Source organism: Enterococcus sp. DIV1304_2, assembly GCF_050555445.1.
Lineage (GTDB): Bacteria > Bacillota > Bacilli > Lactobacillales > Enterococcaceae > Enterococcus_B > Enterococcus_B pernyi.
This window is the reverse complement of the sequence record NZ_CP187851.1, coordinates 1,581,714-1,697,056: the sequence shown is the minus strand read 5'-3', so window position 1 is coordinate 1,697,056 and position 115,343 is coordinate 1,581,714. Positions and strand designations below refer to the sequence as shown.

Here is a 115,343-nt window from a genome sequence, read left to right as displayed (position 1 = left end):
CGTTAGTGAAGGAAGAAACAAATCAGAAGATGAAGTGAAAAAAGTCGCAGATGGTCGTATTTACGACGGTGTACAAGCGAAAGAAGCAGGTTTGGTGGACGAAATCGGCTATCCAACAGATGCTTTAGCTGCGATGAGAAAAGATCTTGATCTACAAGATGCTGAGTTAGTCGAATACTCAACTAGTTCTACTGGATTTGGCAATACTTGGTTTGGTGCAAAATTAGCAGAATTACAAGGGTTGCAAGCTTCTGAAACAAGTCAGATCTTGTCGTTACTTGAAAGTCTAGGAACAGCAGAATCTCCAAGAGCAATGTATCTATATGGAGGTGAGTAAGCATGAATGAGAAATCAACGAACGCGTCAACACCCGAAGAACGCTCAAAGACCAATGAGGAACCGAAAGTAGCTGAACGTACAGAGGGATCATCTAAACAAGTTTTTAAGGTAGAAGAAAATAAATTAGTAGATCCTACTAGTAGAAACCAGGATACAGTAGACGCTTCAGTTGCTCCTAAAGACGAAATTACAGCTGACAAAAACACAAGTAGCTCGTCGGAAGAACTTGAGTTTGCAGCACAAGCAAAAAATGACCAACCGGCTGTAGGACCAGATCCGGGATTTTCTCAAAAGGTGCTAAGTTCCTTTGAAGAAAAACCACTGTCAGAAACTGAGATCAAAGAAAATCAGAAAAAATGGAAAAAATATACAGAACAGAAAACCGAGGAACCAAGTATCAATCGTTTTCCTTATTATTTCTTTGCCGGTTTTTGGGTTCGTTTTGCTGCGTTTTTGGTTGATCTGATTTGTATTGGGTCAATCACTCGCTTAACGTTAGGTATCGCAGTGAACCTAGGATGGCTTCAAGTTTCTGATTCTTATTTGAGTATCTATGGTAGTTTGTCGTTGATCGCCTATTTAGCTTATTTTATTTTATTGACGAAATGGAATCACGGACAGACGATTGGAAAAATGATTTTTGGTATTCGAGTGATCAGTTTTGATGAAGAGGAACTTTCATGGAGTACAGTATTAGTCCGTGAGGGCGCTTGTCGCTTCATTTTGAGATTTCCGTTACTTTTTATCGGCTATCTCCCAGTCATCTTTAGTAAGAAAAAACAACACATCGGTGATTATTTCTCAAATACGAGTGTAGTAACCATCAATATGATCAAAGCATTTAATCAAGAGATGAATGCTTGATGCTTTAGGTAGAGAAAATGGCTGAATATGGTTATTATTCAATAAGTCGTGTCAGACAAATGATAAAACAGTGAAGGGAAGAACCTAAGTGAGACCGATCGATTTTCCTGATAAATACGACAATTTGATGCGTATTGGCCAACAGGCATTAACAGATCATCAGTACAGTCAAGCAAAAGAGCTGTTTGAACGTGCATATGAACTTGAAGCAACATTTGAAGCGAATACGTTATACGTGTTGGCACTATCAGAATTGGATATGTGGGAAGAAGCACTTCATCAAGCACTTTTGCATGAAAAACAGTATTTGATGAATGAAGAATTGGCTACTTTTTACTTTGATCTACTGATTACAGCAAAAGATTTTTTATATGCACGAAAATTGATTGCAAGTGCTGATTTTCCCGATGATTTTGAGCAAGCAGTTTTGTTAAAAATCCAACAATCAGAAGAATTAGTCGGACAGATGCGAAGACAGAAGATTCGTGAAATCTATCAACTGGTCGAAAAATTACCTTTTGAAAAACCGACTACCCAGTTGAGTTATATCCAAGAAATCGAGCAACTGCCTTACCACGAATTTATCCAGACCGCTAGAAAGTTGATCGTTTTAAAAACGGTCCATGTTCTTGTAAGGGCCAAGTTGCTTGAGTCGCTCGTTCAAGTCAAAGAAGCAGCACCGGTTGCATACTTGACGATCGAGGAAGAGTTGATCGAAGTGATACCAAAGAAAATGGTGCGTCCAGAAGAGCAAACCTCCTATCGACGAATCAAACAAATGGCGGAAGCATATGAGCGAGAAGACGCCTTAATGAGTGAGAACTTGAAAGAAGAGTTTGCGATGCAATCGGCGATCGTTTATCCGATCTATGATAGCTACATTGGAAATCTTGACAAATGGTTCAAACAAACAGTAGCAACCTATACGAATCAGCCGTGTGAGGATCTTTTGGCATCTGAACAACACGAATTCACTGAAAAAAGAAATAAAATAATGACAGAACTATTATTATTCAATACGTAAAAAAACAGAGGAAAAGATAAAAAAGTCATGAAAAACGTGGATTCCCCTCGTTCAATATGTTTACAATTTGGAAGGGTTAGTGTACTATTTAAAGGTATGCATGAAACGTTTTTGATGTATCAAATGAATTTCTAAACTCGGAGGGAAATAAATGACTGCAACATTCGAAAAAAAAGGCACAAATGATGGTGTTTTAACATTTACGATCGGGCAAGATCAAATTCAAAAAGGATTAACAACTGCCTTTAATAAAGTAAAAGGAAACTTGAACGTTCCTGGATTCCGTAAAGGAAAAGTATCTCGTCAAGTATTCAACCGTATGTACGGAGAAGAAGCATTGTACGAAGATGCATTGAACGCTGTCTTACCTGAAGCATATGAAGCAGCTGTTAAAGAAGCAGCAATCGATCCAGTTTCTCAACCTAAGATCGATGTAGCAAGCATGGAAAAAGGTCAAGACTGGACGATCACAGCAGAAGTAACTGTAAAACCTGAAGTAAAATTAGGTGATTACAAAGACTTAGTGGTTGAAAAACAAGACCGTGAAGTAACAGAAGCAGACGTTGAAGAACGTATTAAACGTGAACAAGAAGCGCAAGCTGAATTAGTCATCAAAGAAGATGCTGCAGCTGAAAATGGCGACACTGTTGTCATCGATTTTGAAGGTTTCATCAACGATGAAGCATTCGAAGGCGGAAAAGGCGAAAATCATTCACTTGAATTAGGATCAGGTTCATTCATTCCTGGTTTTGAAGACCAATTAGTTGGCCACAAATCAGGCGAAAACTTAGATGTTACTGTGACATTCCCAGAAGATTATCAAGCAGAAGATCTTGCGGGTAAAGAAGCAGTCTTCAAAGTAACGATCCACGAAGTAAAAACAAAAGAAGTACCTGAACTAGATGATGAGTTCGCTAAAGATGTAGACGATGAAGTATCTACATTAGCAGAATTAAAAGAAAAATACATGAAAGAATTGACTGAAACGAAAGAAAAAGCTGCAGAAGATGCAAAAGATGAAGCAGCAATCAAATTGGCAGTCGAAAATGCGGAAATCGTTGATCTTCCACATGTTATGGTCCATGATGAAGTTCACCGTTCAATGGACGAATTCTTGAACAACATGCAACGTCAAGGAATCTCACCAGAAATGTACTACCAATTAACTGGTTCAACAGAAGAAGACTTGCACAAACAGTTTGAAGAAGAAGCAGAAATGCGTACAAAAACAAACCTTGTGATCGAAGCTGTAGCAGCTGCTGAAAACTTAGATGCAACAGAAGAAGAAATCACTGCAGAGATCCAAGAATTAGCAGAAACTTACAATATGCCGATTGACCAAATCAAACGTGTATTGACAGAAGATATGCTAAAACATGATGTGATCATGAAAAAAGCAATCGAATTGATTACAAGTACAGCAAAAGAAGCAGAATAAGCGAATAGAATTGTTGATCTGCATCTATATGAAAGAGTCCAGGCGCTTAGATGAAGCCTAGACTCTTTCGTTTTGTTTTAAACTTCTTTGATACTTTTGCTTTTTTTTAAATTATGGTATGATAGGGAAAGACTGTAAAGTCTTTGATAGTTTCTTGCGAATCAACGCAAGTTAAGGGGTGAAGACCATGTATGATAATCCAAGTGGTAATGAGACTGTACGCTGTTCTTTTTGTGGTAAAACACAAGAAGAAGTAAAGAAAATCGTAGCAGGTCCGGGGGTCTACATCTGTAACGAATGTATCGACCTATGTAAAGAAATCATTGATGAAGAATTCTATGAAGAAGCAGTACGAGAGTTTACTGAAGTACCGAAACCTTCTGAGATTCTTGAAGTATTGGATAATTATGTGATTGGACAAGAACGTGCAAAACGTTCATTGGCTGTAGCTGTTTACAATCACTATAAGCGTGTCAATCAAGAAGCACAAGACAGCGATGATGTCGAATTGCAAAAAAGCAATATCTGCCTGATCGGTCCAACTGGTTCAGGTAAAACATTCTTAGCGCAAACATTAGCAAAAACATTGAATGTACCATTTGCCATTGCTGATGCAACAAGTTTGACAGAAGCGGGTTATGTAGGTGAAGATGTCGAAAATATCTTATTGAAACTTTTGCAATCTGCTGATTACAATGTTGAACGTGCGGAAAAAGGAATCATCTACATTGATGAGATCGACAAAATTGCACGTAAAAGCGAAAATGTATCCATCACACGCGATGTATCAGGGGAAGGCGTACAACAAGCCTTACTGAAAATCTTGGAAGGAACAGTTGCCAGTGTGCCGCCACAAGGTGGACGCAAACATCCTCATCAAGAATTCATCCAAATCGATACGACGAATGTGTTGTTCATTGTCGGTGGTGCGTTTGATGGCATCGAAACAATCGTAAAAAATCGTATGGGCGAGAAAACGATTGGTTTCGGTACACAAAACCAAAAACTTTCAGAAAATGAAAGTGTCATGCAACATATCATTCCTGAAGATCTATTGAAGTTCGGCTTGATCCCAGAGTTTATCGGACGCTTACCTGTAATGGCTGCGTTAGAAAAGCTAACAACCGACGATTTAGTTCGTATCTTGACGGAACCGAAAAATGCGTTAGTGAAACAATACCAAAAATTACTTTCACTAGATGACACTGCTTTAGAATTCGAACCAGAAGCACTAAAAGCCATTGCGAAAAAAGCAATTGAGCGTAATACTGGTGCACGTGGTTTGCGTTCGATCATCGAAGAAATCATGATGGATGTCATGTTTGATATTCCTTCTGATGAAACGATCGAAAAAGTGATCATTACAAAAGAAGCTGCCGAACTTACCGGCAAACCAACAGTTATTTACAAAGACTCAGAAAAAAAAGCGGGATAAAATGAAAGGAGCAGTCGTGAAAGTTTTAGCAGCTTTTTCGACTACTCCTTTTCATTCTGTCGAAGAAAGTGGAGAGGGATTGAGCCGCTTTGCCGCTTTGAAGGAGAGAGAGCATATGAAAGTCCATCATGCGGATATTGTGATCAGTGCGGTTGCACCGAAACAATATCCAGAAACAGATCTACCAGAGATTGCCTTAGCAGGTCGCTCAAATGTCGGGAAATCTTCCTTTATCAATACGCTGATCGATCGAAAAAATCTCGCACGTACATCAGGTAAACCAGGGAAAACACAAACCCTGAATTTTTATCTGATCGAAAATGCGTTGCATTTTGTCGATGTTCCAGGTTATGGTTACGCGAAAGTTTCTAAAACTGAGCGTGCGAAATGGGGACAGATGATCGAAACTTATTTGACATCGAGAGAACAATTAAAAGCAGTGGTGTCACTGGTGGATGTTCGCCATAAACCATCGCAAGAAGATATCCAAATGTATGAATTCTTAAAATACTATGATATCCCAGTGATCGTTGTTGCGACAAAAGCAGATAAGATCCCTCGTGGAAAATGGAACAAACACGAAAGCGAAATTAAAAAAGCGTTGAATTTCGATCGCAATGACACATTCATTTTATTTTCTTCTGTAACTAAACAAGGAAAAGAAGAAGCATGGAAAGCGATCGAAGACGCGATCAGCGAGTAAACAAATAAGACTTGATACTTAGGTTGAAAGGCAAACTTTCAAAAGCTAAGGCATCAAGTCTTTTTTGTTTATTTCTTTTTTTTGTCTTTTTTTGGTTCGCTTTTTGGTTTTAAAAAGCGGTCAATGTCTTCTTTTGGAGCAACGGTCTTTTCCGGATCAACACCAAAAGATTCAAATAGTTTGTCGAAATTATCTGTACGCTCAAATTTCAATCCCATGTTTATCACCTCTTTCTTTATTTTAACATGCTACCCCACAATCGGTGGCATAAGACGAAAAGTTTTAGTTTTTTTTATTATTCGTTATAATTTGATTATAAATAGATTTGAGAGAGGTGAGAAATATGGTGTTGAAAGAAAAAATGATGTTCCGTCTCGTCTTGACCAGAGATCGTACGAACGAAAAAGAAGAAGCCTATGATTGGTCCATGCTGACTCGTATCTTGCTTACCCCTGACTTTTTCCAATCCTCTCGTCATACGAAAGAACCATATACCTTAATTGGACTAAAAAAAGCCTTAGAAGAAATCTCTGATGAAGAGATCGGTTGGTTTGAAATTTATCAGAATGATCTCACTTGCCGTTTCGAATTTGGCTATCATCATCTCCAAATTGATTATCAGTTTTTGTGGCAGGTATTTCAAAAAAATGAATCGGTGATTCGAAACTATCTTCAAACAAAAATGCAAAAAAATGGTATTTTTGCTTATATGAGAAGTGTCGAAGAATATTTATATCATAATACGAAAGAAATCGAAAATCGTTTATCCTTTGAATCTGCCGAGAACATCGAGAAGTTGCCTAAAATCAAAGGTCGAAATGGGCAGATTGAGGTAGATTGTAACCAGTTTCCCGGTTATGATCTAATCGTAGAAGGGCGTTGTTTTACTTCTTGTTGGGAAATGTATTATAGTCAATATTATTATCGACTGATCCCTAAAGAGATTTTTTTGGAAATGCAACAGGTGGAGGAAATCACCCAATACGAGAATCAAGTCATTGGTATCCAGTTGTATCGCGAGCCATTTCGTTGGCAAAGTGAAGCGAATTTAAAATTTCAACAATACTATCGAGATCAATTAGGCTTTGATCATTTGTCGTGGGACAACGGTGTTGGTTTACTGAAAGAGCCATTTGTCGAGTATGCCTATACTCAGGACTCCTTGCAAGCGGTCCAGTATCAAAATCATTTGATGCAACCAACAGAAAAGAAGAAAGCAACATTTTTCGTAACAAGAAGCTATGATTTTGCTACTTATGATTACAAAGAAAAAAGAGCGAGAGGTGTCCTGAATCGTCAAGCATTTTTTCCTTGGGTCGATGAAAGCCATAGCCAGTTGATCTGCTATAAAGTGATCGATCCAACATTCATGTTAGACAAGGGAATCGATGCTTATAGTTATTATATTAATGAATACTTGAATGTCGAAGCCCCCGATGAAATGTACCAAGACTATTTGACCTCATTGCGTATTTACTTGCCGACTAAGTTTTTAGCTGATTTTCCCATTGAGGAGATCCGCAATCGATTATCAGAGATCCAATTCAAACGAATACGCAAGAGAAGAGGACGTTTAAGCTTTGATGCAGTTCAAGGAAAAAAACGTCTTCGGGTCGTCTTGTTAGATCAAGCGGAATTGTCTGGGAATCTATTGATGCAGAAAAATTAGCTGATTTCAATCATTTGCAAGAAAAGCTGGATCATACTTAGATGATCGGAAAAGTGAAATGGTAAAGTAGTTTAAAATCTAAAATATCAAAAGGCATCCACAAAAATTGAAGTATGATTTTGTGGATGCTTTCTTACTTGTAGTTAAAGTTACGTGTGTATTCAAGATTTTTATCGTTTTTGAATGTTTTTGAATGAATCTTGTTGAATGTTGAATAAAAATATGCTAGAATCTATCGTGAGGTGATCGTGGAAATGCTTACAGAAGAACGTAAACAGAAAATCCTACAACTATTGGAACAACATAAAATTGTCAAATCCCAAGAGTTAGTAGTCTTGTTAGATGCTTCTGAATCAACGATTAGACGGGATCTCCAAGAGTTAGAAGATGAAGGTTTATTGCAACGTATCCATGGAGGAGCAAAAAAAGAGGATCTTTTAGGTTTTGAACAAAACATGAGTGAAAAAACGCTCAAAAACGTTCGTGAAAAGCAAATGATTGCACGATTAGCAGCGGAACTAGTGAACGATGAAGAAGTCATTTATCTTGATGCAGGATCAACCACGTTAGAGATGATTCCTTTTTTAAAAGATAAACAGATCACTGTTGTGACCAATTCAGTGAAACATGCTGCCGCGCTAGTTGATCTACAAATCTCAACGATCGTCCTAGGGGGCCAAGTGAAACTCTCAACGAATGCAGTTTTAGGAGCTAATACACTTAGCCAATTACAGGCTTACCATTTTAATAAAGCATTTATGGGAATGAATGGCGTTCATCTTGAACGTGGATTCACTACCCCAGATCCAGAAGAAGCAGCGGTCAAACGCTTAGCCATTACAAATGCCCAAGATAGTTATGTTTTACTTGACCATACGAAGTTCAATAAGCAAACCTTTGTTTCTGTTGCACCACTGCAAGATGCCACGATCATAACCGAGCGTTGTCCACTAGAATTTCTTGACGACTACAGTGAACGGACGACAATTAAGGAGGCAAATCAATGATTTATACAGTAACGCTTAATCCATCCATCGATTTTATCGTACGAGTAGATGGATTAAAACTCGGTGATTTAAATCGAATGACCGAAGATTTCAAAGTCCCTGGAGGAAAAGGGATCAATGTTTCCCGTATTTTGAAGCGCATCGATTCTGATTCGACCGCTTTAGGATTTCTTGGTGGTTTCACTGGGAATTTTATTTCTGACTGGTTGAAAGAAGAACAAATCGCAACAGCTTTTACACAAGTGGAAGAAGATACTCGGATCAACATCAAATTAAAGTCTGATTCTGAAACAGAGATCAATGGACAAGGACCAACAATCTCGGATCAAGCCATTGAACGTTTGAAAGCAGAATTAGCAACTGTTGGAGCAGACGATATCGTGGTATTATCAGGAAGCGCACCTGCGAGTTTACGTGCTGGATTCTATCAAGAATTGATTGAGATCATCCGTGAAAAAGGTGCTGAGTTTGTGATCGATACTACCGGCGATGATTTGAAAGAAGCATTAAAAAAGGAACCGTTGTTGATCAAACCAAACAATCACGAATTAGCTGAATTGTATGATGTGACATTCCATTCCGTTGAAGATATCATTCCTTACGGCAAGAAATTATTGGCAGAAGGAGTAAAAAATGTGTTGATTTCAATGGCTGGGGATGGTGCTTTATTGTTCACAAAAGAAGGAACCTACCGTTCCAATGTATTAGTTCGACCATTGAAAAATTCAGTGGGTGCCGGAGACTCGATGATTGCTGGTTTTATCGGTTCATATAGCAAACATAGAGATGCGGTAGAAGCGTTCAAGTGGGGTGTGGCATGTGGAAGTGCAACTGCTTTTTCGGATGATTTAGCGGTTCGCCCATTCATTGATGAATTGTTACCAGAAGTAGAAATAACAAAAATTGATTAATATCGTGGGGGATAAATCATGGAAATCAAAGACTTAATGATCAAAGATGCGATGATCATGGATCTACAGGCAACTGATAAAAAAGGCGCCATCGATGAAATGGTCCAAAAAATGTATGATGCAGGTCGTATCTCAGATATCGAAACTTATAAACAAGGGATCTTAGCTCGTGAAGCTCAAACATCCACTGGGCTAGGCGATGGCATTGCGATGCCACACGCGAAGAATGCTGCTGTCAAAGAAGCAACAGTTTTGTTTGCGAAAAGCAAGAAAGGCGTAGATTATGAAGCACTAGATGGTCAACCAACTTTCTTATTCTTTATGATCGCCGCACCAGAAGGAGCAAACGACACACATTTGCAAGCATTAGCTGCCTTATCACGTTTATTGATCGATCCAGATTTTGTTGGAAAATTAAAAGAAGCAGGAACACCGGAAGAAGTCCAAGAATTGTTCCAAACAGCTGAACAACAAAAAGAAGCAGAAGCGTTAGCAGAACAAGAAGAAGCAGCACAAACAGCGGCTTCATCTAATAAAAAATTTGTTGTTGCAGTTACTGCATGTCCGACAGGGATCGCCCATACTTACATGGCTGAAGATGCGCTGAAGAAAAAAGCCAAAGAGATGGGTGTTGAGATCAAAGTTGAAACAAACGGTTCAGAAGGAATCAAAAATCGTTTGACTGCTGAAGATATTGCTCGTGCAGATGGCGTCATCATTGCGGCTGATAAAAAAGTCGAAATGAATCGTTTTGACGGAAAAGAATTAGTCAATCGTCCAGTAAGTGACGGTATTCGAAAAACTGAAGAATTGATTAACTTAGCTGTCAGTGGCTCAGCACCAGTTTTCCATGGTGATGGAAAAGAAAATTCTTCTGACGAAGGAAGTGCAGATGGAACGATCGGCCAACGAATCTATAAAGATTTGATGAACGGTGTTTCTCACATGTTACCATTCGTTATCGGTGGTGGGATTGCTATTGCATTATCATTCATGGTCGATCAATTCATGGGTGTACCACAAGATCAATTAGCAAACCTTGGGAATTACAACCAAGCAGCAAGCTGGTTCAATCAAATTGGACAAGCTGCATTTGGCTTTATGTTACCAGTTTTAGCAGGATTCATTGCTTCAAGTATTGGTGACCGTCCTGGATTGATCGTTGGTTTTGCAGCGGGAGCATTAGCAAATACTGGCGGTGCTGGGTTCTTAGGTGCCTTGATCGGTGGTTTCTTAGCAGGTTATGTGATCGTCTTCTTACGTAAATTGTTTAAAAACTTGCCTAAGTCACTGGAAGGAATCAAAACGATTCTATTCTATCCTGTTTTTGGATTATTGATTACCGGTTTCTTGATGTTGATGGTCAATGTACCGATGAAAGCACTGAATGATGGTTTGAATAGTTTCTTATCTGGACTTAGCGGTTCAAATGCTGCATTATTAGGTGCGTTACTTGCTGGGATGATGGCTGCCGATCTAGGTGGACCAATCAATAAAGCAGCATATGTGTTCGGTACAGCAACATTAGCAACCACTGTCGCAACCGGTGGTAGTGTTGTGATGGCTTCCGTTATGGCAGGAGGAATGGTTCCACCATTAGCTATCTTCGTTGCAACACGTTTGTTTAAAAATAAATTCAGTAAAACAGACCAAGATGCTGGCTTGACAAACATTGTTATGGGGCTCTCCTTCGTAACCGAAGGATCGATTCCATTCGCCGCAGCTGATCCAATCAGAGCCATTCCAAGTTTCATTATTGGTTCTGCATTGACAGGTGGTTTAGTGGGAGCGTTTGGTATCAAATTGTTAGCACCACATGGCGGGATCTTCGTTGTCTTCTTACTAAGTCATCCGATTATGTATCTTGTATTCATTGCAATTGGTGCAATTGTTTCTGGAGTAATTTATGGTGCTTTAAGAAAATCACCAGATGCAGTTAAAGTAGCCTAATCTTTATTAAAAATATAAAACAGACTAAGAATAGTGGGTAAGGTATTCGACGGAATATCTTACTCACTATTTTCTTGTAATCAAGTATAGTGAGAGTGAAAGGAAGCTCGAACATGATCTCATGGACTTCGAGTCCGTGTAAAGGGAAGTCAAATCGGAATGAATCAGTGAAGGTCTTTCAATCAAATAATAAAAGATGTCGGGACAGAATTGTTCAGCCTCGAGAAATAAAGCGTCATCCACGAAAATTGTTCTTCAAATTTTTGTGGATGGCGCCTTATTTTTTCGAAGAGGTTACTTCTGTTGCCACCGTTTATTCGGTTATAGGTGTAGGTAGAACGAATGTTCCACTCCTTTTTTTCAACTTTTGTTAGTAGATGATCAAATCTGATTCGCTAAGATATAATTGGTCTGAGATTCTCAATAGGTTGAACAATCATTTCTAGTGACAGAAGAATAGTGTCGCCAAGACGTTCTGAATTGGTGAAACCAGGAGATAGCCTGTAAGTAGTCAATTCAGAGGACATAAGCATATATGTGAAAATTTGAACATGCCATCGTTAAAAAATCTACTGTAATTCTTATAAAAAAACACGAAAGTTATTTATTGACACTTTTAACAAGTGTATAGTATTATCGTTTTATCATATTATTTTAATCTTTTACGCATTATTTTATTTCAATATATTAATTTAGGGAGGTAATTTTTTTTGATAAAATCCCTTTTTTTTATGGGTTTTTTAAGCTTTTCTCTTGTTCCATTAACAAATAATTATGCGGATGATAGTTATTTCGAAGTTATTGAAAGCGATAGTTTTATTGAAAATGTATATCAAGATGAACTAAAATTAGAAAATGATGAAGATATAATACAACACTACGAGGATGAGAAAGAGGATGTGTATGAAAGAGAGAACGAAGAAAGTATTGAAAGGAAGGACATCCTAGAAATAGAAGAATATCATTTAAGATCTGATCAACAGGGAACAGAAGAAAATCCATTTCTCGCTGGAACAGCAACTGAATTAAAAAGCGTCCTGAATACGATTCGAACTGATCCAGGAACAGGGACTTATCACGTAGTGTTAACAAACAATATTTTTTATAATGCCTCTGATGTATTCGACATCCATAAGAATGTAGTGATCGACGGACAAGGGTTTCATATGTTATATGCCAATAATGCAAGTACGATTGCAAGTAATACAGGGTTTCGCATCAGGGCTTCAGGGATAGAAGCGACATTACGAAATATGAATTTTGGTAGTGATACCTTGACAGATGCGTCGGGACGAGTGTATGACAACAACACGTATTATGGCATCATTGGTTCAGCAGGAACGACAGGAATCATCTTTACCGCAATTTTAGAAAACGTAAATTATCACGCACGTACGGGCGCTCAACCATTTTTAACATGGAATCAGCAATCGAGGTTTATATTCAAAGGAGAAAATACATTTACAAGTCGAGCTGGTACGAGTAGTCAGGAATTTATGGAAGGCTATAATGTCATTTTTGCCGAAGGCTCAAAAACGACAATCGACCATCAAACAGAACTACATACCGGATTCTTTTTTGCCTTTGGAACTGGGGGATCGGCTGGTAGCGATGGTCGTTTACGCATTACAGTAGAAGAAAATGCAGAAGTCCATATTATCTCTTCCAAGCAAAACTTTACTTTTGGGGCAGATGTCATTTTTACGATAGCAGACAGTGCGAAGTTCTTTTATCAACAAGCAGCTAACCGTCCTTTGATTTTCTCCAATGCGCGATCTACCACGATCAATATCGAAAAAAATGCACAAGCTACATTTTTAAGTCATGGTCGAATCAATTCAGGAGGGAATGTTACTTTTAATGTTAACGAACCGGACTTTATTCGTTTCCAAAATACTGGAAATACTAATGGGTTATTTGCAAGAAATATGGCATTCAATCGATTAGATGGAATTTTGGGTGAGGTTGGTGACTATCAGTTTTATTATTTAAATCAAGCACAAAACTTACAAAGAAGAGAAGTTCCTGGAAGAGTTTCTCAAACATTAGCGGACAACCAGTTTAGCCATACTGCCTTGCGACAAGCGGTCTATCAAAAAGGTATCCAAGTGACTTGGGACAATGTGGTGGATGTTAGTATTGGTAAAAGCGAATTACTCACTAAGATCGATTCCTATGAACCGGCTAGACGTATCTTGACAAAAGTGAATTATAAGTTGAGTACAGAGCGTCTGTGGAGCGGTGATTCAATTACATCGGATAGCGCACAAGCAGCCATCGACCAGACAACACTTGATACATCAGGTGTTGTCGCCGCTGAAAAATCTACGAACTTGTCATGGCACAATGGTCAGTTACGGGCTGGAACATACTATGTCTATGTTCAGGTCGCTGCAGCGGTCAATGACGATCCGCAAATGCAACTTTTTGCAAGTGAGAGTCTATGGGAAGAAAAGCAAATTACGATTGACCGAAGTCCGATCCATGTGGAAGTTCCCTTGCAGAAGCTGTTTGATATTCGTGAATCAGGGACTTTTTATAAGATTGAGCATAGTCAACCGATCATTAGTCATAGTAACTTTCCTATCGATTTTTCTGTCACTTATGTCGCAAACTATTCAGCCAACCCGACAATTGCTTTAGTGGATCATATTACTGAAGCGAATGAGGAGGATCACTTATTACTTAATATCGGAGCAACTGATGGACAGAAATTAGGACCATTGATGATAGGTGAAAACAAACTTGATGCGATGGTCCTAGAGCCCTTTTTGACTGATCCACTGGAACTTTTTTTAAAGGGTGAATTTTCTGGGTCTATATTTAAAAAGCATGAAGTAGATTTTCGACTAACTTATACGCTATCAGCAAAAGGAGATGAGGATTAATGGAAGAAGAAATGGATCAAAAACGTAAAAAACAAATCATCATCATCATATTTATACTTTTCTTAATGGTAATTGCCGGTTGGCTGCTTTACCGCCATTTTTCACAAGAAACGCCTGAACCAGTGACACTTGTTAGTGGGGAATTCCTTCCAGATGGAAAAGATGCGCAACGAATCTCAGAAGAAGAGTTGTTAGAATTATCGCAGACAGCAGTTGATAGAAGTAAATTCAATCTAATGATTTCACCAGAGGCGACGTTTAATCACCGAACGCTGCAAGGTGAATTGATGATCAAGAACCCACTTGAAAATGGCCATCCCATCAATGTGGAAATACGAAAACAGAGTAACGATGAACTTGTTTATACATCTGGCGCAATCCAGCCAGGGTATGAAATAAAAGCGGTGACACTTGAACAGTCACTGGAGAAAGGAGAACATCCATCTGTAGCAATGTTTAGCTTGTACGATCCAGATACGAATCAGAAAAAAGGACAAGTAGCAGCTGGAGTAACACTAATCATCGAATAAAAAATACAATAGACAGGGGAATATTAGGATGAAAAAGAAATTATTAGCAAGTTTATTCGTTTTAGGAACAACTGCGGGAGCGTTCTCGCCAACGACGATTTTAGCAACGGATGTTATTGGAGAACCAACGGCAGACATTACGATTAATGGATCTCTAGGGGTCGATAATACCGATCCAAACGAAGAAATCGATGAAGGACAAACGGATTGGATCAACGTAACACTAGATACGGCAACTATTTTCTATAACGTTTCTGGTACAACGAATATTAATTCACCGACTTACAACATCGCAAATAACTCAGGTCGTCCGGTAAAGGTATCCGTTCAGAACTTTGCTCAAACGGACGGTTCTGACCTTGCTGTCATTAGTGGCTTGAATTTTATTTCAAGTTTAGATGGAACCAATGTAAATCAGCCGCTGATCACTAGTGGCGTGCTTGAAACTTTCACTACACCAGCTGAACTCTTTACTTTGTCAAATAGTGCTGGGAACCTGACAGCAGATGGTACTTCGACTGGTAGCAATGCTACGACATTCAAGTATGAAGGTTCTGTAACAGCAGATAATATTACTCCAATAAATCCAACATTCACACTGACACTTCAATTAGACGCAGTTGAATTTACAACCAACTAAGTATAGAAGGGATACACTATGAGTACGACAACGATTGAATTGAACGGGATGTTAGGAGTCACAGAGCAAGCGCCAACACCAAAAGAAGAAACACCTTCCCCTGAAACAAATTCAACGATTCGTTCCGAAGTGAAGGTGATCAATCCTTTACCAAAAACAAATGATCAAACTGGATTGTATCTCTCGCTATTAGGATTGATACTCATTCTACTTGTATGTTACACATGGTCGATCAGACGCAACCTGAAAGCCCATCATATCAACAGTTGAAGTAGAAAGAATCCAACTGAGCCATTCCGCTCGTTTTGTGGTAGAGAGAAAAGAAAGAATCAATTTAAGCCTAGGCTTAGGTTGATTCTTTTTTCTAAAATGATTATCTCATAGTTTCATTGATCTTCCATCCTGATTTTTTATCAAATGTTTCCAACTATATTTTTACAATACTGTAAAAATCGTGACAAGCTTATTACCTAACCTCAAAAAGGAGGGTATCATGAAAAAAATAGTAAACATCCTGTTGCTTTCCATTTTTATATGGAGTAGTTTGTTTCCATATCCTCTAGTCTATGCAGATGTCGAAAGTCAGATCGAGGCCTCTGAGTTAGAAGTAATGGCAGAAGACAGTTCGACTGATGATGATGTTAACGAGGACGAGCAGAGTGCAGAGGAAGAGGTACAAGAAGTCAACAGATTAGAGGAATACGCTGATTCAGTCGTCCTACCAGAAGAAGAACCAACAAATGAAGAGATGATTTCTGCTTATAGTGGTACGGGAACATCTGCCGATCCCTTTACCGCGGGTTCAGTAGCAGAACTGATCACCGTCTTACAAACCATCACAAGTGCAACAACTCCAGGGCCCTATTATATCGAATTGACAGCGAATATCGTCTACCAAGACTCTCATTCATTCAGTATCAATAAAGATGTGGTTATTGATGGTCAAGGATTTTATATGCTGTATTCCAACAGTTCGAGTCCCGTTGCGTTGGATACTGGCTTTCGGGTTAAAACGTCTGGCGTGACGGTAACGTTAAGAAATATCAACTTCGGTAGTGATACATTGATGGATAGCAGTAACCAGGTTTATGATAACAGCACCTATTATGGCATCATTGGGGCTATCGCTGATTCAACCACCTTTCATGCGATCATGGACAATGTCAATTACTATGCCCAAACTGGCGCACAGCCTTTCATTTCATGGAATCAACAGTCAACGTTTACATTCCAAGGGGAGAATGCATTTGTTGCAAGAGCTGGAGTAGCTAGCGAGGAATTTTTAGAAGGCTATAATGTCATTTTTGCAGAAGGATCGAAAACAACGATCGACCATCAGACAACTAGTAATACAGGATTATTTTATGCTTTTGGAACGGGTAGTTCAACAGATGGTCGTTTGCGAATCACAATTGAGGAAAATGCGGAAGTGGATATTATTTCGACTAAACCCTCTTTTACGTATAATGCTATTTCTTCTGGGGTCGATTTTACCATTGGGGAAGGTGCAAGACTTTATTACACCCACGTAGGAACGGATGCGATGTACTTTTCGAATATGGTGGAGATGAACATCACTGTTGGCAACGATGCTCAAGTTTCCTTTGTCAACACGGGACCATTCAATTCAGCGCCAGCAAATTTGCTCAGTAGTTCGCTCACCTTCTACGTTGACTCACCTGATTACATTCGTTTCAAAAATACCAGTACAACAGGAACAGGTCTATTTACAAGAAATATAGCCTTCGTTCGCGAAGATGGCACCGCTGGCGTGACTGGTGATTATCGCTTTAGCTATTTAAATGCAAGTAGTCAATTGCAAGAAAAAGAAATAGCTGGGGTATCCTCCAACACATTGAACAACAATTATTTCAGCAATCCTTCACTAAAGCAAGCGATCTACCAAAAAAGAATCGAAGTGATGGATTGGAGCAATGAACCGGATGTAGCAGTGAACAAAAGCGAGTTGACGACGACGATCGATCGTTATGATCCGCCTGCACGACAAGTGACTGCGGTAGAGTACAAGTTAAGTGACAAAAGTTTATGGACCGGATCTGACATCAATGATGCACAAGCGCAATCACAGATCGAAAACGCAACACTGGCGACAAGTGGAGTCCTAGCAGTCGAGACGTCTGAAGAACAAGTATGGGTAAATGAAGATCTAATGGCAGGGACGTATTACGTGTACGTGAAACTTACTGGTATCATCAGTGATGATCCAGATGTACAAGCGTACACGACAAAGAGCAGGTGGGCCGAAGCAGAGATCGTGATACCAAAAAGCACCCTCAGTGTAGAAGTGCCTTTGGAATTAGTCTTTGGGACGAAAGAAACAGGTGCATTCAGTGCAACTGAACATGCACAACCAATCGTTAACCAAAGCAATTTCGCCATTGATTTCACGATTGCAGAAGTAACGGATCAATCAGAAGAAGCAACGATTTCTTTAGTCGATCAGCTATCTGTGAATGGCGAAAACGAGTTGTTACTAAACCTATCAAAAACCGATGGACAATCCATAGGCCCTATGCTCGTTGGTGTAAATGATACGGATGCAATGGAACTTCTTCCATTCTGGGAAACGAGTCATGATCTTTATATCAGTGGACAATTTTCAGGACCGATTGTTATCAGGCATCAACCGAGCTACCTGTTCACGTATCTACTGACAGTACAGTAGAAAAAGTTTGAACTAGTAAAATCTAAGTGAACTTCAATTTCACTTCCTACAAGCAAATCGTTTGTAATCGATAAGCAACCACAACCAACTTGTTTGGTGGTTGCTTTTTTTGTGTATTTTTTTGTGGAAAGTCCAACATAGAGTATCTTTATTTGCTGTAATGATCTTCATAGGTTAATCAACATCACACGCCTCTATGAACGCTTATTTTGTACTTTTAAAAGGGAGTATCATAGATGATACTAAATAATTATCCGTTTTTTTTTGATTGAGAATAAACAATCTAAAAACAGTAGACATTTGATTTGCCAAGTGTTGTAAACGTTTTATAGAGTGGCGGAGCTACCTTTATCATACATGTTAAATATTGATCTAAAAGGCGATTTTATATAAAAAGCGTTATTCAAGGAGTGGCTTATAGTATATTTTGACTAAAAACAAAAATATATATTATCATTTTTTTGTAACCTTAAACTAATCTTAATTTAATTTTTTGTGAAGGAGAGTAGCCAATCGATGAAACGAATTTTTCAATGGGATAAGTAACGAAGCATAGTTGATGACACGCAATAGTGAGGATACATTCATTCATGTGATAAAGAAGAATGTCTGATATAGACGATTGGTGAACGGGCACGTACATCTAAAAACATAAGGAGGCTGAATATGAAAAAGCAGGTAAACATATCTATCGTTTTATTTTTATTGATATTTAGTGCATTGGCAGAGCAAGTAATAATCGCAACGTCCCTACCTGTCGCTGAAGAAATTCAGATGACTACCGAAAGTTCAACGTTAGGCGTAGGTAAATTGGATCAGTTGATCAACAATGACGAACCAACAGAAGCCTCACCACGGGAAGTTTCCTCAGAAGAATTACGATCCCCTTCTATAAAACTGGACGATGAAACCCAAGGGATTGCTGCATTTTCTGGTACAGGTACGGAACAAGATCCTTTTACGGCGGGGACAGCTGCGGAGTTGGAGACGGTAACGGAGATGATCAAGACGATACCAGGTGCAGGACCATTTCATATACATTTAACAGCTGATATTGTTTTACGTAATAATGTACCCATGCTATCTGTTGGTACCAGAGTAGATCGATTTAATCTCTATAAAGATACGGTGATTGATGGTCAAGGCTATCATCTATTGATTCAAAATGATTCACGAAGTTATTATAGTTTCTTCGAAACGCGAAATAATGGAATACATCTAACGTTTCAAAACATTAATTTTGGGAGTAATCAGTTAGTAGATCAAAATGGGATCATATATGGTAGACAGGGGATGTACGGGATAATAAGTTCTATAAATGACTATTCACTAAACTTTAATATGACAATGGAAAATATTAATTTTTACACGAACTATGGCTTAGCGGAAGCGGTATGGAAGGGTTATAATGACGAATCGTACTTTCATTTCAGAGGAGATAATCAGATTATCTTTGACTTCATCAATAGTAGATCATCCATAATCTCTAGTCCTAATATAATTTTTGAAGAGGATTCATCTACTTATATCGAGTGTGGTCCTGGATTATACATTTTTTATGTATCAGGAAATCCTCTCTTTCCGGAACTTGGTACCGGGAATTTAAATATTCAGCAAAAAAATAATGCAAAAGTAGAGATTATAACGGGTAAAGAAGTCCTTGCTTATGCTATTGATAGTGCAACAATGACGATTGGAGAAGAAGCAGAGTTATCTGTAAGAGGTAGTAGTACGAGTAACATGAGTATAATACGCCAGAGTGTTTCGGCTGAGGGAACAGCGATTTTAAATGTAAATCAAAATGCAGTAGTAGATATTGTAAATCAATCAAATTTCAGGCTAAATAATTTAACTATAAACGTCGACCAACCCAAATATTTTAGAATGGAAGCTTTGGATAATACTCCTACTACATCGGTTAATAATGCAACCATGAAGCGTTTAGATGGAGTCAGTGGAGAAACTGGTGGATATCAGGTAACTAGTATAGATGTTTCTGGTCAAATATTTATTAGTGAAGTTTCAGGAGGAGGATCATTCGGTGGAGGTACAATGCTTTATGGAACGAATAGAAAAGGATTTCTTTATCAGCGGAAATTTGCGATTGATGAATTAGAGGCTGTACCCGAAGTCGACGTAGGCATCAGTCGTCTAACGACTTCGATCAATGCCGTGGAACCGGTAGGTCGCCCGCTCACTAGGTATCAATTGAAACTGAGTAGGACTAGGCTATGGACACCTTCCACTCTATTCCCAACAATAAATTCTCTAAATACTCAGCGAGTGATAAGCAATGCTACTCTAGCCACAAATGGAGTCTTAGCAATTGAATCTTCTGAGACTGAATCTTCATGGCAAAAAGAAAAACTGACTGCTGGAACCTACTATGCCTATGTTCGAGTGACTGGTGTGATGCAGGACGATCCAGAGCTACAAAAATATTTAAGTGAAAGCCTTTGGCACGAAATCGTGATTGAAGTACCAAAAAGTCCAATGTCTGTTGAAGTGCCACTAGAGAAATTTTTCAGAGTTCGCGAGATTGGCGAATTTGATGAAACTGCCAATGCCTTACCAATTATAAGCCATAGTAATTTCCCAATCGATTTTAAGGTCACAGATGTCGTGGAACAAAGCACCGATTCCGCAGTTACCTTGGTCAATAGTACGATGACAGACGCATTCAAACATTTACAACTTCGCTTGGCCGCGACCAATGGACAACATACAGGACCGTTAACGGTGGGAAGCAACCAAGGAAATGCGATTCAAGTACTACCATTTTTAGATGATCCATTAAAACTCTATTTGAAAGGACATTATTCAGGACCAATTGACGGACGCCATGACGTGACCTACAAATTCACGTATCAATTGACGCCACGTTAATTCGACCAGAACGCTCGTGACTATAGAAAGGTAAGGGATAATATGGATACGAATATAGAACTGAAAGGGGAGCTAGGCGTTTTAGAAAGTCGACCGCCGACTGAAGAAAGCAAACCTCCTCCTGATGAGAGCAAACCACCGACTGAAGAAAGTAGTTCTTCGGATGAGACCACATCAACGACAGATCAAACGTCTTCCTCTGAACAACGTGAACAAACAAAAGACACCAGCGCGGTCGTTCGAATTGATAATCGAAGTAATAACCAAGTCCCCATCAAGGTAGAAACACAAACAATCGATTATTTTCCAAAAACGAATGAGCAAACCGAGCCTTTATTTGTTACATGGGTAGGTATTTTCCTAGTGATTGCAGTCATTAGCTACCATATCATTGATCGTAAGATGAATAAATGAACGAGTGGACTGAATAAAGTGAAAGCTGAGACGTGTTTCAATGTCTCAGTTTTTTTATGGATTTCGAAGGTTAGCTGATTGATGATAAGTCCGTCATGTTAGTTTGATACTTTCGCGATCAAAAATCGCGGATCATCGGACCAGCAAGTGTACTTTCGGAAGTATTTACCCGTTCACAGATATTTTCCTTCAAGATCAAGAAACTTCACTTTATTGCCTATCGTGATAATGCTATAATTAGAAGGATTGATAATAGAAAGGATGTTGTGAATGTCATCCAAAGAAAACTTATTAAAGGGAATGAACCCTCGTCAAAAAGAAGCGGTTCTACATACAGATGGCCCGCTTTTATTAATGGCTGGTGCCGGTAGTGGAAAAACACGTGTTTTGACTCATCGAATCGCTTATTTGATTGAAGAAAAAGAAGTGAATCCATGGAATATTTTGGCAATCACCTTTACCAATAAAGCGGCGAAAGAAATGAAAGAACGGGTCAATGCCATTTTAGAAACAGGTGGTGAAGATGTCTGGGTCTCTACCTTTCACTCGATGTGTGTCCGTATTTTAAGACGAGATGTGGATTATATCGGCTATAATCGAAACTTTACGATCATTGATTCTTCGGAACAATTATCATTGATGAAACGAATTTTGAAAGAGTTGAATATTGATCCTAAAAAATACGATCCAAGAAGCTTGTTAGGATCGATCTCGCAAGCAAAAAATAGTTTGTTGTCACCAGAGGCTTTTGCCAAAATGCAAGGCAGTTATTATGAAGAAATTGCCGCAAAATGTTATGCAGCATACCAGAAGGAACTCCTATACAACCAATGTATGGATTTTGATGATCTGATCATGAATACGATCCGTTTATTTGACGAGCATCCAGATTCATTGACGTATTATCAAAATAAATTCCATTACATCCATGTAGATGAATATCAAGATACGAACCACGCACAATATACGCTAGTCAATCTATTAGCTGGACGGTTCAGAAATCTTTGTGTAGTTGGGGATGCAGATCAAAGTATTTACGGCTGGCGCGGAGCAGATATGCAAAACATCTTGGATTTTGAAAAAGATTATCCAGATGCTGCGGTGATCTTGTTAGAACAAAATTATCGTTCAACGAAAACGATCTTGAATGCAGCGAATCAAGTCATCGAAAACAACCGCAATCGTAAACCCAAAAATCTTTGGACAGAAAACCAAGACGGTAACAAAATCACGTACTATCGAGCAGACAATGAGCGTGACGAAACACGTTTTATTGTAGAAAGAATGCAAGAAGAGATCCAGACGAATCATCGCAATTATGGAGACTTTGCTATTCTTTACCGAACAAATGCCCAATCGCGTGTCATGGAAGAAACCTTACTGAAAGCCAATATTCCGTACAAAATGGTTGGAGGTCACAAATTCTATGATCGAAAAGAAATCAAAGATGTTTTGGCGTATCTTAATGTGATGGCAAATCCTCAAGATTCATTGAGTTTCGAGCGGATCGTCAACTCACCAAAACGTGGGATTGGACCAGGATCGGTGGAAAAACTTCGTAGCTTTGCCACGATGCACGAATGGCCGTTGCTAGAGGCTGCAAGAAATGTTGAGTTAGCGAACATCGGTGGAAAAGCAGGAACACAGTTAGGCTCTTTTGGCGAGATGATGCATCAATTGACTGAAATGATCCCTTATTTGACCGTTACAGAGTTAACCAAAGAAGTCTTAGACCGTAGTGGCTATTTGGATGATCTAAAAATCCAAAATACGTTAGAATCCCAAGCACGTATCGAAAACTTAGAAGAGTTTTTGACGGTGACTCAAGAATTTGATAAACAATTTGAAAAAGAAGGGCTAGAGAATGCTGATTCGCCAGAGGACAAGCTGGTCGTCTTTTTAAATGACCTTGCACTTGTATCAGATATCGATAGCTTAGAAGAAGAAACGAAGCAAGTGACATTGATGACCTTACATGCTGCGAAGGGTCTAGAGTTTCCAGTCGTCTTTTTGATCGGTCTAGAAGAAGGTGTCTTTCCACTTTCTCGTGCCTTGATGGAGGAAAGTGAACTGGAAGAGGAACGCCGTTTGGCCTATGTAGGGATCACCAGGGCAGAAGAAGCATTATTTATGACCAATGCGTTTTCACGGACTTTATATGGTCGTACGCAATACAATCGACCTTCACGATTTTTAGAAGAAATCGATCAAGAATTATTAGATATCCACGGGATGCGACCAACATCCAATGCCTCTCAACCGTCGCCTTTTCGTGCGAATAACGCGACACCTAAGTACCAACAGCCGACAAAAACAGGTGTATCAGCAAAAGTCGCTACAGGTGGCGAAACAGGTGGTTGGAAGCCAGGAGATAAGGTCAAACATAAAAAATGGGGACCTGGTACAGTGGTTAGAGTTAGTGGTGATGCAAAAGACCTTGAGCTTGATATTGCATTTCCAAGTCAAGGAGTCAAACGTGTATTAGCCGCTTTTGCACCAATCGAAAAAGTTTAGTTCAATAGGGGGAGAAAAAGATGGAACACGAAATGACGATCGATGAAGCGACAAAAAAAGCAGAAGAACTCAGAGTGCAGTTAGATCGTTGGTCTCGTGAGTATTATGTGTTGGACCAACCAACGGTAGAAGATTATATCTACGACAAAACCTATGCCGAATTAGTGGCAATCGAAGAACAATATCCAGATCTGATCAACGCAGATTCACCGACCCAACGAGTAGGTGGAAAGATTCTTTCCTCATTTGAAAAAGTCACACATGACATTCCATTATATAGTTTGAACGATGTCTTCAATAAAGAAGAACTCTTAGCATTTGATCAACGTGTCCAAAAAGCAATCGGCCGTCCAGTCGATTATTGTTGTGAACTGAAAATCGATGGACTATCGGTATCTTTACGGTATGAGAATGGTGAGTTTGTACGTGGAGCGACTCGGGGAGATGGTTCGGTCGGCGAAAATATCACAGAAAACTTAAAAACGGTGCGTTCTGTTCCAATCAAATTAAAAGAACCGATGAGTATCGAAGTACGTGGTGAATGTTTTATGCCAAAACGTTCATTCGTTAAATTGAACCAAAAAAATGAAGAAGAAGGCAAACCAGTCTTTGCCAATCCCCGTAATGCAGCAGCAGGTTCATTGCGCCAGTTAGATTCCAAGATCACAGCGAAAAGAAATCTTGATACGTTCTTATATACCGTAGCAGATTTTGGACCGATGCAAGCGACGACGCAATACGAAGCGTTAGAAGAATTAGACAAGATCGGTTTCCATACGAACCATGAAAAACGTCTTTGTCATTCAATCGACGAAGTTTGGGCGTTCATTGAAGAATACCATGAGAAACGTAAAGATCTCCCTTACGAGATTGACGGGATCGTGATTAAAGTCAATGATTTTTCATTGCAAGACCAATTAGGTTTTACAGTCAAAGCCCCACGTTGGGCGACTGCCTATAAGTTTCCGCCTGAAGAAGTAGAGACGGTCATCGAAGAAATCGAATGGACGGTCGGCAGAACGGGGGTAGTGACACCGACAGCGATCATGACACCGGTTCGTGTGGCTGGTACGACAGTCAGCCGTGCTAGTCTGCATAATGGTGATTATATCCAAATGAAAGATATCCGCTTGAATGACACTGTCCAAATCTACAAGGCAGGGGATATCATCCCTGAAGTCGCACAAGTCATTTTAGATCAACGTCCAAAAGACAGCGAGCCTTATAAAATGCCCGAACATTGCCCTGTCTGTCACAGTGAGTTGGTTCATTTAGATGAAGAAGTTGCCTTGCGTTGCATCAATCCAAAGTGTCCCGCACAAATGAAAGAAGGACTGAACCATTTCGTTTCCCGAAATGCGATGAACATCGATGGCTTAGGGCCAAGAGTCTTGGAACAGATGTATGACAAGAAGTTAGTCGCTGATGTTGCTGATCTCTATAAACTAACAGAAGAAGAATTATTGACGTTAGATAAAATCAAAGAAAAATCAGCGAATAATATTTTAACAGCGATCGACAATAGCAAAGAGAACTCGGTAGAACGTTTGATCTTTGGTTTAGGTATCCGTCATGTTGGCGCAAAAGCAGCGAAAATCTTAGCGGAGCATTTTGGCGATTTAGAAACGTTGAGTCGCAGCGATTTTGAATCGATCATCCAATTAGATACGATCGGGGATATCATTGCAGATAGTGTAGTGACTTATTTTGACAACGAAGAAGTCCACGAGTTGATGGAAGAACTTAAACAAGCAGGTGTCAACCTTGAATACAAAGGCATTCGTTCGACACAGCTGAAAGAAGTAGAATCGCCGTTCAAAAACAAGACGATCGTGTTGACAGGCAAATTAACTCGATTCACAAGAGAAGAAGCCAAAGAAACGATTGAAAACCTTGGTGGAAAAGTCACTGGCAGCGTCTCTAAAAAAACGGATATCGTTGTCGCTGGCGAAGATGCAGGTAGTAAATTAACGAAAGCCCAAGAGTTAGGGGTCGAGGTTTGGACGGAAGATCAGATGGCTGAAGCGTTAGCAGAGAGTCATCCTGCCGAAGGAGCAGAATAATTTTTCAGATAAATTTCAAGAAAGAATTTCAGAATGCGAATTTCTTATGTTAAAATAAGAAGCAAAGTTTTCATTTAGGAAAGAAGGGGTACTATGGCGATTAGTGAAGAACAAGTAAAACATGTAGCGAAGTTAGCCAAATTGAAATTTGCCGACGAAGAACGCGCAGGTTTTACTGACCAATTAGGAAAAATCATTGACATGGTAGAAATGCTGGAAGAAGTAGACACAGAAGGCGTACCATTTACATCAAACGTCGTTGAGACTGTCAACGTCATGCGACAAGACCGTGCACAACTAGGTTGGAGCAGAGATGAATTATTAAAAAATGTACCAGAAAAAGAAGATGGTTTCATCAAAGTACCAGCAATCATCGATAATGGGGAGGCTGGCGCATAATGACAGAATTATACAATCGTTCATTAGAAGAACTACACGACTTATTAGTGTCAAAAGAAATCACTGCACAAGACTTAGTGAGAGCTACATTTGATCGCATCAAGGAAACAGAACCCGCGATCGATGCATTCATCACATTGAATGAAGAGAAAGCTTTAGCCCAAGCCAAAGCTTTGGACGAAAAAGGTATCGACGAAAACAATGTTCTTTCAGGTATCCCGATCGGTATCAAAGACAATATCGTGACGAAAGATCTTTTAACGACAGCAGCTTCAAAGATCCTTTATAATTTTGAACCGATCTACGATGCGACAGTCATGGAAAAAGTATACGAAGCAGACATGATCCCTGTTGGTAAATTGAACATGGATGAATTTGCAATGGGCGGAAGTACCGAAACTTCTTACTTCAAAAAAACAAAGAACGCTTGGGATCAAACAAAAGTTCCTGGCGGATCATCTGGTGGTTCAGCAGCTGCAGTTGCCGCAGGACAAGTGCCAGTTTCTCTAGGTAGTGACACTGGTGGAAGTATCCGCCAACCAGCCGCTTTCAATGGAATCGTAGGAATGAAACCAACTTATGGTCGTGTTTCCCGTTTCGGTTTGATTGCATTTGCTTCATCTTTAGACCAAATCGGTCCAATGACCCGGACAGTCAAAGATAACGCATTAGCATTGACCGCAATCAGTGGCTACGACGAAAAAGATGGTACTTCATCTGGTGTATCTGTCCCTAACTTTGCAGAAGGTTTGTCTGGTGATATTAAAGGAATGAAGATTGCTTTACCTAAAGAATACTTAGGTGAAGGTGTCGATGAAGGCGTGAAAGAAGCAATTCTTAAAGCAGCTGAAACATTCCGTTCATTAGGTGCAACAGTAGAAGAAGTTAGCTTACCTCATTCAAAATATGGCGTGGCTGTCTACTATATCATTGCTTCATCTGAAGCTAGTTCGAACTTGCAACGTTTTGACGGTATTCGTTATGGATATCGTTCAGAAGATGTCAAGAACTTGGATGACGTTTATGTCAATTCACGTTCTGAAGGTTTCGGAGAAGAAGTAAAACGCCGGATCATGTTAGGAACGTTCTCATTGAGTGCAGGTTACTATGACGCGCATTTCAAAAAAGCAGGACAAGTCCGTACCTTGATCAAGCGTGACTTTGAAAAAGTTTTCGCGGATTATGATTTGATCATCGGCCCTTCTTCACCAACAGTTGCGTTCGGTCTTGGTGAAAATATCAACGACCCAATCACGATGTATATGAGTGATATCTTGACGATCCCAGTGAACTTGGCAGGACTACCAGGTATGTCAGTACCTGCAGGCTTATCGGAAGGGTTACCAGTTGGCTTACAGATCATCGGTAATTATTTCGAAGAGAAAACCATGTATCAAGCAGCTTATGCGTTTGAGCAAGCGACAGAGTTCCATCGTCAACAACCAGCTATTTTAGGAGGGAAAGCCGAATGAATTTTGAAACAGTCATTGGACTTGAAGTCCATGTGGAATTAAAAACCAACTCAAAAATTTTCTCTCCAGCTCCTGCGCATTTTGGTGCTGAACCAAACAGCAACACCAATGTGATCGACTGGGGATACCCTGGAGTTTTACCAGTAATGAATAAAGCAGCGCTGGAATTTGGGATGCGTGCAGCGTTAGCATTGAATTGCGAAATTTCGAAAGATACTCATTTTGACCGCAAAAACTATTTCTATCCAGACAATCCCAAAGCTTACCAAATCTCACAATTCGATCAACCAATCGGTCATGATGGCTGGATCGAGATCGAAGTAGAAGGTAAAAAGAAAAAAATCCGCATTGAACGTGTGCATTTAGAAGAAGATGCAGGGAAAAATATGCACGGCATCGGTGGATACTCTTATGTCGATCTAAACAGACAAGGAACACCATTGATCGAGATCGTTTCAGAAGCAGACATGCGTTCACCAGAAGAAGCCTATGCTTATTTAGAAGCTTTACGTTCTGTGATCCAATTTACTGAAGTCAGTGACGTGAAATTAGAAGAAGGTTCAATGCGTTGTGACGCGAACATTTCTTTACGCCCCTATGGACAAGAAGAATTTGGGACAAAAGCAGAATTGAAAAACTTGAACTCCCTTTCTTTTGTCAAAAAAGGTTTAGCATTTGAAGAAAAACGCCAAGCAAAAGTATTATTATCTGGTGGAGAGATCCAACAAGAAACTCGTCGCTTTGATGAAACAACGAATAAGACGATCTTGATGCGTGTCAAAGAAGGGTCAAGTGACTATCGCTACTTCCCAGAACCTGATATTCCAAGATTCGTGATCGATGACGAATGGATCCAACGAGTGAAAGCAAGCTTACCAGAAATGCCAGCTTCTCGTCGTGTACGCTACATCAGCGAATTAGGCTTACCAGAGTATGATGCGAAAGTATTGACGCTATCAAAAGAAATGTCTGATTTCTTTGAAGCAACATTGGAAAACGGAGCAGATGCCAAACAAGCTTCCAACTGGTTGATGGGTGAAGTATCAGCATACTTAAACAGTGAGAAATTGGAATTAGCTGAAACGAAACTAACACCTGAAAACTTAGCGGGTATGATTCTTTTGATCGCAGATGGCACGATTAGCTCTAAAATTGCGAAAAAAGTCTTTCGTGAGTTGATCATGAATGGCGGAGATGCACAAAGTGTTGTTGAAGCAAACGGTTGGGTCCAATTATCTGACCCAGCGAAGTTATTACCGATCATCAATGAAATCTTAGATAACAATCAACAATCTGTTGATGATTTCAAAAACGGAAAAGACCGTGCAGTCGGTTTCTTAGTTGGACAAATCATGAAAGCTACTAAAGGACAAGCAAACCCAGGTGTGGTCAACAAATTGCTAAATGAAGAATTAGCGAAACGATAGAGGGATGCTATGAAAAAAGCGCGTGTGATCTATAATCCGGTCTCTGGTAAAGAATTGTTAAAACGTAATCTTGCCGACATCCTCCAAGCTTTGGAGGAGTCGGGCTATGAAGCAAGTGCTTATGCAACGACTCCGGAAGAGGACTCGGCAAAAAATGAAGCACGACGAGTCGCTGAGTTAGGTTTTGATCTTGTCGTTGCTGCTGGTGGCGATGGGACGATCAATGAAGTCGTTAATGGTATCGCCTCATTGAAAGTTAGACCTAAAATGGCGATCATTCCAGCGGGAACGACCAATGACTATGCTCGCGCCTTGAAGATTCCTAGAGATAATATCAAGGCAGCAGCAGAAGTCATCAAAAAGAATCAAACAGTCAAAATGGATATCGGTCAATCCGATAATAGCTATTTCATCAATATTGCAGCTGGTGGCTACTTGACAGAATTGACCTACGAAGTTCCTTCCGAATTGAAAAGTATTTTTGGCTATCTTGCATATTTGGCAAAAGGAGCAGAAATGTTACCACGTGTCAAACCGATCAAGATGCACTTGAAGTATGACGAAGGCGAATATAATGGCAATGCTTCGATGTTCTTTTTAGGGTTGACGAATTCCGTTGGTGGCTTTGAACAAATTGCGCCTGATGCAAAGCTAGATGATGGAAAATTCTCTTTGATCATCGTCAAAACGGCGAATATTTTTGAGATCCTCCACATTGCTGCCTTAATGCTCAATGGAGGGAAGCATGTCGATGATCCAAGAGTCATCTATACGAAAACAAGTTCTCTTTATGTTGAAACCGAAGATAATGCGAATCGCCCTGTCATGATCAATTTAGATGGCGAATACGGTGGAAATGCGCCGATGCATTTTCAAAATCTTCATCAGCATATCGAGTTTTATGCAAACACAGATCAAATTCCAGATGAGGCAATCACTGGTTTTGAGGAAGAAGAGCTAGAAGAAGTTAGCAAAGAATTCGTCAAAGAAGTAGAACGTTTGACGGATGAAGATATCGATGGCGATGGCAAAATTGCTGACAAGGATCAGAACTGAGCAGGATTGGACGACTATTAGAAGGAAAAAGCAAAGATCATAGGATTACTTGTTTTTTCCAATAGACTGAAGAAAAAAGGGCTGGGAATGAATGGATCTCCCAGCTCTTTCCTTTGTTGAACGGACAAAATTAGAAACCATTCAAAAGAATAGGAGTAATGAAATGACACAAACAATTAAGAAAAATGAACGCTATACTGTTGATATCATCGATTTAAGTTACGAAGGATTAGGTGTTGCGAAAATTGATGGCTATCCATTATTTATTGAAAATGCTTTGCCAGGTGAACAAGTGGAGATCCTTGTCGTAAAAGCAGGCAATAAATTTGGCTACGGTAAGGTCGAAAACTGGTTGACGACGTCACCAGACCGTCAAGAAATCACTAGTAATGTTCTATTGCGTACAGGAATCGCTCCGTTAGCCCATTTAAGTTATGAGCAACAATTAGTATTCAAACAAAAACAAGTCGAACATGTTTTAGCTAAAATCGCTAAAATGCCTGAAGTCACAGTACAACCAACAATCGGTATGGAAGAACCTACAGGCTATCGTAATAAAGCACAGATTCCTGTTCGTCGCGTCGAAGGCGAATTAGTGACTGGTTTTTACAAGAAAAATAGTCATGACTTAGTGGAAATAGAAGATTTCTTCATCCAAGACCCACAAATCGATCAAGCCATCATCAAGGTAAGAGACATCTTGCAACGTTTCCAAGTACGTGGCTACAATGAAGAAAAAAATGAAGGACAAATTCGTCATATCATTGTTCGTAGAGGTCATTACACGCATCAAATGATGGTGGTTTTAGTCACTCGAAAAGAAAAATTCTTCAAATCGAAAGAAATCGCTGAAGCGATCCATGAAGCTTTACCGGAAGTAGTGTCAGTGATCCAAAATATCAACGAAGAAAAAACGAATGTCATTTTAGGAGAAAAAGAAAAAGTTCTTTTTGGTCAATCATATATCGAAGATCAGCTACTTGGTAAGACCTATCGTATTTCTTCTAAATCCTTTTATCAGGTCAATACATTACAAACCGAAGTATTGTATCAAAAAGCGATCGAATTTGCTGAATTGAAAAAAGAGGATGTCGTGATTGATGCCTATTCAGGAATTGGAACGATTGGTTTATCCATAGCGGATCAAGTAGCAAATGTTTATGGCATGGAAATCGTACCAGCAGCGATTGAGGATGCGCAGTTCAACGCATTGACAAATAAAATCGAAAATGCGCATTATGAAGTTGGAAAAGCGGAAACAGTCATGAAAAAATGGCAAGAAAAAGGAATCAAACCAACTGTTTTAGTTGTCGATCCTCCAAGAAAAGGTTTAGACGCACGCTTTATTGATTCAGCAATCGAGATGGCTCCTGAGCGAATCGTTTATATCTCATGCAATCCTGCAACTTTTGCTAGAGATGTGAAGTTGTTTGCAGAAGATGGTTATCAGTTAGAAAAAGTCCAACCAGTTGATTTATTCCCACAAACACACCATGTAGAATGTGTCGGATTATTACGCAAAGGGTAAGTGATTTAAATAGATGAGCGCAAGGCATTATATCCTATACACTCATTTTAGAAGACGTTTCTGTCAAAAGAAACGTCTTTTTTCAGGTGAGTGATAATATTAGTTATCAAGGAGAACTCTTCTAAAAATGGTATCGTACTCAAAATAGAAAGAAGAGAACCGAGTTGTTACTTACAATGAGTAACGTACATATAGTTTTCACTTTTAGAAAGGCTATCTACTAAACCTTCACATTAAAGATGGAGAAGATAAACTAGATATCCTTGATACAAATAGAGTATGGATTTTGACAACTAGCAAAAGATTATTAAAAAATTTGGTGTATAAAGTTTACAAACTTTTAGTAGTTTTATAGATGCAAAGTATCAGCATTTTGTTGATATTTTTACTGCAACATTCTCGTGACAGGCGGTTTGGTACCTAAGCACTGGCGCTATGATTGGAAAATGGAAAAACAACGAGAAAATCTCTATAAAAATTAACTCAGCCAAGGATATTTTTTACAAACGCTTCCATTTCTTGAGCATAATCATTAAAATCCAATCGTCTAAACATATCGATAAATGAATCAATCGTGCTGAATTTTTTGACAGTAGGATCATACTTACATTTTAAGATCTCAGTAAAAATATTATATAAAATACGTTCTCTTACATAATTGATCGTGTTGAAACTTTTTAGTTCGGCTAAATAGAAGTTCATATTTTCAAGTTCATCTCTTTCAAATTTCAACATGATAACGTTGATTATAAAGAAGCTATATAATTTGTAAAATTTAAAACTTCCACGCACATTCCGATATTTTTTTCGAAGAATTTTTACTTTTGAAAAAATATAAGCATCATTAAAAAGCGAGAGACAGTTGGAGAATAAATTTAATTCGAATGCTCCCCATACCTCTACATCATTTAAATAGTTTTTAATAACTATGATTTCATTTTCTTTGATAATAAATTTTTTAGCTCTGACTTTTCGATATAATAATAATTTGTATTGGATAAATAGGTAATAATAATAGAAATCATTACTTTCCAGGTATAGCTGATATGTATGGTTGATTTTTTCTTCTAAGTCAGTCCAGTTATACGTATAATAGGCTTTTTCCAATACTTTATTCGCTTTTTCCTTATTTGTAGCGACTGTTTGATTTGGCCATTCTTCATTAAAATGTAGTAAAAAGTAATCTTCAACAGAAATATTTAATCTGTCCAAGTACAATTGGAACAAATTCAAAGAAATATTAGTTCCAGTATTTTCGAAAGAAGAAAGAGTTGTTCGGCTACAAATCCCTTCGCTTAGAGTTCTCTGACTTATATTTCTTTCTTTGCGTAATTTTTTTATTATTTCATGATGTTTCATTGGTAACCACCTCTCTTGACGGAAATCTGTACATTCTGGAAACATTATATCATATTCTAGATATAATATTTTTAGCGATAGCTATAGTATCTAATAATAAATAGAAGAGAGGGGATTGATATAAATAAAAAAGAACAATAGTTAAAACAAAGAGAAAAAAATAAAATTTATATTTTTAAGTTTCAAAAAATAAATGATGACGAATTAAAATATTGGAGGCGATTCTATGGATTCTATTTACTTTGACAACGCATCTACATCATTTCCTAAAAGTAAAAAAGTATTGGAAAGTATTTCAGATTTTATACAAAATACTGACGGTAGTTACAATCGTACAGAATCAACTGAAGAAAGTGATTATATCTTTGAAACTAGGAGAAAACTAGCAGAGCTTATAGGAGTAAAGTATCCAACTCATATTATATTTACAAGTAATGCAACAGAAGCTCTGAATACCATTATTTTAGGATTCGCAAATAAAAACGCAAATATAGTTTCTACTGTCACTGAACATAATTCGGTAATACGTCCGTTAACCTATTTACAAAAGATTAGAAATATAACAGTTGATTGGGCTAAATGTGATCGCTATGGTTTAATCAATGTAGATGAACTAATAGATTTTGTCGATGAAAAAACAGATCTTGTTATAGTGAACCATGGTTCAAATGTAACTGGACAAGTACAACCAATCGCCGAGATTTGTAAACGTGTCAAACAAAAAGGAGATATTCCTATTTTGATTGACATGTCTCAGACCTTAGGGCATATAGAAATTGATAATAATAACCTTGAAGCAGATTTCATCGTTTTTACTGGTCATAAAGCTTTGAAAGCGTTATCCGGTATTGGTGGGTTTTATATCAACCCCAAGCATACTAGTATTTCTCCTTTGAAAGTTGGTGGCACCGGTGTTTTGTCAGAACTTCTTAGTCAGCCAAGGACTCTCCCCTATTACTTTGAATCAGGAACATTGAACTATCCAGGAATTTTCTCTTTGTATTGTAGTTTATCAGAAATGTCTATAGAGACTTTAAAAAATAAAAAAGAATACATATATACTCTGACGGATTATTTAATAAATAAGTTAACTGATATGCATAATATTGATATTTATAGCAATGCCAATGTATTAGGTATCGTTTCTTTTAATATTAAGGGAATGATAGCTGCACGAGTTTCTAGCTTACTTCAAAAAGAAAATATTAAGACACGCTCAGGTTTACTATGCGCACCCTTTTTACACCATTATATCCATGACAATGTATATGGTTGTGTAAGGATTAGTTTATCTGAATCAAATACAAAAGAAGAGACAGACAAACTAATAGATATCTTGGAAGGGATATGTAACAAGGTGGGAGAATATCAAAATATTAAGCTTCCAAGGGTTTATGAATTGCCTATTCCAGAAAGGAAGTATTTCAATGCAAAATAAAACGATTGATTTTTGTACATTTTGTTCTCAAGAAAAAGATAAAATTTATATCAAAACTGAAAATTTTACAGTCTGGTTAGCTATCGGTCAAATTGTTGAAGGTTATTCGCTAATTATGCCTAATGATCATTATCATTGTATTGGTGCTCTGCCAGATATTTTAAAAAAAGAATATCTTCAATTAAAACAAAAAGTACGAAATTTATTAACTAAGTATTATGGGGCGTGTATTTTTTATGAACATGGACGTGTAGGTTATTGTAATGTACAACCTGGAGAGCAATTATGCTACCATGGACACTTGCATGCGGTACCTGTTGCGATTGACTTACTAGAAAGTTTTAAAGCTGATGGATTATTTCCTATCGAGTTAGAAGATGATCGTGAATTTTTCAAGGCGTATATGGAGTATGGACATTATTTATATTATGAAGATGTAACTTCAAAGAAGTTCCTTGTACCAATAACGCAACCTTTACAAAGACAGTATTTACGATTTTTAACTGCAATAAAAATTGGAAGACCAGAATTAGCAAACTGGCAAGAATATCCTGAGTGGAATAAATTTTACTCAGCGAAAAAAAAGTTAATGATAGGTGGAAATAATGAATAAACTAATTAGAACCAAATTAAGAGAAAAAATACTTGAAACTAATCCAAATGCTACATTCATTGATTTAACGTCTATTGAAGTAGAAAGTGAACTTAAAAAAAAGCTATTAGAGGAAGTACAAGAATTTATTGAGGTTAAAAGTGTGTATGAAAAAAATGAAGAGATGGCAGATATTTTAGAAGTGATCGATGCATTTTATAGTTTTGACTTATTAAAGAAAGAACATGTATTGCACGCTAAAACTAAAAAGTACGAAGAACGAGGTGGGTTTAATGAAGGAATATATTGGAAACAGTAATATCCATTCCTTTGTAACTGTAGCAATGAACAAACCGAAAGAATTGAATCGATTATTGGAATATATCGAGAAGATGATTTGCCCTGATCTTTACCAATTAGAATGGATTATTGTAACAAATGACTTAATTTCAACTAGTTCTATTCCAAATGTATCAATTTATGAACATGCACAAGGAAATATTTCTCAATTAAGAAATTATGGGGCTAATTTTGCAAAAGGAGAATTTATAACTTTTATAGACGTAGATATGATATTTAAGCAAGATTTTTTAGAAGAAATTATTCTTAAATTGAAAAAAGTTACAAATAAAACTGTGCTTTTACATTATATTTATGCGTTTAATGTAGAAGATACTCTACTTAATCGATCTACTTTTGAAAAAATATCTCCGATGAATGTTGGCCAGTTTTTAAAAACATATGAGGACGTCTGGAGTGATTACAGAAAAGATGTTTTTCAACTGTACAAAAATGATTTATCAACGATGAGAGCTCCCTGGGTATATGGATGGAGTGGTGCTTTCACATGTAATAAATTCGAATTTAAAAAAGTGAAAGGATTTGATGAATCGTTTAATGGTTGGGGAGCAGAAGATACGGATTTGTCTTATCGATTATTTCTAAATAATAACACTTTTATAATTTCTGAAAAATCTCCGGTAGTTCATTATCCACATGCAAGTAAGTCAAAAAATATTTCCAAGGAGTATTTTAATAATAGGTGCAAACTTTTTATGAAGAACCCAGCAATGGAAAGTGAATTATATAAATACGTTACAGGGATAAATTTGAATAACGTTCTCGATAAATTAGAAGTAACTGCTATTTGTTCGATGTCACCAGTTTATGCTCACCATGACTTGAGTGCTATCAAGTCAAAAATGAAAAGCAATAATTTATTTATAGGAACTGACTCACTTGGAATATTAAAACAGTTATTGCCCCAAGAAATATTAGTATGGTCCGATAGGTTTGAACAAGTTGTTAATGATTATCTGCCGATGATCAAGACGTCTAAATATTTTGGTGTTTCTACGGATTACAAGAATAACTATTTTGATTGCGTGTTTCTTTTTGATGCGGGGATTTCTATAATTCCAACTTTGAAAAAAAGAATTTTTATAGAAGCATCGAGAATTGGAGCGGAAGTATATCTTATTAAAGATCCTTTCTTTAATCCATTGGAAGAATTTAAATTAGAGACAATGGAATTTGTAAATGATGAAATAATAAATATTGAAATTTGAGGAGGTCTTTGGATGAGCTTAGCATTATGTTTAATGATGAAAAATGAAGAAGAATTTTTAGATAATTTTTTTCGAAACTGCTTTGCTGATGCTATTTATGTACTTGATACGGGATCAACTGATAAATCAATTCAAATTGCGCAAAAATATACAACTAATATTTATAGTAAGCCTTTTAATAATGACTTTTCAGCTATGAGAAATTATTTGCTAGAGCAGGTAGAAGAAGATTGGATAATATTCTTGGATGCAGATGAACTACTATTGAAAGCGGATTGGAACACAATTAGACAATATATAGAAAGTAATAGTGATGATAGTAAAATTGGTGGCTATAGATTTTTAAGGTATAACTTTTTTGGAACAGGTGGGTGGTATTCTGACTCAATGGTAAAATTATTTCGGAATCATTGTGGCTTTAAATATTATAAAAAAGCCACCGAAAAAATAGAACCATCAATAAAATGTAAAGGTTTTTGTGTGGATGATATTCCTGTTACACTCAATCATTTAGGTCATATGAGGTCTTTCAAAGAACGTCAAAGAAAAAATGAAATGTATATTCAAATAATGAATGAGCAAATTTTGAATAACCCAAAAGAGACATTAGCCAAATCTTATTTGGCAATCATTCAAAGAAATGCAGGAAAACTAAAATTAGCAAAAAAGAATGCGCAAGAAGCAGCAGAAGCTAATCCAAATAGTGAAATCGCTCAACTCTTTTTAGGATATATTTTTAGAAGTGAAAATAATATACATCGATCAAAAGCCCAATTTAAAAAAGTACTAATCATTAATCCAAGAAATACTAGGGCTTTAAATTCATTAGGAGTAACAGAACTTTGTTGTGGAAATTATGAAACTGCTAGGGAATTTTTCGAGAAAGCATTTGAAATTTCACCTCTGTGTATACATATATATATAAATATAGGGCTTACCTACTTTTTTTCTGAGAACTATTTTCAAGCACTCTCATTTTTTAAACACGTGCTTGAAATCAATCCATATTTTGGTATCGCTACAACTCAAGGAATATTAGAGATGGACTTTTACAAGTCGCATTATTATGAAACAATTCCTAATTATTGGGGATTGAGAACATATATCACAATTTGTGAAAAGGAGCTAGAGAATGATGGATTCTATTTTTTTTATAAGTGATATCGATGGAACAATCTATAGAGAGAAAAAAGTAACAGAAGAGGAATTATTCTTTTTAAGTTCTGTATCTAAAAGGTATCCAATTGTTTTGGCTACAGGAAGAAATTATGCAATGTTCCATCGTTTTATACAAGAATATAGCTTTGAATATGAATATTGTATACTGAATAATGGTGCTTTAGTAATGGATAAAAACGGTTCAATACTTGTAAGCTTAAATATGAAAACCAATATGATATTACCGCTAGTTCAAGAAATGTTAGAAAAAAGAGAGATCATTATCAATATGACATTTAGTCATCTTCAACAGAATATTTTTTTAGAAGGAATCCATAGTAATAACTTTTTGAATAAAACATCCAACATTCCATTAATAACTAACTCAATTACATTAGAAGTCAATAGTTATAAAGGTCTAAGTGATGAAATAGACAATTTTACAAAAACGATAGAACAAACTGGCTTTCAGGTGAATAGGAATAAAAAATATATTGATATTTCACCACTTGGGAGTGGGAAGGCTAGTGCCATTATTTGTTTAGGAAATTTAGTTAAGATTGACGTCAGCAATTCAATCATTGTTGGAGATGAATTAAATGATAAAGAGATGCTTATGCTTACGGAAAAGTCTTACTGCATGGTTAATGGAAATAGTGAATTATTTACTGTAGCAAATAATATTATTAGTTCACTCACAGAAATCTCCTTAAAAAAGGAAGAACGAAATGAATAAAGTATACAGTACGATTGAAAATAATTTACTTTTAAAAATATTGCGAAATAGTTTTATTTCATTGATGCCAATTACGATTATCAGTTCTTTTTTTATTCTGATAGTGAATTTTCCTATCCCAACTTTTACTAAATTTATGGAAAAAAATTTCAATTTATTATGGACGACTGCCCTTCCTTCAATTCCCAATGCTTTTAATAATTTGATAGGTTTGTTTATTTTAATATCGATTGCCTATAATTATTGTAAAATAAAAGAGAAAGATTATATACTGTACATCACATCGACAATATTCGCTTATTTTATTTTTTTGCCGCTTGAATCCCCAGATCAATTGATCGATTCACTTGGATCACATGGTATATTCTTTTCGATGCTTTGTGCTCTTATGACATGCGGTATATTAACTGTAAGTTTTAAAAAGAAAAAAAAGATCAGTCTACATTCTTCTGTTCCAAGAGAAGTAGCAGAAAGCTTTGAATATTTGTTACCATTGCTTACGACCACGGTAGTATTATTTTTGATAAAATTAGTGTTAGTATTTTTTAAAATAGAAAATCCATCTAGTATGATCAATGGATTGATCCAAGTACCGATCACGAATTTAGGTAGCACTCTTCCAGCAGTTATCATAATCAATCTGGGAATTACATTATTATGGTTTTTTGGATTTAATGGGAGTTATCTATTTAATTCAGTAATGAATCCGATTTATTTTTCATTAAATATGGAAAATCTTTTGAGTATAACAAATGGAGAAGTTCCCCCAAATATTATTACTGGAACCTTCCAATCTTTATTTATTAATTATGGAGGAAGTGGTAGTACCCTAGCATTAACTCTAGCAATACTATTCTTCTCAAAGAATAACGACAAAAAAAGTATAGCAAAAGTTTCATTGATACCAGGTTTATTTAACATAAACGAGCCGATAATTTATGGCCTTCCGATTTTACTAAACTTTAGAGTATTTATCCCATTTATTCTTTGTCCAGCAGTTAATACAATTATTGCTTATTTTTCTATGAGTATAGGAATTGTAGCGAAAACAAATGGCATCCAAATTCCATGGACGACACCACCTATTATTTCTGGATTCTTAGCCTCGGGAGTTTCTGGTGCCTTTTTGCAAATGGCTTTGATTGTATTGAACATCATGATATATGCGCCGTTCATAAGGACTAAAAATAAAGGAACATTTATTGGGTAAACACGACATGCTGTACTTTAATTTTGTTACGGCGATTCCTCATCATGCCACGATTGCACCAATCAACTTCCAGGCAGCAACAAGTTAGTGCTCTTCATCTGCTTTTTGTATTAGGTTTTTATAATGAGAAAAGTTACGTGATCTTATCCTGTGATGAACACACAAAAACCGTGCGCTTTTATGATAAAATCATAAAGAAATCAATAAGTTTGAAGTTTCCAAGTGAAAATGTGTTACAATAACGAAGTGTGTATCATAGTAGTAAAAAAGTGAATAGAGTAAAAGAGGGAAACAGATGAATTCAAAAGAAAAAATGCTTGAAATAATCAAAAAGAAACAGGGTGGCGGTCGAGTAGAAAAGATGGCTACGCCAAAGAATGATCGTAGTAACATGAGAAAAGGACCTAAAATCTATAATAAATAGTAAACGTCTGACGAGTATCGGCTAAATTATTTGTTAATAAAAACTGACATCAGTGATTAATCACTGGTGTTTTTTTGTCTTAAAATAAAGAAGTAGGTCTTTAAAAACATAAAAGTTCATACAAATATAAAGGATTAATGGTAAAAAAAAGTAGAGAGAACGGATGACTCGAAAAAAATACGTTATCTATTTTAATTTTTTTAAATTACATTAATTGAAATGAAAAAAACGATAGTTATCGTTATTTTATTATATGTTCTTTTTTAACATAAAATAATCAATAAATTAAAAATACAGAAAAAAGCTTTTTTAATAATGTTTTTATTTATATTCGCATGGTTATTTCATAAGAAATTCAATTTGAAGAAAAAAATGTGTTTCAAATAAAGTTATTTAATGTTAAGGTGTTGATGAAGGTAGCTAGGAGTAAATATAACTAAATCCTATTTTATTTACGATGAGTTATCTTCTTTTCAAAGAAATTATTATTTGATAATGAAATAGGAGGGAGAAAAAATGGAAGAATATTTCTCAATAATTCCTGAAGAATTAAATGAGAAAACTGGACTGAATGGGAAGCAAATCGAAGAAAGGATCTTAAAAAACAAATCGAATCAACTAGATACGCAATCTGCTGGAAAAACGACAAAAGAAATTATTCTGAAAAATTGTATGACTTTATTTAATTTTTTAAATGTCATGTTGTTTATTACAGTTATATCTATCGGGTCCTTTAGAAACAGCTTTTTTATGGTTTCGATTTTAGTCAATACATCCATGGGGATATTTCAGGAAATCAAAGCGAAAAAAACGATTGAAAAACTGAGTGTTCTAAAGCAAAATCAAGTGACTGTCTTGCGTGAAGGGAAAGAGGTGACGATTAAAAAAGAAGAAATCGTCTTAGATGATCTTCTGTTTTTAGCAAAGGGTATGCAAGTGCCAGTGGATGTTTGTGCGCTTTCTCAAGGATTGTTCGTCGATGAATCAATGATTACAGGAGAATCAGAGCTAGTCGAAAAAATGAGAGGGGATACGATTTATTCTGGCAGTTTAGTGATGCAAGGGAAAATTAAATCAATTGTTACGCAGGTGGGTGAAGAAACATACATAGCAAAATTAACGAAGGAAGCCAAATCGTTTAAACCAATGCGTTCAAAAATACAAATAGCCATCGATCGCATTTTGAGAGTGATTGCGATAGGCATTATCCCTATTGCACTGCTTGTGCTGCTGAATCAATTTGTTCTCAGTGCCATGGATCTATCTATAGTTGAGTCCAGGAAACTAGCGATTATTGGTAGCACGACTGCGATTTCTAGTTTGATTCCAGAAGGGTTAGTATTATTGACTTCGGTCGCTTTAGCTGCTGGAGTGATCAAACTTTCTAAAATCAAGGTCTTAGCTCAAAGTTTGCCGGCAATCGAGACACTTGCAAGAGTCGATGTATTGTGTCTTGATAAAACAGGCACAATCACAGAAGGAAAAATGAGTGTTGAAGAAGTGGTCTATTATCATAAAACGAAAGAAGAAATAGATGCCACAATTGCATTTTTACTCAAACAAGATACGGAATCAAATATGTCCACGGAAGCATTAAAGAAAGTATTTCATGAAGACGCTTCTTATCGGTTCAAAAAAGAAAACTATGTGCCATTTTCTTCTGAGAGCAAATCGCAAGCGATTGAAATAAACGGTCAAGGAACGTTTGTACTTGGTGCTTTCGACTTGATTGTAAATAATATCGAAACATCAATAAAAGTAGAGATCGAAAGTGCTTTAAAAGCTGGTTATCGTATCCTTGCTTTCGCACATACGCCTTCTTCTATCCTGGATAATCAAGTACCGAAAGACGGTCAGATCATTGCCTTGATCTTGATCAAAGATAAAGCAAAATCAGATGCCAAACAAATACTTACCTATTTCAAAGAACAAGGAATCAAAGTGAAAATCATCTCGGGAGATCATCCAGATACCGTTGCAGGTATTGCAAGGGATGTTGGGATCAAAGGAAAAGCAATCAGTTCAAAAGAGATACCTGATTCAAAAAATGAATTGCGAGAAATCGTAGAAGAAACTAGTATTTTCGGCCGCATCACACCAGATCAAAAAAGAGATTTGGTTCAAGCTTTGCAAGAAAATGGACATACAGTAGCCATGGTTGGAGATGGGATCAATGATATCTTGGCACTGAAAAAATCAGATTGTGGAATCACCTTTGGGATAGCAAGTGAAGCGGTGAAATCAGTGACTCATTTTATTTTACTAGAAGGGAACTTCTCAGTTTTGCCACAAGTTGTCAGAGAAGGAAGAAAAGTAATCAATAATATCAATCGTGTTGCTGGGATGAATATCTTACGTGTGATCTATGCGTTAACTCTGATCTTATTATTGACCTTTTCTAGGCAGCTGTTTCCGATTGAATCGATCAATCTTGCTTTAGTTAGTTCTTTAGCAATCGGTGTACCTTGTGCATTGTTGATTTTAGAAAATGACGACCAAAAAATCAAAGATGATTTCTTCCGACGAATCAAAATCTATGTTATTCCAGCAGGTGTGACGATTGGTTTGACCATCATGGTCATGTATATGATTACATATTATGCGCCTATCTATTCGAAATTTGTAGGAAATATCGAAGTACAATTATATGTGGATTTTGTCGTTGACGCCACGTTGATCATTGGGCTGACTCAATTTTATTTATTGTATTTACTTTGTCGCCCACTAACGGTTTATCGGATCAAAATTTTGTTTTTCTCTCTAGCTTTATTTTTTATTAGCTACTTTATTCCTGTTGTGAATGAATTTTTTGGCTTGTCGCCGGTGCATTCTTTCAGATTTTTTGTTCCTGTCGTATTATCTATTGTTTTATTGACGATCATTAGCCGTATATTGAGAGATCGTACGCAATGGAAAAGCCCAACGATTCTATTATTGACATTCTTTTTGTTCACCGCAGTTGCAGGAATTGGTCTGTATTTGCAACAACTTCATAAAGATACCGTTGTGACAACCACTTATTGGGGGAAAATCCCAGAAGCGTTTGACCCATTGACTGAACCGATTGTCGATCCGGAGAAGAAAGCAGTACTCCAACCGCTGACCGATAAATTAGAAGTCGGGGCAAGCCAAACAGTTTCGATTTCTTATGAAGGAGAAGAATTAGCAAAGTTAGAGATTCTGCCTAATGTGAGTATGTTTGATAAGCAAGGGACTGAACGAAAATTGAATTTACCGATGGTTGAAGGAAATCCAGCTGAGACACTGCATCCTGGAGTATATGTAAAAGCCGAGGCAAGTAACGTCTCTCTTCATAGTTGGGTGATCGTAGATGCTAAAGATGTTCCCACAGAAGTAAAAAAGCAATTAATTGAATAATCGCAACGAATGAAAGGTGGTGATGCTTATGGAGTGAGTAATGATTTTGACACAAGATCCATTTAAACTTTTAGTGAAGGAGCAAAAAAAATGAGAATGAGATGTTTATTGATCAGCAGTGCATTGACGCTTCTATTTGTTGGTTCCTACAATGTGAAAGAGTCTTGCTTGAATGATTTGACTGATAAAAATGCTGATTTTTCAGGAATCATTGATGCTGCTGACCTGTCGTCTTTGGAGTATTGGGTTGACGAAGTCATTTATGGAAAAGGGGTGAGAGATCTTGAACTCAAATTGAAGTTACAAGATATTAAGAAAAACAAGGATTGTACTTTCTTGAGACAACTGTCAGAAAGAGATGTGATCATCAATGTGGATGGTGATAGATGGTTGCAGGATACAGTAAGTAATAGTCGCAAAGTCTATGTCTATTTGACAAAAGAACGTCGCTTTGTAGGAAGTGGTCCGATTAAAGAATTACCGATCGAATCCATTCAAGCGGTGCGATTCGAACATACAAAAAAATCAAATTAAAAGGAATGGTGAAAAAATGATGGAAAATTCAATTCAAAAATTAGCAGGAATCTCTGCAATGTTATTTAGTGTGGTTTTACTAGTCGGAAGATTATTTCGGGTCATTGTTGATGGGCAAACGAATAGTACGATATCGATTATCTTGAATGGCATGAATTTCATTGTCCTGTTTCTGTTGATCTATGCTTGGCATAAAATAAAACAACAACAAAAATCGTCCATGCCGCATTTTCTTACTCTTATTGGTCTGGGAATTGCGCAATCTGTGATTATCATTCACCAAGTTCATACGACGATAAATTACGCAGGGATCATTTTGTTATTGGTTGGTGGATTTTTAGTCTACAGTTGCGGCATCACCCATTTTGTAAAAAGATGAAAAAGATTTGGAAAACAAAAAAACAATGGGACAACTGAGTAAATTATCTGGCGGATAAGCACTAACGTTGTCGCATTGCTCATTAAGTATAGCTAGATAACAGACATGAGTCAAGAATGTTCATTGAAACAATCTATTCGTTCTTGGCTCATTGTATGTTCAAAGAATGAAATCGACAGATGAAAAATAGGGGTGGACGTTATGAAATTACTATTCCTTATGTTATTGCTTCTTTTTTGTGGCTGTACGGTAGAAAATCAACCGTCTTTGAAAGATCTATATCCTAATCAAGAGGCTGAAACAACCTATCATGAGATGGTCGATTATTTTAATTTACATGTCACATATTATAAAGAACACTGGCAATACGGTGACCAACAAACGAAGGAAGAATATAGCTACATCACTGAAAACTTAAACAAAAATGGACACTTTCAACGATCTAGTGTAGAACAAAATCAAGAAAACAAGGTCTACTATCGTGGTTTTATTGATGGAGATTTGATTACGGAATCGATTCTAGATGAATCAACCAATGCGTTTCAATTCAATGAGCGCTTTTTATTGCATACCGGAACCTTTATGGGGAATCTATTGAAAAATCAAGAGGGTTGGACCATCTTGAAGAGTCAGCGTCAGGACCACAAGGAGAAGATTGAGTTGAGTTTTGATTTCAAGATCGATGAATCACTCTATCTAAAGATGTTTTTTACAATTGGAGAATCAGGTTTCTTAAAAGAAATAAAAACTCGTTATTTCGATCGAGAAGATGCGTTAGCTACCAATCAATTTATTTACTATGAAGATGTTCAAATCAACAGTATCAATGAAAAAAAAGAATTACCTGTGGAACAAATTCGACAAGAAATCATCTTTGCAGATGAGTCATATCACACATTAATGAAAGAACTAACGGATACGAATGAGCTGACGTTAGTCGCTTTTGATGAATTTGTGACACAAAAAGAGTATCCGATTGGATCGAATATTTACACACAGTTATGGATGATGGCTGAAGGCGATGCAAAGGAAAAATTGCTGCTGCTTCTTGAACAGTTAGGTGCAACAATCGATGAATTTAATATGCTTCAATTAAATGAATTCCGTCGATTTGACGAGTTTATAGCCCCGCATAGTTTCTTTTTGCACTATATCGCAGAGTTAGTACAAGAAGCCTTCCCTAATGGGTTACTTAAAGCTTATGAAGAAGGAGAACATTCCTTTGTTCGATCTGTCCATCAACTAAGGATGTACCTAGATAAACTAAATTTGTCGTATGTCCGTAATCATTTTAAAAAAAATGGAATGACCGACGAGGAGGCATTAGCGGAATATGGGAAACGATGGGGAGTGGAACAGCAGTATTCTCCCGCTCGATTTCACAATAAATATCCTAAAAACAAAACATTCAAAGAAAGTATCATCGGCAGAGAAAACCGAAAAATATTGGTTAATAGAGGCTTTCACTCTGAATTTATCTTGAATCCTGAAGGGAACTTTGTTAGTAGCTGGAATGTATTAAAAATGGAAAATGATCGAGTAGATAGTAACCCGGCACACTATTCATTTCATTTCGACTTGCGAAAAGAATTACTTGATGGAGAATCGTTTAATTATGCCAGCAAAAATGATCGATTACATAAACTTTTAGATAGTTCCCCCTCAAAAAAACTTGATCATCAGGTTCGTCAACAAGCGAAAAAAGGTTGGATCAGCGCGAGTATCACAGAATACTTCCATCGGCACCCTAATATTTCGCCGATGATTCTTGGATTGTTACTCTTTTTGGCGTTTCATTTTTTTGTTCTTTTTTGTCATAGACAAAGAAAAAGAACAATAAACAAAAAAGTCAGATGAAAGGAGAGAGAACCTTCTATGCAGACGAGAACATATAAACAGATCGATGTCTTTGTTTTAGTGCTTGTGGTGACCATTTTAAGTGTTTATCTTATACGTAACCACAAAGAAGATTTATTTCAAGTGTTTCGCTGTCTTAAACTATTTTGAAAGACTCTCACACTTCGTTTTAGTTCGATTCTTTTCCTTCCTTGGTTGGCATCCATAGTCTAGTAGCTTCATTTGTGAATAGCCGCAAGTCTTAGACTTAGGGAGAAATTTTAGACGTTTCTCTCTAAGTCTACAGCAAAAATCGAGTAGTTCCTGGATACTATGCTATGAATGACTTGAAGCCCGTTCAATCAAGTGTAGTTTCAAGTCTTTCCACTCCTCATGGGTCGGTATTTGGGCAATTTGAATCACTTCACAGGCCATTTTCTCCGTAAGATCATAGTTGCTGACGATGAGACAAGCTTCTAACTCGTCGATCTTTGTTTGTGTAATCGGTTGATCAAAAAGAAAAAGAGGGTGATACGTTTCAGGTAGCCACTTTTGGATCATAGCCATTAAAAAATTATCGTAGCCAGCATCTCCATGAAAAGTAAAGACGATTGTTTGCTTTTTCTTTCTTTGGATTTGCTGATAGGAGGATTGGATCATACTTAAAGATAGTGCAACGTCTTTTATGCAGGTCATTGGTAGGATCTCTTGCCATTTGAGTTGCTGCAATCGGTCTTGCCAGGAGTGATAGAGTAATTCAAAGGATGGATCGACTAAATGATCAATCGACAATGGGTGATTCTCAAAACCATCAGTGATTTTATTAAGCAAGCGTAGATTAGCTAAGTAAGCACTCATTTGCTCAATACCTTCCTTTGTTGTACCGTCAATCAGCGCTTCGTCGAGTAAAAATTGCTTGATCCATTTTTTGGCTGGTGCTTCTTCTTGGTAATGGGTCGCTTTATGCGATCTTGTCTCTTGATAGTTCGATGAGCTATAGGAAATACAGTGTAAAGCAATCAAATAAGCCCAAACTAGTTCATTTACAGACAGCTGTTGAATCCCAAGAATCTCTCTCAGAAAAGGAGTGATTTTTTTTGAGAACCTTTTGAAGCTTTTTCTAGACTGGATCATACTCAATGTTTCTGAGGGGATTTCACCTTGTTTACGACGCAACCATCTTTCTTTTAAGATGGACAACCATAACGTGGCGCGAAAATTACTAATATGTAAATGAGACTGAAATACTTGCTCTAGTTCAGCGAACATGACTTTGTATGTCTCCTGAGAGAATAGATAGGAATGATCTATAATGATCGTTCGTCGAAAACTCGTATAAAAGTTAAAAAAGAAAAAACGAATCTCGTTTTCTTTTCCAACAAGATCACCATTTTTGGGAGAGAGTTGGATTCGGTAGTTTTTTAGCTCATTGTTCATGTGTTGAATGATTTTGCGTAAAGCCGAACTAGACAAATGATACTCCAAGCGCATGGCTTCGAAGGATTGTTGATTTCCCTTAAGGCTACGGTCAATGATTTTATAAGTAATCGTTTCTCTAACAAGAGATAAAAGATAGGTATCCAGTGTTTCCCCATCGGGTATTTTTAAGCGGTAACCGATCATTTTGATTGATTGCAATTGAATCGATGGTGGTAATTTGGCACGCAATGCTTGAATATCTGAACGTAGAGTGGGAGGTGTACAGCCTATTTCTTGAACTAGTTCTGTGATCGAAGTGATGTCATTTCGTTTTCTCAAATAAGTAAGAATCTTGATTTGGCGATGTAATTGTTTATTTTCATGTAGTTTGAAAAAAGGTTCCATTAATTGCTCCTTTCGTTTGGGTGACTCTTATTCGATTGTTTTATTTTATCTTTCTTATTTTGGAAATACAAATCGATTCTCAAATATTTTTTTCAAAAAAAAAAAATAAAAAATTTTCTTTCACAGATTACGTTAGAATTTAGTTGGATGTTTTTTTATCTTTCTATAATTTGAGGAGTTGAATAAGGAATGGACCACAGAAAAATAGTAAAAGTGACAGCTTCAATGTTATTACTTATGAACGCATCCCAACAGAGTATCACGACATTTGCTGATCATTTAGACAGTGGACAAATGACAGAAGAGCTAGTCAATTCGACCATCGAAGAACCAACAGAGAATAGCCTGATGGAAACAGCAGAAAACGAAGCGATGGATGAACAGCAAACAAGCGAAACGCCAGAATCCCCAGCAACTGCTCCATCAGAAGTGCCGACAGAACCCACCACAGAAACAACTCCAGATGGAAATGCTGAGCTAGAGCAATCTACTGTCGCTTCGACAGTTCCCACCACTGTGGAACAAGAAGTGACAGATGTTTCAAGTGAACCAGTTATTCCAGATCCAAATGTCAAGACTGAATGTTTTGAGATACAAGGAACAGAAGATCAATTAGCATCTGGTGTGTTTGGTAGCAGTCCTTGGCGGATCGACCAGGAAGGTGTATTGTACATAGATGCAGGGACATTAGGAGAAACAACATCAGCGGCTCGTGCACCTTGGTTTCCTCACCGTTCACTCATCAAAAAAGTCGTTCTTACTGGACCTGTGGTAGCAAATACTGACTCATTAGGACTATTTTTTGATATGAATCAGCTGACGACGATCGAGAATTTATCCAATCTAGATACAAGTCAAGTCACGAATATGGATTATTTCTTTGCATGGTGCCAGCAGCTGACCTCATTGGATCTTACAGCTTTTGATACCCAAAATGTTCGTTCGATGAACTATATGTTCAATGGGGTGTCTTCTGTTAGCACGCTCGATCTAAGCAACTTCAATACAGCGAATGTCACTGAAATGAGTCATATATTTTATGGGATGAGCGGATTGACTTCATTAGATTTATCCAGTTTTAACACGATGAACGTGTCGAACATGAGCTACATGTTTTATGATTGCTCTGCCTTGACGACACTGGATGTAACTGGTTTTCAAACAGCCAACGTGACAAATTTCAGTCATATGTTCCGCGGTTGTTCCGGATTGGCTCAACTGGATCTTTCTAGTTTTGTAACGAGTCAAGCAACAGAAATGTCCTTCATGTTCCATGGCTGTTCGGGATTACAAGCGTTAGATGTGACACATTTTGATACGAGCAACGTTATGTACATGCATTATATGTTCCATGGCTGTTCCGGTTTGACAGAACTTGATGTTAGTCGCTTTGATACGACAAACGTGACTTCTATGTACTATATGTTTTTCGGTTGTTCCGGTCTGACAGCGTTAGATGTTACGAACTTTTCAACAACTAACGTGACAACAATGAGTTTTATGTTTGCAGAATGTCTCAATTTAGAAGCAATCGATGTCAGTGGTTTTGATACGGAGAATCTTCGATTTATGCGAGGAATGTTTAGAAACTGCAAAAAGATCACTGAATTGGATCTATCTCATTTTAAAACTGGCAAGGTGCAATTGCAGCAAGAGATGTTTGCTGGTACAACCTCTTTATCCAAAATTTCTTTAGGTATCCAGTTCTATTCTTTAACTGATACCAATATTCCTGAGTTGCTCGCTACAGAAGAGCATACGGGGTATTGGCAAAATGTGGGATCTGGCACAGAAGATGTCCCACTTGGTGAATATGTATTAAGCTCCTCTTCACTGATGACAACTTATCAAAATAGTATGGCGGATACTTATGTGTGGCAACCAATTGCTAGTGAGTCGATCCGCGCAATGGATTCAACGATCTATGTTGGTGATAGTTGGGAACCAATCGACAATTTTGTCTTAGCGACCGATCCAAATGGAGAATCAATTCCTTTTGATGAAAGTATGGTCAGTGGTACAGTGGATACGACGACAGCAGGAGTCTATCCAGTGACTTATACCAATGGATCTGCGAGTCAACAGATCAATGTGACTGTCGAAGAAAGTCAAGAAACCCTTAAAGTCACAGATTCGACGATCATTGTAGGGGATGCTTGGACACCAAGTGATAATTTTGTTTCCGCTACTGATAAAACGGGAGAAGCTGTTGCCTTTGATGAAAATATGGTCAGCGGCGAAGTCGATACGACACAAGTAGGTGAGTACAAGATCACCTATACTTTTGGGAGACTCAGTCGTGAAATCACAGTGACCGTCATTGCTAGTCAAGAAGCGATCAAGGCGACCGATTCAAGAATCCACACAGGGGATGTTTGGCATCCAAGCGATAATTTTATCTCAGCGACCAATAGAGCAGGTGACACTTTGCCATTTGATGAAAGTATGGTATCAGGCACCGTTGACACCGGACGAACAGGAAACTTCATCATTACTTATACGAATGGAGAAGCCTCTCAAAAAATAACAGTGACCGTGGTTGAAAATAGAGAAACGATCCAAGCAAAAAATGGCAGCATTTATGTCGGTGATAAGTGGGCGCCAAGTGATCAATTTGTATCTGCTACAAACAAAGATGGGGAAATGATCGTTTTTGATGAAAGCATGGTCAGTGGTACGGTAGATACAACTAAAGCTGGCGATTATCCGTTGACTTATACCAACGGTCGAGCAACAGAAGAAGTTGTGGTGGTTGTAAAAGAAAACGGAGAAACGATTGTAACAAAGGATCTTCAATTATATATCGGTGATACGTGGGACCCAAGCGATGGCTTTGTCTCCGCAACAAATCGCGAAGGGTTCGCTCTCGCATTTGACCAGAATATGGTGTCAGGCGATGTTGATACCAACAAAGAAGGAACCTATACGATCACTTACACGAATGGTTCAGTTTCAGAAACAAGTCAAGTGACAGTGAGTAAACGAGGGACTGCCGGAGGAAATGCCAACACAGGCGGAGGGAATACTCAGCAAAAGAAAACAGCCAACACCTCTGCAACCTCAAAAAAACAAGTCCAAGGAAATGCAGCAAAAAATTTACCAAAAACTGGTGAGATCCGATCTAGTGCAACCGTTCTTGGTTTTGCTCTTGTTGGAGGAGCAATCGGAACCTATATCTACAAGAAAAAGAAAAATCGTAAAGATTGATTCTTTAAAATCAAAAAGCCAACTTAGTTTCGGAGTGATCCTAGACTAAGTTGGTTTTTTATCGCTCAACTATTTTGAAATTGGCTATTGTATAAGCTTGCATAAAGTGTCGGTTGTTGCAATAGCTCTGTATGCGTTCCTGTTTCAATGATGTCTCCGTTTTGCATCACTACGATCATATCCGCATGTTCAATCGTTGACAGACGATGGGCAATCACAAAGCTGGTCCGGTTTTTAGTTAAAGCATCCATCGCTTCTTGGATCAAGGCTTCCGTACGTGTATCGACACTTGACGTTGCTTCATCTAAAATGACGACTGCAGGATTAGCTAAAATGACTCGTGCAATCGTTAAGAGCTGTTGTTGCCCTTGAGATATCGACCCATTTTCGCTTGAGATAATGGTGTCATAACCTTGTGGCAGCGTACGGATAAAATGATCACATTGAGCAATTTTAGCTGCTTGAATGATTTCATCTCTGGTTGCCTCTTTTTTGCCGTAGGCAATATTTTCTGCAACAGTACCTTCGAATAACCAAGTATTTTGTAGTACCATGCCAAATAGATTCCGTAATTCATGGCGCGGCAAATCGGTGATGTCATGACCGTCGAATAAAATCTGACCGTCATTAATTTCATAAAAACGCATCAAAAGATTGACAAGAGTTGTTTTTCCAGCACCAGTTGGCCCAACGATGGCAACCGTTTGTTGTGGCTTGACCGAGAAGTTGACATCTTTCATCAATGGTTTTTCTGATGTATAACCAAAACGAACATGTTTGAATTCAATTGCTCCTTGTGGTGCAATGATGGGATTTTCTACTGCATGATCAACTGCTTCTTCTGGTTCATCCATGATCTCAAAGATTCGTTCGATGGATGCCATGGCTGATTGTACGGAATTGATGACATATGAAGCAGTGGAGATTGGTTCTGATATTTGATTGATATACTGCAAATACGCTTGTAAGAAACCAATGGTGATCCCACCAGATAAAACGGCTATTGCCCCAATGACCGCACTTGCGATAAATGCTAATTGATTGATCAAACGGATGGCTGGATAAATCGCAAAATTCATGAACTGCGCTTTTTTGAAAGCTTGTGATTGTTTTTCATTTGCTTTCTTGACTTCATCAATCGCTAATGCTTGTTGGTTGAAGGCTTTGATCACCAAATTCCCAGTTAGATATTCTTCTGCTTTATTATTCAAATCTCCCAGTTCTTCTTGGTTATGATCAGAAATTTGTTTATTCTTGTTTGCGAATTTTGTTGTGACAGTTGTGCTGATCATAATCAAAATAAGAACAAGTAAAGTCAATTTGATATCGATGTAAAACAACATGATACCAGCTAACAGGATCGTAACAAGAGAGGTGAAAAGTTGATTGATCCCTGTGAGCAATACTTGTGATAGCTGATTTAAACCTGTAGTTGTCCGACTAATGATATCACCAACTTGATGACGGTCATAGAAAGCCATTGGAAGAGCTTTGAATTTTTTTGTAACTTCTTTACGGACACGTAAGGTCACTCGTTCACTTAATGAAGCCATCGCTCGTTCTTGAATAAAGGAAGTGATACTACTTAGTAAGGAGAAGAGTATCAACAGGATCACTGGTAAAAGCAATGTTTCTCTTACATCTGTTACTGTCATATGGTTAAGTCCAACCTCTTTGATCCGCCCGAGTAGTTGATCGATCCCGATACCCATGATTAGTGGCATAGCAACGACTAATGTATTACCGACCAAGCTGCAAAGTAACGAACCATAGAAGATTTTATGTTCAGGCTGGATCATTCGCCAGAAACGTTTCAAGCTTTGTTTTTTTATCGTTGTTTTAGTCATTTCCATCGACTCCCTCCTTTAACATACCTTGTGATTTCGCAAATTCTTGATACGAACGATTATTTTTCAACAATTCTTCATGAGTGCCTTGGCCAACGATCCGTCCTTCATCTAAAACGATAATATTATCAGCGTTTATGATGGTACTTAGACGTTGTGCAATGATAATCAGTGTTTTATCTGCCATTTCACGTTGCAACGCCCCACGTAACTTAGCATCGGTTCGATAGTCCAATGCAGAGAAACTATCATCAAAGACATAGATTTCAGCAGATTTGACTAACGCTCTAGCAATACACATCCTTTGCTTTTGGCCGCCAGAATAATTATCTCCGCCTTGAGCCACAAAGCTGTCCAATTGATCCGGTAGGTTTTCTAATACTTCATCCAATTGTGCGATGCGAATTGCTTTGGTTAGTTCTTCATCTGTCGCATGTTCGTTCCCCATCAATAGATTACTGCGAATCGTTCCACTAAATAAAAATGCTTTTTGGGGAACATAACTAATATAGCTTCGAAGCGTTTCTTGGTTCATTTCTGTGATCGGGGTGCCTGCGAATTTGATTTGTCCATTTGAAACATCGTTTAGACGTAGAAGTAATTTTGCAATCGTGCTTTTTCCTGAACCTGTTCCACCAACAATGGCTGTCGTTTTTCCTTTTGGTACAATAAAATCAATATCTTCCAATACAGGATCGGCGTTTTCGTTGTAGCGAAACGTCACATGTTCGAAGGATAAGAAAGTATCATCGACTGAATCGAAGGATAAAGTTTCTGGTTGGTCGGGATCTTTGATTTCGATTTCAGCTTGTAATACTTCTTCGATTCGTTTAAGACAAGAGATTGATTTTGGTACGATAACAAAAACCATTGCGGCAATCATCAAATAGGCAAGTGTCAACATCGAATATTCCACAATGGCAGTTACTGTACCGATTTGTAAGCTACCATTAGCCACCAAACCGCCACCAAACCACAAAATGGATGCATAAACGATGCCCATAAGTAAAAAGGCGATCGGTGTGACCCAAGCAAAGATTCGATTGACTCGGATCATCTGTTGCGCGTAATTTTCAAAGGTTTCATTTGTTCTTTTTTCTTCATAATCTTGATTGTTGAAGGCACGGATCATATTGACACCTGTAAAGAATTCACGCAACGTTGTCGTGACACGATCCATCTTCGGTTGAATACTCAAAGATAAAGGGGTTCCTTTTTTCATCAAATAATACGTGATCAGCGCATAGATGAAGATCGAGCCTAACGTAATCAATGTCAACTTGACGGAATGCTCCAACATCATCAGAATCGTAAATAATGAGATAATTGGTGCAGGGATGATCATCTGACAGAACATGACGATCATTTGTTGGACGTTATCTACGTCATTGGTCATCCTAGTCAATAGTGAACCGGTATTAAATTGATCGACATCTTTCATCGACAATTGTTGGAATTTATTGAAAAAACTTGCTCGTGTTTGATAGCCAAATCGTGCGGCTAACAAAGCAGAACAGTAGCTTGAGGCAACTGCGGCAAAAGAGCCTAATAGAGCAACAAGTAACATTTGAATTCCAATTTGTTGGATTTGTTTCACTTCGCCACTTGCAATCCCTGTGTCTATGAGATCAGCTACTAACTTTGGCACACCAAGGGTTCCTAGCAGTTGTAAACAGATAAATAAAAGAGTAAGTAAAGCAATTCCTTTATTGTTTTTTATCGATATTTTTAATAGTTTCATGATGTTTCCTCCTTTTCCCGACAAATACGCATTCTACACCTTAAAGTTACTTGAAGGTCAAGAAGAAAAAGCATAAACTATCATTGAGGTGAAAGGTATGAAACGATTGTATTCGATTGGGGAAGTATCGGAGTTATTGGATATCCCTCGATCAACCATTCGGTATTGGGATGCTGAAGGGTTGATCCATGCAGCAAGAGAAGAGGAAAACGGGTATCGGTTGTTTGATATCGATGCCATTTTTCAAGTCTATGACATCAATTTTTATCGAAAACTCGATATTCCCATGAAGCAAATGAAAAATCTATATAGTAAATCGTTAAATGAGATGTACGACATTTTAGCTGAAACGGAACAGCGTTTGGATCATGAGAAAAAAATCTTAGAACAAAAACATAAAGAAGTATTATCAAGAAAAAAACAGTTAAAAGAAATGATCGATAGTGAACCAGATAAATTTCCTGAAGAAGAAATTCCCTTTCAAAAAATCGTCGTGGCAGCATCTGATGACCTCTTATATTCAAAGGAATACCTAAAAAATTATTCAAGTTTCGTGATTTATTTTCCAGAAAATAATCAGAACAGTATTTATGGGTTCTGTACGGACGAGCACACGAAAGAACTCCCAGGTTCACAGACGATCTGGCAGAATGATCCTGCGAAAAAGTACGTGCGATTTCTACTAAAAGTCGAAGTGAACAACACAAAAAATAATAATCTATCTGAAGTAAAAGACAGGTTGCAAAAGCAAGGCTATCGATTAGGACAAACGATTGGTCAATACTTGTTGACCCATACGACAAAGGAAAAGATTTCCTTTGAATATTACCGAGCTTGGATCGAAGTGAGTGAGGGGAAGTAGGATTAGTTGACATTCGGAAGTAAACATGGGATAGTAATTGACAATATCAAAGCGTAGAAGAGAAGAGTAACTAACGGTCAACGGTAAAAAGAGACTCCGGTGGGTGAAAAAGGAGACCAGAAACCTTAGTGAAGATGAACTTGGAGCTTGTTTTACTAGTAAATGAGTAAAACCGGACTGCGACCGTTAACTCGCCGGATATCTGATGGTATCGTTGAGGCATTATTTGTGAGGATAATGCAAATAAGGGTGGTAACACGACGCATTCGTCCCTTTTGTCAAGACTTGGCAAAAGGGATGAGTGTTTTTTTGTTTTCATCAGGTCTTTATCTACTACGCAATCTAAGGAGGAATTTTTTTATGACTACTCGTTCAACATCCCCATTTCGTTATGACATCGTCGGGAGCTTTTTGCGCCCAGAAAAGTTAAAAAGAGCACGAAAAGCATATAACGAATCGCTTATTTCTGCTACTGATTTGAAAGAGATAGAAGATGAAACCATTATCGATCTGATCAAAAAACAAGAAGCTGCTGGCTTACATGCGGTGACAGATGGTGAGTTTCGTCGGAGTTGGTGGCATTTGGACTTTTTCTTTGGTTTACAAGGTATCGATTTTTTTGTACCTGAGCGTGGTTATCAGTTTCACGGAGAAGAGACACGTCCAGGAACGGTGATTGTAACAGAAAAAATCACAGGAGAGAGCCATCCTTTTGTGGACCATTTTCGGTTTACACGTACCCATACGACCGAGGGCGTCGAAGTAAAGCAAACCATTCCAGCCCCAGCTCAACTGTTAGTGGAGTTGTTACGTCCAGACATTTTGCCTCATGTTCGTGCCATCTATCCGACAAACGAAGAACTTTTTCAAGATATCGTAACAGCTTATCGGCAAGTGATCGCGGATTTATATGAAGCAGGCGCCAGAACGATCCAATTGGATGATTGTACGTGGGGCGTATTAGTAGCACCTTTACCAGAAGGATTTTTAGCAGAGAGTGATAAAGAGGAAAGCGAGATTCGCAAAGAGTTGGCGCAGACCTATTTACAAATCAATAATGCGGTTCTTGGAAATCAACCACAAGATTTGATTTTGAATACCCATGTCTGTCGAGGGAATTACCACTCCACCTGGGCGGCAGCTGGCGGGTATGATGCTGTAGCTGAGCCATTATTTACGGAAGAAAATGTTCATGCCTATTATTTAGAATATGATAACGATCGTTCAGGCGGTTTTGAACCACTTGCGAAAGTTAGTGAAGGAAAACTCGTAGTATTAGGATTGATAACCTCAAAATCTGGCGAACTTGAGGATCGTCAAAAAATCATCGAACGTATTTATGAAGCTACTCGTTACATCCCTTTAGATCGATTATGTTTAAGCCCACAATGCGGGTTCGCCTCCACCGAAGAAGGGAATATCTTGACAGAAGAAGCGCAATGGCAGAAAATTGCGTTGATCAAGAGTATTGCAGAAGAGGTCTGGAATTAAGTAAACGCCGATAAACCAAGTATTCAGAAAAACCGTTAAGAACAACTCAGTTGTGTTCATAGCGGTTTTTTTGCTGAAAAAAATCAATTCTTGGAGCTGACCTTCAACACTAAGCTAAAAAATCAAAAAATATGAGAAGCTATTTTCCGATTTTCTATCTTACTGCTCAGGTCAAAGCGCTCATTTCACGACCTTCGATAAACGGTGTTCGAAAGCCAACTCCTACGACATTAAGTCGAAAATTGAAAAAATATGAGAAGCTATTTTCTCAATTTCCGCCTTACTGCTGGGAGCTGAACGGCTTTCTCACAACCTCTGATAAACGGTGTTCAAGGCGCAACACTTCGGACATAAGCCAAAAAAATAAAAAATGAAAGAGCCATTTTCTATTTTTTTTATCTTATGCTTCAGTGCTGAACGCGCCTTTCACGACCTCTTTGGCACAAAGCTTTCTCTTACCACTAATCGGGTGGGGTAGGTCAAAATTATGGGTTCGTCGCGGACTTGGTCGATTCTTTCGACGGCTAAGCGTACGGCGGCTTTACCGATGGATTTGGCATTGATTTGGACGGTGGTCAAGCCAGGAGTTAGTTTACTGGCTGCTTCAATGTTGTCGAAGCTGGCGATCATGATGTCTTTACCAATGGCCAAATGGTGCTTTTTCATTGTGCGATAGACGCCGATTGCCATTGGATCGCTTCCTACAAGGAGTGCGGTTGGAAGTGGATCAGAGCTTTGGATCAGCTCTTCAGCTAATCGTTCACCGTCTTCTTCGGTCCAATTTCCCAGATAGTGCGTACTGTAATCTTGTAACTGGTGATCAGACATGAAATGCAAATAGGCACGGATGCGTTTTTCATCTGGATTGATCGTCTTGCCTCCTCGTTCATCCATATCGACTTGATAGCCACCGATATAGGCGATCCGTTGATGCCCACTCTCTAGAAACAACTCTAAAACAGCTTTGGTCATTCGCTCCAAATCTCCATAAACCATATCGACTTCTTGTTGGATATCAGGATTATCAACAACGATCAAATGCTGATTTTGTGCCAATAGATCAGTGATCGACTGCTTCGTCACTGTTCCAACTACGATGATCGCTCCTAGTTGATCTAAGTCTTTCCATTCCTTGGGATTGTCAGAGAGATTGTAGATGCGATTCATGCCAATATGCAGGCGGTTTGCTTCTTCTTCTAATCCCATACGTAATTCTTTGTAATAGACATCTTGTGCTTCACTTGCCTTACTGATCGTCGAGATCACACCGATCGATGGCATTCGTTTTTTGATATATTTTCGTTTATTGATATCATAGTTCAATTTTTCTGCAACTTCAAAAATCCGTTTCTTTGTTTCTGGTGCGACATGGATTGTCTTATCTTGATTCAATACGCGTGAAACAGTTGCAGGAGAGACATTCGCTTTTCGAGCGACATCACGAATCCCTACCATAAAATCACTCCTTTAAGAAATATAAAAAAAGTTATTGACAAATATGTTTAGTAAACAGTATACAGGAGTTAGTTAAAAAGTAAACGGTTTCTAAAAATTTGTGAGGTGAAGAAATGAAAAGACAATCATTGATTGCATTCGATTCGGAAACAAATGTTTTTCATTTGTCGAATCCATTGATTTCTTATGTGATGAAAATTGAAGAATCTGGTGTGTTGACCCATGTTCATTTTGGTAAAAAAGTGAGTAACTATACCGATAACAAAAAATACCCAAGAAGAGATCGGGGTTTTTCAGGAAATGTTCCTTTGCATGATGAGCGGGCATTTTCAAAAGATACGCTGCCACAAGAATTTTCGGGACACGGAAGTATGGATTATCGCATTCCAGCTACGATCATCACACGTGAGAATGGCTCTAGCTTGCTTGATTTAAGATATGAAACGTACCAGATCAACCAAGGTAAACCAAAGCTTACAGGATTACCACAAACCTATATATTGGAGGAACAGGAAGCACAAACGTTGTGTATCACATTGAAAGACCGAGATTTACCGATCTATGTGGATCTTTTTTATACGATTTACGAAAAACGAGGGGTCATTATCCGCTCCGCTAAGTATCGCAATCAAACGGAGCAAATGATCTGGTTAGATAAAGCAGCTTCTTTTCAATTAGATTTGACGAATTCAGGCAGATTTACTGAAGTGATCGCCTTACCTGGCGCCCACGCTAGAGAGCGTTTGATTTCGAGACAACGGATCACTGCGGGGGTGAAATCATTTGAAAGTCGACGAGGAAGCAGTAGTCACCAAATGAACAATTTTATCGCTTTGACACATACTCATACGACGGAAAGTCTTGGGGAAGCCATCGGTCTACAGTTTATCTATTCTGGCAATCATGCGTTCGAGATCGAAAAAGATCAAATCGATCAACTAAGAATTGTTGGTGGCATCAATGCGTATCAGTTCCAATGGCAACTTTCAACCGATGAAGCGTTTCAAACGCCGGAAATGATCCTTTCTTATTCAGACGAAGGATTAAATGGCATGAGCCACATACATCATGAACTGCTGCGAGAACGTGTGGCACGTGGGAAACATCAGTACGAACCACGTCCGATCTTGGTCAATAATTGGGAAGCGACTTATTTTGATTTTACTAGCAAAAAAATCGAAGCACTGATCGATGAAGCAGCAGCGTTAGGTATGGAAATGTTCGTCTTAGATGACGGCTGGTTCGGAAAAAGAGATGCAGATACTTCTTCTTTAGGAGACTGGTTTGAATATGAAGGGAAATTGGCGAATGGATTGAAAGGCATTGCAGAGTACGCCCATGAAAAGGGCCTAAAATTTGGGCTATGGGTGGAGCCTGAAATGATTTCGATCGATTCTGAATTGTATCGTCAGACGCCTGATTATTTGATGCAAGAACCAGCACGCACGCCTGCGGCATCTCGGTCGCAATTTGTTTTGGATTTTACACGAAAAGAAGTGCGAGATTCGATCAGTCAGCAATTACGAAAAATTTTGGATGAGGTACCGCTCGATTATGTGAAATGGGATATGAATCGCTCCTTATCAGATGTTTACTCTGCTTACGTGGAGAATCAAGGAGAGGTCTATCACCGGTATGTTTTAGGATTATATGACCTTTTAGAAGAGTTGACCACAGCTTATCCAGATATCTTATGGGAAGGATGCTCAGGTGGAGGTGGCCGTTTTGACGCAGGAATCCTTTATTATATGCCACAATCCTGGACAAGTGACAATACCGATGCAATGGAACGGATCGATATCCAATATGGCACGAGTCTCGGCTATCCCATCTCATCCATGGGTGCCCATGTCTCCGCATCACCTAACCATCAAAGTGGACGTGTGACAGATTTAAAGACACGCGGGGATGTAGCGATGAGCGGGGTATTTGGTTATGAACTTGATTTGACCGCATTAGACGAACAAGAAAAGAGAATCATCAAAGAACAGATCAGCACGTATAAAGAAATTCGTCAAACCATCCAACAAGGAAAGTTTGACCGCTTAGAAAATCCCTTTGAACAAAACATTGCGGCGTGGCAATTTGTTTCTCCAAATAAAAAGGAGATCGTTGTCTTTATGGCACGACGATTAACTTCTGGACAACCGCCTTTTCATGAGATCCGCTTGGTTGGTTTGGAGGAAGGGATGTATCGTGAACGTAAAAGTTCATTGATTTATTCAGGCTCGGAGTTAATGACGATGGGGCTTTATCTCCCTGATTTTCACGGAGATTTTCAAACAGAAATGTTTCACTTTGAAAAAATAGCTACAGGAGAGGAAGAAGAAAATGCAAGCATCAATTGATTGGTTAGATGATCCCCAAGTTTTTCGTGTGAATCAGCGAAAGGCACATAGTGATCATACGGTCTACGGTTCAAAAGAAGAAATAAAAAGTCAAAGTTCCCGACTACAGTCGCTAAATGGTGAATGGCGCTTTTGTTTTTCTGAAAATGCAGAAAAACGCCCAAAAGAGTTTTTTGAACAAGATTTTGACGATCGTTCATTCGACACGATTCATGTGCCTGGCCACATTGAACTCAGTGATTTTGATAAGATCCATTACATCAACACGATGTATCCTTGGGAAGGTCATGAGTTTCGTCGTCCCGCTTATACAACTGCTTCAGAAAAGGAAATGGCAGGGATGTTCTCTCAAGCGGAAGAAAATCCAGTAGGGTCCTATGTTACGACTTTCCAATTAGCAGAGGGACTGAAGGGAAAAGATGTCACGATTCGTTTTGAAGGTGTCGAACAAGCCATGTATGTGTGGTTGAATGGTCATTTCGTTGGTTATGCAGAAGATTCATTTACACCGTCAGAATTTGATTTGACTCCTTATCTAGAAGAAGAGAATCGTTTGGCAGTCGAAGTCCACAAACGTAGCACAGCTGCCTTTTTAGAAGACCAAGATTTTTTCCGTTTCTTTGGGATTTTTCGAAATGTCGTCTTAGTTGCTCGTGGCAAGAATCATTTAGAAGACTTGTGGTTACGTCCCCAATTAGATGACACGTATCAAAAAGGAAAATTGGATGTGTCCTTATCTTTTGAAAATCTTACAGCTGAAAGCGACTTACAGGTACGGGTCCTTGATTTAGACAAACAAACGATCTATGAAGAAAAGCATGAGATAGGCGAAACAGTGCAGCTCAGTATTGATTTAGGTGAAGTGGTATTATGGGATCATTTTGCGCCGAATCTCTATACCGTTGAAATTGAAACCAGGGACCGTGACGGAGTGACTGAATATGTCGAGTATCCATTCGGATTTCGCAAGATCGAGTTAAAAGATAAAATGATGTATCTGAATGGGAAACGTTTGATCATCAATGGCGTCAATCGTCATGAGTGGAGTGAAAAAACAGGACGTGCGATCACTTTAGCTGACATGGAAAAGGATTTGGCAGTGATTAAAAATGCCAACATCAATGGCGTGCGGACCTCACATTATCCCAACCAGATTCCTTGGTATTTCCTCTGCGATCGAGCAGGTATCCACGTGATGGCAGAAACCAATTTAGAATCACATGGGTCATGGCAAAAAATGGGAGCTTTTGAGCCATCCTATAATGTACCAAGAGGAATTCCGCAATGGCGAGAAGTGGTGCTAGATCGAGCAAAAACCAATTTTGAAACCTTCAAGAACCACACCAGTATCTTGTTCTGGTCCTTAGGCAACGAGTCTTATGTAGGGGAGAATATTCGCTTGATGAATGAATACTTCAAGACCGTTGATCCAGACCGCTTGGTGCATTATGAAGGGAATTATGTTGATCCCGCATTTGAAGCTTCGGTTTCAGACATGAAAAGTAGTATGTATGCGACACCTGAGGCGGTCGCTGAATATCTAGAAAACCAAGCGGATAAACCATATATCTTGTGCGAATACATGCACGATATGGGGAATTCTCTCGGTGGATTAGGTTCTTATATGGCACTATTAGACAAATATGAGATGTACCAAGGTGGTTATATTTGGGACTTTAAAGATCAAGCACTTGAGGTACTTGATCCAGTAACAAATCGAAAAGTCATGCGTTACGGCGGCGATTTTGATGATCGTCCAAGTGATTATGAGTTTTCGGGAAATGGCATCGTTTTTGCAAATGGACAAGAAAAACCAGCATTACAGGAGGTAAGATACTATTATGGCAAATACAGCTCCTAAATTGAGAATCATTTATGGCGACTGCACTTTAGGAATCAAAACAGAAGAAAAACATTATATCTTTTCCTACACACGAGGCGGTTTGGAATCCCTCAAAAAGAATGGGAAAGAATGGCTTTATCGTGAAACGCAACCGACTTTTTGGCGAGCATTGACAGATAATGATCGAGGAAATGGCTTTGGTTATCGCTCTAGTATGTGGCTTGGTGCAGGGTTGTATCTAAAAGTGGAAGCCATCCATGTTGCAATAAACGACCAAGCCATCGAACTGCCGATCGCACCAGTCAATAATCGTTATAGCAACCAGGAGTATGCGCATACAGTCGAGATCACTTTCACATTGGCAGTCAACACAACCCCACAAACGACCGTCGATATGACGTATCGTGTCAACGAACAAGGGGATCTACACGTGAACATGTACTATCATGGCAAGAAAGGATTACCCGAACTGCCAGTATTAGGCTTTCGCATGATTATGCCAACAAAAGCCACTCATTTTGATTATGAAGGCCTGTCAGGTGAAACTTATCCGGATCGTAAAGCTGGTGGCGTACCAGGGGTCTATCATGTGGAGGGCCTGCCGATCCCACCTTATTTAGTGCCACAAGATTGTGGCGTCCATATGGATACCAAGTGGTTAGAGATCACGCGCAAGACAACCTTGAATAATGCAGATAAAAGTCAGGAAGAGTTTTCCTTACGATTTGAACAAAAGGATTCGCCATTTGCTTTTGCGGCATTACCATTCAAAGCAGAAGAATTAGAACAGGCGACACACATGGAGGAACTACCAGCGGAACGGCGAACGGTTGTCACGATGTTGGCGAAAGTCCGAGGAGTCGGAGGGATCGATTCATGGGGAGCGGATGTAGAAGAAGCCTATCATATTAGTGGTGAAGAAGACCACGAATTTAGTTTTATCATTAAATAATGTAAATCGGAACATCAAAAATAGGACCCACTAAAGATCCGCAGAATGGATTTTTGGTGGGTCCTATGAGTTGCGGTTGATAATTAAAGGTCAAAAAAGAAGTAGTTCACCTGATTTTCTGAAGGGATTGTTTCTGTCTCCACGTTCATTCAGTTTTACTCTCTTTTTTGATGATTGGTAACGTAATCGTTACCGATGTACCCACACCAACTACCGAATCAATGTGTAAGCCATAATCTTCACCATAAAGTAATTGGATTCGTTCATGAACATTTTTGCTACCGATACCTGAAAAATAGTCTCTGTTTTTCGTTGGTTGTTCCGTATCAAAGCCATCACCTGTATCCATGACTTCAAACGTCAATTTATTCTCTCTGATCATCCCATACAAAGTGATGAAGCCATTTTTCTTCGTTTGGAACGCATGCAAATAAGCATTTTCGATGATCGGTTGGATAATCATATTGGGCATATATAAAGAATAAAGTTCCTCTGGTACCATGATTTTGGTTGAGATCGCATCACCGTAGCGCAGTGTCAAGATCGCAATATAACTTCTCACACTGTTCAGTTCTTCTTCTACAGGGATAATTTCATTTTTATTGCCAATCGTACTGCGCAAGAGGTCGATAAAACTGTCGATGCCTGCGACGGCTTTTTCATTTTCTTGTTGCCACACTAAAAATTTGAGGCTAGTTAACGTATTATATATAAAATGAGGCTGGATCTGTGCTTGCATCGCTTGTATCTCTAATGTTCGTTTTTTCTTTTCATTTTGTAAAGATTGCGTATGATTGTCACTGATCGTTGTTAGCAGTTGATTGATCGTAGTAGCAAGTGTCCGGATCTCATACGTCCCTTGGATCGGAACAGAAGCTGCTACCGGTTCTCTGATTTGGTTTAGGGAATCCACTAATTGATAGATGGAGCGAGTGTTGCGATTCAAATAGGTCGCTACTACGGTACCGCCTAAAATCAGTGTTCCAATATTATAAAGGATGATCGGAATGATGACATTCATTTGATCGGCGATCGAGTGGACATTGACCTCACTGACCAAAGCCGAGTTTTGTCGGTAAAGCGGTAAACGAGTGATCCGCTGATTGGCTTTAGTCAATGTCTCGTGTTCGACTAACTCATCAAATGAATCAAACGTCGTTCCGATCCGGTTCTGAACATTCGAAGCAAAGATTTTTTTCTCATCTGTCACAAAATCGATTTGCGTGATTTGCGGATCGACCGATTGGCTGAATATTTTTGCCAACTCATCAGAAGTGATGGCTACGACAGCATAACCATAAGTTTGGTTCAAAGTGGATCTAAGCTTTTTGATAAACAAGACACTTGGTGAATGTTGATCGCGTTTCGTCAGTCCAAACTGAGTAAAGACCATTTGTGTCGCTGTTGGATTCTCATTGACTTTCTGGATCAATTCTAATTGGAAAAAGTCATCAGCAGTGAGATCACTCACCATGTCATTACTAATGAACATCCGACCATTTTCCCCAAAAAGAAAAATATCATCTTTGATGTTTGGAAAGATCGGTGCCAATGAATCATTCATTTTTTGCACCGTACGTAGTTGATTGATTTTCTCCAAAGTCGTTTGTTGACCTTCTTTGAAATACCCCTCTACAGCAGAGCTTTCAGCCAATAATGTCAACGTGTTCTCTATATTGTCATTCAATGTTTCAAAATCATGTTGGATCTTTTGTAAGGTCATTCGATTGGATTGATCGAATTGTTGGATGTAGGCGTCTCTTGAGCGTTGATAAATGAACAAAGAAATCGTTGCTGCTTGAGTGAATAAAGCAATAAAAAGAATGATCAAAAGTTTGGTCAAAAGTTCGTGTTCTCTTAGCTTTTTAATCATACGGTCAGTATTCCTTTACGATATTGTGAAGGGGTCAAGCCAGTTTCTTCTTTGAACACCCGAGAAAAATAACCAAGTTCAGTAAATCCAGTTTGCTGACCGATATCACTTAACGAAAGATTCGATTCTTTCAACAATAGTTTTGCATGGTTGATACGGACTTTTTTTAAGTACTTCGTAAAATTGATCCCATACTTTTCTGTAAAGATCGTCGATAAATAACTATAAGAAAAATGATATTTTTCGGATAGCGTTTGTAGACTGATGTCTTGATGATAATTCTCTTGGACATACTCATAGATCAACGTCAACACATCTGAGTTGTCTTTTCTGAATGTAGTGGTGACTTCACGTAATAACTTCGTCGTGTTATTGACGATCAAGACCAAATCATCCCACCGTTCTGCTTGCGTGATCTGTGCTGGAATCGTGATTTTTAGTGTCATGATTTCTTTTCTTTTTTCATGTTCGTCCGCGATCGCATTGATCAAGGCATAGAGTCGATTGATGATCTCGTGTTTCAAATAGCTTGGTTGCAATCGTTGATCAAGTACCTTACTCATGTAATTGTCCAATTCTTCGATGGCAGACGAAAAATCTTTGTTCATGATCTTGGTCAAATAACTTTTTGTTTGTTGTTCATAAGAAGAGAGTAGGGGAGATAATAGCTCTTCACAAATAACGCAGTAATCTGTCAGATAAAAGTGCTGTCCGCTACTTTTTTGTTTTAATTTAAGGAATTCAGAATAAAAGTTTTCAAAATCTAGTGCATCAGATAGAACATAGAGACAAGAATCTGCCTGGTGCTCTTGCTGAAATCGTTCAATCAACTGATCGAATGCCTTCTTCGAAGCGACATTGATAAAATAACCAATATCATTTGCTGTCGTAGAAAAAGGGAAGACAGAGGCGAGCTGATTTGTATATCGTGGTGCTTCTGCAATCAATTGTTCACTCCGACGCTGTTTTTCCGATTGCTTTTCTTCACAATAGACTAAATAAAAGTAGTCATGTGGGAATTTTTCGCGTAATATACCTAAATCAAGAGAAGTTCCGGACAAATAATTGCTCAGTAGTTGACTCATTTTTTCGAGTTCTGTCAAACGTGGTTTCTTTACTTCTGTAGATTGTTCCACCAGACTCTTTAGAGAAGCTAAAAACTCAGTAGGATTCAATTTTGGTTTAAGTAAATAATCTGAGACGCCTTCTTTGAATGAATCTTTGACCAATTGAAAGTCATCATAGCTAGATAAAACCAAGATTTTTGCTTCAGGTTGTTCCTTCTTGATCAATCGAGAAAGTTCGATTCCATTTAAATCTGGCATCATCAAATCCGTTACGATGATATCAAGAGGCTGATGCTTGATGAATTCAAGCGCTTCTAATGGTTTTGAAAAGGCCCCTTTGAGATGGAAGTCGTGCGCTGGCCAATCGATCAGGGTACTTAGACCAGAGAGAATGGTCTGTTCATCATCGATCAATACGATATTTTTCAATGTTTTTCCCCCTATTCCTTTGTTACGTAAGTTAAAAATACTGGGAAACGTTTACAAATGCAAGTCTAAAATTTCATTCACTAGATCAAAAGATGACAAAATTGTACTTTTTTCTTATTTTAGGATATTTTTCTTGAGAACGATCGATGACGAAGAAAACGCTTGCAAGTCTGTTATGATAAGCATGTAAGAAAAAACAAACACTAAAAAGGGTGGGTATAAAAATGAAAATAAAAAAAATCTTAGCTAGCGCTTTCGTCCTAACAGCAGCAGTTACACTTTTTGCCGGTTGTGGCAATTCTTCCAGTGATGCTTCGGGAAACGAAGATAAAGTAACAGTCTGGGCATGGGATGAAGCCTTTAATATCAAAGCCGTCAATGAAGCCAAAGAGTTTTACGAAAATGAGGATGTTGACGTAGAAGTAGTGACGATGTCTCAAGATGATATCGTACAAAAACTGAATACGGCATTAGCTAGTGGAAATACAGATGGTTTACCAAATGTTGTGTTGATCGAAGACTACCGTATTCAAGGATATCTGACCTCTTACCCAGATGCGTTTGCTGATTTGACAGATATTGTGGATGAAAATAACTTTGCTGCATATAAATTTGCAGTTAACAAAGTTGACGATAAAATTTACGGTGTACCTTTTGACTCAGGTGTGACAGCCAATTTCTATCGGACAGATATCTTAGAAGAAGCTGGTTATTCGGAAGAAGATATGAAGAACTTAACATGGGATGATTATTTACAAGTTGCACGAGATGTCAAAGAAAAAACAGGGAAAAAAATCTCTGAAGTCAATCCTTCCGATTTAGGTCGTGTGCGCATGATCATGCAACAAGCAGGAGAATGGTATACCTCGGAAGATGGAGAAACAGTGACGATCGAAAATAATGAATCATTAAAATATGGGTTAGAACTCTTTGCTACCTTGCTTAAAGAAGATCTAGTCGAACAAACATCTGACTGGAATGCTGGGGTGACGGCGGTCCAATCAGGAGCTGTTGCTTCTACACCAACTGGCGCTTGGTATTCTTCAACGATTCAAGGGGCAGAAGATCAATCAGGTAAGTGGAAGATCGCACCGATTCCTGCTCTACCTGCTAACATGCAAAAAGCACAAGCTTCCAACTTGGGTGGTGCCGGCTGGTATGTGATCAAGGGCGTAGCTGGTGAAGAAAATGCGAAAGACTTCTTAGACAAGACATTCGCAACGAATGAAGAATTGATGGGCAAATTAGCAGAAGAGATCGGTTTAGTATCTACTATGTTGAGCGCAAATGACCAAGAAGCTTATCAACAGCCGTCTGAGTTCTATAGTAATCAAAAAGTATTCGATGACTTTTCAAAATGGACAGCAGAAATCCCTGAAGTGAACTATGGTCATGAAACTTATGCCATTGAATCTGTTGTGGCAGAATCCTTGAGCCGAATCATCAATGGTGAATCAGCAGACAAAGTTTTGGCAGATACGCAAAAACAAGTCGAAGCTCAGTTAGCCAATTAAGTCATATCCAGCGTCAATAGTAAACCGATTATGAATGGAATAACAAAGAAATAAGTTGCGATCTCTTCAAACGGATCAACGAGAGTATTGTTCTTTCGTTTGAAGGTATCGTTTATAGAATAAGCAATTAATTGAAACGCGTATGGGGACAGTCACACCGTTAGCTATCCTGTATAACTTTAGCAATGGTATTCGAAAAAATAAGAAGTTCCGCTCGTTTGCTATTCTCTGTCCGATGGAACCAATCATTGAGGCAGTGGTTCAAAGCTTAGAAGAAAATAACTAGCAATTTTGTCTGACTTTCTGTGAGGCATGTATTTCTTCAACATATGTGTAATGAAAGTGGGGAATAATATGAAACAAAAGGATCTATTTAAAAATGGCAACGCGTTTTTAGTCCTTCCAGTGATCATGATCTCGATTTTGGTTTTTATACCAATGGTGTTAGCGCTGATCACCTCTTTTCAAAGTGGACCTCCGGTAAACATGACATTCAACGGATTAGGAAATTATCAACGAATGTTAGGAGATTCAACTTTCCGTAAAGCATTTTTCAATACTTTTTTATACTTATTAGTACAGGTTCCTGTCATGTTGTTTTTGGCCTTGTTTATTTCCAATCTATTGAATGATAAAAAATTGAAGTTCAAAGGATTGTTCAGAACAGCGATCTTCTTGCCATGTATTACCTCAATGGTCAGCTATTCTTTGATCATGAAAAGTTTATTTTCCCAATCAGGTTTAGTCAATAACCTTTTAGTTGGAATTGGCTTGATCGATAACCCGATCGGTTGGTTGACTCATCCATTCTGGGCAAAAGTATTGATCATTATTTCCATCACATGGCGTTGGACAGGGTATAATATGATTTTCTTTTTATCTGGTATGCAAAACATCGATCCAGAAATATACGAAGCTGCTGATATTGATGGCGCATCAAGATGGCAACAGTTCATTAAAATCACGATACCTAACTTGAAACCAATCATTTTGTTTACGTCGATCACTTCAACGATCGGTACCTTGCAATTATTTGATGAGGTACAAAATATCACTGGTGGTGGGCCAGCAAATGCCACGACGACATTGTCACAATATATCTATAATTTGAGTTATAAATTCACCCCGAATTTTGGTTATGCCGCAGCAGTCTCTTTCGTTATCGTACTATTTATCGTCTTGTTATCAGTGATTCAAACTAAAATAGGGAGTGAGAGCAAATGAGAGAAATGACAAGTAGTCAACCCCGGTCAATGACAAAAAAGCAAGTGAGTATCGGACAGTTACTCTTAAGCATTTTTAAATATACCTCTTTAGTCATCGTTTCCTTTATTTCAATTTTCCCGTTTGTTTGGATGATTTTAGGGATGACGAATACAGCAGTCGATATTAGTTCAGGTAAACTGATGATCGGAGAGAATTTAGTGATCAATTTTCAAAATCTCTTTTCGAATGACTTGAATTTTTCACGCTCTCTACTTAATTCTGCAATGATCGCTGTGGTTACAACGATATTTGCTTTATTGATCTCCTCCATGGCAGGTTATGGCTTTGAGATCTATAAGAGTAAAAGAAAAGAAGTCGTCTTTAATATTTTGTTATTATCGATGATGGTCCCTTTTGCGGCATTGATGATCCCGCTATATCGAATGTTTTCACAATTGAATGGTACGATATTAGGAATCAATAGTTTTCTAGTCGTCATCTTACCTTCAGTAAGTACCGCTTTTTTGATTTTCTTTTTCCGTCAAAATGCGAAATCCTTTCCTAAGGACCTAGTAGAGGCGGCACGTTTAGACGGTCTTAAAGAATTAAGTATTTTCTTTCGTGTCTATTTACCAACAGCTAAAAATACGTATGCCGCAGCGGCGATCATCACGTTTATGAGTAGTTGGAACAATTACCTCTGGCCTTTAGTGGCATTACAATCTCCAGATAAACGAACAGTTCCATTAGTATTATCAGCCATGGGGGCATCCTATACACCAGACTATGGCATGATCATGAGTGGACTGGTGATTGCGACCTTACCAACTGCACTCGTGTTTTTCGTTTTACAAAAACAATTTGTTCAAGGGATGATTGGTTCTGTCAAATAGACAGAAATAAGCCTGAAATTTCATGTTCAGGCACTATCACTTGAATGATCAAAAATATGAAAAACGTCACCGTTAGATTTACAATATGCGGATAACTTTTGTTATAAAATAAACTTCTTAAAAATAAGCGATAAAAGCCAGAAATAGTTTATCTATTTCTGGCTTTTATCGCTTATCGCATGTAGTTGAGCCTTTTTTTTGCAAAGACAAAAAACAATATTCGTTGATTTTTTTTGATACCCTAGTTAGTTTGTTGCTGTTTTTTTTACCGTTTTTACATAAAAATGGTATCGCTTACGGTTTTTCCTCGTAAACTTACTTTTAATCAGGTAAACTAGAAGTAAGGAGGATATATGAAGAAAAATTTTAGAGAAGTAATCATTGCGATCATGCCCATGACGATATTGATCGTTATCCTGACCTTTGTATTTGCACCATTAGATGTTGAAACCATGGGAAGATTCATTTTAGGAGCAATCATGATGATGGTTGGTATGAGTCTCTTTTTGTTTGGTGCGGATTATTCGATGATGGAAGTTGGTGATTTAGTCGGAAAATATATGATCAAAAAGAAAAGTCTACCAATCATTATTAGTTTGGGTTTTCTGATTGGCATCGTGATCACGATTGCCGAACCGTCTGTACAAGTATTGGGTCAACAAGTATTTGATATATCGGATGGAGAGATTGGTCGAGTCTTATTGATCGGTATAGTCAGTGTGGGAACCGGCGTATTTTTAGCTTTTGCACTCCTACGAGTCGTATTTAAACTGTCGTATTATCGATTGATGGTGATCGGTTATCTTGCGGTACTTATCGCTTCCTTTTTTACAAGTAATGAATTTATGCCGATTGCTTTTGATGCAGGTGGAGTCACGACCGGCCCAGTGACCGTTCCGTTTATACTAGCCTTGGCTGGTGGAATGACAAGCATGATCCGCCAAGGAAAAAATGAAAACGATAGCTTTGGCATGGTTGGTATTGCTTCACTTGGGCCTATCTTGGCTGTCATGATCCTGGGGGTGATCTTCCAATGAATTTTTTGGTCACTTTTTTTACAGGTATTGGACAAGTTGGATATGAAGTCATCCTTGCGGTAGCACCAATCGTGATCCTATTTGTGCTAATGAACGTTCTTTCATTCAAATTGAGGAGAAAACGGTTTGTTGATATCATGAAAGGTTTTTTGATCACGACTATCGGATTGATTTTATTTTTACATGGTGTAAATGTTGCTTATGTACCAGTGGGACAACACCTGGGGAGTGCAATTGCTTCTTTAACGAATAATCAGATCCTCATTCCTTTAGGGTTTGTTATGGGATTTTTAGTAGGTTTTGCAGAGCCAGCCATCCATGTGATGGTCAAACAAGTCGAAGAACTAAGTGAAGGTCGGATTCATGCAAAAGTCATGTTAGCAGTGATCTCGATTGGGATCGGTTTAGCGGTCGGATTGTCTATGTGGCGCCTATTAGCTGGTTTTTCACTTTATTATTTCCTAGTTCCGGGCTATGGTTTAGCATTTGTCCTAGGTGCAAAAGTGGATAAGATTTTTCTATCAATGGCTTTTGATAACGGAGGTGTCGCAACAGGACCGATGTGTTCTACCTTTATTTTGTCTATGAGTGTGGCAATCGCCACACAGATCGACGGTCGAGATCCAATTATTGATGGATTTGGTGTGGTGGCAATGATCGCATTGACACCGATACTATCAACATTAGTCTTAGGGTTCATTTATAAACAAAAAGACAAAAAAGATCAGAAAAACAAAGAAAAATTACAACAAATGGAGGAACAACAATGAATGATTTAGTCGCACTAAATCTCGAGATGATCGTCACGATCGTGGATGGTGGCATTGGGGAAGATGTGATCGATTACTCAAAGAAGGCTGGCGCATCAGGGGGGACGATTTTACATGGACGTGGTTCTGGAGTCCATGACACAGGAAAATTCTTAGGGTTGGATATCTCACCGGAAAAGGATATCGTCCTGACATTAGTACCAGATAGTTTGACAAATGAAGTGATGGATGCGATCGGAAAAGGCATCAAGATCGATGTTCCGGGCAATGGTATTTGTTTTAGTATTGATATCGATAAAGTGATTGGTATTACGAAAATCCATCAATATCGCGAAGTCGTTGAAATGAAAGATTTATTAGAAGATAATTGAAACTCATCCAAATGCAAGTTGCTAAATTCGGAAGAGCACTTACCTTGAAATATACGAAAATTTAATAATCTTATTTTGACAATAAGTCGAAAAAAACAAAATAGACCTTGTGCTATTTTAAGTTTTTTACGGCTTTTTCTTTTGCCAAAAATTCTTGTCTATGTTGCTGGATCAGCATTTTTATAGGTTACAACTTAAAATGATGAATAAAGAAACTTCTGACTAGATAAACTTTTTTTCGATTTTTAATTGGAAAAAGGTGAGGTAGACTTCTTGTATTTACTTATAATTAGCCTTGAGACAAATTAAATATAGGATCGGTGGATGTATGTGCTACTAAAGTAGTTAAGTCCATCAAGAGAAATCGCTCGGATACTATGACAATAGTAACAGTTTAAGTCATGGCTCTAAAGTGTGTGTACTATTTTTTTATTTAATGTAGAAAAAAATAAAACTAAATTTGAGGAGTGAGAATAGTGACTAAAGACAGTTATTCCGAAGAGATTGGTAAATTGTACAATAGACGTCACGAGGATTTTAGACAGTTAAATGATCAAATGTGGCCGAATTATCGTACAAATCAAATGGGAAATACGCTTACGCCAAAAGGTCTAAGAAGTTTAACGGGTTACCTTTATATTTGCAATATCTTAGGTAACTTTCAAATAGTAGGGGAAGTCCCCTTGACACGTCAGCAAGTGGGAAATAAACAGTCAGCTGCTTTTAAAGAAGATACTCATTTAAAGGTTCGCCAAAAAGAAAAGAAATTCACGATGGATAGCCCCTCAATCCCCTCATCAAGTTCAAGTGCAGACCTCAAACGTTTCAGCTATCCAGACGTTCATGAAACAGTCAATCCCCTCATTGAGCAACTATCCTCAATTAATCCAATGATTTATCTAACGGCTAAAGCACATCAATGGCATCTCAACATGCAGCAGCTTGCACAGCTATTCTCAAAACGCGCCAATTATACGATGAATAGTGAACTTTCTAATCAAGAGCAACATGGCGCCCAGAAATCTCTGAATCATACGCAAAACCAGTTTAGTAAAATCCGCCAAGTAGCTGTTCTGAAAGCACAGCAATCAAATGAACAGCAATCCCTAACTCTCTCCCAAAATCCCTTTGAGCAACCTACAAAAGAAACCAATTCCTCCTATTTTATAGCAAAAAATTCGGCTGAGAAATTAAAAAATGTATTTGAAGCCAATGTTAACTATCAGTTTAAATCAACTGACATAGTTCCTTCAAGCAGTACCAGCGAGATTGTTTCGGTCAATGAGGATTCGTTGATAGCAGCTTTTTGGAAAGATATGACCGATCAATTCACTATTTTTTTTAGCGTTCCTGAAAATGCTACCTTCACAGAACAGATGAAAGATTTAAACGGTACTTCAGTGCTCGATCTTTTTCTAGAGATGATAAATCGAGTATTTTACATGAAGGATGAGCAACAAATGCTATCGGATGACCAAGCCAAGAATGCAGAGTCAGTATCTGCATCACTAGTTGATTTCATATCGGAATCTTTTCAAGGACTGTTTTTTTCAAAAAATAGTTCGATCACACACGCTAGAGAGGAAGGGATCTTCTCACAGCTTTGGAGTTTAACTAATAAACTATCAGATACTTTGGATGATTATATTGATAAATGGGATGTTCTGAAAGTAAGGGGAGTTGAAGCAGCTCCATGGTTTGATATCAGCCCATTGAATCCACGTTCTGATCATCGATTGGAATCTTCGTTGAGATCCTATGAGACTTTGCAAATGGCAACCTCTAATCTTGTTTTTTTAGTTACTAAAAGATACATTCAAAATACCTTGCCTGAGTACGAGTTGGGTGAAAAACAACTGCCATTTTGGTATAATTACGCTCTTTTTCAAGAACGGAATGAGACGGAAAAAATCAATACAGCGGTCAAAAAATATTTACGAGAGGAAGGTTATGGCTGGTGGCTGGAAGACGATACCTCCATGCGTTCTGTATTCGCAAATCTACAACAATTGGAAAATAGCGAAGTAGTTGAAAAAGTGATTGATAGAAGAACACAGATTGCACATATCATTTTTGATACCTGTCGCCTCTCAACTCATGGAATGACTGATGAGCGAGCAAATGCTATTTTCCTTCAATGGCGAAACAATAATATATTTAAAAATGTTCAATTTAAAATAGTAAAAAAAATTACATGGACACCCTCAAATGTTTTGAGTAATGAAGAAAAAAACAAGCCTGTGAGTGAGACTACACCTGCCACAATTTCCTCTAAGAAAACAGACTTAGAGCGAATTGATGAACTTGTGACAGATCTCATGAATAATCGTAACCCTCTTGTAAACGATGGAGAGTTATTACCGATTTTTTATTACCAATATGATCTTTTTGAGCATAGGGCAAAAACTGGTGAGGTGAATCAACAACTAAAGAAACTCCTTGAAAAAAGTGGTATTACACCCTCTTCTGACAGTGGATTGGAACTGGTAAAAGCAATCGAAAAGTATAGCCAAGAAGATTGGGGCTCAAAGAAGTCGTATAAATCGAGAAAAACACAGTATCTTGCGTATGTTATTTTAAAAGCTTATGGAGTGGGACAAAGCAGACTAGGAGATTCCCTATCAGCCAATCAGTTATTCGGAATTTTCATGCAGTGGAAAACCAATACCTTACTTGAGAAAAATGAGTATCAGAAAATGGATCAGCAAACGATTTATTATAAGTTATCTCCATGGGAAGATTCTTTATTAGCCCGTAATCAAGAACAAAAAAGTGAAAGTAATCAAATCTATGATGATTTCATCAATGAGCGCTATGACTTGTTATCTCATGAACATCCATTGATTCCCTTTGTCTATTATCCGCCACTTTTTGAAGTAAGGAATAACATAGTAAAAGCAGTTTATGATTTGAAAAAGATATTAGATGACAAGGGAATCCCAATTCAGGGAGCCTCACTGGTGGATGTATCAAAAGCGGTAGATAACTGGATTATTGCTGGAGAGACCTATAAAAAAATAATTAAACGAGTAAAAAAAATAGCAGAAATCATTGTAAAAACGTATAAACTCGAGGAAAAAGATTTATCGATCGATAAAGCTTTTGCCATCTATCTTCAATGGGGGAATAATAATGCGTACTATGGGTATACAATTGAAAAAGACAAAAGAAACTATGCCTATGAGTGGAACAAAGGAAATAAAAGGGAAGAACTAGAAAAGAAAATCATCACTTTTTTACATGAGAATGAGATTGATTCCTCAAAACTAACGAGTAGTGAACCATTGGCTTTTTCTTTACCCAATTTTACTATTGAACAAAATGAGGTTATATGCAAAAATATGACCAATTTTTTATCAGAAAGAGGGTTTGCTAACGATCTAAGTAATAAAAATATCTTGGTGACAAGTGCCGCTAGTTGGGCATTAGTAGAAGGGTTAGAGATTGATACGATCGATTGGGGAAAATTGAAAGAATTAGTTCGGGTAATTCTTGGGGATGAAAAAGAGAGGGTGATCTCTAACGAAGAAGCGCAACAAATATTTGTCAAGTGGATGAAAGATACAATAGAAATGGACACTCCATCTATGGAAGTGAAACCTAAAGAAAATACTTTAGAGCAAAAACAATCTCATTCTATGAGTAAAGCGATAGTGTCAAAATGGCAATCTGAAAATATCAAGAACCAAATGGAACTTTTTTTTCGACAGAAAGGATTATTATCTGAACGACCCACGAAAGAAGAGCTTTTACTTGCAGTCGGAAAATGGTTTACGCAAGAAGGGGTTGGGACGGTGTTAATGCCAGACAAAGTTCAGGCAGTTGCGAAAATAATCCTTAATGAGTTGGATCTTTATGGAGGGAAGTCAGATGAGAAGGTTTCAAATAAGGACGCTGAAGCAACAGTCATGAAGTGGGTATTTGAAACAGTTCTGGAAAAATCGGTGGAAACCTACATCGTCCAAAGTATTATTTCCGCTCCTGATCCGGCAACGTTTACTATCGGCCGTCTTAGAAAGTTATTTGAGGTACATGAGCTAATTGAAGCAGGTTTGATCAAGCAACGACCTGAGAAGGAAGAACAAGAGACGATAACAAAACTATGGATCCTATTGACAAAAAAAATGCTCCCAAATTATTTTCTAGAAACAAGTCAGTTAGCTGATGAGCTTTTGATATCTGACTATGACTCTTTGATGCAATTGATTGGTTCAAAATTTTTAGAAGATACAGGCTATCGTTCGAATTTCAATAAAAATGAAACGAATACTTTTGGAATGTTTTTGTTTGATATTGCCACTCATCAAGGTATAGACAATTTAAATGAATTGAATTATTTTTTTGTGCCAGCCTTATTAGCTACAGCACAACTAGAGCCAGAGCGGTTAAGTAAGGCGATGGAGTTAGGTATTCATAAAGAATTTGCATTAAGTAGTTTTATGAGTTATTACCAAAAAGGCTATTTCAATTATATGGAAAATCAAGAAGATGTTGAGCATCTGTATCAAGAGTATGAAGAGGCTTTTATAAACTGGCGGCGTAAAAAAGGGTTAGTGAATGAAGTGTTAGCAGAGTGTGAACGACTCGGGATAAGAGTGAGTTTATTTGGAGATCAAGTGTATCTTGATGGGGGGAACCCATGCCCCGGGCCATGGATCCCAAGAGATCTAGAAAAATGGTACACCGAATTAACAAAAGAAGTAGCAGACAAGCACCGTGCATTAAATAAGAAGTTGATGGAGTATGCATTTCATTCACTCAATATAGAAGATTTCAACTTTATTATTTCTCCAAAGACACATATTTATGAAGCATTTACTCAATTGAAAAATGAAGTGCACTATTATGCGCCTTCCGCACCAGGATCAATTTCTCCAGTATTTTTTGGGAATCGAGAAACTTGGCTGGATACAACTCTTAATTTAGAAAAGACGAATATTTTGGTAGCTGTCAACGAAAAAGAAGAACGGTGGTATGCCTTGAAAAACCTAGATAAAGAGGGAGGGTATGCCATCTATCGTGTAGATCAGGATCCTATGCTCTATCTTAAATATGGCTTGTTTGATAAAAAAAATATCTGGGGAGAAGGATATTCGAAAGCTGGGGAAAAGATTCGAATTGGCAAAAAGGACTACGCTTTTTCTAGTCAAGTTGATCGAATGAATGCAATCACTTCTAAAGGGGATTTGAGAACAGTGATTGACAGGATTGCTCAGAAACATCGAGACCAGTTGTATCGCCAATTATATGATTCAGGAAATGATAAAACAGTTGCTAGTGCTGTTTGGGATGGTGTCAAGCATTTTATTCCATTTTATGATTGCATTGTTGGGATCAATAATCGAGATACGAAAGGAGCAGCTATTTCTTGCACAATCGATGTGGTGCTTTTACTACCTGTATTGGGACAGGTCACTTCCCTTAATCTGAAATTCGGTTTATCCGTAGCAAAAGCAACAATAGTGGGTGGCGCAGAAGGAATGGTTAAAAATAGTGTGCGAGCCCTTCCCAATATCGCTGAGATCGAGTCTCTAGTAATAGGTGTGATCCGTTATATTGATCCGGGAGTTGAACTGGCAAAAGGAAGTAGTCAGTTAGTCCTCCATAAGCTTATCAATATGAAAACACGCGCATTTATTCGAAAAGATATCAAACCACTACTGGTAAAGCTAAATAAAATAAAAAAACCGTCAGAACCATTATCGAAAGAGCTTATTTCCGCTCAGCTGAAGAAAAATGGACCCAAGGTTTTCGTCAAACGGGTGAAAGCCCAACTATACGTGCGAGTAACCAATTTGAAAACTAGAGATGTTTTTGGAGAATACTATACGTTGCGAGGAGGACAATTAAGAGTGTTTGAAGGACAAGCCTCCTTTACCTCTGAACAACTTGATTTGATCAATCGTCTATCCAATAAAGTGGATATTGACCAACAGTTTGTCGAGGAAAAGAATCCAAACGTCAAGTTTTATGGTGATGGAATGATTTTAACAGGAAAAAAACAAGGAGAGCAAAGTAGGCGTTACATTATAATAAAAAATAAAATTACGCCTATAAGAGAAACTGTCATCAAGGAGCAAGGCGTGCGTTATGATATCTGTGAAGGAGAACGGGTTTTTCCTGTGAACTACAACGGCATTGAATGGTATTTCGAACCAGCCACTTCGCGAACGCTCTCTGAAGAAGTAGTACAAAAAGTAAGCAAAAATATCGATAAATTTCAATCACTGAAAGACCCAAGCACGCTTTCACCACCAGATGATTTGGGATTGATGATTTCAGAGACAGGTAGAACCTATATAAAAATTAATGAGCGTTATGTCCCATTAGTTTTATTCCATAAAGAGAAACAGCGCTATCATTTAGTTAAAAACGATATTCTTGAACCGATGACAGTCTTACGCTTAGATTTAGCAAATGATCAGTTCCGATTTGAAACGGAACTAGAAAAACGTTCCCTCAATTTTCAATCTTATGCGCAACCCGCAGGTGGGAAAGACGAGGTCCCAGATGACCAAATTCCTAGCACTTCAAAAGGTGCTGATTCACTCTTTGATCATCTAGCGTCATCTTCATCACAAGTATTAGTTGATAATCGATACCCACCATATTTCCAGCTTCCAGATACACTACCTTATGCGAAGGAGTGGAATAAACTTCGCCAAGCAATAGAACTTCCTGATGATACAGATATAGTGGAAGATCCAAAAGTGACAGTCCCCGTTTTATCGGAGTTTGTCCCAGAATTCCCGCCTTATGTAATCAGTGATGAAGCTAAATTAAGAGAACAAATTACTTCAGGAATTAAAGGGTATTTCCCCAAAGATTCAAATCCGAATTATCGTGTATTTTCTGGTATCGATATCACTAAGGCACCAGAATCACTCAAACCATTTCTAAAACAATTTACTGCAGAGTTTAAAAATGCGCACGAAAATTTCAAGAAATTTATAGAGAAGGAGAAGGAACTATCAAAAGAAGGGGCTCTTGCAACTACAACTGCGGGAGCTTACTTAATCGAAATGTTTAGACTAGATGGTGCGGAAAATCAAGAACAAATTTTAAAAGAAATTATGAAGCGCTTGTTATCAGTTGCAAAAAAAAGTGCGCAGCTTCTTCAACAAACGGAGGATTTTAATTTTAAAAATATTTGGCTTGTATCTACTGATTTATTGCGTGATGAGGTGACAAAGAATTACTACTCGCAAATTAAAGGATACATGGGTGCACATGCGTTTGTCATGCGGTTTGACCCTGAATGTCGAATTATTTTCATGCTTGATAGTTTTCATGTGGATCCAGCTACTAGACCAGGGATTCAAGCGCAGCCAAGTCCCAAGGATACTCTTATGCACGAAGTGACCCATATTGTCGCGTCATCGGACGATTTGATCAGTTATCCAAGGAGTCCGGTAGGTTTCAGGAACAGTGGAGAAGATCTTCGAGAGCGATACGAAAAAAATTTTCTGAAGCTAATTCATGGCGAGGGGTTTGATTCTTTTGTGGAGAATGTAAGTGACATGTTAAAATTGCCGACTGTTACAAAACAAGCTGTCTTGAATGCTATACTGACTGACAAGATGTTAAAAGCAAACCTTCAAATAACCGATGCTGAGATGCTGATGGCTTGTATTCGTGATATTGGATTAGGACGAAACTTTTTTGAGCGCGCACCCATGAAAAGAAGTCTAGCTGACCAACTAGGAAACGGCGACCTATTGTTTGCTCTTGCTGTGATCGAAGTAGTCAATGTGGAGAATTTATTATACGAGCATCCATTGGAAACCACCTTAGAAAACGCGGAAATAACGACAGAAATCAACGCCTCACAACATACACAGGCCCCTTCTGGAAATAGAAGTTTTTCAACAATCAAAAATATAGGTAAAGCAAATAGTAATGATACGAATACAAGGCTTATTAACGAGCAAAAAATCAGAAGGCGCACCGAATTGAATCTATAAGTTGTCAGACACCTTTAGATTCAGATACTAGGTAACGGTTATCGAATCGCCCATAACATCAAATACATGAATAAAAAAACGAATAGAGCCGTAAAATAAGTTTTTTATATGCGTATAAAATTCAAAGAATAAGAATTTATGAAATCTCCTGCATATTTTCACACAAACCGTTGAAAATATGCTATTTTGTAGTAGAAAAAAGGGGGAGAAGAATGAATTTTTTAGTTGTTTTAAAAGATACGATTCTCAAACGGTCGACATTCATCTATACACAAATCGATGAACAAAAAACAGTCTTGCATTTTTCGCCGGAGTTTCATTTAGAAGGGTTGACGATTGGGGAGATTTACGAACAAGGTGGCATCCAAGCTGCCAAGCATTTTTTTATTCAAGAACTTCAACTGCCAATGAATGACTATCTTGAAGTATCATTAAAAGAGTGGGACAAAGCAATTTCAGAACTTTTCCCTCAAGGAATCAACGTAGAGTCAGGTACCACTGAAGTCCATCTATCGGTGAAAGATCTACAACGTCAGATGCGTTACCAGATCGATGAAGAAGGCGCTCTTTCAATCTTTCAGCGGCAGCAAAAGATATTAAAAAGTTTTTTAAAACAAATCAGCCGAAAAAGAAATTTGTTTAAAACAACGCAGTTATTAAAAAAATATCCAGAATTATTACACACATCGATCCAGTTTCCACAATTGCTCTCATTGATCCGTCGTTTTGTTCGCTTGAAGGAAATCCAATCTAAGAAGTTAACATTCCCTTTACAAGATACCTTTCGAGTAGTAAAACGTGAAGATGAAAAAAAACTGATCGTGATCGATTTTATGAGGAACCGTCATGTGTTACAACAAATGACGATGGAAAAGGCCAACTAAGGCTTTTTCTTTTTGAATAAAAGAGAAATGGAGAAAAAAATGGGACCTATTTGGATACAACGTATAATGAAAGCTCAACAAAAATACCAACAAGTCATGAAAGGGAGATATGCGCGTTTTGATCCATTAAATCGTTTATTTTTAGTTTTAGGATTATTTTTCTTTGTCGTGAGATATTGGTTGCCTTTCAGTTTAGGCTATCTACTCTTCTTCGTTTTTATCGCTTTGACCATCGCTCGATTTAGTTCAAAGAAAATCTATGTTCGTTCAAACGAAAATCAAGCGTATTTACAAAAAACAGTTGCGATCAAAAGCTGGTTTACGAAAATGAAAAATAAACTGAAACGTCAACCCGAACAACAAGCTAGCGCTACCTACACGATTTTTTCATGTCCAACTTGTCAACTCAAGCAAAGGGCGCCGAAAGGCAAGGGTGAGATTCGAGTGACTTGTAAAAAGTGCGGCACGCAATTCACAACAAAGGTATAAGAAAAAATATTAGGCAAAGGTCTAGTGAAATGAGTAAAAAGGAGTAAAAGAATGATTAAAAATTACATTTGGGATTTTGATGGGACATTGTTCGATACGTATCCGGCGATGGTTGAAGGAGTATCTCAAGCATTACAAGATTTTGGTATCGAACGACCAAAAAAGGAAATATATCGCGTGATGAAGCAAGAATCAGTGAGAAAACTACGAGAGAGTTATCAATTAGAAGAAGCCTCCTTCAATCAATTGTTTCATCAATATGAAGAACAATATCAAGAACTCTCAGTACCGTTCAAAGAGACTGAAATGGTTTTACGTCGTTTAAAACAGAATGGAGCAAAACATTATATTTTAACACATCGTGTAACGGCTTCTACTTGGAAACTTTTAAAAGTCTTTGAGCTAGCAGATTTGATCGAAGAAGTGATTGGTATCGACCAAGGATTTGCCAGAAAACCAGCACCTGATGCAATCAATCACTTGATCGATCGTTATCATTTAGACCCAGAAAAAACAATGATGGTAGGGGACCGAAGATTAGATATTGAAGCGGGGATCAACGCAAAGATCCACACTTGCCTATATGATATCGATCATTTCTTAGGTGAGATTCCTGCCGACCATATTGTGGCGAATCTAGCGGATATTTTAGCAATCGAAAAGAATGCAGAATAAGTATCCCCTTTCAACTTTAGTTATGCTATAATTTAAACAGAGGAGTGATAAAATGGAAATTAGAAGACAAAAAGAAGTAGTAGAAGCTTTTCATTATGATTTTTTAAAACCTGATCAAGAGGTACAAACTGACTTAAAAGTAGGTTTTTCACCACTAAAAGAGACAATTGAAAACTATCCGAAAGAACATAGCATCGTTGGTGCCCGTTTAGAATTTCGTTTAGTATTTGATACATATGTGTTATCTGGAAGCGTTAGTCAAATCAACCACATCTTGAATCGCAAAGTCCAAGATCAAAATGATGTGACGCAAGAAGAGGTCGATGAATTAGTGGCACCACTTTTTGAGATGGTCAAACGTCTAGCCTATGAAGTAACAGAGATCGCCTTGGATGCGCCAGGTGTGAAATTGAACTTCCAATCAGAAAAAGAAGAAAAAGCCAAAGAAGAAAATTAAGAAAAAAACACCAGTGATAGTTATTAGCTATCACTGGTGTTTTTTTCTATTACTAATTGTAAGCAAAAGTAAGGAAAAATTTCGGAAAATAGTCTAGAATGAATAAGTCACTGAAAAAAATATTTTCAGGAGAAGAGCTGAAGAGTTCTTCTCGGGAACCTTTACTTCCTTAGATGGACTTGTCATTACAAATTAAGAGGAGGATGAAAATGACAACACTCATCACAGTTTTAGTGGTTCTAGTTTTTGCGGCATTATTATATGTGTTTTATCGTATGCAAAAGCGCCATGCAAAATTTTCAACGCGGGTTTACACTGCGCTAGCTGCCGGTATCGTATTCGGGGGCGCCTTGCAACTGATTTTTGGAGTAGAAAACGAGGTTATTACGCAATCCATGGATTGGATCAGTATCGTTGGGAACGGCTACGTTAGTTTCTTACAAATGTTGATCATGCCTTTAGTCTTTGTTTCAATCGTTGCGGCTTTTACAAAAATGAAAGTATCAGAAAAATTAGGTAAAATCAGTGCAACGGTGCTGACCACTTTATTAGCAACAACGGCTATTTCCGCATTGATCGGGATCGGTGTGACGATCGCATTTGGTCTTCAAGGTGCTGAATTTACGCAAGGAGCAGCCGAAACTGCTCGTATTTCTGAGTTAGCGACACGACAAGAAACAGTGGAAGGATTAAGTATCCCACAACAAATCTTGTCATTTATTCCTAAAAATATTTTTGCAGACCTTGCCGGAACTCGTGCAACAAGTACGATTGCTGTCGTGATCTTTGCGGCATTTGTTGGGGTTGCTTACTTAGGAATCAAACGAAAAGCACCAAAAGAAGCATCATTCTTTGCTGATATGATCGATAGCTTGTACCGTATCGTGATGCGTATCGTGACGTTAGTCTTGCGTTTGACACCTTATGGCGTGTTCGCATTGATGACGAACGTGATGGCAACAAGTGATTTTGATGCCATTTTGAACTTAGGTAAATTTGTGTTAGCGTCTTATCTTGCATTGTTTGCAGTGATGATCGTTCATTTCTTGATTTTGATCGGTGTGAAAGTCAGCCCGATCGACTACTTGAAAAAAACATTTCCAGTACTAAGTTTTGCATTTACTTCACGTTCAAGTGCGGGGGCTTTGCCATTGAATATCGAAACACAAACAAAAGCACTTGGTGTGGATGAAGCCACAGCAAACTTTGCTGCCAGCTTTGGTTTATCGATCGGTCAAAATGGCTGTGCGGGTGTTTACCCAGCCATGCTAGCGACAATCGTTGCACCAGCAGCTGGAATGGATGTCTTTAGCATTCAATTCATCTTGCTACTAGTAGCCATCGTAACAATCAGCTCATTCGGAGTAGCTGGTGTCGGTGGTGGGGCAACCTTTGCCTCATTGATCGTATTAGGTTCAATGAACTTACCAGTAGCAATCGTTGGTTTAGTTATCTCCGTTGAACCATTGATCGATATGGCTCGTACAGCTGTCAACGTAAGTGGCAGTATGGTAGCAGGTATTGTTACAAGTGCACGTATCAATGATCTTGATCGAGATGTGATCAAAGATGAAGCAAAAGTCGTTGACGTGAATGCGTGATCGAAAAAACGAAAAGTGAGAGCAGATTGCTCTCGCTTTTTTTTATACTAAAATATATTCCGAAAAGTGTAAACGTGAAATAATTGATTCAAAAATCTATAAAAAAATAAGGTAACAAGACCTATCTAATACAATTCTCATCCAACGGAAGGTTATGTATTGTTATAATGAATATGCAAGCGTTCTATACCGTCTATATAAATCGAGGAGGAGATCTATGGTCACATTTAGCAGTAATTCTCAACAAGCCCAACAGTCCACTTCAAGAATCACCAGTGCAACCACCCCTTTAAACCAAGCATCATCGCTTCAAAATGACACACGCACCACGCTAATTGGCAATCAAGACATTCAAAGTAGCATAACGTCCGCCAAAAACTCAGCCAATCAAATTGCCTCAGCCATCTCAGGCGCTGCTAATCAATTGCAAACTGCTGCTCAAGGATTTTCTGCACTAGACACTCAGTTAAGTCGAGATCTTTTTAAGGAGAGACGCTAATGAATCAATGGACAACTCTTGATACCGAGGAAACGTTGCTGCAAGCAAAAAGAGAAGAACAGGAAAAGAAAATGAAACAACTTGATGCCTGCCGTTCAGATTACCAGAATCACTTTAAAGAAATCGGAAACTTCTTATTTCGATTACAGTTGTCTTACCAGAAGTCGAATGTCTCTACATCTATCGAAACATTCACCTCGGAGTTTTCACATCAAAGTAGGCGATTGATGAATGGCTTTGATGAATGCCAACATCATGAAATGATCCAACAACAAAAAATCACGCAAAAGCTTGATGAGATTAGTTTTGAGAAAAGAAAAATTTTGTTGGAGGATCAAAACACATGAGTATCGATATGTATCTTTCGGATTCCTTAGCCCAAGCCACGAGCGCCAGTCACTTCTTCCAAAAACAAGTCACTGATTACCAAAATCTCCAACAAGCCATCACTCAATTCACTTTACAAACGCCCAATCTCCAAGGGAAAACCTACGACGCTGCGAAAGCCTATTTTTCTCAAATACTTTACCCACTCGTCCAAGGAGGGATCTTACTCTCCGAAGCGGTCGAAAAAGCAGCGAAACGATTTCCACAGGAATACATAAATCAAGTTGATTCCATCAGCTTGAAACAATCCGAATTAGAAGCGCAAATTCGTCAAATGAATCAATATATCACCCAAGCCGAGGGGATACGGCAGTTGCTTCTTTCACCTCATATGCCGGAAGAACACCAAGGGTTTCAACTCAATCAGAATACGTTGTTACTCACGATGTATCATGACTTGAAACACAAGCTGGAAGAAAAACTCCAAAAACTCTTAGCTTACAACCAAAGCACCGCGCAATTTTTTACAGAAATCAAAAGTCTCGAACAAGCAGTCAATCAAGGCCTTGCTCAAACGAAAACTGCTTGGAATAGCCAAACGAAGACATTCTCTATGCCGAAAGATTTGTCCTGGACAACTACGATCCAAGATAAATGGCAACAAGCAGAAAACGAGAAAAAAGGCATCGATCCAACTAAAAACAAAGAACTAGAAAAGTACAACGTCTATGCCCTCATTATTCACGATAGCGAGGGCAACCCACGTGTCTTTTGGAAAATTGAAGACAAGCAATCAGGCTATGGCATCGTGAACCCCGAGCTGTATCAATATGTCACGAAAGTAGGTCACTACTTAGAACCTGAACTGATCCAATTTATGACGTACGATACCTACCAAGAGAAAGTCAATGCAGCATGGCGTCAAGGCGTCAATTATGAAACTGGCGAAAAACTAGACCCACTCTTAGGCAGTATTGTCTCTACCTCGCAATATGTCAAAGACGGCTACACATGGATCAATGAATCTGAACTTGGTCAAGCCCTGATGATATTAGGCTTTACTTATGCGTCTTACAAAGTATTGACGACTACTGGTGTGAAGCAGGTGGAAAATGGTAAAATTGGAGAGGTAGTAGATGCTAGGCTGGATAACCTAAGTCCTAAAGAGATTAGTCAGATGTCATTAAATGAATTAAAGAATAGTGTACCGAAAGGTTGGCAAATATTTGAACACAATGGTCGAGTTCATATCAAAGACGTACAAGGTAATTTTAGAATTCGGATTGACCCACCAGATAAAATTACCAAATATAAACATATGCATATTTTTGATGAAAATAAAAATTCATTGGATATGAAAGGAAATATTGTAGACAAAAAAAGTTCTGATGCGCATATTCCTTGGTCTGATAATTAATTTTGGAGGTAAATGATGAATATTGAATTATTACAAAATAAAATTGATAATACTGAATACTGGGATATGTCAATATTGGATATTCAAACTCAGTATTATGGTGATGAGGTATACATTTTTATAGAAAATAATGAAGAAAGTTGTTGGAAAATATGTTTTTTATCTTGTTATAAAGTCAGTTATGAGACCGATTCAAATTGGCGAACAATCGATAATGTAAAAGAAATGCGAGGGGGGCAACTTGGATATGAAGGACAAGATATTTCCTTGAAAAAATATGAAGGGAATGAGAACTTTGTAGAATGTTCTCTTGATCTATCGATGATGACAATGAATATCGTTTGTAAAGAGATTCAGGTGGAAAAATTAAACATGGAAGAAAATCGATTCTTTTGGCAAGAAAAATCAATTTGAAATAAATGTTTTGGTTTCTGACGAAAGTTAGAGAATCGAGAAGTAACGAATCAACCGATTTACCAACAAGAGCAATCCACGTAACTATTTAAACTAGGAGCATGCGCATGTATAAACTACTTTCCATAGAAGCATCAGTAGCTACACGGAATCTAGAGTTGGAAAATTTAGATACAGCTACAATTGATTTATGTTTTGATGATTCTGCTGTTACTAGTTTTAAAAATTTTGATTTTATGCAAATAAATGAAGTATATGATTGTAAAATTTTTCTTTTTGGTGGACAAGATGATAGTGGTGAAAAATTTCAATATATTAATGATGTTTCAATCGGCAGAACAGTTTTATCAGAAGTTGCAAACGAAAAAGGGGATGTGTACTATATCAATAAAATTTCTGCAAGTGAGTCCTTTAGTAAACAAAGAAAGTTAAGTTACAAATATACTCGAAAAGATCTTATCCAAGTGAAGACTATTATTCATGCAGCTTTCGAATAATGCTATATTAAAACATTTTTGACTGATTGCTCTCATATAGAAGAAGCTTGAACAGTAAAAGATGAGTTCACTTATAAAATGAACGACATAAATCCCCCTTCTCATCCGTATGTCTCTAACATAGATTTTCGTTATAAGCTATGCTAAACTAGCTAGGACGAAAAAAGTGGAGGAATGAATAGATGTTTACAAATGAAATGAAAATCATGTTATACGTAGATGATGTTGAAAAAAATGCAGATTTCTGGCAGCAGATCGGTTTTGTTGTGTTGGATCGTCAAGAAATGGATGGTACATTGATTATTGAGATTGCCCAATCAAAAGATGCGGGTACTGCGTTTGTTTTATATGATCGTGAATTTATCGAACAGCATTCACCAGGCACAGCTAGTGGGGCACCTTCTTTGATGTTTTATAGTGCGGACATTTTTGGTTTATACAAAAAGATGCAACAATTAGAAGTGACATTAGGTGATTTAGTCCATTTAGGTGAAGAATATGTATTCAACTTTGCAGATCCTGATGGGAATTACTTTGCTGTGACAGGAAAATAACTTACTTAGTAAGAATGAAGCAAGAACTCCGACTGAAATTTTAGTCGGTTTTTTTGTGTCTTTGAATACATAAAATTACGATATTTATATTATGTAAACTATACTTGCGCAAAAATACACAAGCAGAAATATCGTCATTTCATTTATACTTCTTTATACTATTATGGAATGAATTGATGGAAGGAAGTAACTAAATGGATTACCAAGTACTACTATATTATAAATATACAACGATCACTGATCCTGAACTTTTTGCGAAAGAGCATCTTGCTTTTTGCCAATCACTTAATTTAAAAGGACGTATCCTTGTCGCAGAAGAGGGGATCAATGGGACAGTTTCTGGAACGATTGCAGAAACTGAGGCATACATGAAAGCGATGTTGGCAGATGAACGTTTTGCTGACACATTTTTCAAAATTGATCCTAGCGAGGGTCATGCATTCAAAAAAATGTTTGTTCGTGCGCGTCCTGAACTAGTTTCACTAAAACTAGAAGATGACATTGATCCAAAAGAAATGACGGGCGCTTATTTGTCGCCTAAAGAGTTTAAAGAAGCGATTCTTGATGAAGATACGGTTGTGATCGATGCACGAAATGACTATGAATATGATCTTGGGCATTTTAGAGGAGCAGTTCGCCCCGATATCCGTAGCTTTAGAGAACTGCCACAATGGATTCGTGACCATAAAGAAGAGTTTATGGAAAAACGGGTCGTGACTTATTGTACGGGCGGGATTCGCTGTGAGAAATTTTCTGGGTGGTTAGTGAGAGAAGGATTTAAAGACGTCGGTCAATTGCATGGTGGTATTGCGACCTATGGCAAAGACCCAGAAGTCCAAGGGGAACTATGGGATGGCAAAATGTACGTTTTTGACGAGCGTATCGCTGTCGACATCAATCGCGTAGATAAGCAGATCGTTGGAAAAGACTGGTTTGATGGTACTCCTTGCGAACGTTACATCAACTGTGGAAATCCAGAGTGTAATCGTCAAATGTTAGCCTCAGTGGAAAATGAAGAAAAACATTTAGGCTCATGTTCAGTAGCCTGTGCTAAACATCCGCATAATCGCTATGTCAAAGAAAGAAATCTATCTGCGGAAGAAATCGATGCACATTTAGCAGCATTTGTATAATTTTTCTAACAATCAAAGCAGACGTAGTTAGTGTTTATAAAATAAAATGAGAGTCATGAAAGTTGTTCTTCAAATTTTCGTGGCTCTCATTTTCATCTGAAATCAGGAGATTTTTCCTTTAACTATTCGGAAATTGTTGCTACCTATGAGGATAAAATTGCGATATAATCAAATGAAAAGGTGGTGGTGTCATGAATAAACCATTTGTCTATGCAATCGGTGATGTCCATGGAAGTTATGATCTTTTTCAAAAGCTATTAACACATTATGATCCACATATTCATCAATTAGTCTTGATTGGTGATTTGAATGATCGTGGACCAAAAACAAAAGATTGCTTATTACTAGGAATGAAGTTAGTGAAAGAAACTGGTGCGGTCTACTTGCGAGGCAATCATGAAGAGTACTTCTTACAGTTTCTCCAAGAACCAGAAGACTGGTATCCATCTTATTTAAGAAACGGTGGAAGAGAAACAATGGAAAGTCTTTTGCATCCAGGTGCAGCAGAAGAATATTCACCAACTGAGATTGCCATGATGATTCGTTCAAGATATCGTGAATTAGTCGATTTTTTATGTAATTTGCCTTTATATTATGAATGGGAAAACTATCTTTTTGTCCATGCGGGTGTTGATCTAACTAAAAAAGATTGGCGTGATACTAGCCCTAGAGATTTTTTATGGATCAGAGAGCCTTTTCATGAGCATAAGAATCGGACAGGTAAGACGATCGTATTTGGTCATACGATCACGCCACTACTCCATGGAGATATGCAGACAACTGATTTATGGATACAAGATCAGAAAATCGGGATCGACGGTGGGGCTGTCTTTGGCGGATCGATGCATGGTGTCGTTTTTGATCCAACTGGAATCATCCAAGATATCGAGTATCAAAACAATCAAGGACCATGGCAACCACGTGATTGATCAAAAAAGTTTTTGATAAAAGTGTCCAGTTCTGATAAATAAGCCGAGAAACCCGAAATTTGTTCTTCAAATTTTTGGGCTTTTTAGCTTAGTCCTGAAGGTTAGATTTTAAAACGCCGATTATACATTTTAAAATTAAAAACAAAAATGAATTTTATTTTTGTTCTAGACACTGTTTAGTTACATTTAGAAATACCAGAATCTATGCTAAAATAAATCAGTATGATTTTTTGATTCTTGCTTTTTAATGAATAAACCGTCGCAAGAATCGATTTCGACTTAGAAAAGAGGCTATTTAATGACAGACAAAGTAAATCCAACGATTCTAGATCTTGTCAAAAAAGAATTGGCAGATTATCAAGCAAAGCAGTTAACGACAGTATTGAATTTATTAGCAGAAGGTAACACGGTGCCTTTTATTGCTCGTTACCGTAAAGAAATGACCGGAAGCTTGGACGAAGTACAAATTCGTGAAATTGAAGAGCGCTATGCTTATTTAGAAAATTTGGAAAAACGTAAAACCGAAGTCTTGCGTTTGATTGATGAACAAGGAAAATTAACTCCAGAATTACAACAAAGTATTACACAATCTGTAAAAATGCAACAAGTAGAGGATTTGTATCGTCCGTACAAACAAAAACGAAGAACGAAAGCAACGATTGCGAAAGAAAAAGGGTTAGAACCTTTAGCCACTTGGTTATTGACCTTTACATCTGAAGATGTTTTGACCGAAGCAGCTAAATACGTCACTGAAGAAGTTCCGTCTCCTGAAGAAGCCTTACAAGGTGCCCATGAGATCATTGCGGAGCAGGTAAGTGACAATGCAAAATTCAGAACATGGGTCCGTTCCTATACGTACAATAAGGGGCTATACGAAAGTACGGTCAAGAACAAAGAGAATGATGAAAAAGGCGTATATGAAATGTATTACGAGTTTTCTGAACCAATTCATAAAATCGTTTCTCATCGCATCTTAGCAACCAATCGTGGAGAAAAAGAAGAAGTGTTGAAAGTCAATCTAACGGTTGATGAAGCTGCGATTTTAACTTATTTGGAGAAACAATTGATTTCTGATACAGCTTCGCCTTCTGCTAGTTATGTTCGTTTAGCGATCCACGATAGTTACAAACGATTCATCCAACCTGCAATCGAACGGGAAGTCCGTAATGAGTTGACCGAAAAAGCGGATGAGCAAGCCATCGCTATATTTGGCGAGAATCTGCGTAACTTGTTATTGCAACCACCTTTAAAAGGGAAAGTTGTCTTAGGCTTTGACCCAGCTTATCGTACCGGCTGTAAATTAGCAGTGGTGGATGCGACAGGTAAGGTTTTAGCGATTGAAGTGATTTACCCGCACAAACCGGCGAATCAAGCAAAAAGAGCCGAAGCAGGCCCTGCATTTGTGAAATTGATTGATCAGTACCAGGTGGATATGGTTGCAATCGGTAATGGAACGGCGAGCCGTGAATCGGAGTTATTTGTGGCAGAACAGTTGAAGTTAGCCAAACATCAAGCGTTTTATGCCATCGTCAATGAAGCCGGAGCTTCTGTCTATTCCGCAAGTGATATTGCCCGTAAAGAATTTCCGGAGTTACAAGTGGAAGAACGGAGTGCAGTTTCGATTGCTAGAAGACTACAAGATCCGTTGGCTGAATTAGTGAAGATCGATCCGAAGGCTGTTGGCGTGGGTCAGTATCAACATGATGTTTCACAAAAGCGATTAGCAGAACAGTTAGATTTTGTTGTTGAAACGGCAGTGAACCAAGTAGGGGTCGATGTCAATACAGCGAGTCCTCAGTTGTTGCAACATATTTCTGGTCTAAATAAGACGACTGCTCAAAACATCGTGACGTATCGTGAAGAAAATGGTGCATTTGCTTCTCGAACGCAATTGAAGAAGGTCCCACGTTTAGGGCCAAAAGCCTATGAACAAGCGATCGGGTTCCTACGTGTGCCTGGTGGCAAACATGTACTGGACAACACCGCGATCCATCCAGAGAGTTATGCCGTAGCAAAAGAGATTTTACAGGCAAACCAATTATCTGAAAAGGATTTAGGAACGAAAGAAGCAATCGAAAAATTAAGTCAGATTTCTCCACAACGCTTAGCACAACAAGTGCCAGTAGGTGAAGAAACATTAAAAGATATTCTTGAGGGGTTGACCCAACCAGGACGAGATATGCGAGATGAAATGCCTGCGCCACTTTTGCGTTCAGATGTATTGAGCATGGAAGACTTAAAACCCGGCATGGAATTAAAAGGAACAGTCCGCAATGTCATTGATTTTGGCGCATTCGTCGATATTGGTGTGAAACAAGATGGTTTAGTCCATATCTCTAAATTAAGCAATAAATTCGTCAAACATCCAACTGATGTTGTTTCCGTTGGGGATGTCGTCACTGTTTGGATCGAACAAGTGGATACGAACAAAGGGCGTATCAGTCTGACGATGCTTTCGCCTTACGAGGATCAAGCGTGACACAAGAAGAATTGCAACAGTTAGTTGAAGAGATTTCTTTGACAAGCTTTCAGCGTCCGTTCATGCACCAAGCAATGTTCAACAAACGTTTGAAAACAACAGGTGGTAGGTACCATTTGAATGATCACCATTTGGATTTTAATCCGACGATGTTTGCAGTAGCCGATCAAGCAACGATCATCGGGATCATCAAACATGAGCTGTGTCATTATCATCTTCACTTGACTGGAAAAGGCTATCGTCATCGTGACTCAGATTTCAAACAGTTATTGGTAAAGACGGGTGGCTTACGTTATGCACCTGCTATTCCTTCAAATAGAAGGCAAAAAATCGAAGGATATCAATGCCAAAAGTGTGCTGAATGGATTTATCGTAAAAGGAAAATCAATACAGATCGCTATTTGTGTGGGCGTTGTAGAGGACGATTGATATGGCAAAAAACCACGTACTTGGATGTTGAATAATTGTATGAGGAGAGAAACAGAATGACAGGTGAACCATCAAGAATTGCAGACTGGAATTGCTTATTGGATTTTTTAGCAGACCCTGAACCACAGGAGTGTTCGGAACTAAAAGCACCAACACTGATTTTAGCTGGGAATTGTCTGCCCGTTCTAGTAGATGAAGCAGCAAAGGCTTACTTGAACCAGCAGGTTGAGCAAATCGTTTTAGTTGGTGGGATCGGACATGCGACGAAGTATCTCTATAAAAATTTTGAAAAACAAGGATTCTTATTTGAACAAGGTTTAAGTGAAAGTGAGATTTGTGCCCGCTATTTGCTTGAAAAATATAGGTTACCTGAACAGGCACTATTGTTAGAAACGAAGTCAACCAATTGTGGCGAGAATGCTTCATTTTCTTACAAGTTATTAAAAGCACAGGGCCCATTACCTGAACGTGTTCTTTTAATGAATGATCCGACCTTGCAACGACGAACAAAGGCGACTTTTGAGAAGGATTGGGGCAATGAGTCTGTTCATTTTTATAATTATGTACCGATACTTCCACAAGTGACAGAAAGTACCAAGGGATTCAACTTCTCTGATCAAAGACTAAATGACTTGTGGCCTTCTGATTATTTCCAAGCCTTAGTATTTGGAGAAATGGTTCGTTTGAAAGATGATGCCCAAGGTTACGGACCTAATGGAACGGGATTTATCGGTCATGTCGACATCCCAGATGAGGTGTGGTCTGCTTATTTACGTCTCTTAGCGATGAATGAAAAAGTTTCGCTAAAAAGGTAATCAGGGCACTAATATTTAAGGAACTAAAAATCATCCGAATAAATTTGGTTGAAATTTTTTATTGTTTATAAGATAATGGGTTTCGTGTTGAATGTATGAATAAAATAATGGATGATAGTTAAGAGAAGAGGATTCAAATGAAAAATCAAGAAAATTTGTACCACTTTGTTGGTATTAAAGGCTCAGGAATGAGCTCTTTGGCACTTGTATTACATGAAAAAGGATTAAACGTCCAAGGATCAGATATCGAAAAATATTTCTTTACTCAAAGAGATTTAGAAAAAGCCAATATCTCTATCTTGCCGTTTGATGCAGAAAACGTCAAACCAGGAATGATCGTGATCGCCGGCAATGCTTTTCCAGATTCACACGAAGAGATCCAACGTGCAAAAGAGCTTGGATTAGAAGTAATCCGTTACCATGATTTTATTGCAGATTTTATCCAAAATTATACGAGTATCGCTGTCACTGGTTCCCATGGGAAAACAAGTACGACAGGTCTATTATCACATGTATTGACAGGGATTCGTCCGACAAGTTACTTGATTGGTGACGGCACTGGTCATGGTGATCCAGAGGCAGAATTCTTTGCTTTTGAAGCATGTGAATATCGTCGCCATTTTTTAGCTTACTCTCCTGATTATGTGATCATGACGAATATCGATTTTGATCATCCTGATTATTATACAAGTATCGATGATGTTTTCTCAGCTTTCCAAACGATGGCAAAACAAGTCAAAAAAGCGATCTTTGCTTACGGAGATGACGACTATCTAAGAAAGTTAGAAGCGGATGTGCCAATCTATTATTACGGTATGAATGAAGATGACGATATCCAAGCACGTAATATTGAACGTACGACAACTGGTTCAGCTTTTGATGTGTTCCATGGCGAAGAGTTTGTTGGACACTTTACAGTTCCAGCATTTGGAAAACATAATATTTTGAATGCACTTGGTGTTATCGCAGTTGCCTACTTTGAAAAGTTAGACGTGAAAGAAGTTGCTGACGAAATGTTGACATTCCCTGGAGTGAAACGTCGTTTTAGCGAGAAAATCGTGGCTGATATGACAGTCGTTGATGACTATGCTCACCATCCAGCAGAAATCAAAGCAACTATTGATGGTGCACGTCAGAAATATCCAGACAAAGAAATCATTGCAGTCTTCCAACCACATACATTTACTCGTACGATTGCCTTGATGGATGAATTTGCCGAAGCCTTAGATTTAGCTGACCGTGTGTATCTATGTGATATTTTTGGTTCTGCCCGTGAAGAACAAGGGGACGTTAAAATCGAAGACCTAGGGGCAAAAATCAAAAAAGGTGGTCAAGTAATCAAAGAAGATAACGTTTCGCCGTTATTAGACTACCATGAAGCAGTGATTATTTTCATGGGTGCTGGTGATGTTCAAAAATTTGAACAAGCCTATGAAAAATTATTGAGCAGTACAACGAAAAACGTTCTGTAATCATCTAAGTGAATAAAAGAAGTTAGCGTCAAAAGGGATTGTCAGGTGGCAGCCCCTTTTGACGTTTATTTGTGGGTGATAGGTAGTTCTTTATCAGTAATGTTTCGCCTGCTTATAGTGACCGTACGTATTCGATCGAATTAAGAAATCCTAAAATATCCAGACAAAATACGAACGGTTTTTATTCAACTATGCTATAGTCTTCAATAAATAATGTACGATCATCGAAGTGATTGCTTACATAAGTGAAAGACCAAAGCATGTTCTGTAACTTGCGTTTTTTGTATGATTTGGTACAATTGGTACGAATGAATAAATAAACTGGAGGGTTTAAACTTGAACATAAGTAAACCGCGTAAATTAGGAAAAACAATCAATGAAATCGAGGAAGGTGACTCGTTATCTTTAACAGAATCAATTGAAGATAATCAGTTATTATTATATTTAGGGTTAACAAACGATGCCAATCCTTTATATATCCAACATGATTTTGCACAGAAAACGGAATACCATCAACCCATTGTTCCAACTGTGATGTTAATGGGAATCATAACAAGTGCAGTGTCAAAACACTTGCCTGGTCCAGGTTCTCATGTGGTGAATTTTTCAGCTAATTTTGTCGAGCCGGTTTTTCATTATGAAACATTGACGTTTCAGTTTGAAGTCATTCGAGTGGATAAGATGAAAAATGTTGTGACTATTTCAGTGGAGGCCACGAATACACAAGACAATCGTGTATTAGATGCAGTAGTCATGGTACAACCACCAGAATTAGAACAAGAATTAACTCTTGAAAGTGAAGGTGAATAAGATGAACAATCAAATCATATCAAATAGTATCAACCGCTTTTATGCGAAAGTCTACGGATTTTTAGGAATCGGTCTAGCGCTAAGTGCGATCACTTCCTATTTAGCGATCCAAGTCTTTCCTTATCAAGTAGCAAGCTTCATCAATAATTTTCCATTAGGTTTTATGGGATTATGGATCGTCCAAATTATTTTGGTTTTAGTTTTAGGAGCAAAAGCACAAAAAAATCCAAGCTTAGCAATCGGTGGATTTATCGCATATTCCTTATTGAATGGTATCGTTTTAGCTGTTACATTAGCTTTTTATGATATCGGAACGATCACAACTGCTTTTATTTCAGCAACTGGGATGTTCATTGGGATGTCAGCAATCGGGATGTTCACTAAAAAAGATTTATCAGGTGTGGGTCGTGCCGGAATGGCAGCGTTGATCGGTGTGATCATTGCGATGGTCTTGAATGTTTTTATTTTAAGAAGTAGTGCAGTTGAACTGTTCATCTCATTACTACTTGTCGTGATTTTTGCAGGTATCACTGCTTATGATAACCAAAAGATCGCAAATGTATATGTTCAATCAAATGGACAAGCAAATAGTGGGATTGCCGTATTCTTGGCACTTCAACTATATCTAGATTTCATCAACTTGTTCTTGGCATTCTTGCGAATCTTTGGACGTAATAACTAAGCAATAAACGAAGAGCAAGATAAAAATATCTCTCATATGAAAAGAAAGAACCCACTAGAATTTGATCGTCAAATTCTAGTGGGTTCTTTTTTTTGGTCATCGATACCAGTAATCACTATTTTTATCCTAAATTACTTTGTTCGCAATCTAGAATAAACGGTATTCAAAAAGTAACACTGGTATCTTACGCCTTAGTACGGACCGCTTTTCTAACAACCTTTTGCCTATCCGTTTTTTCTTTTCGCATTCTTTGGCATTCTTTGTTAGAATGAGAAAGAACTTTATAGTAAGGAGTTAAGCGGATGACTAAAAATAAATTATTACTCGTTGACGGAAATAGTGTGGCCTTTCGTGCATTCTTTGCGTTGCACAATTCGTTGGAACGTTTTAAAAATCGTAATGGGTTGCATACCAACGCAATCTATGCGTTTCATAATATGTTTGAAAATGTCATGCAAAAAGAACAACCAACGCATGTTTTGGTTGCTTTTGATGCAGGGAAAACAACATTCCGAACAGAAATGTACGCAGAATACAAAGGTGGCCGTTCAAAGACACCGGGAGAATTCAAAGAACAAATGCCTTATATCCGTGAGCTTCTAACCGGTCTAGGTGTGAAGTATTACGAGTTACCGAACTATGAGGCAGACGATATCATCGGTACTTTGGCAGAAAAAGTGGATAAAGAAATATTCGATGTAGTTGTCTTGTCCGGTGACCGAGATTTAACACAATTGGCATCAAAAGAAATCAAAGTCGATATCACTGTGAAAGGTGTAAGTGATATTGAAAGTTATACGCCAGAACATGTGGCGGAAAAATATGATGGACTTACACCGAAACAAATCATCGATATGAAGGGATTAGCAGGGGATGCTTCAGATAATATCCCTGGGGTAACAAAGATCGGTGAAAAAACAGCGATCAAATTATTAAATCAATATGGCTCTGTTGAAGGGATCTATGAACATATCGACGAAATGAAGCAAAGTAAGATGAAAGAAAATCTGATCAATGACAAAGAGCAAGCTTTCTTGTCTAAAAAATTAGCAACGATCGATACCGATGCGCCAGTAGAAGTGGATATTGACTCCCTTGCCTATCAAGGAAAAGACTTAGATAAATTGGTGCCTTTCTTCAAGGAAATGGATTTCAAACAATTTCTTGCTAAATTAGATGTGGTTGAAGAACAAGTAGAAATGAAAGATATTTTGTTTGAAGTGGTCCATGAATACGATGAGAGCATGTTCCAGACAAATATGGCTTTATATGTTGAGATGATGGGCGACAACTATCATACAGAGGACATCGTTGGTGTGGCATGGGGAACACCAGAGAAAATCTATGTGACAAATGACTTAGCGATTTTTGAAAATGAAGCCTTTCTTTCATGGGTCGGGGACAAGACTCGCCTGAAAAATGTATATGATGCTAAGCGTACGTATGTGGCATTGAACCGCTATGCAACGAAATTACAAGGGATCGACTTTGATGTCTTACTAGGTGCTTATTTACTGGATACGAACGAGAAAAGTGAGGACATCGAAGGGATAGCGTCACATTATGGGTATCATGATATCCAATCGGATGAAGCAATCTATGGAAAAGGCGCGAAGAAAGGTCTACCAGAAGATGAAGAAGTTTTCTTTGCCCACCTAGCACGAAAAGTTTCAGCAATCAATGGTTTGACGCCTAAACTAAGTCAAGAATTAGCAGAAAAAAATCAAGAAAATCTTTTCCGAAAAATGGAATTACCTTTGTCGATCATCTTGGCTGAAATGGAAATCAGTGGGATCAAAGTGGATGCGACTCGTCTTCAAGAAATGAAAATCGAATTTTCGGATCGATTGAGAGAGATCGAACGAAAAATCTATGAAGAGGCTGGAGAAGAATTCAATCTAAACTCACCTAAACAATTAGGTGTGATCCTTTTTGAAAAGATGGGTCTTCCAGTGATCAAAAAAACCAAAACAGGCTATTCGACTGCGGTTGATGTCTTAGAACAATTGCGTGAGCAAGCACCGATCGTTGATGATATTTTGATTTATCGCCAAATCGCTAAAATCCAATCGACCTATGTCGAAGGTTTACTGAAAGTGATCCAATCGGACGGGAAAGTCCATACTCGCTATGTTCAAACATTGACGCAGACAGGCCGTTTGAGTTCAGTTGATCCCAACTTACAAAATATTCCGATCCGTTTAGATGAAGGTCGCAAGATCCGTCAAGCATTCGTTCCTAGAAACGAAGATTGGTTGATCTATTCTTCTGACTATTCTCAGATCGAATTACGTGTATTGGCGCATATCTCAGATGACGAGCATTTAAAAGCTGCCTTTTTAGAAGGACAAGATATCCATTCAAGTACAGCAATGCGTGTGTTCGGCATTGAAAAAGCCGAAGACGTCACACCAAATATGCGTCGTCAAGCGAAAGCAGTCAATTTCGGAATCGTTTATGGAATTTCTGATTATGGGTTATCACAAAACTTAGGCATTACGCGTAAAGCAGCTCAACAATATATCGATACGTACTTTGAAAAATATCCAGGTGTCAAAGAATACATGGAGCGTATTGTTCGTGAAGCGAAAGATCAAGGTTTTGTAGAAACGTTATACCATCGTCGTCGCTATTTACCAGATATTAATTCAAGAAACTACAACATTCGTTCATTTGCCGAACGAACAGCAATCAATACGCCGATCCAAGGAAGTGCGGCGGATATCCTGAAAATCGCCATGATCGAATTGGACAAACGCTTGAAAGAATCGGACTTGCAAGCGACGATGTTACTTCAAGTGCACGATGAATTAGTCTTTGAAGTGCCAGAAAGTGAATTAGAGATGTTAGATAAATTAGTCAGCGAAGTAATGGAACAGGCGGTTGCTTTACATGTTCCACTGATCACAGACAGCAGCTGGGGCAAAACATGGTATGAAGCCAAATAATTCTTTACTTTTATACCGATAGACAAACATTGAGGAAAGATCTTGGATCAGGTTCGTTCGATGTAGGAGTAGATTGTAACAGAGCTGTCCAGCTCTGAGAATAAGGCGAGAAACCCGAAAATTGTTTATCAAATTTTTGGGTTTCTTGGCTTATTTCTGAAGTAGTTGCTTGTGGAATACTGTTTATCAAGGTTGTGACAAAAGCGTTTTGATCTGAGCAGTAAGATAGAAAATTAAAAATAGCTTTTCATATTTTACGATTTTTTAGCTTAATGTTGAAGGTCAGCTTATGGAACACCGTTTATTCTGTTTTAAGTTCAAGAATAAAAATAGCTTTTATTTTTGTTTCAGATAAGTTCGATTCAAAATCAAATAAGTGAAAATTGTAGGTGAGAAAAAGGATGCCCGAATTACCAGAAGTTGAAACTGTCCGTAAAGGATTAGAGAAATTAGTGAAAAACAAAAAAATCAAAAACGTCCAAGTGCTGTGGCCGAGAATCATTGAACAACCGGAGGTACCGATTTTTGAAGCAACGTTAATTGGTGAAACGATCGAATCGATCGGTCGTAGGGGGAAATTTTTGATTTTTCACTTGAGTCATTATGAAATGATTTCCCATTTACGGATGGAGGGAAAATATCAATATTTTGAAAAAGAAGAACCGATCGACAAACACACACATGTGATTTTTTCTTTTGAAGATGGCAGCCAATTACGATACCACGATGTAAGAAAATTCGGCCGTATGACGATCGTTGAAAAAGGAGCGAGCAATACCTATAAAGGAATCTTAAAATTAGGTCCAGAGCCTTTACCAGATCTATTCTTATTAAAAGACTTTACAGTAGGGCTACAAAAGTCACACAAAGCCATCAAACCTTTGTTACTTGATCAAAAGTTGGTCACAGGACTAGGAAATATCTACGTAGATGAAGCATTATGGGAAGCGAAGATCCATCCAGAGCAACCAGCTGATTCTTTACGCCCAAAAGAAATCAAATTACTCCGTCAAGCAATCATCGATGTGTTGTCACGAGCAGTTGAAGCAGGGGGAACAACGATCCGAAGTTATCTCAATGCGTTAGGTGAGTCAGGGAGTTTCCAAGTGGCTTTACATGTCTATGGACAGACAGGAGAAGCATGTGTTCGTTGTCAAACACCAATCGTGAAAACGAAAGTTGCGCAAAGGGGGACGCACTATTGTCCAACATGTCAGAAATTAAGAATACCCAAGTAGGATTTGTTTTAGGTTTGACAGGGGGAATTGCGACAGGCAAGAGTACTGCCGCTGCTATTTTCCAACAATATGGCTTTCCAGTGATCGATGCCGATATAGTGGCAAGAGAGGTCGTTGAACCGGATACGCCAGGACTTCAAGCGTTGGTTCAAGCATTCGGCAAAGAGATCCTCCAACAGGATGGTCAGTTAGATCGGGCAAAACTTGGACAATTGATTTTCGGTTCTGTCACTGCACGTGAGCAATTGAATCAAATATTAGATCCATTTATCCGTGGGAGAATCACTGAAGAAATCATAGAGAAGAAAGCCCAATATCCGTTGATCGTTGTCGATATTCCTTTATTGTTTGAAGGACAGTATGATACACAAATGGATGCCGTCGCAGTTGTCTATATTCCAGAATCTCAGCAAATCGAACGCTTGATGGTACGCAATCAATTATCGAAGCAAGAAGCAGAACAACGGGTGAAAAGCCAACTGTCGATCGAGGAAAAGAAACGACGTGCGGATATCGTATTCGATAACCGCCAAACCAAGGAAGATTTATCCGCTGAAATCAAAAAATGGTTATTGCTTAATCGCTTTCTTTGAGTAAATCGCAACATTTTGCTATGCTATTTATATAAAGAAAGAGGGGGAGATGATACGATGGGTACATTCAAAAACCAAAAAGATAAAGTAGTAGGTTCTGCGAAAGAAAAAATTGGTGAGATTCTCCACAAAGAAGATTTACAGGAAAAGGGCCAGATCCAAGCAGAAGAAGGTAAAATTCGTGAAGATGAATACCGGGCGAGAATTGCTGAGTTAGAAGACCAACATGTCGAAAAAGAATCCAAGCGACAGGACTTAACCACAGAACGCAAAGATCCGGAAACAAGTCCTGAAGTAAACCAAGACCCCCAATTCGATCATCGTTCAACAGAACAAAAAATCGAAGAAGAACGAATGAAACATTACACGGGAATCGAAGATAAACTATAGGGATTACCCAAGCATTGAGTAAAATAGAAAATCAAAAAGAAACAGGCTGGTGCTGAACGCCAGTCTGTTTTCGTTCGTTGAGATAAAAACACAACAAATCTTTCAGTTCAAGCGATTTTTTAACTGGGACAGTCGCATTGCTTAATTGTTTCATGTTATACTAAAGTTAGTAATAAGAAAACGTTTATTACGATCCACTTGAATTAGTTCAATAAAAAATCAGTGGAAAAAAATCTAAAACAATAAGCAGTGAAGTTGTGAAAATCACTTTGAACTGAGCAATAAGATATAAATTGAAAAAATCCTTTTCATATTTTATAATTTTTAAGCTTAGTGTTGAAAACCAGCCTTTTTTCCACCAATGATTCATAATTGGTGGGAAAAATTAACTGATGGAACAACTTCATTTGGTACATTCAAATAAGCGATCAAACTACACCAAGAGAGGTGAAAATTACGATGAGATGTCCTAGATGTCAACATAACAACTCAAGAGTGATCGATAGTCGTCAAGCTGACGATGGTCGAGCAATAAGAAGACGCCGGGAGTGCGAAAAATGTTCCTTCCGTTTTACGACCTTTGAACGAATCGAAGCAGCGCCGTTATTAGTGATCAAGAAAAATGGCGAACGTGAAGAATTCAATCGTGACAAAATTTTACGAGGCTTGATCCGGTCTGCCGAAAAACGACCAGTAGCGATGGAACAAATGGAACAGATCGTCAACCATGTTGAAAATCGTGTAAGAAGTCTTGGCGAAAATGAAGTTTCAACTAATCTGATCGGTGAATACGTCATGGAAGATTTAGTGAACTTAGATGAAATCGCCTATATTCGTTTTGCGAGTGTCTATCGTCAATTCAAAGATATGTCTGTCTTTTTGAAAGAATTACAAGACATTGTTGATAAAGCAAAAGATACGAGTAATAGTGAAAATGATGCGTAATTAATAAAGGAGGGAGCATTCCTTGGAAAATGCGTGGAAAGAATTACAACCGAAAAATATTTACCAAGGAAGAAAGAGCAGTCCTTTAAAAGAAGAAGGAAAGTCTGCCTTGTTATCCCTTTACCAACCATTGATCGGGGGAGAAGCGTTGAGTCTTTACTTGACGTTGTATTCGGAGATCTCGCTAGAAACTGGCGTAGGTCCTGAAGGATTACACGCCGATTTATTGAGTAGTCTAAGTTGTGGATTACCGCAATTTTATGAGGCACGAAAAAAATTAGAAGGAATCGGTCTTTTAGAAGTCTATTTCAAAAAAGATGAAAATTTGGGTGATTGTTTTCTTTATGAGTTGTTAGAACCGATGGACGTTCCTACGTTTTTCAATGATACGTTACTTTCTTTTTTACTTTTAGAAAAAGTTGGCGAACGTCGATTCAACCAATTGACGGAATTATTTAAGCCAAAAAATCTTTCGTATGAAGGCTATCAAAAAATCACTAAGAAGTTTTTGGAAGTCTATCGGTTCAATGAAACAGTCTATGCAGCAAACCAAGAACAAGTGGAATCGATTCAGCAAAAATTCACACCTGTTGAACCCAAATCATTGTTAGCAGATTCAGACTCGTTTGACTGGACGTTTTTAATCGATTGGTTGAAGAAACAACACATCAATCAGTTGACAGAACCAGTTCTGCAACAAGCGAAAACATACCAACAACTCTACGGCTTCGATGAACTGACTTTAGGAGAGTTGATTCTACAGTCATTTGATTTTACGACAGAAGAAGTATCTTTAAAAGAACTCCAACGGATCGTCTTGTTACGGCAGCAACAGCAGAATACGTTGCGACAATCGAGCAACACTCTGGTTACCGATCAGTCTGCTGAAACAGGTGTCCCTGTCAATCAGGCGTTGCCTAGTGCTGCACAACAATTGATCCAAGTTGCACGACAAACCCCACCGATGCGTTATCTCGAAGCAATAAAAAAAGAAAAAGGCGGGTATGTTTCCAAACAGGAAAACTGGTTGTTGCAAGATTTGGTCACCCAATCCGGTCTGACTAGCAGTGTCATCAACATTTTGATCAACTATGTGTTAGTCATAAAAAACCATGCGAGCTTAAATGCGAGCTTCGTGAATACGATCGCTAATGAGTGGGCGCAAAAAAAAATCAGTACGCCAGAAGAAGCGATTGAACATCTCCATACATTGAGTACGAAAGCGAAACAACCGAAAGCGTCAAAACAAAACAACACGTCAAATTATCGCCGAAATGTAAGGCGAGAAAAATTGCCTGATTGGGTCAATCAACCAAAAGACGAAACGCAAATCAGTACAGAGAAAAAAGCCGAGATCGATCGTCGCTTCAAAGAGTATCTGGCTAAAAAGGAAGGTGAGAGCTAATGGAAGATGTGGGAAAAGAACTGAAGAAAATCATCAGTAAACGCAACTACCAAGAAAAGTATTCCGAGATGATTGCTGAAGTTTTGAATGATGCGGATGTTCAAGCCTTTCTGTCAGCCCATCAAGACCGATTGACGCAAGCGGATATCGAAAAAAGTTATGCCAAACTCTATGAGTATGTCCAAGAAAAAAGAAAATATCAAACGAACGATCCAACCATGATCGCTCCCGGATATGAACCAAAATTGACATTGAATTTCCACTATGTCGATGTGACTTACGTGCCGACGGAAGCACTCTTAGCTCGTCAAAAACAAGAAGAGATCAAGAGTCGTGTGAAAGCAATGGATATGCCAAAAGATATCCAGTCTGCCTCTTTCGAAAATTTCGAACGAACAGATGGACGTGGTTATGCAAGTTTAGAAGCATTAGACTTCGTCGAACAATATTCGGCTGATCCTAAAAGCTTCCACAAAGGGTTATACTTGGTCGGAAGTTTTGGTATCGGCAAAACCTATCTGTTAGGAGCAACAGCAAAAGAACTGGCAATCAAAGGATTCACGACAACGTTGGTCCATTTCCCAACATTTGCTGTTGAAATGAAGCAAGCCATCGGCAAAGACCAAGTGGCTGAAAAGTTAGATGCGGTGAAGAAATCGCCGATCTTGATGATCGATGATATTGGAGCGGATGCGATGAGTAGTTGGATCCGTGATGAAGTATTTGGCGTCATCTTACAGTATCGAATGCAAGAACAATTGCCGACGTTCTTTTCTTCAAACTTCACGATGAACGAATTAGAACAGCATTTGACGGTGACACAACGAGGCGATGAGGAACCGTTGAAAGCCAAACGGATCATGGAACGAATCCGCTATTTGACAAAAGAAATCGAAATGACAGGCCGAAATCGCCGAAATGGCTAATGCCATTAAATGATTTTTACAGAAACAGGTTGGAGTATCTACTCAACTGTCACTGTTTTTCACCTTTTCAATAAAAATTCATAAAATGAACAAAGTTAAGATGAAACGAATCCATGGACTTGAAGAAATAACCGGATGGAATCATCAAAGCAGTAACGCAAGAAATTACACGGAGGATGTATGATGAAAGCTATTTTAACTGGTCTAGTTGCTGCCGGTCTCTTGTTTGCATTGGCAGGCTGTGGCAACGAAGAAGGAAGTACAGGTTCAATCGATTCGATCAATGCAGAATCGACAGTGGAAACAGATAGTTCTACCGAACAAAAGCAAAGTGTGTTTACAGGTACGATCGAAAGCTTCGGCGAAGCGGAAGGTGATGTATACCAAATCACCGTCAAAGATGTAGAAGAAATAGAAGATCCAGCAAATATCGGTACCTCCTTCAGCAATGATGGAGTGATCTTGAATGCTTCAGTGGATCAAATCACTGGTGGTGTCGATTCCTTGAAAGAAGGAGAAAAGATCGAATTTAAATTGGTAGAAATGGCGGTCATGACGATGTCGATCCCTCCACAAGTTCCTGGAAATTCGATCATTGAGATCACTGCCCAATAAAAAAAGAATCAATCGAAATCTTTTGATTACTTGTAAAAAAAAGACTGGGATATTTTCCCAGTTCTTTTTTCTATGGAACATAAACTAATGTTATGATAGGGATAAGAACATTAGTTATCATAAAAGTGGAAATAAGTAGTATAACTATAATAAGTAAGTGTTTGTCCAAAGTCATGACAAATTGGATGACATCCAAACATTCAGTAGTTAAGGAGTGGAAAAATGAATCACACAGAGTTATCGAAACGTCTTGAAACTGTCGGACGTTTTGTACCGGAAGCTGCTCGTTTAGCAGATATCGGTTCAGATCATGCGTACTTACCCGTCGCATTGATGCTAAAAGGGAAAATCGACTTTGCTATAGCTGGAGAAGTCGTGAAAGGACCTTTTGAATCGGCAAAACGACAGGTGATGAAAAATGGACTGTCTGAGCGAATCGAGGTACGCTTGGCCAATGGATTAGATGCCATCGAAAAGGACGATCACATCAGCGCGATCACGATTGCTGGCATGGGAGGCTCTTTGATTCGTGACATCTTAGAATCTGGTCGGCAAAACCAGCGCTTATCGGGAGAAGAACGTTTGATTCTACAGCCCAATATTGGCGAAAAAACGTTAAGAACGTGGCTGAAAGAAAATAACTATCAGATCATTGCAGAAGAAATCATTGAAGAAAACAAAAAAATCTATGAGATCATCGTAGCTGAAAAGAAAGAACAGCCCATCGACTATTCTGAAAAAGAGCTGATGTTTGGGCCATTCTTACTCGAAGAGAAAAACGCTGCTTTTTCGGCAAAATGGCAACGTGAGCTTAAACAACGTGAAGTGATCTTAGAGCAATTAAAAAATGCGAGTGAACAAAACAGATATGAGACAATCCAACAAGAGGTGGAATGGATCAAGGAGGTTTTATGACATGTCCATTAAAGCACAAGATTTCATCAAAAAATTTGAAAGCTATTGCCCGCAATGGTTAGCGGAAGAAGGCGATCCAGTTGGGTTGCACATCGGCACCTTGGACAAACCGATCCAACGTGTGATGATGACTTTAGATGTCCGCCCAGAAGTGGTGGCAGAAGCCATTGAGAAAAAGATCGATCTTTTGATTGCAAAACATCCGCCGATTTTTAGACCAGTCAAACGCTTGATCACTGATTCTCCACAAGAAAAAATGTACGCTGATTTGTTGAAGCATGATATTGCAGTCTATGCAGCCCACACAAACATGGATATCATTGAAGATGGGTTGAACGATTGGTTTTGTGAGCAATTAGGAATTGAGGTCACAGGTCATCTTGTTCAAACACATGAACGTGGCTACAAAAAATTGATCAGTTATCTTCCAGTGGAGGATGCTCCGCGTTTAAGAGCTGCTTTGGCAAAAGCGGGTGCCGGAGAACAAGGAGAGTATGATAGTACAAGTTTTACCTCGATTGGCCAAGGTCGATTCCGTCCAAAAGCTGGGGCGAATCCAACAATTGGTGAAGTCGGCCGTGGGGAACAAGTCCAAGAAGCCAAAGTCGAAGTGATCTTCCCAGAAAATATAGAAAAGGAAGTCTTACAAGCGATGTTTGCCGCACATCCTTACGAAGAACCGGCATTTGATTTGTTTCCGATCGAGGCACCAGTCAAAACTTGGGGATTAGGTCGTATTGGAGAACTAGCGAAAGAACAGAGTTTGGATGATTTTGCCGCGCATGTGAAAGAAGTCTTTCAATTGGAAGGGTTACGTGTGGTTCGCCCCACGACAAATCCACAAAAAATGATCAAACGTGTCGCTATCTGTGGCGGGAGTGGTGAGAAGTTTTATCCCGCAGCCTTGGCGCAAGGAGCAGATGTCTATATCACTGGCGACATTTATTTCCATACAGCACAAGATATGCAAAGCGCAGGATTAGCTGCGATCGATCCGGGACACTATATCGAATCATTATGCAAAGAAAAATTTGTAGAGAAGTTCGAGATCTGGAAAGAGGAAGAGAATTGGTCGGTTGACTTTTTTGTTTCAGAAACATCAACCAATCCATTTGAATTTAAATAAAAAGGAGAGTCATTTATGTACGAGAACTTATTACCGCGATTTTTAAGATATGTCAAAACGGAAACACAATCCGATCCAACAAGTCAGACTACGCCATCTACGCAAACGCAAGTAGAGTTTGCGCAAGTTTTGAAAAGAGAATTAGAAGACCTAGGCTTGTCTGATGTAACATATAATACAGAAAACGGTTTTGTGATTGCTACACTACCTAGTAATATCGATCATGACGTACGTTCGATTGGTTTTATTGCTCACATGGATACAGCGGATTTCAATGCAGTAGGCGTAAATCCTCAAATCATCGAAAACTATGACGGGGAATCAACGATCGTTCTAGATAAAGAAGGACGCTTCACGTTGAATGTCAAAGATTTCCCTAATTTAAAAAATTATGATGGCCATACGTTGATCACAACTGATGGTACCACATTACTAGGTGCAGATGACAAAGCGGGTATTGCAGAAATCATGACAGCTATGGAAATCTTGCTAAAAAATCCTTCGATCCCTCACGGTGAGATCAAAGTCGCTTTTGGTCCAGATGAAGAAATCGGTGTGGGTGCTGATAAGTTTGATGTAGAACAGTTCAATGTTGATTTTGCTTATACGATCGACGGCGGTCCTTTAGGAGAGTTGCAATACGAAACCTTTAGTGCAGCGCAAGCCAACATCACGATCCAAGGGAAAAATGTCCATCCTGGTACAGCGAAGAATACAATGATCAATGCTTTACAATTAGCGATCGACTTCCACAATGAATTACCAGCTGATGAAGTTCCTGAAAAAACAGATGGTTATGAAGGATTCTTCCATTTGATGGCATTGAATGGTAGTCCAGAAGAGGCGAAGATGAGTTATATCATTCGTGACCATAAACGTGAGTCATTTGAAGCGAGAAAAGCAATGATCACAAGCATTCAAGAAAAAATGAACCAACAATTTGACCAAGAACGTATCCAAGTAGAAATGTATGATCAATACTACAATATGCGTGAAATCATCGAAAAGGATATGAGTATCGTTGATCTAGCTGAAAAAGCAATGATCGAACTAGACATCAAGCCAGTGATCGAACCGGTACGTGGTGGGACAGATGGCTCAAAAATCTCTTATCTGGGGATACCAACACCAAATCTATTTGCAGGTGGCGAAAACATGCACGGACGTTTTGAATTTGTGTCCCTACAAGTCATGGAAAAAGCGGCAGATGTCATTGTTAAAATCGCGGAGTTGAATACGCAGGTGTAATTGATCCGTTTCATTGATAAAAAAGATTAAATTTCAACCAATAATCTCACATTATTGGTTGATTGCTACACTGCATTGACATATGATTGATTCGAGGCTATTTTAGTCAGTGCTCGAATCACTGTTCATGGGGGAGGGTGAGCGTTTATTTCGCATCCACTCCCTTTGTTTTTTGCAGGAAAGTAGGAGGAATACGGTTTATGAAGAAGTTACTGGTATTTTATAACAAAAGTTCAGGAAAGGATGAAGGGGAACAATTAGCAGAATGGTTCAAGGAGTACGTCGCAAAACACCGACCAGAACTAGAGGTTTATCTAACGGAAACTGGACCGTCGATCAAAGATGAAACATTGAGAGAAAAAGCAAAAGAACATGAGGTAGATACACTAGTCATCATTGGTGGTGATGGCACGATCCACCATATCATCCAAGCATTCCAAGATGAATTAGACCATTACCATGTTGGCTTATTACCTGGTGGAACGATCAATAACTTAGCGAAAGTGTTAGGCATTCCTTTTGAGAAAGAAGAAGCCGCAGCAATGATGTTAGAGGAATCGATCCGCAAAATCGACTACGGGAAAGTGAACGATAAAGTAGTTATTTCTACTTTGACTATTGGCATATTAGCAGACACAGCGGTGTGGATCAGTCAAAAAGAAAAGCAAAAATATGGTTCATGGATCTTTATCAAGCGTTTCGTGAAATTATTGATGAAAAAGAAAAAATATCATTTGGATATCAAAACTGAAGATGTTCATTGGCAAGGAAAAGCACAGTTGTTGACGATCACGATGTCTAACTCAGTAGGTGGCTTTACTGGTTTCGATGATTCTGCTGCACCAGATGATGGTAAGTTCCATATCACTATCGTTCCTTCATTAGATTTTTTCCGGTTTGCTTTTTATCTCCCACGTATGATCAAAGGAAAGATCTATTCTGTTCCTGGCATCAAATATCTGACAGCTAGTCAAGTCAATATCCAGGCAAGAGAAAAGAAAGTGACGACTCGAACTGATGGTGACACTACCGATGACTTGCCGATCGAATTGAAAGTCATTCCAAAAGGTATAGCGATCTACGTACCAAAAGAAAAAGATCAATAAATGGAGGAAGTCGATGGAAGTATTGATGCATAATCCCTTGTGGTTTTACTTGTTCATTGTAAATGTTTATCTATTTGGCTTGATGGGCTATGATAAACGTCAGGCAAAAAAAGGCGCTTGGCGCGTACCAGAAAGTAATTTGTTGTTTGTTAGCTTGTTAGGCGGTGGTTTGGGCGGTTTGTTCGCACAACGCATATTCCGTCACAAAACTAAAAAAAAGAAGTTCACGATCGTTTTCATGTTAGGAATCATGATTGATCTCGTCTTGATCTATTTTTTCCATTAAGGAGTCGTACATGTCTACTAAAGGAACAAAAATCAAAATCATCATTAATCTATTATTATTGACTATTATTCTCGCTATTATTTATTATTTGATCAACCAATCTTTTGCGGATATTTTCAAAGAGTTGCTTTCAACAAGTGTCCAAGTGCTTCTGGCGATGTTTTTTTTCGGTACACTTTATCAAATTGTAGAAGGTCGCTCAATCAAAGAGATCGCCAAGCCGTTTTCCAAATCTTTCAGTACAAGTGATGGGTTCTGGACGTCTTGTTATATTGCCTTTTATCGGATCGTTTCATTTGGAACGGGGACACTGATCTCAGAAATTTATTTTTACAATAAAAAAGGGATGAAGTTTTCTCAAGGAGCAGGAGTCACTGCCTTGCATATGATCATGTATAAATTAGCGGTGATCACTTATGCAGTCATTGGCTTGATTGTTCAATTTTCTTTGTTTTACGAAAATGCGCCAAATATGATCTGGTTCATCATTGCCGGTATCATCTTGACAGCTTTGATCATTTTATTTCTTGTGACAATATCTGTCAGTTTGAATCTACAAGTGTTTTTTGTCAAAGTCTCCAATCGCTTATTCAAAAGTGAACGTTTACGCAACTGGGTGGATACGTGTAACAGTCAGATCTATTCATTGAGAGAAACAGTGCAAACGATCATTCAAGACCGTACCGCATTGATCAGGATCTATTGTTGGAATCTGCTAAAACTACTCTGTTGGTATGTGATGCCTTATCTGTTTTTAGTAGAAAATCATCCACATCTTGATTTTCTTTTAACATTCTCATTTATTAGTTTTGCTGTGGTTTTGTCAGGCGTGTTACCAACCCCCGCAGGTATTGGTTCGTTTGAGTTTGTTTATCTATTGCTCTTTCGACCTGTAGTTGGAACGGTGGATGCTGTTTCTTCCTTACTGCTTTACCGTTTTGGCTCGTTCATCTTGCCATTCATTTATGGCTTTTTCTATGTGATCGCAGAAAGACGGAATATCTTACGTCAAGAGATCCATGAAGTAAAGGCAGAGAAAAAACGCACGAAGGGGAAAATCTAATTGTTTTGAAAAGCTTCGTGGGTAAGTTCAACTATATACAACTTGATAGAGAATCAGTCTGAGCTGAAAATGGCTTAGATTGATTCTTTTTTGTTTATAACAAGCTAGATTCAAATACCACGTATCCACCAAGACAGTCTCAATTACGTAGGGAAAGATAGATCAAACAAAGCCGATTCTTTTTAAAAGCCAAATAACCGTTTTTATTGATGAAAGTCTATACTTAATGGTATATACTTTATGTTGAATAAATATAAGACTCGGATTTCATTAAGCGGGTTTTTTTCTCATCATACGAATAGGGTGAAAAGCTTTAGAAGTAAAATTTTTATTTTTGACAGTTAAGCTTTTAGACGTTTGGCTTCTTAACTCAGAAACGAATCGACCGTATGATGAATGATACGTAGTTAGAAAGTAGGTAATAAAGTGAAAAAACAAGCGGTTTTCCAAGATATAGCTGAAAAAATTGCACAACGAGTCAATGATGGAACTTACGTGACCAGTCAAAAGTTACCTTCAGATTATGATTTAGCGGAAGAATTTCAATGTAGTCGACTGACGGTGCGCAAAGCAATTGATCTTTTGATCAGTCAAAATATTTTAGTGAAAGAAAGAGGAAAAGGAACTTATGTTATGAAGCAACCGAAGATCCAAAGCGGTTCCGGTGGCTTACAAAGTTTTACTGAAACTGCCAAGGCTCAAGGAAAAAAGACACGGACAGAAGTATTACAAGTTGAGATCGTAAAAGAAGTACCGCTGAAGATTCGCCAGATGTTCGCTGACTATGGAAATGAAGCCATGGTTTATCTGTCTCGTTTACGTTACTTTGATGATGAACCAATGACAGTAGAAAACCTCTATATACTAAAACGTTATTTGCAAAATGAAAGTGGTGAGATCCCTCAAGCTCAGCTGGCATCTTCACTGTATGAAATAATTGAAGAAAACATTGAGATTGGCTACGCGCATCAAGAAGTTGAAGCAGTCATAAGTCCGCCAGATATTGCCAAGTTATTGCATGTATCAGAAGATGATCCAATGCTTCTCGTCCATTCGATGACTTATTCTCCTTCTGCTAAACCGATATTGTTCGACACGTCTTTTTATCGTGCAGATCAATATACGTTTAAGAATACATTGATACGTCAAAAATAAGAGGTGAAAAATGGATCAAATCAACACAGCAATCGAAGAGAATTGGCTGGATTTTCTGGATTTACTCAAACAAGTCATGCAAGTTCCTAGTGTTAAATCAGAAGCTGGACCAGGAGCACCCTTTGGTATAGAAGCACGCTCGGTTCTTTCTTTGGTCATGGACAAAAGTGCCGGATATGGGTTCCAAACAAAAGTAATCGATGATGCGATCGGCTATGCCCAGTGGGGAAATGAAGGAAGTGAGTATATCGGGGTTCTGGGACATCTCGATGTCGTCCCTGCTGGTCAAGGATGGGAGTTTCCGCCGTTTGATCTCAGTGAGAAAAAGGATCGTTTTTATGGTCGAGGAATATTAGACAACAAAGGACCTATCATGTGTTGTCTGTATGGCATGAAACTATTAAAAGACCTAGGTCACCAGCCAAAAAAGAATCTGCGGATCATCTTTGGAACGGATGAAGAAAGTGGCATGTCAGATATTTCTCATTACTTAGCCGAGGAAAAACCACCGTCATTTGGTTTCACGCCCGATTGTAAATATCCTGTGGTCTATGGCGAACGTGGTATCGTAAATGTTGTCCTCCACTTTACTTTACCTGAAGAGGAACATCAACAAATCAGTCGATTCGAAGGGGACCAGTTCCGTGATCATGTTCCAGACCAACTGAACGTGAGAATTGCCAAAAAAGAAATAAGCGCCAGTGGTAAACGAGCACCAAGTAACGCGCCTGAGTTAGGAGAAAATGCTATCACGATCTTGGCGACAAAACTAGCTGAAGAACGAATGATCCCGCCAGTTGCACAGGGTCATTTCCGCTGGATTTGTCAAAGCTTTCATCAAAAACATTTTGGAGAAGGGATCGATTTAGCGTTTGAAGACGAAGATTCAGGCAAGTTGATTTTGACACCTGTTGTGCTGCAAAAGTCTCCAGAAGGCTTGCTATTAGAAATTGCTTTACGTTACCCGGTGACCGTATCAGAAAAACAAGTCGTGTCACGTTTGAAAAACCAATTGCCTTTAGGTGTTGATTTAGAAGTCGTTCGTAGTATTCCTGGATTTTGTCGGACAGAAGAGTCAAAAAAAATCGATACACTGTCAACGATCTATCATCAAGTCACCGGTAATGATCCTAAACCAGTGACAACAACAGGCGCCACGTATGCGCGTAAAATGCCGAATATCTTAGCATTTGGCCCTTCATTTCCAGGGCAAAAAGGGATTGCCCATACGGCGAATGAATATATGGATTCCGCAGATTTAAGAACAAATTTAGAAATCTACATGCGCAGCCTCCAAGCATTAACAGAATAAAAAATTCAGATAGTACAAACAATTGAAAAATAAATTTCATGTAAAACGAGTTTCTAATAAAACGATGAGTTTTAAAAAGAAACTCGTTTTTTAGTATAGACATAATAGTATATACCATATAGAATATACTTGAAAGCGCTACAAATGATAGGTGATGGAGGGAAAGAAATGTGGGGAATAATTGCAACCTGGCGCATGGCACATGAAGGTGTCTTGGCCGCTAAACAACAATTAGAAGCACAGTTTTCATGTAAAGATGCTGTGGAAACGGCGATCAAAGCAGTAGAAGATTATCCATTTTATAAATCCGTCGGTTATGGTGGATTACCAAATGAAAAAGGAATCGTGGAAATGGATGCT

Annotated in this window: 92 protein-coding genes, 1 pseudogene and 1 other annotated feature (2 of these 94 cut by a window edge); of the genes and pseudogenes, 85 read left to right on the top strand and 8 right to left on the bottom strand. The window is 38.2% G+C overall.

The features are described 5' to 3' along the window. From sppA to yihA, 6 genes are all read left to right on the top strand, one after another. Window positions 1-337, top strand: partial view of a signal peptide peptidase SppA gene (sppA, locus tag IGJ14_RS07820; protein WP_195339196.1) — the 3' end only. It extends 689 nt beyond the left edge of the window; only the last 337 of its 1,026 coding nucleotides appear in the window; its start codon lies off the left edge, out of view; it ends in the stop codon at window positions 335-337. 188 nt (window positions 338-525) lie between these two features. Further along, entirely contained in the window at window positions 526-1,203 is a 678-nt protein-coding gene (locus IGJ14_RS07815) for an RDD family protein (protein ID WP_066025367.1), read from the top strand. Between the two features lie 88 nt (window positions 1,204-1,291). Next, window positions 1,292-2,227 (top strand): hypothetical protein, encoded by a 936-nt coding sequence (locus tag IGJ14_RS07810; protein WP_019724419.1) that lies wholly within the window; start codon window positions 1,292-1,294, stop codon window positions 2,225-2,227. 151 nt (window positions 2,228-2,378) lie between these two features. Then, window positions 2,379-3,665 carry a trigger factor gene (gene tig, locus IGJ14_RS07805; protein WP_010735252.1) on the top strand — a complete coding sequence of 429 codons (1,287 nt, stop codon included), beginning with the start codon at window positions 2,379-2,381 and terminating at the stop codon, window positions 3,663-3,665. Window positions 3,666-3,852: 187 nt separating this feature from the next. Then, complete coding sequence (gene clpX, locus IGJ14_RS07800) at window positions 3,853-5,100, top strand: ATP-dependent Clp protease ATP-binding subunit ClpX (RefSeq protein WP_065097099.1); 1,248 nt, start codon at window positions 3,853-3,855, stop codon at window positions 5,098-5,100. Between the two features lie 115 nt (window positions 5,101-5,215). Next, complete coding sequence (yihA, locus tag IGJ14_RS07795; protein WP_029594239.1) at window positions 5,216-5,803, top strand: ribosome biogenesis GTP-binding protein YihA/YsxC; 588 nt, start codon at window positions 5,216-5,218, stop codon at window positions 5,801-5,803. A gap of 68 nt (window positions 5,804-5,871) precedes the next feature. Here yihA and IGJ14_RS07790 read toward each other — a convergent pair whose 3' ends face one another. Beyond that, window positions 5,872-6,021 carry an SPJ_0845 family protein gene (locus IGJ14_RS07790; RefSeq protein WP_019724257.1) on the bottom strand — a complete coding sequence of 50 codons (150 nt, stop codon included), beginning with the start codon at window positions 6,019-6,021 and terminating at the stop codon, window positions 5,872-5,874. A 125-nt stretch (window positions 6,022-6,146) separates the two neighbouring features. Here IGJ14_RS07790 and IGJ14_RS07785 point away from each other — a divergent pair, with 125 nt between their 5' ends. The 18 genes from IGJ14_RS07785 (at window position 6,147) to rlmD (ending at window position 31,843) form a co-directional block, all read left to right on the top strand. Then, the gene (locus IGJ14_RS07785; protein WP_430607399.1) at window positions 6,147-7,472 is read left to right on the top strand and encodes a hypothetical protein; all 1,326 of its coding nucleotides are present in this window, start codon (window positions 6,147-6,149) and stop codon (window positions 7,470-7,472) included. 254 nt (window positions 7,473-7,726) lie between these two features. Then, window positions 7,727-8,479, top strand: a complete 753-nt coding sequence (locus IGJ14_RS07780) for a DeoR/GlpR family DNA-binding transcription regulator (RefSeq protein ID WP_195339197.1) — start codon at window positions 7,727-7,729, stop codon at window positions 8,477-8,479. Next, window positions 8,476-9,390, top strand: a complete 915-nt coding sequence (gene pfkB / locus IGJ14_RS07775) for a 1-phosphofructokinase (protein ID WP_019723908.1) — start codon at window positions 8,476-8,478, stop codon at window positions 9,388-9,390. Before IGJ14_RS07780 ends, pfkB begins: the two co-directional genes overlap by 4 nt. 18 nt (window positions 9,391-9,408) lie before the next feature. Further along, window positions 9,409-11,340 (top strand): PTS fructose transporter subunit IIABC, encoded by a 1,932-nt coding sequence (locus tag IGJ14_RS07770; RefSeq protein WP_019723909.1) that lies wholly within the window; start codon window positions 9,409-9,411, stop codon window positions 11,338-11,340. A 710-nt stretch (window positions 11,341-12,050) separates the two neighbouring features. Further along, window positions 12,051-14,228, top strand: a complete 2,178-nt coding sequence (locus IGJ14_RS07765; protein ID WP_430607394.1) for a hypothetical protein — start codon at window positions 12,051-12,053, stop codon at window positions 14,226-14,228. A 65-nt stretch (window positions 14,229-14,293) separates the two neighbouring features. Further along, window positions 14,294-14,758: a hypothetical protein gene (locus tag IGJ14_RS07760; RefSeq protein WP_430608475.1), complete on the top strand. Its 465-nt coding sequence runs from the start codon at window positions 14,294-14,296 to the stop codon at window positions 14,756-14,758. A gap of 28 nt (window positions 14,759-14,786) precedes the next feature. Next, window positions 14,787-15,398 (top strand): hypothetical protein, encoded by a 612-nt coding sequence (locus IGJ14_RS07755; protein WP_195339200.1) that lies wholly within the window; start codon window positions 14,787-14,789, stop codon window positions 15,396-15,398. Between the two features lie 18 nt (window positions 15,399-15,416). After that, a complete protein-coding gene (locus IGJ14_RS07750; RefSeq protein ID WP_195339201.1) occupies window positions 15,417-15,668 on the top strand; it encodes an LPXTG cell wall anchor domain-containing protein in 252 nt (83 codons plus the stop codon). 223 nt (window positions 15,669-15,891) lie between these two features. Further along, complete coding sequence (locus IGJ14_RS07745; RefSeq protein WP_195339202.1) at window positions 15,892-18,084, top strand: hypothetical protein; 2,193 nt, start codon at window positions 15,892-15,894, stop codon at window positions 18,082-18,084. A 666-nt stretch (window positions 18,085-18,750) separates the two neighbouring features. Beyond that, the gene (locus IGJ14_RS07740; protein WP_430607391.1) at window positions 18,751-20,970 is read left to right on the top strand and encodes a hypothetical protein; all 2,220 of its coding nucleotides are present in this window, start codon (window positions 18,751-18,753) and stop codon (window positions 20,968-20,970) included. Between the two features lie 42 nt (window positions 20,971-21,012). Further along, a complete protein-coding gene (locus IGJ14_RS07735) occupies window positions 21,013-21,384 on the top strand; it encodes a hypothetical protein (RefSeq protein ID WP_019722713.1) in 372 nt (123 codons plus the stop codon). Between the two features lie 270 nt (window positions 21,385-21,654). Then, on the top strand, window positions 21,655-23,898 hold the full coding sequence (pcrA, locus tag IGJ14_RS07730) for a DNA helicase PcrA (RefSeq protein WP_019722712.1): 2,244 nt from the start codon (window positions 21,655-21,657) through the stop codon (window positions 23,896-23,898). A 20-nt stretch (window positions 23,899-23,918) separates the two neighbouring features. Further along, entirely contained in the window at window positions 23,919-25,961 is a 2,043-nt protein-coding gene (gene ligA / locus IGJ14_RS07725) for an NAD-dependent DNA ligase LigA (protein ID WP_019722711.1), read from the top strand. A gap of 93 nt (window positions 25,962-26,054) precedes the next feature. Further along, window positions 26,055-26,360: an Asp-tRNA(Asn)/Glu-tRNA(Gln) amidotransferase subunit GatC gene (gene gatC, locus IGJ14_RS07720; protein ID WP_010735262.1), complete on the top strand. Its 306-nt coding sequence runs from the start codon at window positions 26,055-26,057 to the stop codon at window positions 26,358-26,360. After that, the gene (gatA, locus tag IGJ14_RS07715; RefSeq protein WP_010735263.1) at window positions 26,360-27,832 is read left to right on the top strand and encodes an Asp-tRNA(Asn)/Glu-tRNA(Gln) amidotransferase subunit GatA; all 1,473 of its coding nucleotides are present in this window, start codon (window positions 26,360-26,362) and stop codon (window positions 27,830-27,832) included. The genes gatC and gatA overlap by 1 nt, the downstream gene beginning before the upstream one ends. After that, the gene (gatB, locus tag IGJ14_RS07710) at window positions 27,829-29,259 is read left to right on the top strand and encodes an Asp-tRNA(Asn)/Glu-tRNA(Gln) amidotransferase subunit GatB (RefSeq protein WP_010735264.1); all 1,431 of its coding nucleotides are present in this window, start codon (window positions 27,829-27,831) and stop codon (window positions 29,257-29,259) included. Before gatA ends, gatB begins: the two co-directional genes overlap by 4 nt. 9 nt (window positions 29,260-29,268) lie before the next feature. Continuing rightward, on the top strand, window positions 29,269-30,315 hold the full coding sequence (locus IGJ14_RS07705; protein ID WP_019722710.1) for a diacylglycerol kinase: 1,047 nt from the start codon (window positions 29,269-29,271) through the stop codon (window positions 30,313-30,315). Window positions 30,316-30,478: 163 nt separating this feature from the next. Then, window positions 30,479-31,843: a 23S rRNA (uracil(1939)-C(5))-methyltransferase RlmD gene (gene rlmD, locus IGJ14_RS07700; RefSeq protein ID WP_019722709.1), complete on the top strand. Its 1,365-nt coding sequence runs from the start codon at window positions 30,479-30,481 to the stop codon at window positions 31,841-31,843. Window positions 31,844-32,326: 483 nt separating this feature from the next. Here rlmD and IGJ14_RS07695 read toward each other — a convergent pair whose 3' ends face one another. Then, window positions 32,327-33,202 (bottom strand): Rgg/GadR/MutR family transcriptional regulator, encoded by an 876-nt coding sequence (locus IGJ14_RS07695; protein WP_019722708.1) that lies wholly within the window; start codon window positions 33,200-33,202, stop codon window positions 32,327-32,329. A 226-nt stretch (window positions 33,203-33,428) separates the two neighbouring features. Here IGJ14_RS07695 and IGJ14_RS07690 point away from each other — a divergent pair, with 226 nt between their 5' ends. From IGJ14_RS07690 to IGJ14_RS07635, 12 genes are all read left to right on the top strand, one after another. Beyond that, window positions 33,429-34,640 carry an aminotransferase class V-fold PLP-dependent enzyme gene (locus IGJ14_RS07690; RefSeq protein ID WP_019722707.1) on the top strand — a complete coding sequence of 404 codons (1,212 nt, stop codon included), beginning with the start codon at window positions 33,429-33,431 and terminating at the stop codon, window positions 34,638-34,640. Then, complete coding sequence (locus IGJ14_RS07685; protein ID WP_019722706.1) at window positions 34,630-35,253, top strand: hypothetical protein; 624 nt, start codon at window positions 34,630-34,632, stop codon at window positions 35,251-35,253. The genes IGJ14_RS07690 and IGJ14_RS07685 overlap by 11 nt, the downstream gene beginning before the upstream one ends. Then, a complete protein-coding gene (locus IGJ14_RS07680) occupies window positions 35,246-35,551 on the top strand; it encodes a nucleoside triphosphate pyrophosphohydrolase (protein ID WP_019722705.1) in 306 nt (101 codons plus the stop codon). Before IGJ14_RS07685 ends, IGJ14_RS07680 begins: the two co-directional genes overlap by 8 nt. Continuing rightward, window positions 35,526-36,800, top strand: a complete 1,275-nt coding sequence (locus IGJ14_RS07675) for a glycosyltransferase family 2 protein (protein WP_019722704.1) — start codon at window positions 35,526-35,528, stop codon at window positions 36,798-36,800. The genes IGJ14_RS07680 and IGJ14_RS07675 overlap by 26 nt, the downstream gene beginning before the upstream one ends. A 12-nt stretch (window positions 36,801-36,812) precedes the next feature. After that, window positions 36,813-37,961, top strand: coding sequence for a glycosyltransferase (locus IGJ14_RS07670; protein WP_019722703.1), 1,149 nt, complete (start codon window positions 36,813-36,815; stop codon window positions 37,959-37,961). Continuing rightward, window positions 37,933-38,694, top strand: a complete 762-nt coding sequence (locus IGJ14_RS07665; RefSeq protein ID WP_019722702.1) for an HAD-IIB family hydrolase — start codon at window positions 37,933-37,935, stop codon at window positions 38,692-38,694. Before IGJ14_RS07670 ends, IGJ14_RS07665 begins: the two co-directional genes overlap by 29 nt. Continuing rightward, a complete protein-coding gene (locus IGJ14_RS07660) occupies window positions 38,687-39,904 on the top strand; it encodes a PTS sugar transporter subunit IIC (RefSeq protein ID WP_019722701.1) in 1,218 nt (405 codons plus the stop codon). The genes IGJ14_RS07665 and IGJ14_RS07660 overlap by 8 nt, the downstream gene beginning before the upstream one ends. A gap of 295 nt (window positions 39,905-40,199) precedes the next feature. Next, on the top strand, window positions 40,200-40,328 hold the full coding sequence (locus tag IGJ14_RS07655; protein ID WP_010735268.1) for a hypothetical protein: 129 nt from the start codon (window positions 40,200-40,202) through the stop codon (window positions 40,326-40,328). 516 nt (window positions 40,329-40,844) lie between these two features. Next, window positions 40,845-43,706, top strand: a complete 2,862-nt coding sequence (locus IGJ14_RS07650; RefSeq protein WP_019724075.1) for an HAD-IC family P-type ATPase — start codon at window positions 40,845-40,847, stop codon at window positions 43,704-43,706. A gap of 90 nt (window positions 43,707-43,796) precedes the next feature. Next, window positions 43,797-44,240, top strand: a complete 444-nt coding sequence (locus IGJ14_RS07645; RefSeq protein ID WP_019724074.1) for a hypothetical protein — start codon at window positions 43,797-43,799, stop codon at window positions 44,238-44,240. A gap of 19 nt (window positions 44,241-44,259) precedes the next feature. After that, window positions 44,260-44,619, top strand: coding sequence for a hypothetical protein (locus IGJ14_RS07640; RefSeq protein WP_141566847.1), 360 nt, complete (start codon window positions 44,260-44,262; stop codon window positions 44,617-44,619). Window positions 44,620-44,820: 201 nt separating this feature from the next. After that, the gene (locus IGJ14_RS07635; RefSeq protein WP_195339206.1) at window positions 44,821-46,476 is read left to right on the top strand and encodes a DUF3114 domain-containing protein; all 1,656 of its coding nucleotides are present in this window, start codon (window positions 44,821-44,823) and stop codon (window positions 46,474-46,476) included. Between the two features lie 315 nt (window positions 46,477-46,791). Here IGJ14_RS07635 and IGJ14_RS07630 read toward each other — a convergent pair whose 3' ends face one another. Continuing rightward, window positions 46,792-48,279, bottom strand: a complete 1,488-nt coding sequence (locus tag IGJ14_RS07630; protein WP_019724168.1) for a helix-turn-helix domain-containing protein — start codon at window positions 48,277-48,279, stop codon at window positions 46,792-46,794. A gap of 189 nt (window positions 48,280-48,468) precedes the next feature. Between IGJ14_RS07630 and IGJ14_RS07625 the strand changes: the two genes are divergently transcribed. Next, window positions 48,469-51,486 carry a bacterial Ig-like domain-containing protein gene (locus IGJ14_RS07625; RefSeq protein ID WP_195475991.1) on the top strand — a complete coding sequence of 1,006 codons (3,018 nt, stop codon included), beginning with the start codon at window positions 48,469-48,471 and terminating at the stop codon, window positions 51,484-51,486. 65 nt (window positions 51,487-51,551) lie between these two features. Here IGJ14_RS07625 and IGJ14_RS07620 read toward each other — a convergent pair whose 3' ends face one another. After that, window positions 51,552-53,339 (bottom strand): ABC transporter ATP-binding protein, encoded by a 1,788-nt coding sequence (locus IGJ14_RS07620; protein ID WP_195339208.1) that lies wholly within the window; start codon window positions 53,337-53,339, stop codon window positions 51,552-51,554. Then, entirely contained in the window at window positions 53,326-55,074 is a 1,749-nt protein-coding gene (locus IGJ14_RS07615) for an ABC transporter ATP-binding protein (RefSeq protein ID WP_019723376.1), read from the bottom strand. The genes IGJ14_RS07620 and IGJ14_RS07615 overlap by 14 nt, the downstream gene beginning before the upstream one ends. Before the next feature lie 97 nt (window positions 55,075-55,171). On the opposite strand from IGJ14_RS07615, the gene IGJ14_RS07610 reads away from it, so the two are divergent. Both IGJ14_RS07610 and IGJ14_RS07605 read left to right on the top strand, forming a co-directional pair. Next, on the top strand, window positions 55,172-55,936 hold the full coding sequence (locus IGJ14_RS07610) for a MerR family transcriptional regulator (RefSeq protein ID WP_019723377.1): 765 nt from the start codon (window positions 55,172-55,174) through the stop codon (window positions 55,934-55,936). A 45-nt stretch (window positions 55,937-55,981) separates the two neighbouring features. Beyond that, window positions 55,982-56,213, top strand: a binding site (T-box leader). Window positions 56,214-56,296: 83 nt separating this feature from the next. Beyond that, on the top strand, window positions 56,297-57,427 hold the full coding sequence (locus tag IGJ14_RS07605) for a 5-methyltetrahydropteroyltriglutamate--homocysteine S-methyltransferase (RefSeq protein WP_019723378.1): 1,131 nt from the start codon (window positions 56,297-56,299) through the stop codon (window positions 57,425-57,427). A gap of 426 nt (window positions 57,428-57,853) precedes the next feature. Here IGJ14_RS07605 and IGJ14_RS07600 read toward each other — a convergent pair whose 3' ends face one another. After that, a complete protein-coding gene (locus IGJ14_RS07600) occupies window positions 57,854-58,882 on the bottom strand; it encodes a LacI family DNA-binding transcriptional regulator (protein ID WP_019723379.1) in 1,029 nt (342 codons plus the stop codon). Window positions 58,883-58,995: 113 nt separating this feature from the next. Here IGJ14_RS07600 and IGJ14_RS07595 point away from each other — a divergent pair, with 113 nt between their 5' ends. From IGJ14_RS07595 to IGJ14_RS07585, 3 genes are read left to right on the top strand one after another with little or no spacing between them, the layout of a single operon-like run. Beyond that, complete coding sequence (locus IGJ14_RS07595) at window positions 58,996-61,230, top strand: alpha-galactosidase (RefSeq protein WP_019723380.1); 2,235 nt, start codon at window positions 58,996-58,998, stop codon at window positions 61,228-61,230. Further along, window positions 61,214-63,091 carry a glycoside hydrolase family 2 gene (locus IGJ14_RS07590; RefSeq protein ID WP_019723381.1) on the top strand — a complete coding sequence of 626 codons (1,878 nt, stop codon included), beginning with the start codon at window positions 61,214-61,216 and terminating at the stop codon, window positions 63,089-63,091. The genes IGJ14_RS07595 and IGJ14_RS07590 overlap by 17 nt, the downstream gene beginning before the upstream one ends. After that, on the top strand, window positions 63,072-64,025 hold the full coding sequence (locus IGJ14_RS07585) for a beta-galactosidase small subunit (protein ID WP_019723382.1): 954 nt from the start codon (window positions 63,072-63,074) through the stop codon (window positions 64,023-64,025). Before IGJ14_RS07590 ends, IGJ14_RS07585 begins: the two co-directional genes overlap by 20 nt. Window positions 64,026-64,170: 145 nt before the next feature. On the opposite strand, the gene IGJ14_RS07580 is transcribed toward IGJ14_RS07585, so the two are convergent. Next, on the bottom strand, window positions 64,171-65,898 hold the full coding sequence (locus tag IGJ14_RS07580; RefSeq protein WP_195475987.1) for a cache domain-containing sensor histidine kinase: 1,728 nt from the start codon (window positions 65,896-65,898) through the stop codon (window positions 64,171-64,173). After that, the gene (locus IGJ14_RS07575) at window positions 65,895-67,394 is read right to left on the bottom strand and encodes a response regulator transcription factor (protein WP_019723955.1); all 1,500 of its coding nucleotides are present in this window, start codon (window positions 67,392-67,394) and stop codon (window positions 65,895-65,897) included. The genes IGJ14_RS07580 and IGJ14_RS07575 overlap by 4 nt, the downstream gene beginning before the upstream one ends. Window positions 67,395-67,618: 224 nt before the next feature. On the opposite strand from IGJ14_RS07575, the gene IGJ14_RS07570 reads away from it, so the two are divergent. The 43 genes and pseudogenes from IGJ14_RS07570 to IGJ14_RS07360 all read left to right on the top strand — a co-directional run. Then, entirely contained in the window at window positions 67,619-68,908 is a 1,290-nt protein-coding gene (locus tag IGJ14_RS07570; RefSeq protein ID WP_019723956.1) for an ABC transporter substrate-binding protein, read from the top strand. Between the two features lie 354 nt (window positions 68,909-69,262). Continuing rightward, window positions 69,263-70,132, top strand: coding sequence for a carbohydrate ABC transporter permease (locus IGJ14_RS07565; protein WP_019723957.1), 870 nt, complete (start codon window positions 69,263-69,265; stop codon window positions 70,130-70,132). A 68-nt stretch (window positions 70,133-70,200) separates the two neighbouring features. After that, window positions 70,201-71,007 (top strand): annotated as a pseudogene (locus IGJ14_RS07560) (carbohydrate ABC transporter permease); the annotation flags it as partial. 353 nt (window positions 71,008-71,360) lie between these two features. Then, the gene (locus tag IGJ14_RS07555) at window positions 71,361-72,044 is read left to right on the top strand and encodes a DUF1538 domain-containing protein (protein ID WP_065096342.1); all 684 of its coding nucleotides are present in this window, start codon (window positions 71,361-71,363) and stop codon (window positions 72,042-72,044) included. Beyond that, window positions 72,041-72,814 carry a DUF1538 domain-containing protein gene (locus IGJ14_RS07550; RefSeq protein WP_019723996.1) on the top strand — a complete coding sequence of 258 codons (774 nt, stop codon included), beginning with the start codon at window positions 72,041-72,043 and terminating at the stop codon, window positions 72,812-72,814. Before IGJ14_RS07555 ends, IGJ14_RS07550 begins: the two co-directional genes overlap by 4 nt. Next, window positions 72,811-73,185 carry a P-II family nitrogen regulator gene (locus IGJ14_RS07545; RefSeq protein ID WP_019723997.1) on the top strand — a complete coding sequence of 125 codons (375 nt, stop codon included), beginning with the start codon at window positions 72,811-72,813 and terminating at the stop codon, window positions 73,183-73,185. The genes IGJ14_RS07550 and IGJ14_RS07545 overlap by 4 nt, the downstream gene beginning before the upstream one ends. A gap of 476 nt (window positions 73,186-73,661) precedes the next feature. Next, window positions 73,662-81,149 (top strand): QWxxN domain, encoded by a 7,488-nt coding sequence (locus tag IGJ14_RS07540; protein WP_195339212.1) that lies wholly within the window; start codon window positions 73,662-73,664, stop codon window positions 81,147-81,149. A 212-nt stretch (window positions 81,150-81,361) separates the two neighbouring features. Then, window positions 81,362-82,033, top strand: coding sequence for a hypothetical protein (locus tag IGJ14_RS07535; protein ID WP_066026257.1), 672 nt, complete (start codon window positions 81,362-81,364; stop codon window positions 82,031-82,033). A gap of 39 nt (window positions 82,034-82,072) precedes the next feature. After that, a complete protein-coding gene (locus IGJ14_RS07530; protein WP_066026258.1) occupies window positions 82,073-82,522 on the top strand; it encodes a hypothetical protein in 450 nt (149 codons plus the stop codon). Between the two features lie 54 nt (window positions 82,523-82,576). Continuing rightward, the gene (locus tag IGJ14_RS07525; RefSeq protein ID WP_029594280.1) at window positions 82,577-83,197 is read left to right on the top strand and encodes an HAD-IA family hydrolase; all 621 of its coding nucleotides are present in this window, start codon (window positions 82,577-82,579) and stop codon (window positions 83,195-83,197) included. 52 nt (window positions 83,198-83,249) lie between these two features. Beyond that, the gene (locus IGJ14_RS07520; RefSeq protein ID WP_019724590.1) at window positions 83,250-83,654 is read left to right on the top strand and encodes a DUF1149 family protein; all 405 of its coding nucleotides are present in this window, start codon (window positions 83,250-83,252) and stop codon (window positions 83,652-83,654) included. A 209-nt stretch (window positions 83,655-83,863) separates the two neighbouring features. Continuing rightward, window positions 83,864-85,255 (top strand): L-cystine transporter, encoded by a 1,392-nt coding sequence (locus tag IGJ14_RS07515; protein ID WP_019724480.1) that lies wholly within the window; start codon window positions 83,864-83,866, stop codon window positions 85,253-85,255. Window positions 85,256-85,472: 217 nt separating this feature from the next. Next, window positions 85,473-85,754, top strand: coding sequence for a TIGR04197 family type VII secretion effector (locus IGJ14_RS07510; protein WP_019724481.1), 282 nt, complete (start codon window positions 85,473-85,475; stop codon window positions 85,752-85,754). Beyond that, a complete protein-coding gene (locus tag IGJ14_RS07505; protein ID WP_019724482.1) occupies window positions 85,754-86,101 on the top strand; it encodes a DUF3958 family protein in 348 nt (115 codons plus the stop codon). The genes IGJ14_RS07510 and IGJ14_RS07505 overlap by 1 nt, the downstream gene beginning before the upstream one ends. Then, entirely contained in the window at window positions 86,098-87,498 is a 1,401-nt protein-coding gene (locus IGJ14_RS07500; protein WP_430607367.1) for a transposase, read from the top strand. The genes IGJ14_RS07505 and IGJ14_RS07500 overlap by 4 nt, the downstream gene beginning before the upstream one ends. A gap of 15 nt (window positions 87,499-87,513) precedes the next feature. Further along, the gene (locus IGJ14_RS07495; RefSeq protein WP_229048949.1) at window positions 87,514-87,912 is read left to right on the top strand and encodes a hypothetical protein; all 399 of its coding nucleotides are present in this window, start codon (window positions 87,514-87,516) and stop codon (window positions 87,910-87,912) included. Between the two features lie 107 nt (window positions 87,913-88,019). Then, window positions 88,020-88,409 carry a hypothetical protein gene (locus IGJ14_RS07490; protein WP_019724569.1) on the top strand — a complete coding sequence of 130 codons (390 nt, stop codon included), beginning with the start codon at window positions 88,020-88,022 and terminating at the stop codon, window positions 88,407-88,409. Window positions 88,410-88,591: 182 nt separating this feature from the next. Beyond that, window positions 88,592-88,963 carry a VOC family protein gene (locus tag IGJ14_RS07485; RefSeq protein ID WP_019724568.1) on the top strand — a complete coding sequence of 124 codons (372 nt, stop codon included), beginning with the start codon at window positions 88,592-88,594 and terminating at the stop codon, window positions 88,961-88,963. A gap of 194 nt (window positions 88,964-89,157) precedes the next feature. Then, complete coding sequence (locus IGJ14_RS07480) at window positions 89,158-90,096, top strand: rhodanese-related sulfurtransferase (RefSeq protein ID WP_019724463.1); 939 nt, start codon at window positions 89,158-89,160, stop codon at window positions 90,094-90,096. Window positions 90,097-90,287: 191 nt separating this feature from the next. Then, window positions 90,288-91,025: a metallophosphoesterase family protein gene (locus IGJ14_RS07475; RefSeq protein WP_066025098.1), complete on the top strand. Its 738-nt coding sequence runs from the start codon at window positions 90,288-90,290 to the stop codon at window positions 91,023-91,025. A gap of 298 nt (window positions 91,026-91,323) precedes the next feature. After that, the gene (locus tag IGJ14_RS07470; protein ID WP_430607362.1) at window positions 91,324-93,504 is read left to right on the top strand and encodes a Tex family protein; all 2,181 of its coding nucleotides are present in this window, start codon (window positions 91,324-91,326) and stop codon (window positions 93,502-93,504) included. Next, entirely contained in the window at window positions 93,501-93,968 is a 468-nt protein-coding gene (locus IGJ14_RS07465; RefSeq protein WP_019722647.1) for a SprT family protein, read from the top strand. The genes IGJ14_RS07470 and IGJ14_RS07465 overlap by 4 nt, the downstream gene beginning before the upstream one ends. 21 nt (window positions 93,969-93,989) lie before the next feature. Then, window positions 93,990-94,748, top strand: a complete 759-nt coding sequence (locus IGJ14_RS07460; protein ID WP_019722648.1) for a YdcF family protein — start codon at window positions 93,990-93,992, stop codon at window positions 94,746-94,748. A gap of 137 nt (window positions 94,749-94,885) precedes the next feature. Beyond that, entirely contained in the window at window positions 94,886-96,220 is a 1,335-nt protein-coding gene (gene murC / locus IGJ14_RS07455) for a UDP-N-acetylmuramate--L-alanine ligase (RefSeq protein WP_010735306.1), read from the top strand. A 336-nt stretch (window positions 96,221-96,556) separates the two neighbouring features. Beyond that, window positions 96,557-97,030 carry a MaoC/PaaZ C-terminal domain-containing protein gene (locus tag IGJ14_RS07450; protein ID WP_019722649.1) on the top strand — a complete coding sequence of 158 codons (474 nt, stop codon included), beginning with the start codon at window positions 96,557-96,559 and terminating at the stop codon, window positions 97,028-97,030. A 1-nt stretch (window position 97,031) separates the two neighbouring features. Next, window positions 97,032-97,712 (top strand): Bax inhibitor-1/YccA family protein, encoded by a 681-nt coding sequence (locus IGJ14_RS07445; RefSeq protein ID WP_019722650.1) that lies wholly within the window; start codon window positions 97,032-97,034, stop codon window positions 97,710-97,712. A 302-nt stretch (window positions 97,713-98,014) separates the two neighbouring features. Next, the gene (polA, locus tag IGJ14_RS07440) at window positions 98,015-100,660 is read left to right on the top strand and encodes a DNA polymerase I (RefSeq protein WP_019722651.1); all 2,646 of its coding nucleotides are present in this window, start codon (window positions 98,015-98,017) and stop codon (window positions 100,658-100,660) included. Window positions 100,661-101,061: 401 nt separating this feature from the next. Continuing rightward, entirely contained in the window at window positions 101,062-101,898 is an 837-nt protein-coding gene (gene mutM, locus IGJ14_RS07435) for a DNA-formamidopyrimidine glycosylase (protein ID WP_019722652.1), read from the top strand. After that, window positions 101,871-102,491, top strand: coding sequence for a dephospho-CoA kinase (gene coaE / locus IGJ14_RS07430; RefSeq protein ID WP_019722653.1), 621 nt, complete (start codon window positions 101,871-101,873; stop codon window positions 102,489-102,491). The genes mutM and coaE overlap by 28 nt, the downstream gene beginning before the upstream one ends. A 57-nt stretch (window positions 102,492-102,548) precedes the next feature. Next, the gene (locus tag IGJ14_RS07425; protein ID WP_019722654.1) at window positions 102,549-102,881 is read left to right on the top strand and encodes a hypothetical protein; all 333 of its coding nucleotides are present in this window, start codon (window positions 102,549-102,551) and stop codon (window positions 102,879-102,881) included. A 459-nt stretch (window positions 102,882-103,340) separates the two neighbouring features. Continuing rightward, window positions 103,341-103,826, top strand: coding sequence for a transcriptional regulator NrdR (nrdR, locus tag IGJ14_RS07420; RefSeq protein WP_010735313.1), 486 nt, complete (start codon window positions 103,341-103,343; stop codon window positions 103,824-103,826). Between the two features lie 22 nt (window positions 103,827-103,848). Next, the gene (locus IGJ14_RS07415) at window positions 103,849-105,231 is read left to right on the top strand and encodes a replication initiation and membrane attachment family protein (RefSeq protein ID WP_019722655.1); all 1,383 of its coding nucleotides are present in this window, start codon (window positions 103,849-103,851) and stop codon (window positions 105,229-105,231) included. After that, a complete protein-coding gene (gene dnaI, locus IGJ14_RS07410) occupies window positions 105,231-106,157 on the top strand; it encodes a primosomal protein DnaI (protein WP_010735315.1) in 927 nt (308 codons plus the stop codon). Before IGJ14_RS07415 ends, dnaI begins: the two co-directional genes overlap by 1 nt. A gap of 183 nt (window positions 106,158-106,340) precedes the next feature. Continuing rightward, entirely contained in the window at window positions 106,341-106,772 is a 432-nt protein-coding gene (locus IGJ14_RS07405; protein WP_010735316.1) for a hypothetical protein, read from the top strand. Window positions 106,773-106,994: 222 nt separating this feature from the next. Continuing rightward, window positions 106,995-107,687 carry a tRNA (adenine(22)-N(1))-methyltransferase gene (locus IGJ14_RS07400; RefSeq protein ID WP_019722656.1) on the top strand — a complete coding sequence of 231 codons (693 nt, stop codon included), beginning with the start codon at window positions 106,995-106,997 and terminating at the stop codon, window positions 107,685-107,687. A gap of 1 nt (window position 107,688) precedes the next feature. Then, the gene (locus IGJ14_RS07395) at window positions 107,689-108,813 is read left to right on the top strand and encodes a Nif3-like dinuclear metal center hexameric protein (RefSeq protein ID WP_019722657.1); all 1,125 of its coding nucleotides are present in this window, start codon (window positions 107,689-107,691) and stop codon (window positions 108,811-108,813) included. Window positions 108,814-108,828: 15 nt separating this feature from the next. Beyond that, complete coding sequence (pepT, locus tag IGJ14_RS07390; protein ID WP_019722658.1) at window positions 108,829-110,061, top strand: peptidase T; 1,233 nt, start codon at window positions 108,829-108,831, stop codon at window positions 110,059-110,061. A gap of 200 nt (window positions 110,062-110,261) precedes the next feature. Continuing rightward, the gene (locus IGJ14_RS07385) at window positions 110,262-111,167 is read left to right on the top strand and encodes a diacylglycerol/lipid kinase family protein (RefSeq protein ID WP_019722659.1); all 906 of its coding nucleotides are present in this window, start codon (window positions 110,262-110,264) and stop codon (window positions 111,165-111,167) included. A 13-nt stretch (window positions 111,168-111,180) separates the two neighbouring features. Continuing rightward, window positions 111,181-111,453, top strand: a complete 273-nt coding sequence (locus IGJ14_RS07380) for a DUF1294 domain-containing protein (protein WP_010735321.1) — start codon at window positions 111,181-111,183, stop codon at window positions 111,451-111,453. 10 nt (window positions 111,454-111,463) lie between these two features. Beyond that, window positions 111,464-112,516 carry a lysylphosphatidylglycerol synthase transmembrane domain-containing protein gene (locus tag IGJ14_RS07375; protein ID WP_019722660.1) on the top strand — a complete coding sequence of 351 codons (1,053 nt, stop codon included), beginning with the start codon at window positions 111,464-111,466 and terminating at the stop codon, window positions 112,514-112,516. Window positions 112,517-112,942: 426 nt separating this feature from the next. Beyond that, entirely contained in the window at window positions 112,943-113,671 is a 729-nt protein-coding gene (locus IGJ14_RS07370) for a GntR family transcriptional regulator, LSA1692 subfamily (RefSeq protein ID WP_019722661.1), read from the top strand. Between the two features lie 10 nt (window positions 113,672-113,681). Next, window positions 113,682-114,983 (top strand): Sapep family Mn(2+)-dependent dipeptidase, encoded by a 1,302-nt coding sequence (locus tag IGJ14_RS07365; protein ID WP_019722662.1) that lies wholly within the window; start codon window positions 113,682-113,684, stop codon window positions 114,981-114,983. Window positions 114,984-115,151: 168 nt separating this feature from the next. Further along, on the top strand, window positions 115,152-115,343 hold the 5' portion of the coding sequence (locus tag IGJ14_RS07360; protein ID WP_019722663.1) for a N(4)-(beta-N-acetylglucosaminyl)-L-asparaginase. The gene runs 756 nt beyond the window's last position; only the first 192 of its 948 coding nucleotides appear in the window; its start codon is at window positions 115,152-115,154; the stop codon falls past the right edge of the window.

Coding starts and splice junctions, on each gene's coding strand:
- tig (WP_010735252.1), top strand. CDS start 2,379: ATGACTGCAACATTCGAAAAAAAAGGCACAAATGATGGTGTTTTAACA.
- clpX (WP_065097099.1), top strand. CDS start 3,853: ATGTATGATAATCCAAGTGGTAATGAGACTGTACGCTGTTCTTTTTGT.
- yihA (WP_029594239.1), top strand. CDS start 5,216: ATGAAAGTCCATCATGCGGATATTGTGATCAGTGCGGTTGCACCGAAA.
- IGJ14_RS07790 (WP_019724257.1), bottom strand. CDS start 6,021: ATGGGATTGAAATTTGAGCGTACAGATAATTTCGACAAACTATTTGAA.
- IGJ14_RS07785 (WP_430607399.1), top strand. CDS start 6,147: ATGGTGTTGAAAGAAAAAATGATGTTCCGTCTCGTCTTGACCAGAGAT.
- IGJ14_RS07780 (WP_195339197.1), top strand. CDS start 7,727: ATGCTTACAGAAGAACGTAAACAGAAAATCCTACAACTATTGGAACAA.
- pfkB (WP_019723908.1), top strand. CDS start 8,476: ATGATTTATACAGTAACGCTTAATCCATCCATCGATTTTATCGTACGA.
- IGJ14_RS07770 (WP_019723909.1), top strand. CDS start 9,409: ATGGAAATCAAAGACTTAATGATCAAAGATGCGATGATCATGGATCTA.
- IGJ14_RS07760 (WP_430608475.1), top strand. CDS start 14,294: ATGGTAATTGCCGGTTGGCTGCTTTACCGCCATTTTTCACAAGAAACG.
- IGJ14_RS07755 (WP_195339200.1), top strand. CDS start 14,787: ATGAAAAAGAAATTATTAGCAAGTTTATTCGTTTTAGGAACAACTGCG.
- IGJ14_RS07750 (WP_195339201.1), top strand. CDS start 15,417: ATGAGTACGACAACGATTGAATTGAACGGGATGTTAGGAGTCACAGAG.
- IGJ14_RS07745 (WP_195339202.1), top strand. CDS start 15,892: ATGAAAAAAATAGTAAACATCCTGTTGCTTTCCATTTTTATATGGAGT.
- IGJ14_RS07740 (WP_430607391.1), top strand. CDS start 18,751: ATGAAAAAGCAGGTAAACATATCTATCGTTTTATTTTTATTGATATTT.
- IGJ14_RS07735 (WP_019722713.1), top strand. CDS start 21,013: ATGGATACGAATATAGAACTGAAAGGGGAGCTAGGCGTTTTAGAAAGT.
- pcrA (WP_019722712.1), top strand. CDS start 21,655: ATGTCATCCAAAGAAAACTTATTAAAGGGAATGAACCCTCGTCAAAAA.
- ligA (WP_019722711.1), top strand. CDS start 23,919: ATGGAACACGAAATGACGATCGATGAAGCGACAAAAAAAGCAGAAGAA.
- gatC (WP_010735262.1), top strand. CDS start 26,055: ATGGCGATTAGTGAAGAACAAGTAAAACATGTAGCGAAGTTAGCCAAA.
- gatA (WP_010735263.1), top strand. CDS start 26,360: ATGACAGAATTATACAATCGTTCATTAGAAGAACTACACGACTTATTA.
- gatB (WP_010735264.1), top strand. CDS start 27,829: ATGAATTTTGAAACAGTCATTGGACTTGAAGTCCATGTGGAATTAAAA.
- IGJ14_RS07705 (WP_019722710.1), top strand. CDS start 29,269: ATGAAAAAAGCGCGTGTGATCTATAATCCGGTCTCTGGTAAAGAATTG.
- rlmD (WP_019722709.1), top strand. CDS start 30,479: ATGACACAAACAATTAAGAAAAATGAACGCTATACTGTTGATATCATC.
- IGJ14_RS07695 (WP_019722708.1), bottom strand. CDS start 33,202: ATGAAACATCATGAAATAATAAAAAAATTACGCAAAGAAAGAAATATA.
- IGJ14_RS07690 (WP_019722707.1), top strand. CDS start 33,429: ATGGATTCTATTTACTTTGACAACGCATCTACATCATTTCCTAAAAGT.
- IGJ14_RS07685 (WP_019722706.1), top strand. CDS start 34,630: ATGCAAAATAAAACGATTGATTTTTGTACATTTTGTTCTCAAGAAAAA.
- IGJ14_RS07680 (WP_019722705.1), top strand. CDS start 35,246: ATGAATAAACTAATTAGAACCAAATTAAGAGAAAAAATACTTGAAACT.
- IGJ14_RS07675 (WP_019722704.1), top strand. CDS start 35,526: ATGAAGGAATATATTGGAAACAGTAATATCCATTCCTTTGTAACTGTA.
- IGJ14_RS07670 (WP_019722703.1), top strand. CDS start 36,813: ATGAGCTTAGCATTATGTTTAATGATGAAAAATGAAGAAGAATTTTTA.
- IGJ14_RS07665 (WP_019722702.1), top strand. CDS start 37,933: ATGATGGATTCTATTTTTTTTATAAGTGATATCGATGGAACAATCTAT.
- IGJ14_RS07660 (WP_019722701.1), top strand. CDS start 38,687: ATGAATAAAGTATACAGTACGATTGAAAATAATTTACTTTTAAAAATA.
- IGJ14_RS07655 (WP_010735268.1), top strand. CDS start 40,200: ATGAATTCAAAAGAAAAAATGCTTGAAATAATCAAAAAGAAACAGGGT.
- IGJ14_RS07650 (WP_019724075.1), top strand. CDS start 40,845: ATGGAAGAATATTTCTCAATAATTCCTGAAGAATTAAATGAGAAAACT.
- IGJ14_RS07645 (WP_019724074.1), top strand. CDS start 43,797: ATGAGAATGAGATGTTTATTGATCAGCAGTGCATTGACGCTTCTATTT.
- IGJ14_RS07640 (WP_141566847.1), top strand. CDS start 44,260: ATGGAAAATTCAATTCAAAAATTAGCAGGAATCTCTGCAATGTTATTT.
- IGJ14_RS07635 (WP_195339206.1), top strand. CDS start 44,821: ATGAAATTACTATTCCTTATGTTATTGCTTCTTTTTTGTGGCTGTACG.
- IGJ14_RS07630 (WP_019724168.1), bottom strand. CDS start 48,279: ATGGAACCTTTTTTCAAACTACATGAAAATAAACAATTACATCGCCAA.
- IGJ14_RS07625 (WP_195475991.1), top strand. CDS start 48,469: ATGGACCACAGAAAAATAGTAAAAGTGACAGCTTCAATGTTATTACTT.
- IGJ14_RS07620 (WP_195339208.1), bottom strand. CDS start 53,339: ATGGAAATGACTAAAACAACGATAAAAAAACAAAGCTTGAAACGTTTC.
- IGJ14_RS07615 (WP_019723376.1), bottom strand. CDS start 55,074: ATGAAACTATTAAAAATATCGATAAAAAACAATAAAGGAATTGCTTTA.
- IGJ14_RS07610 (WP_019723377.1), top strand. CDS start 55,172: ATGAAACGATTGTATTCGATTGGGGAAGTATCGGAGTTATTGGATATC.
- IGJ14_RS07605 (WP_019723378.1), top strand. CDS start 56,297: ATGACTACTCGTTCAACATCCCCATTTCGTTATGACATCGTCGGGAGC.
- IGJ14_RS07600 (WP_019723379.1), bottom strand. CDS start 58,882: ATGGTAGGGATTCGTGATGTCGCTCGAAAAGCGAATGTCTCTCCTGCA.
- IGJ14_RS07595 (WP_019723380.1), top strand. CDS start 58,996: ATGAAAAGACAATCATTGATTGCATTCGATTCGGAAACAAATGTTTTT.
- IGJ14_RS07590 (WP_019723381.1), top strand. CDS start 61,214: ATGCAAGCATCAATTGATTGGTTAGATGATCCCCAAGTTTTTCGTGTG.
- IGJ14_RS07585 (WP_019723382.1), top strand. CDS start 63,072: ATGGCAAATACAGCTCCTAAATTGAGAATCATTTATGGCGACTGCACT.
- IGJ14_RS07580 (WP_195475987.1), bottom strand. CDS start 65,898: ATGATTAAAAAGCTAAGAGAACACGAACTTTTGACCAAACTTTTGATC.
- IGJ14_RS07570 (WP_019723956.1), top strand. CDS start 67,619: ATGAAAATAAAAAAAATCTTAGCTAGCGCTTTCGTCCTAACAGCAGCA.
- IGJ14_RS07565 (WP_019723957.1), top strand. CDS start 69,263: ATGAAACAAAAGGATCTATTTAAAAATGGCAACGCGTTTTTAGTCCTT.
- IGJ14_RS07555 (WP_065096342.1), top strand. CDS start 71,361: ATGAAGAAAAATTTTAGAGAAGTAATCATTGCGATCATGCCCATGACG.
- IGJ14_RS07550 (WP_019723996.1), top strand. CDS start 72,041: ATGAATTTTTTGGTCACTTTTTTTACAGGTATTGGACAAGTTGGATAT.
- IGJ14_RS07545 (WP_019723997.1), top strand. CDS start 72,811: ATGAATGATTTAGTCGCACTAAATCTCGAGATGATCGTCACGATCGTG.
- IGJ14_RS07535 (WP_066026257.1), top strand. CDS start 81,362: ATGAATTTTTTAGTTGTTTTAAAAGATACGATTCTCAAACGGTCGACA.
- IGJ14_RS07530 (WP_066026258.1), top strand. CDS start 82,073: ATGGGACCTATTTGGATACAACGTATAATGAAAGCTCAACAAAAATAC.
- IGJ14_RS07520 (WP_019724590.1), top strand. CDS start 83,250: ATGGAAATTAGAAGACAAAAAGAAGTAGTAGAAGCTTTTCATTATGAT.
- IGJ14_RS07515 (WP_019724480.1), top strand. CDS start 83,864: ATGACAACACTCATCACAGTTTTAGTGGTTCTAGTTTTTGCGGCATTA.
- IGJ14_RS07510 (WP_019724481.1), top strand. CDS start 85,473: ATGGTCACATTTAGCAGTAATTCTCAACAAGCCCAACAGTCCACTTCA.
- IGJ14_RS07505 (WP_019724482.1), top strand. CDS start 85,754: ATGAATCAATGGACAACTCTTGATACCGAGGAAACGTTGCTGCAAGCA.
- IGJ14_RS07500 (WP_430607367.1), top strand. CDS start 86,098: ATGAGTATCGATATGTATCTTTCGGATTCCTTAGCCCAAGCCACGAGC.
- IGJ14_RS07495 (WP_229048949.1), top strand. CDS start 87,514: ATGAATATTGAATTATTACAAAATAAAATTGATAATACTGAATACTGG.
- IGJ14_RS07490 (WP_019724569.1), top strand. CDS start 88,020: ATGTATAAACTACTTTCCATAGAAGCATCAGTAGCTACACGGAATCTA.
- IGJ14_RS07485 (WP_019724568.1), top strand. CDS start 88,592: ATGTTTACAAATGAAATGAAAATCATGTTATACGTAGATGATGTTGAA.
- IGJ14_RS07480 (WP_019724463.1), top strand. CDS start 89,158: ATGGATTACCAAGTACTACTATATTATAAATATACAACGATCACTGAT.
- IGJ14_RS07475 (WP_066025098.1), top strand. CDS start 90,288: ATGAATAAACCATTTGTCTATGCAATCGGTGATGTCCATGGAAGTTAT.
- IGJ14_RS07470 (WP_430607362.1), top strand. CDS start 91,324: ATGACAGACAAAGTAAATCCAACGATTCTAGATCTTGTCAAAAAAGAA.
- IGJ14_RS07460 (WP_019722648.1), top strand. CDS start 93,990: ATGACAGGTGAACCATCAAGAATTGCAGACTGGAATTGCTTATTGGAT.
- murC (WP_010735306.1), top strand. CDS start 94,886: ATGAAAAATCAAGAAAATTTGTACCACTTTGTTGGTATTAAAGGCTCA.
- IGJ14_RS07445 (WP_019722650.1), top strand. CDS start 97,032: ATGAACAATCAAATCATATCAAATAGTATCAACCGCTTTTATGCGAAA.
- polA (WP_019722651.1), top strand. CDS start 98,015: ATGACTAAAAATAAATTATTACTCGTTGACGGAAATAGTGTGGCCTTT.
- mutM (WP_019722652.1), top strand. CDS start 101,062: ATGCCCGAATTACCAGAAGTTGAAACTGTCCGTAAAGGATTAGAGAAA.
- coaE (WP_019722653.1), top strand. CDS start 101,871: ATGTCAGAAATTAAGAATACCCAAGTAGGATTTGTTTTAGGTTTGACA.
- IGJ14_RS07425 (WP_019722654.1), top strand. CDS start 102,549: ATGGGTACATTCAAAAACCAAAAAGATAAAGTAGTAGGTTCTGCGAAA.
- nrdR (WP_010735313.1), top strand. CDS start 103,341: ATGAGATGTCCTAGATGTCAACATAACAACTCAAGAGTGATCGATAGT.
- dnaI (WP_010735315.1), top strand. CDS start 105,231: ATGGAAGATGTGGGAAAAGAACTGAAGAAAATCATCAGTAAACGCAAC.
- IGJ14_RS07405 (WP_010735316.1), top strand. CDS start 106,341: ATGAAAGCTATTTTAACTGGTCTAGTTGCTGCCGGTCTCTTGTTTGCA.
- IGJ14_RS07400 (WP_019722656.1), top strand. CDS start 106,995: ATGAATCACACAGAGTTATCGAAACGTCTTGAAACTGTCGGACGTTTT.
- IGJ14_RS07395 (WP_019722657.1), top strand. CDS start 107,689: ATGTCCATTAAAGCACAAGATTTCATCAAAAAATTTGAAAGCTATTGC.
- pepT (WP_019722658.1), top strand. CDS start 108,829: ATGTACGAGAACTTATTACCGCGATTTTTAAGATATGTCAAAACGGAA.
- IGJ14_RS07385 (WP_019722659.1), top strand. CDS start 110,262: ATGAAGAAGTTACTGGTATTTTATAACAAAAGTTCAGGAAAGGATGAA.
- IGJ14_RS07380 (WP_010735321.1), top strand. CDS start 111,181: ATGGAAGTATTGATGCATAATCCCTTGTGGTTTTACTTGTTCATTGTA.
- IGJ14_RS07375 (WP_019722660.1), top strand. CDS start 111,464: ATGTCTACTAAAGGAACAAAAATCAAAATCATCATTAATCTATTATTA.
- IGJ14_RS07365 (WP_019722662.1), top strand. CDS start 113,682: ATGGATCAAATCAACACAGCAATCGAAGAGAATTGGCTGGATTTTCTG.